The sequence below is a fragment of the Arthrobacter jiangjiafuii genome (assembly GCF_018622995.1).
Taxonomy (GTDB): domain Bacteria; phylum Actinomycetota; class Actinomycetes; order Actinomycetales; family Micrococcaceae; genus Arthrobacter_B; species Arthrobacter_B jiangjiafuii.
The window spans coordinates 1,302,647-1,417,989 of sequence record NZ_CP076022.1 but is presented as its reverse complement, the minus strand read 5'-3'; the positions used below and the strand labels follow the sequence as shown (position 1 = coordinate 1,417,989).

Annotated in this window: 96 protein-coding genes, 1 tRNA gene and 3 rRNA genes (2 of these 100 running past the window's edge); 29 read left to right on the top strand and 71 right to left on the bottom strand. The window is 65.8% G+C overall.

The window, feature by feature from the left end:
- A protein-coding gene (gene ppgK / locus KKR91_RS06640; RefSeq protein WP_210230912.1) for a polyphosphate--glucose phosphotransferase crosses the window boundary here: on the top strand, positions 1-631 show its 3' portion. 176 nt of this gene lie to the left of the window's left edge; only the last 631 of its 807 coding nucleotides appear in the window; its start codon lies beyond the left edge, outside the window; the stop codon is at positions 629-631.
- A 153-nt stretch (positions 632-784) separates the two neighbouring features.
- Here ppgK and nrdR read toward each other — a convergent pair whose 3' ends face one another.
- From nrdR to KKR91_RS06625, 3 genes are all read right to left on the bottom strand, one after another.
- Positions 785-1,282 (bottom strand): transcriptional regulator NrdR, encoded by a 498-nt coding sequence (gene nrdR / locus KKR91_RS06635; protein WP_210230911.1) that lies wholly within the window; start codon positions 1,280-1,282, stop codon positions 785-787.
- Between the two features lie 216 nt (positions 1,283-1,498).
- Positions 1,499-2,851: a histidinol dehydrogenase gene (hisD, locus tag KKR91_RS06630; protein WP_237687522.1), complete on the bottom strand. Its 1,353-nt coding sequence runs from the start codon at positions 2,849-2,851 to the stop codon at positions 1,499-1,501.
- A 50-nt stretch (positions 2,852-2,901) separates the two neighbouring features.
- Positions 2,902-3,540 (bottom strand): TetR/AcrR family transcriptional regulator, encoded by a 639-nt coding sequence (locus KKR91_RS06625; protein WP_237687521.1) that lies wholly within the window; start codon positions 3,538-3,540, stop codon positions 2,902-2,904.
- A gap of 108 nt (positions 3,541-3,648) precedes the next feature.
- Between KKR91_RS06625 and KKR91_RS06620 the strand changes: the two genes are divergently transcribed.
- On the top strand, positions 3,649-5,154 hold the full coding sequence (locus KKR91_RS06620) for a YhgE/Pip domain-containing protein (protein WP_210230909.1): 1,506 nt from the start codon (positions 3,649-3,651) through the stop codon (positions 5,152-5,154).
- A gap of 48 nt (positions 5,155-5,202) precedes the next feature.
- Here KKR91_RS06620 and dnaE read toward each other — a convergent pair whose 3' ends face one another.
- The 23 genes from dnaE to dinB all read right to left on the bottom strand — a co-directional run bounded on the left by dnaE (position 5,203) and on the right by dinB (position 32,946).
- Positions 5,203-8,742, bottom strand: a complete 3,540-nt coding sequence (gene dnaE, locus KKR91_RS06615; protein WP_210230908.1) for a DNA polymerase III subunit alpha — start codon at positions 8,740-8,742, stop codon at positions 5,203-5,205.
- Between the two features lie 107 nt (positions 8,743-8,849).
- Complete coding sequence (locus KKR91_RS06610; RefSeq protein ID WP_237688461.1) at positions 8,850-9,785, bottom strand: RluA family pseudouridine synthase; 936 nt, start codon at positions 9,783-9,785, stop codon at positions 8,850-8,852.
- On the bottom strand, positions 9,782-10,396 hold the full coding sequence (lspA, locus tag KKR91_RS06605) for a signal peptidase II (protein WP_210230907.1): 615 nt from the start codon (positions 10,394-10,396) through the stop codon (positions 9,782-9,784). The genes KKR91_RS06610 and lspA overlap by 4 nt, the downstream gene beginning before the upstream one ends.
- 145 nt (positions 10,397-10,541) lie before the next feature.
- The gene (locus tag KKR91_RS06600; protein ID WP_210230906.1) at positions 10,542-11,225 is read right to left on the bottom strand and encodes a DivIVA domain-containing protein; all 684 of its coding nucleotides are present in this window, start codon (positions 11,223-11,225) and stop codon (positions 10,542-10,544) included.
- A 156-nt stretch (positions 11,226-11,381) separates the two neighbouring features.
- On the bottom strand, positions 11,382-11,669 hold the full coding sequence (locus tag KKR91_RS06595) for a YggT family protein (protein WP_210230905.1): 288 nt from the start codon (positions 11,667-11,669) through the stop codon (positions 11,382-11,384).
- Between the two features lie 66 nt (positions 11,670-11,735).
- A complete protein-coding gene (locus KKR91_RS06590; protein ID WP_210230904.1) occupies positions 11,736-12,275 on the bottom strand; it encodes a cell division protein SepF in 540 nt (179 codons plus the stop codon).
- Between the two features lie 74 nt (positions 12,276-12,349).
- Entirely contained in the window at positions 12,350-13,135 is a 786-nt protein-coding gene (locus KKR91_RS06585) for a YggS family pyridoxal phosphate enzyme (RefSeq protein ID WP_210230903.1), read from the bottom strand.
- Between the two features lie 68 nt (positions 13,136-13,203).
- Entirely contained in the window at positions 13,204-13,920 is a 717-nt protein-coding gene (locus tag KKR91_RS06580) for a purine nucleoside phosphorylase YfiH/LACC1 family protein (RefSeq protein ID WP_210230902.1), read from the bottom strand.
- 52 nt (positions 13,921-13,972) lie between these two features.
- Complete coding sequence (gene ftsZ / locus KKR91_RS06575) at positions 13,973-15,169, bottom strand: cell division protein FtsZ (protein WP_210230901.1); 1,197 nt, start codon at positions 15,167-15,169, stop codon at positions 13,973-13,975.
- Positions 15,170-15,395: 226 nt separating this feature from the next.
- A complete protein-coding gene (locus KKR91_RS06570; RefSeq protein ID WP_210230900.1) occupies positions 15,396-16,178 on the bottom strand; it encodes a cell division protein FtsQ/DivIB in 783 nt (260 codons plus the stop codon).
- A gap of 145 nt (positions 16,179-16,323) precedes the next feature.
- The gene (murC, locus tag KKR91_RS06565) at positions 16,324-17,817 is read right to left on the bottom strand and encodes a UDP-N-acetylmuramate--L-alanine ligase (RefSeq protein ID WP_210230899.1); all 1,494 of its coding nucleotides are present in this window, start codon (positions 17,815-17,817) and stop codon (positions 16,324-16,326) included.
- Positions 17,814-18,923, bottom strand: coding sequence for an undecaprenyldiphospho-muramoylpentapeptide beta-N-acetylglucosaminyltransferase (gene murG / locus KKR91_RS06560; protein WP_210230898.1), 1,110 nt, complete (start codon positions 18,921-18,923; stop codon positions 17,814-17,816). Before murG ends, murC begins: the two co-directional genes overlap by 4 nt.
- On the bottom strand, positions 18,920-20,353 hold the full coding sequence (gene ftsW / locus KKR91_RS06555) for a putative lipid II flippase FtsW (protein WP_210230897.1): 1,434 nt from the start codon (positions 20,351-20,353) through the stop codon (positions 18,920-18,922). Before ftsW ends, murG begins: the two co-directional genes overlap by 4 nt.
- On the bottom strand, positions 20,353-21,906 hold the full coding sequence (gene murD / locus KKR91_RS06550) for a UDP-N-acetylmuramoyl-L-alanine--D-glutamate ligase (protein ID WP_210230896.1): 1,554 nt from the start codon (positions 21,904-21,906) through the stop codon (positions 20,353-20,355). Before murD ends, ftsW begins: the two co-directional genes overlap by 1 nt.
- The gene (gene mraY, locus KKR91_RS06545; protein ID WP_210230895.1) at positions 21,888-22,991 is read right to left on the bottom strand and encodes a phospho-N-acetylmuramoyl-pentapeptide-transferase; all 1,104 of its coding nucleotides are present in this window, start codon (positions 22,989-22,991) and stop codon (positions 21,888-21,890) included. Before mraY ends, murD begins: the two co-directional genes overlap by 19 nt.
- Positions 22,992-24,509 carry a UDP-N-acetylmuramoyl-tripeptide--D-alanyl-D-alanine ligase gene (locus KKR91_RS06540; RefSeq protein ID WP_210230894.1) on the bottom strand — a complete coding sequence of 506 codons (1,518 nt, stop codon included), beginning with the start codon at positions 24,507-24,509 and terminating at the stop codon, positions 22,992-22,994.
- 6 nt (positions 24,510-24,515) lie between these two features.
- Entirely contained in the window at positions 24,516-26,156 is a 1,641-nt protein-coding gene (locus tag KKR91_RS06535; RefSeq protein WP_210230893.1) for a UDP-N-acetylmuramoyl-L-alanyl-D-glutamate--2,6-diaminopimelate ligase, read from the bottom strand.
- Between the two features lie 142 nt (positions 26,157-26,298).
- Positions 26,299-28,092 (bottom strand): peptidoglycan D,D-transpeptidase FtsI family protein, encoded by a 1,794-nt coding sequence (locus KKR91_RS06530; RefSeq protein ID WP_237687520.1) that lies wholly within the window; start codon positions 28,090-28,092, stop codon positions 26,299-26,301.
- 29 nt (positions 28,093-28,121) lie between these two features.
- Positions 28,122-28,853 carry a cell division protein FtsL gene (gene ftsL / locus KKR91_RS06525; protein ID WP_237687519.1) on the bottom strand — a complete coding sequence of 244 codons (732 nt, stop codon included), beginning with the start codon at positions 28,851-28,853 and terminating at the stop codon, positions 28,122-28,124.
- Positions 28,850-29,848 carry a 16S rRNA (cytosine(1402)-N(4))-methyltransferase RsmH gene (rsmH, locus tag KKR91_RS06520; protein ID WP_210230892.1) on the bottom strand — a complete coding sequence of 333 codons (999 nt, stop codon included), beginning with the start codon at positions 29,846-29,848 and terminating at the stop codon, positions 28,850-28,852. The genes ftsL and rsmH overlap by 4 nt, the downstream gene beginning before the upstream one ends.
- A gap of 196 nt (positions 29,849-30,044) precedes the next feature.
- Positions 30,045-30,476, bottom strand: a complete 432-nt coding sequence (mraZ, locus tag KKR91_RS06515; RefSeq protein ID WP_210230891.1) for a division/cell wall cluster transcriptional repressor MraZ — start codon at positions 30,474-30,476, stop codon at positions 30,045-30,047.
- A 607-nt stretch (positions 30,477-31,083) separates the two neighbouring features.
- Entirely contained in the window at positions 31,084-31,467 is a 384-nt protein-coding gene (locus KKR91_RS06510) for a DUF3040 domain-containing protein (protein ID WP_210230890.1), read from the bottom strand.
- 231 nt (positions 31,468-31,698) lie between these two features.
- Positions 31,699-32,946: a DNA polymerase IV gene (dinB, locus tag KKR91_RS06505; RefSeq protein WP_273544944.1), complete on the bottom strand. Its 1,248-nt coding sequence runs from the start codon at positions 32,944-32,946 to the stop codon at positions 31,699-31,701.
- 86 nt (positions 32,947-33,032) lie between these two features.
- Here dinB and KKR91_RS06500 point away from each other — a divergent pair, with 86 nt between their 5' ends.
- Both KKR91_RS06500 and KKR91_RS06495 read left to right on the top strand, forming a co-directional pair.
- On the top strand, positions 33,033-33,566 hold the full coding sequence (locus tag KKR91_RS06500) for a hypothetical protein (protein ID WP_210230889.1): 534 nt from the start codon (positions 33,033-33,035) through the stop codon (positions 33,564-33,566).
- Positions 33,567-33,575: 9 nt separating this feature from the next.
- Positions 33,576-34,682 carry a polyprenyl synthetase family protein gene (locus KKR91_RS06495; RefSeq protein WP_210231099.1) on the top strand — a complete coding sequence of 369 codons (1,107 nt, stop codon included), beginning with the start codon at positions 33,576-33,578 and terminating at the stop codon, positions 34,680-34,682.
- A 97-nt stretch (positions 34,683-34,779) separates the two neighbouring features.
- Here KKR91_RS06495 and KKR91_RS06490 read toward each other — a convergent pair whose 3' ends face one another.
- A complete protein-coding gene (locus tag KKR91_RS06490; protein WP_210230888.1) occupies positions 34,780-35,133 on the bottom strand; it encodes an Rv2175c family DNA-binding protein in 354 nt (117 codons plus the stop codon).
- A gap of 245 nt (positions 35,134-35,378) precedes the next feature.
- On the opposite strand from KKR91_RS06490, the gene KKR91_RS06485 reads away from it, so the two are divergent.
- Together KKR91_RS06485 and KKR91_RS06480 are read left to right on the top strand one after the other, a co-directional pair.
- On the top strand, positions 35,379-36,755 hold the full coding sequence (locus KKR91_RS06485) for a LysM peptidoglycan-binding domain-containing protein (RefSeq protein WP_210230887.1): 1,377 nt from the start codon (positions 35,379-35,381) through the stop codon (positions 36,753-36,755).
- A gap of 92 nt (positions 36,756-36,847) precedes the next feature.
- Positions 36,848-39,013 (top strand): Stk1 family PASTA domain-containing Ser/Thr kinase, encoded by a 2,166-nt coding sequence (locus tag KKR91_RS06480; RefSeq protein ID WP_210230886.1) that lies wholly within the window; start codon positions 36,848-36,850, stop codon positions 39,011-39,013.
- A gap of 93 nt (positions 39,014-39,106) precedes the next feature.
- Here KKR91_RS06480 and KKR91_RS06475 read toward each other — a convergent pair whose 3' ends face one another.
- A complete protein-coding gene (locus KKR91_RS06475) occupies positions 39,107-40,504 on the bottom strand; it encodes a class II 3-deoxy-7-phosphoheptulonate synthase (protein WP_210230885.1) in 1,398 nt (465 codons plus the stop codon).
- A 91-nt stretch (positions 40,505-40,595) separates the two neighbouring features.
- Positions 40,596-41,516, bottom strand: a complete 921-nt coding sequence (locus KKR91_RS06470) for a lysophospholipid acyltransferase family protein (protein ID WP_210230884.1) — start codon at positions 41,514-41,516, stop codon at positions 40,596-40,598.
- A gap of 168 nt (positions 41,517-41,684) precedes the next feature.
- On the opposite strand from KKR91_RS06470, the gene KKR91_RS06465 reads away from it, so the two are divergent.
- Both KKR91_RS06465 and KKR91_RS06460 read left to right on the top strand, forming a co-directional pair.
- Positions 41,685-42,446, top strand: a complete 762-nt coding sequence (locus tag KKR91_RS06465) for an alpha/beta hydrolase (RefSeq protein ID WP_210230883.1) — start codon at positions 41,685-41,687, stop codon at positions 42,444-42,446.
- The gene (locus tag KKR91_RS06460) at positions 42,443-43,003 is read left to right on the top strand and encodes a hypothetical protein (protein WP_210230882.1); all 561 of its coding nucleotides are present in this window, start codon (positions 42,443-42,445) and stop codon (positions 43,001-43,003) included. Before KKR91_RS06465 ends, KKR91_RS06460 begins: the two co-directional genes overlap by 4 nt.
- Here KKR91_RS06460 and KKR91_RS06455 read toward each other — a convergent pair.
- Complete coding sequence (locus KKR91_RS06455; protein ID WP_210230881.1) at positions 43,000-43,980, bottom strand: ROK family glucokinase; 981 nt, start codon at positions 43,978-43,980, stop codon at positions 43,000-43,002. The two genes, KKR91_RS06460 and KKR91_RS06455, sit on opposite strands and share 4 nt — an antisense overlap.
- A 242-nt stretch (positions 43,981-44,222) precedes the next feature.
- On the opposite strand from KKR91_RS06455, the gene KKR91_RS06450 reads away from it, so the two are divergent.
- The gene (locus tag KKR91_RS06450) at positions 44,223-46,028 is read left to right on the top strand and encodes an AMP-dependent synthetase/ligase (RefSeq protein WP_210230880.1); all 1,806 of its coding nucleotides are present in this window, start codon (positions 44,223-44,225) and stop codon (positions 46,026-46,028) included.
- Between the two features lie 85 nt (positions 46,029-46,113).
- Here KKR91_RS06450 and KKR91_RS06445 read toward each other — a convergent pair whose 3' ends face one another.
- Positions 46,114-47,523: a mycothione reductase gene (locus KKR91_RS06445; RefSeq protein WP_210230879.1), complete on the bottom strand. Its 1,410-nt coding sequence runs from the start codon at positions 47,521-47,523 to the stop codon at positions 46,114-46,116.
- An 80-nt stretch (positions 47,524-47,603) separates the two neighbouring features.
- Positions 47,604-51,008, bottom strand: coding sequence for a pyruvate carboxylase (locus tag KKR91_RS06440; RefSeq protein WP_210230878.1), 3,405 nt, complete (start codon positions 51,006-51,008; stop codon positions 47,604-47,606).
- A 244-nt stretch (positions 51,009-51,252) separates the two neighbouring features.
- Here KKR91_RS06440 and KKR91_RS06435 point away from each other — a divergent pair, with 244 nt between their 5' ends.
- Positions 51,253-52,092, top strand: a complete 840-nt coding sequence (locus tag KKR91_RS06435) for a ParA family protein (RefSeq protein ID WP_210230877.1) — start codon at positions 51,253-51,255, stop codon at positions 52,090-52,092.
- 124 nt (positions 52,093-52,216) lie between these two features.
- Here the strand turns inward: KKR91_RS06435 and KKR91_RS06430 are convergent, their stop codons facing one another.
- The 13 genes from KKR91_RS06430 to KKR91_RS06370 form a co-directional block, all read right to left on the bottom strand.
- Positions 52,217-52,804: a MerR family transcriptional regulator gene (locus tag KKR91_RS06430; RefSeq protein ID WP_210230876.1), complete on the bottom strand. Its 588-nt coding sequence runs from the start codon at positions 52,802-52,804 to the stop codon at positions 52,217-52,219.
- A 215-nt stretch (positions 52,805-53,019) separates the two neighbouring features.
- The gene (locus KKR91_RS06425) at positions 53,020-53,520 is read right to left on the bottom strand and encodes a bifunctional nuclease family protein (protein ID WP_210230875.1); all 501 of its coding nucleotides are present in this window, start codon (positions 53,518-53,520) and stop codon (positions 53,020-53,022) included.
- Positions 53,521-53,525: 5 nt separating this feature from the next.
- Entirely contained in the window at positions 53,526-54,296 is a 771-nt protein-coding gene (gene ftsR / locus KKR91_RS06420; RefSeq protein ID WP_210230874.1) for a transcriptional regulator FtsR, read from the bottom strand.
- A 63-nt stretch (positions 54,297-54,359) separates the two neighbouring features.
- A complete protein-coding gene (locus tag KKR91_RS06415) occupies positions 54,360-54,830 on the bottom strand; it encodes an FHA domain-containing protein (RefSeq protein ID WP_210230873.1) in 471 nt (156 codons plus the stop codon).
- Between the two features lie 293 nt (positions 54,831-55,123).
- On the bottom strand, positions 55,124-55,897 hold the full coding sequence (locus tag KKR91_RS06410) for a CPBP family intramembrane glutamic endopeptidase (RefSeq protein ID WP_210230872.1): 774 nt from the start codon (positions 55,895-55,897) through the stop codon (positions 55,124-55,126).
- 1 nt (position 55,898) lies between these two features.
- The gene (locus KKR91_RS06405) at positions 55,899-56,279 is read right to left on the bottom strand and encodes a VOC family protein (RefSeq protein ID WP_210230871.1); all 381 of its coding nucleotides are present in this window, start codon (positions 56,277-56,279) and stop codon (positions 55,899-55,901) included.
- A gap of 48 nt (positions 56,280-56,327) precedes the next feature.
- Complete coding sequence (locus tag KKR91_RS06400) at positions 56,328-56,729, bottom strand: RidA family protein (protein WP_210230870.1); 402 nt, start codon at positions 56,727-56,729, stop codon at positions 56,328-56,330.
- A 49-nt stretch (positions 56,730-56,778) separates the two neighbouring features.
- On the bottom strand, positions 56,779-58,359 hold the full coding sequence (locus tag KKR91_RS06395) for an FAD-dependent monooxygenase (protein ID WP_210230869.1): 1,581 nt from the start codon (positions 58,357-58,359) through the stop codon (positions 56,779-56,781).
- Positions 58,356-59,039: a dihydrofolate reductase family protein gene (locus tag KKR91_RS06390; protein ID WP_237687518.1), complete on the bottom strand. Its 684-nt coding sequence runs from the start codon at positions 59,037-59,039 to the stop codon at positions 58,356-58,358. Before KKR91_RS06390 ends, KKR91_RS06395 begins: the two co-directional genes overlap by 4 nt.
- Positions 59,040-59,070: 31 nt before the next feature.
- On the bottom strand, positions 59,071-59,808 hold the full coding sequence (locus KKR91_RS06385; protein WP_210230868.1) for a hypothetical protein: 738 nt from the start codon (positions 59,806-59,808) through the stop codon (positions 59,071-59,073).
- A 205-nt stretch (positions 59,809-60,013) separates the two neighbouring features.
- Positions 60,014-61,183: a PQQ-dependent sugar dehydrogenase gene (locus tag KKR91_RS06380; protein WP_237687517.1), complete on the bottom strand. Its 1,170-nt coding sequence runs from the start codon at positions 61,181-61,183 to the stop codon at positions 60,014-60,016.
- Positions 61,184-61,242: 59 nt separating this feature from the next.
- Positions 61,243-62,877, bottom strand: coding sequence for an FAD-binding protein (locus tag KKR91_RS06375; RefSeq protein WP_210230867.1), 1,635 nt, complete (start codon positions 62,875-62,877; stop codon positions 61,243-61,245).
- Positions 62,878-62,951: 74 nt separating this feature from the next.
- Complete coding sequence (locus tag KKR91_RS06370) at positions 62,952-63,779, bottom strand: SDR family NAD(P)-dependent oxidoreductase (protein ID WP_210230866.1); 828 nt, start codon at positions 63,777-63,779, stop codon at positions 62,952-62,954.
- Positions 63,780-63,859: 80 nt separating this feature from the next.
- Here KKR91_RS06370 and KKR91_RS06365 point away from each other — a divergent pair, with 80 nt between their 5' ends.
- The 4 genes from KKR91_RS06365 (at position 63,860) to KKR91_RS06350 (ending at position 66,671) form a co-directional block, all read left to right on the top strand.
- Positions 63,860-64,489, top strand: coding sequence for an acyl-CoA-like ligand-binding transcription factor (locus tag KKR91_RS06365; RefSeq protein ID WP_273544734.1), 630 nt, complete (start codon positions 63,860-63,862; stop codon positions 64,487-64,489).
- The gene (locus tag KKR91_RS06360) at positions 64,486-65,106 is read left to right on the top strand and encodes an HAD family hydrolase (RefSeq protein WP_210230864.1); all 621 of its coding nucleotides are present in this window, start codon (positions 64,486-64,488) and stop codon (positions 65,104-65,106) included. The genes KKR91_RS06365 and KKR91_RS06360 overlap by 4 nt, the downstream gene beginning before the upstream one ends.
- 65 nt (positions 65,107-65,171) lie before the next feature.
- A complete protein-coding gene (locus tag KKR91_RS06355; protein ID WP_210230863.1) occupies positions 65,172-65,384 on the top strand; it encodes a hypothetical protein in 213 nt (70 codons plus the stop codon).
- Between the two features lie 24 nt (positions 65,385-65,408).
- Entirely contained in the window at positions 65,409-66,671 is a 1,263-nt protein-coding gene (locus tag KKR91_RS06350; protein ID WP_210230862.1) for a cation:proton antiporter, read from the top strand.
- Positions 66,672-66,728: 57 nt separating this feature from the next.
- On the opposite strand, the gene KKR91_RS06345 is transcribed toward KKR91_RS06350, so the two are convergent.
- Positions 66,729-69,470, bottom strand: coding sequence for an AAA family ATPase (locus KKR91_RS06345; protein ID WP_210230861.1), 2,742 nt, complete (start codon positions 69,468-69,470; stop codon positions 66,729-66,731).
- A gap of 183 nt (positions 69,471-69,653) precedes the next feature.
- Between KKR91_RS06345 and KKR91_RS06340 the strand changes: the two genes are divergently transcribed.
- On the top strand, positions 69,654-70,253 hold the full coding sequence (locus tag KKR91_RS06340; RefSeq protein WP_237687515.1) for a small multidrug efflux protein: 600 nt from the start codon (positions 69,654-69,656) through the stop codon (positions 70,251-70,253).
- A 57-nt stretch (positions 70,254-70,310) separates the two neighbouring features.
- Positions 70,311-70,952, top strand: a complete 642-nt coding sequence (locus KKR91_RS06335) for a hypothetical protein (RefSeq protein WP_237687514.1) — start codon at positions 70,311-70,313, stop codon at positions 70,950-70,952.
- Positions 70,953-71,015: 63 nt separating this feature from the next.
- Here the strand turns inward: KKR91_RS06335 and KKR91_RS06330 are convergent.
- From KKR91_RS06330 to KKR91_RS06290, 9 genes are all read right to left on the bottom strand, one after another.
- Positions 71,016-71,089: transfer RNA gene (locus tag KKR91_RS06330), tRNA-Pro, on the bottom strand.
- 114 nt (positions 71,090-71,203) lie between these two features.
- The gene (der, locus tag KKR91_RS06325; protein WP_210230859.1) at positions 71,204-72,757 is read right to left on the bottom strand and encodes a ribosome biogenesis GTPase Der; all 1,554 of its coding nucleotides are present in this window, start codon (positions 72,755-72,757) and stop codon (positions 71,204-71,206) included.
- Positions 72,758-72,950: 193 nt separating this feature from the next.
- Positions 72,951-73,652, bottom strand: a complete 702-nt coding sequence (gene cmk, locus KKR91_RS06320; RefSeq protein ID WP_210230858.1) for a (d)CMP kinase — start codon at positions 73,650-73,652, stop codon at positions 72,951-72,953.
- Positions 73,649-74,758 (bottom strand): prephenate dehydrogenase, encoded by a 1,110-nt coding sequence (locus tag KKR91_RS06315; protein ID WP_210230857.1) that lies wholly within the window; start codon positions 74,756-74,758, stop codon positions 73,649-73,651. Before KKR91_RS06315 ends, cmk begins: the two co-directional genes overlap by 4 nt.
- A gap of 3 nt (positions 74,759-74,761) precedes the next feature.
- Positions 74,762-76,021, bottom strand: coding sequence for a pseudouridine synthase (locus tag KKR91_RS06310; RefSeq protein WP_210230856.1), 1,260 nt, complete (start codon positions 76,019-76,021; stop codon positions 74,762-74,764).
- Between the two features lie 23 nt (positions 76,022-76,044).
- On the bottom strand, positions 76,045-76,668 hold the full coding sequence (gene scpB / locus KKR91_RS06305; RefSeq protein WP_210230855.1) for an SMC-Scp complex subunit ScpB: 624 nt from the start codon (positions 76,666-76,668) through the stop codon (positions 76,045-76,047).
- A complete protein-coding gene (locus KKR91_RS06300) occupies positions 76,646-77,617 on the bottom strand; it encodes a segregation and condensation protein A (protein WP_210230854.1) in 972 nt (323 codons plus the stop codon). Before KKR91_RS06300 ends, scpB begins: the two co-directional genes overlap by 23 nt.
- Before the next feature lie 6 nt (positions 77,618-77,623).
- Complete coding sequence (locus KKR91_RS06295) at positions 77,624-78,523, bottom strand: ParA family protein (protein WP_210230853.1); 900 nt, start codon at positions 78,521-78,523, stop codon at positions 77,624-77,626.
- Between the two features lie 329 nt (positions 78,524-78,852).
- Positions 78,853-80,232: a cation:dicarboxylate symporter family transporter gene (locus KKR91_RS06290; protein ID WP_210230852.1), complete on the bottom strand. Its 1,380-nt coding sequence runs from the start codon at positions 80,230-80,232 to the stop codon at positions 78,853-78,855.
- A 194-nt stretch (positions 80,233-80,426) separates the two neighbouring features.
- Between KKR91_RS06290 and KKR91_RS06285 the strand changes: the two genes are divergently transcribed.
- From KKR91_RS06285 to KKR91_RS06250, 8 genes are all read left to right on the top strand, one after another.
- Complete coding sequence (locus tag KKR91_RS06285; protein WP_210230851.1) at positions 80,427-82,175, top strand: sensor histidine kinase; 1,749 nt, start codon at positions 80,427-80,429, stop codon at positions 82,173-82,175.
- Positions 82,172-82,861 (top strand): response regulator, encoded by a 690-nt coding sequence (locus KKR91_RS06280; RefSeq protein ID WP_210230850.1) that lies wholly within the window; start codon positions 82,172-82,174, stop codon positions 82,859-82,861. The genes KKR91_RS06285 and KKR91_RS06280 overlap by 4 nt, the downstream gene beginning before the upstream one ends.
- A gap of 86 nt (positions 82,862-82,947) precedes the next feature.
- Positions 82,948-84,366 (top strand): DUF2079 domain-containing protein, encoded by a 1,419-nt coding sequence (locus tag KKR91_RS06275; protein ID WP_237687595.1) that lies wholly within the window; start codon positions 82,948-82,950, stop codon positions 84,364-84,366.
- 191 nt (positions 84,367-84,557) lie between these two features.
- Positions 84,558-85,910, top strand: coding sequence for a sensor histidine kinase (locus KKR91_RS06270; RefSeq protein ID WP_237687513.1), 1,353 nt, complete (start codon positions 84,558-84,560; stop codon positions 85,908-85,910).
- Positions 85,897-86,586 carry a response regulator gene (locus KKR91_RS06265; protein WP_210230847.1) on the top strand — a complete coding sequence of 230 codons (690 nt, stop codon included), beginning with the start codon at positions 85,897-85,899 and terminating at the stop codon, positions 86,584-86,586. Before KKR91_RS06270 ends, KKR91_RS06265 begins: the two co-directional genes overlap by 14 nt.
- A gap of 152 nt (positions 86,587-86,738) precedes the next feature.
- Positions 86,739-88,118, top strand: a complete 1,380-nt coding sequence (locus KKR91_RS06260) for an FAD-binding oxidoreductase (RefSeq protein WP_210230846.1) — start codon at positions 86,739-86,741, stop codon at positions 88,116-88,118.
- A gap of 68 nt (positions 88,119-88,186) precedes the next feature.
- The gene (locus KKR91_RS06255; protein ID WP_210230845.1) at positions 88,187-88,705 is read left to right on the top strand and encodes a GNAT family N-acetyltransferase; all 519 of its coding nucleotides are present in this window, start codon (positions 88,187-88,189) and stop codon (positions 88,703-88,705) included.
- A gap of 133 nt (positions 88,706-88,838) precedes the next feature.
- A complete protein-coding gene (locus KKR91_RS06250; RefSeq protein ID WP_210230844.1) occupies positions 88,839-89,504 on the top strand; it encodes an MBL fold metallo-hydrolase in 666 nt (221 codons plus the stop codon).
- A gap of 4 nt (positions 89,505-89,508) precedes the next feature.
- Here the strand turns inward: KKR91_RS06250 and KKR91_RS06245 are convergent, their stop codons facing one another.
- Positions 89,509-91,419 (bottom strand): AMP-binding protein, encoded by a 1,911-nt coding sequence (locus KKR91_RS06245; RefSeq protein WP_210231095.1) that lies wholly within the window; start codon positions 91,417-91,419, stop codon positions 89,509-89,511.
- Positions 91,420-91,710: 291 nt separating this feature from the next.
- Here KKR91_RS06245 and KKR91_RS06240 point away from each other — a divergent pair, with 291 nt between their 5' ends.
- The 4 genes from KKR91_RS06240 (at position 91,711) to KKR91_RS06225 (ending at position 96,048) form a co-directional block, all read left to right on the top strand.
- The gene (locus KKR91_RS06240) at positions 91,711-92,361 is read left to right on the top strand and encodes a GntR family transcriptional regulator (protein ID WP_210230843.1); all 651 of its coding nucleotides are present in this window, start codon (positions 91,711-91,713) and stop codon (positions 92,359-92,361) included.
- Positions 92,362-92,437: 76 nt separating this feature from the next.
- Entirely contained in the window at positions 92,438-93,955 is a 1,518-nt protein-coding gene (locus tag KKR91_RS06235) for an MmgE/PrpD family protein (protein ID WP_210230842.1), read from the top strand.
- Between the two features lies 1 nt (position 93,956).
- Positions 93,957-94,862, top strand: coding sequence for a methylisocitrate lyase (gene prpB, locus KKR91_RS06230; RefSeq protein WP_210230841.1), 906 nt, complete (start codon positions 93,957-93,959; stop codon positions 94,860-94,862).
- Positions 94,863-94,914: 52 nt separating this feature from the next.
- A complete protein-coding gene (locus KKR91_RS06225; RefSeq protein WP_210230840.1) occupies positions 94,915-96,048 on the top strand; it encodes a bifunctional 2-methylcitrate synthase/citrate synthase in 1,134 nt (377 codons plus the stop codon).
- Positions 96,049-96,202: 154 nt separating this feature from the next.
- Here KKR91_RS06225 and KKR91_RS06220 read toward each other — a convergent pair whose 3' ends face one another.
- From KKR91_RS06220 to KKR91_RS06175, 10 genes are all read right to left on the bottom strand, one after another.
- On the bottom strand, positions 96,203-96,724 hold the full coding sequence (locus KKR91_RS06220) for an 8-oxo-dGTP diphosphatase (RefSeq protein WP_337925353.1): 522 nt from the start codon (positions 96,722-96,724) through the stop codon (positions 96,203-96,205).
- Positions 96,721-97,692, bottom strand: a complete 972-nt coding sequence (xerD, locus tag KKR91_RS06215) for a site-specific tyrosine recombinase XerD (protein ID WP_210231093.1) — start codon at positions 97,690-97,692, stop codon at positions 96,721-96,723. Before xerD ends, KKR91_RS06220 begins: the two co-directional genes overlap by 4 nt.
- A 319-nt stretch (positions 97,693-98,011) precedes the next feature.
- Positions 98,012-98,680, bottom strand: a complete 669-nt coding sequence (locus KKR91_RS06210) for an NUDIX domain-containing protein (protein WP_210230839.1) — start codon at positions 98,678-98,680, stop codon at positions 98,012-98,014.
- 7 nt (positions 98,681-98,687) lie between these two features.
- Positions 98,688-100,382, bottom strand: coding sequence for a CTP synthase (locus KKR91_RS06205; RefSeq protein WP_237687593.1), 1,695 nt, complete (start codon positions 100,380-100,382; stop codon positions 98,688-98,690).
- A 31-nt stretch (positions 100,383-100,413) separates the two neighbouring features.
- A complete protein-coding gene (gene recN / locus KKR91_RS06200) occupies positions 100,414-102,141 on the bottom strand; it encodes a DNA repair protein RecN (protein ID WP_210230837.1) in 1,728 nt (575 codons plus the stop codon).
- Complete coding sequence (locus tag KKR91_RS06195; protein ID WP_210230836.1) at positions 102,138-103,112, bottom strand: NAD kinase; 975 nt, start codon at positions 103,110-103,112, stop codon at positions 102,138-102,140. Before KKR91_RS06195 ends, recN begins: the two co-directional genes overlap by 4 nt.
- 66 nt (positions 103,113-103,178) lie before the next feature.
- Positions 103,179-104,060 (bottom strand): TlyA family RNA methyltransferase, encoded by an 882-nt coding sequence (locus KKR91_RS06190; protein WP_210230835.1) that lies wholly within the window; start codon positions 104,058-104,060, stop codon positions 103,179-103,181.
- 3 nt (positions 104,061-104,063) lie between these two features.
- Positions 104,064-104,294 (bottom strand): hypothetical protein, encoded by a 231-nt coding sequence (locus tag KKR91_RS06185; protein ID WP_210230833.1) that lies wholly within the window; start codon positions 104,292-104,294, stop codon positions 104,064-104,066.
- A 63-nt stretch (positions 104,295-104,357) separates the two neighbouring features.
- On the bottom strand, positions 104,358-105,356 hold the full coding sequence (locus KKR91_RS06180) for an HAD-IIA family hydrolase (protein ID WP_210231092.1): 999 nt from the start codon (positions 105,354-105,356) through the stop codon (positions 104,358-104,360).
- A gap of 4 nt (positions 105,357-105,360) precedes the next feature.
- Positions 105,361-106,269 carry a tetratricopeptide repeat protein gene (locus KKR91_RS06175; RefSeq protein WP_237686388.1) on the bottom strand — a complete coding sequence of 303 codons (909 nt, stop codon included), beginning with the start codon at positions 106,267-106,269 and terminating at the stop codon, positions 105,361-105,363.
- Between KKR91_RS06175 and KKR91_RS16985 the strand changes: the two genes are divergently transcribed.
- Positions 106,225-107,565, top strand: a complete 1,341-nt coding sequence (locus KKR91_RS16985) for a hypothetical protein (protein WP_237687512.1) — start codon at positions 106,225-106,227, stop codon at positions 107,563-107,565. The genes KKR91_RS06175 and KKR91_RS16985 overlap by 45 nt on opposite strands.
- A gap of 272 nt (positions 107,566-107,837) precedes the next feature.
- Here KKR91_RS16985 and KKR91_RS06170 read toward each other — a convergent pair whose 3' ends face one another.
- The 5 genes from KKR91_RS06170 to tyrS all read right to left on the bottom strand — a co-directional run.
- Positions 107,838-108,155, bottom strand: coding sequence for a hypothetical protein (locus KKR91_RS06170; RefSeq protein ID WP_210230832.1), 318 nt, complete (start codon positions 108,153-108,155; stop codon positions 107,838-107,840).
- A gap of 184 nt (positions 108,156-108,339) precedes the next feature.
- Positions 108,340-108,456, bottom strand: a 5S ribosomal RNA gene (gene rrf, locus KKR91_RS06165).
- A gap of 271 nt (positions 108,457-108,727) precedes the next feature.
- A 23S ribosomal RNA gene (locus KKR91_RS06160) occupies positions 108,728-111,894 on the bottom strand.
- A 495-nt stretch (positions 111,895-112,389) separates the two neighbouring features.
- A 16S ribosomal RNA gene (locus KKR91_RS06155) occupies positions 112,390-113,917 on the bottom strand.
- Together the 16S, 23S and 5S rRNA genes form the textbook arrangement of a ribosomal RNA operon.
- 654 nt (positions 113,918-114,571) lie before the next feature.
- On the bottom strand, positions 114,572-115,343 hold the 3' portion of the coding sequence (gene tyrS / locus KKR91_RS06150) for a tyrosine--tRNA ligase (RefSeq protein WP_237687511.1). 548 nt of this gene lie beyond the right edge of the window; only the last 772 of its 1,320 coding nucleotides appear in the window; its start codon lies off the right edge, out of view; the stop codon is at positions 114,572-114,574.

Here is a 115,343-nt window from a genome sequence, read left to right as displayed (position 1 = left end):
AGGACAGATCGTCGCCGAGCTCTCGGCCCGCCCTGAGGGCCCGGGAACCGACGTGCCGGTCGGAGTCACGTTCCCGGCGATCATCCAGCACGGCATCGCCCGGTCCGCGGCCAACGTGGACAAGAGCTGGGTGGACACCGACGTCGACGCCCTCCTCACTAAGGCCCTGAACCGCGAAGTGCAGGTCATGAACGACGCCGACGCCGCCGGGCTGGCCGAGGCGCGCTACGGCGCCGGACGCGGGGTGGACGGCACGGTGCTGGTCATCACCCTTGGCACCGGCATCGGTTCGGCCCTCATCCACCAGGGCGTCCTGGTTCCCAATGCCGAACTGGGCCACCTGGAAATTGACGGACACGACGCCGAATCGCGGGCATCCGCCTCCGCCCGTGAACGCGATGACATCAGCTGGGAAGAATACGCGCAGCGGCTGCAGCGCTACTTCTCCCATGTGGAGTTCCTGTTTTCGCCGGACCTGTTTGTCGTCGGCGGCGGCATCTCCAAGCGCAGCGAGGATTTCCTGCCGCTGCTGGACCTGCGCACCCCGCTGGTCACGGCCAACCTGAAGAACAACGCAGGCATTGTGGGTGCCGCCCTGCAGGCAGCCATGCACTTCAACTACATCAAGTAAGTCCGGTTCCGGGCAAACATCCGCAAAAACAGCAGCGGCGGCAGATATTCCTGCCGCCGCTGCGCTGTGCCCGGATTGTCTGCTTAGCCCGGATTGTCCGCTTGCCCGGATTGCCTGCTTGCCCGGACGTCGCCTTGCCCGCTTACCTGGGCCCTAGCGGGCAGAGAGCGGCCGCTGGGTGTCCGCCGGAAGGGCGGCTGCCTGCAGCGAGTCCTGTCGGAGCAGGGCGATGGCGGCCTCGAAGTCCTCGAGGGATTCGAACGCCTGGTAAACGCTGGCGAACCGAAGGTAGGCCACCTGGTCCAGCTTCTGCAGCGGCTTCAGGATGGCCAGGCCTACCTCGTGTGCATCGATCTCCGCGACTCCGGACGCCCGGATGGTTTCCTCCACTTCCTGGGCCAGCAGGGCCAGGTCATCCTCGCTGACGGGCCGTCCCTGGCAGGCCTTGCGCACGCCGTTGATGACCTTGCCCCGGCTGAACGGCTCGGCCACTCCGGAGCGCTTGATCACACTCAGGCTTGTGGTCTCCACGGTGCTGAACCTGCGCCCGCATTCGGGGCACTGGCGGCGGCGGCGGATCGCGGAACCGTCGTCGGCCAATCGGCTGTCGACGACGCGGGAATCAGCGTTGCGGCAGAACGGACAGTACATCCGGTGTCCTTTCGCTGGAGTTCAGGGCCGGGAACGGCCCGGCGGCAGAGCTGCACTGCCGGAATTTCCGGTGGCGCGGCCCGGACATAAGCCGGGCTGGGCCTAATTCTAGGGCCGCACCCTGCACATCACCAAGTGCCTGTCACCACATGTAGTAGGTAGTGCCACTACATGTGGTGGTTGATGCCGTTTTACCAGCGTCGATGAGGGCGTTGCTCAGTCGGCGAACCGGATGGACACCGCGTCCCCGTGCGCGGGCAGATCCTCGGCCCGGGACAGGGCCACCACATGGGTGCTCACTTCCTGCAGCGCCGCACGGTCATAGTTGATGACCTGGATGGCGTGCATGAAGGTGGTGACGTTCAACCCCGAAGAAAAGGCCGAGGTTCCGGCCGTGGGCAGCACATGGTTGGACCCTGAGCAGTAGTCGCCCAGGCTGACCGGGCTGTAGTTGCCGACAAAGATGGCCCCGGCACTGGTGATGGACGAGGCGACGTTGGCGGCGTCGGCGGTCTGGATCTCCAGGTGTTCGGCGCCGTAGGCGTTGCAGACGGCTATGCCCTGCTCCAGTCCGTCCACCAGGATGGTTCCGGACTGGGGGCCGGAGAGTGCGGTTTCCACGCGTTCGCTGTGCCGGGTGGCCGGGACCTGGCGGCCCAATTCCTCCCGGACCCGCTCTGCCAGTTCCGGGGAATCGGTGACCAGCACGGAGGCGGCGTTGGGATCATGCTCGGCCTGGCTGATCAGGTCGGCGGCAACAAGCCGGGCATCTGCACCGGCGTCCGCGAGGATCGCGATTTCCGTGGGGCCGGCCTCCGCATCGATTCCCACCACGCCCTTGACCAGGCGTTTGGCGGTGGCCACATAGACATTGCCGGGCCCGGTCACCACATCCACCGGCTCCAGTTCGGGATTCTCTCCGGCGGCGGGGATGCCGTAGGCGAAGGCGGCAATGGCCTGGGCTCCGCCCATGGCGTAGACCTCTTCGATCCCCAGCAGTTCGGCTGCGGCGAGGATGGTCGGGTGCGGCAGTCCGCCGAATTCCTTCTGCGGCGGCGAGGCAAGAGCCAGCGAGGCGACGCCGGCAGCCTGGGCCGGCACCACGTTCATGACCACGGAGGACGGATAGACGGCCAGCCCGCCCGGCACGTACAGGCCCACGCGGTTCACCGGCAGCCATTTCTGGCTCACGCCCGCGCCCGGTCCGATCTCCAGGTCGGTGTCCAGCGGGCGCTGCGCCTCGGCGAACAGCCGTGCGCGCCGGATGGACTCCTCCAGGGCGGCCCGGACCTGGGGGTCGAGCTGGTCCAGAGCCTCGCGCAGGGCCTCCCGGGGCACCAGCAGATGATCCTGTCGGACGCCGTCGAACCGCAGAGCCAACTCATTGAGCGCGTCGAAACCGCGGCTACGGACATCGGCGATGATGGCGGCCACGGCGTCCGAAGCCACATCGGTGGTGGTCTCGGCCCGCGGCATGGCACGTTTCAGTGCGGCCGGAGAAAGATGCTGGCCGCGCAGGTCGATGGTGGCGAAGGAATCGAAGGCAGGACCGGAGGTTGATGAGTTCACCCCTCCAGTCTACGCAAGCGCCCTTGGAGCGCAGGTAGAAGGCAGCTGCGTTACGGCCGGGGACCGGATTTGGGACGCGTGAGGTTCTGCCAGGTGAACGCGACAAGGTTCAGCTGTGCCGGGCGGCTGCCGCTTCCGGCAATCTGCTCGTTCAGCCGCCCGTCGTAGACCGCCAGCAACAGCCGCGCCAGCTCGGCGGGATCGACGGTAAACTCAGCGTCCTGCGCGTCGGCCACCCGGATCAGGGCAGCGGTCACAGCCTCGGACAGAACGGCCCGCTGCTCGGCGACAACCGTACGTACACGCTCGGACCTCCGGGCCGCCAGCAGCAGCTCCAGCCGCACGGCATGCCACACCGTATCGGACGTGAAATCCGCCATGCCTTCGAGGACGCGTTCGACGACGAGAGTGGGTTCCAGCCCGCCGGGCTGAAGCCATTGGTCCAGCTGCCCGTTGAGCCGTTTAGCCAATTGCCGCGCGTGCTCTTCATACATGGCCAGCGCCAGATCCGTTTTCGAGGCGAAATTGCTGTAGAACGCACCGCGGGTGAAGCCCGCCGCGGCGCACAGCTCCTCAACGCTGGCACCTTCAAGGCCCCGCTCCGCAAAGACCGCGGCCGATGTGGCCAGCAGCCGGCTTCTCGTGGCCGACCGCGACCTCTTGGCCGGTTCGGCTTCAGCGGGCTCCATAACGTGTTCCTCTCTCCTGCGGGGCATCTTCACACGATACAGGGGTGTATCGTCGAATGAAGTCAATACACTCGTGTATCCAAGTCGTTCGAATAAGGAACTGCCCGCATGTCCACGTCCACCCCGACACGTTCCCGCCACGCTGCCCGCCCGGCGGGCCGGCCGCCGGCCTCCCCCTACCGGTCGCCCATGTTCTGGCTGCTGCCCATGCTGGTGGTTGTCCTCCTGGCGGCCATCGGCACGGGACTCTACATGGGCGGGCTCGCCAATCCGACCGGGCATTTGAAGGACTTCCCGATTGCGGTGGTGAACGAGGACGCCGGCACGGGCGCTGCCGCCGACGGCACAGGTGGGCAGAATCTGGGCCAGGAAATTCTGAACGGCTTTGCTGACCGGGCTGCGGAAGGAGAGGAACTGGACCTGCGGGTCCTCTCCTGGGCCGATGCACAGGAGCAGCTCGGGAACGGGGAGGTCTACGCTGCCGTGGTTATCCCCGCCACCTTCTCCTCAGACGCCGCAGGACTGGTCAGCGGAGCCTTGACCGAGGAGCCTGCTGCCCGTCCAGCCGTCACCGTCTACACCGACCCCAAGGCCGGCGCCCTGGCGGCCCGGCTGGCGACGGGCATCATCGAACCGGGGCTGAAAGAGGCCAGCACCTCGATGGGGGAACAGCTCAGCAGCGCCGCGAAGGATGCGCAGGCCCAGGCCCGTGCCGCCGTGGAACAGCAGCTGAGACTTTCCCAGGATGACCAGGCCCGCCGGACGCTGGAGGCAGCGGCCCAGGCAGGACCGACAACGGAAGCCTTTGCGCGGCAGCTGATCCAGCAGCAGGCAGGAACCCCCGCGCTGCTGGCTCAAACGCTGGCACCCGTGGTCAGTGCTTCCTCCACCCTGCTGCTGCAGGAGCCCATCCAGATCAGCTCCGTCACCTACCACCCGGTGGAGGAAGGCACGGCCCTGGGCATGGGCTCCTTCTACTACGCCATCCTGCTCCTGGTCCTGGGGCTGACCGGTTCCATTGGCGTGAATGTCCTGGTCGACGGGAAGCTGGGAATCATGCCCCTGGAACTGGGGCCGCAGTTCCTCCAGGCCCGGCGCACCACACCCTCCCGCTGGATGACCATGCTGGTCAAGTGGGGAATCTTCGTCGCTGCCGCCGCGCCGGCAGCCAGCATGGTGATGTGGGTGGCCTCCGCGGCGGATGTTCCGCTGCCCAGCGGAGGAACACTGTTCCTGGTCAGTTGGCTGGCAATGTCCGCTGTGTCAGCGGCGGTTTTCGCCCTGTTGACCATCTTCGGCAACGCCGGCCTGCTGGTCGCGATGGTCTATCTGGTCCTGATGGGCCTGCCCTCATCCGGCGCTGTGGTGCCGGTGGAGGCACTGCCCGGTTTCTTCCGGGCCATCGCCCCCTGGGAGCCCCTGCACCACATCGCCACGGCAGTCCGGGGCATCCTGTACTTCGGAGCGGGAACGGACACCGGGCTGGGCGCCGATGTGCTCGCCCTGACCATCATCCTGGCGGTCTCGCTGCTTGTCGGCATCCTGGCGGGAATCGCCTATGACCGGTTCTTTGGCCGGCGCGGGGTCAAGCCAACCGACACGGCAGCGGCCTGACCGCCGCCGGCCGACGCATCTGACCGGCCTGACCTGACCGGCCACGTCCTATACGTCCAGGCAGGCCGGTCCCAGCAGCACCTTGAGGTCACCGAACAGCGACGGCGTTGGATTGACCCGCATGTCCACGCCCAGTTTCATGACTTCGACCGTCCGGGAGCCGTTCAGCCGGATCTGCACCTCCGAGGTTCCGGGGTGGGTCCGGAGCACGTCGCCGAGCTGGGTCACCACGGTTTCGGTGGCCTTGTAGGTGGCCATGGAAATCACCACCGGACCGGAATGGCCCTCGCTGAGGTCCGGAACGGTCAGTTCCTGGGCGTTCAGGGTCACGGCGCCGTCGTCGCGGCGCTGCAGCCTGCCGCGGACCACCACGATCAGGTCCTCGGCCAGCACCGCGGCAATCGGCCCGTAGACCTGACCGAAGAACATGACCTCCATGGAGCCGGCCAGGTCCTCGATTTCGCAGCGGGCGTAGGCGTTGCCGCTGTTCTTGGCAATCCGGCGCTGGAGCGAGGTGATCATCCCCGCAATGGTGACAATGGCGCCGTCGGCCGGGCCTTCCTCACCCACAATGTTGGTGATGGAGGAATCGGCGTGCTGGCTGAGGATGCCCTCGAGCCCCTGCAGCGGATGGTCCGAGACGTACAGTCCGAGCATGTCGCGCTCGAAGGAGAGCTTGTCCTTCTTCTCCCATTCGGGCAGGTCGGGGATCTCGATGCTGATCGAGTCCTCCGGCTCCTGGTCGGCTATCGCAGCGAAGAGGTCGAACTGGCCCACCGCCTCGTTGCGCTTGAGCACGACGACGGAGTCAATCGCCTCTTCGTGGATCATGGCCAGCGGCCGCCGGGCGTGGCCCATGGAGTCGAACGCGCCGGCCTTGATCAGCGATTCGATGGTGCGCTTGTTGCACACCACCGCCGGGACCTTCATCAGGAAGTCCTTGAAGTTGGTGAACGCACCCTTTTCCTCGCGGGCGGCCACCATGGACTGCACCACGTTGGCGCCGACGTTGCGGATGGCGCCCATGCCGAAGCGGATGTCGGTGCCTACCGGGGTGAAGTTCACGCTGGACTCGTTCACATCCGGCGGCAGCACCGTGATGCCCATCTTGCGGCACTCGTTCAGGTACATGGCCAGCTTGTCCTTGTCATCACCCACCGAGGTGAGCAGGGCCGCCATGTATTCGGCCGGATACTGGGCCTTCAGGTAGGCGGTCCAGTAGGAAACCACGCCGTACGCTGCCGAGTGGGCCTTGTTGAAGGCGTAGTCGGAGAAGGGCAGCAGGATGTCCCAGAGGGCCTTGATGGCGGCCTCGGAATAGCCGCGGTCCACCATGCCCTGGTGGAAGCCGGCGTACTGCTTGTCCAGCTCCGACTTCTTCTTCTTACCCATGGCGCGGCGCAGGATGTCGGCCTGGCCGAGGGTGAAGCCGGCGACCTTCTGCGCGATGGCCATAACCTGCTCCTGATACACGATCAGGCCGTAGGTGGTGCCCAGGATTTCCGCCAGCGGCTCCTCGAGCTCCGGGTGGATCGGCGTGATTTCCTGCTGCCCGGTTTTACGCAGGGCGTAGTTGGTATGCGAGTTCGCACCCATGGGGCCCGGCCGGTACAGGGCGATGACGGCGGAAATGTCTTCAAAGTTGTCCGGGCGCATGCTCTTGAGCAGCGACCGCATGGGGCCGCCGTCGAGCTGGAACACGCCCAGGGTGTCGCCGCTGGCCAGCAGTTCGTAGGCGGGTTTCAGGTCCAGCGGCAGGTCTTCCAGGACGAGGTCCTCGCCGCGGTTGTTCTTGATGTTCTCCACCGCGTCCGAGACGATGGTCAGGTTTCGCAGGCCGAGGAAGTCCATCTTGATCAGCCCCAGGCCTTCGCAGGTGGGGTAGTCGAACTGCGTGATGACCTGCCCGTCCTGGTCGCGGCGCATGATCGGGATGATGTTGATCAACGGGTCCGAGGACATGATCACGCCTGCGGCGTGCACACCCCACTGCCGCTTCAGGCCCTCCAGGCCCAGGGCGGTATCGAAGACGCGCTGCGAATCGGGGTCGGTGCGCAGCAGTTCGCGCAGTTCCTCCGCCTCGCCGTAACGCTTGGCTTCCTTGTTGTGGACATCGGCCAGGGACAGGCCCTTGCCCATCACGTCCGGCGGCATGGCCTTGGTCAGCCGCTCCCCCACCGAGAAGGGGTAGCCCATGACGCGTGAGGAGTCCTTCAGCGCCTGCTTGGCCTTGATGGTGCCGTAGGTGACGATCATGGCCACACGCTCGTCGCCGTACTTCTCGGTGACGTAGTGGATCACCTCGGAACGGCGCCGATCATCGAAGTCGACGTCGAAGTCAGGCATGGACACACGGTCCGGGTTCAGGAACCGCTCAAAGATCAGGCCGTGCTGCAGCGGATCCAGATCGGTGATGCCCATGGCGTAGGCCGCCATGGAGCCTGCGCCGGAGCCGCGGCCGGGACCGACGCGGATCCCGTTTGCCTTGGCCCAGTTGATGAAGTCGGCCACCACGAGGAAGTACCCCGGGAAACCCATCTGGGCAATGATGCCCACTTCGTAGTCGGCACGCTTGCGGACGGCGTCGGTAATGCCGTTCGGGTAGCGGCGGTGCAGGCCGGCCTCCACTTCCTTGACGAACCAGGACTCCTCGTTCTCCCCCTCCGGAGTGGGGAAGCGCGGCATGTAGTTGGCGTTGGTATTGAATTCGACGTCGCAGCGCTCGGCGATGAGCAGCGTGTTGTCGCAGGCCTCGGGGTAGTCGCGGAAGATCGCCCGCATCTCGGCCGGGGATTTCAGGTAGAACTCGTCGGCGTCGAACTTGAAGCGTTTCGGGTCCGCCAGCGAGGAGCCGGACTGCACGCACAGCAGCGCGGCATGCGCGGAGGCGTCTTCGGCGTGGGTGTAGTGCAGGTCGTTGGTGGCGACCAGCGGCAGCTTCAGCTCCTTGGCGAGCTTGAACAGGTCCGCCTGGACGTTGCGCTCAATGTCCAGGCCGTGGTCCATGATTTCGCAGAAGAAGTTGTCCGCACCGAAGATGTCGCGGAAGTCGGAGGCGGCCTGGACGGCCTCACGGTACTGGCCCAGGCGCAGTTTCGTCTGTACCTCGCCGGACGGGCAGCCGGTGGTGGCGATGAGGCCCTTGCCGTAGGTCTGGAGCAGGTCACGGTCCATGCGTGGCTTGTAAAGGAAGCCCTCCAGGGAAGCCAGGGAGGACATCCGGAACAGGTTGTGCATGCCCTCGGTGGTCTCCGACCACATGGTCATATGCGTGTAGGCACCGGCGCCGGAGACGTCGTTGCGGCCGCCGTCGCCCCACTTCACACGGGTCTTGTCCGCGCGGGCGGTGCCGGGGGTCAGATACGCCTCCACACCGATGATCGGCTTGATGCCGGCGTTGCGGGCCTTGTTCCAGAAGTCGAAGGCACCGAACACGAACCCGTGGTCCGTTGTGGCCACCGCGTTCATTCCCAGCTCTTCGGCATGGCTGAAGAGGTCCGTCAGACGGGCCGCCCCGTCCAGCATCGAATACTCGGTGTGGTTGTGAAGATGGACAAACGATTTCGAAGAACTAGTTGCTGAAGCCACCGAACCATTCTAGGCCCGGTCCGCGCAGGCTCCGGACGGCACGCCGCCCCGGAGCCTGCATGTCTGTCACGCCCTGTGGGGCACGACGCAGTCCTGCTGCGGGCGGCTCAGACGTCGCCGCGCTGCAGGGCGTCCAGCGCATACTGCAGGTCCTGCGGGTACTCGCTGAAAACCTCGACCCTTTCCCCGGTGCCGGGGTGGGCGAAGGCCAGCTGCCGGGCGTGCAGCCACTGGCGGGTCAGGCCCAGTTCGGCGGCCAGCTTGGCCTCGGCGCCGTACGTGAGATCTCCGGCACAGGGGTGCTTGAGGGCGGAGAAATGCACGCGGATCTGGTGCGTGCGGCCGGTTTCCAGGTGCACCTCCACCAGGGAGGCCTTGCCGAAGGCTTCCAGGACCTCGTAGTGGGTGACCGACGGGCGGCCGCCCTCGAGGACGGCGAAACGCCAGTCATAGGAGGGGTGCCGTCCGATCGGCGCGTCAATGGTGCCGCGCAGCGGATCCGGCAGGCCCTGGACCACGGCGTGGTACATCTTGTCCACGGTGCGGTCCTTGAAGGCCTGCTTGAGCTGCGTGTAGGCGTGCTCGGTCTTGGCCACGACCATGGCCCCGGAGGTGCCCACGTCCAGGCGGTGGACAATACCCTGCCGCTCGGGGGCGCCTGAGGTGGAGATGCGGTAACCGGCTGCGGCCAGCCCGCCGACCACCGTGGGGCCAACCCATCCGGGCGAGGGGTGCGCGGCGACGCCTACGGGCTTGTCGATGACCACGAAGTGCTCGTCATCGAGCAGGATTTTCAGTCCCTCCACCGGTTCGACGACGACGGCGAGGGGGTCGCGCAGTTCCGGGATGTCCACGGTGACCTTGTCACCGGCGGACAGCCGGTCGGATTTGCCCAGCGGCCGTCCGGCCATGCTGAAGTACCCGTCGGCGAACCAAGGGGTGACCGTGGAGCGGGAAACCTCCAGGAGCTTAGCCAGGACCGCATCGGCGCGGCCGCCGTCGGCTTCGTCCGGGATCTGCAGGACGGTGTGAATCTCATTCATCGGTTGCCTTCGTCATTCTTGGTATCTTCTGTGCCGGTTGCCGGCGTATCTTCCGGGGACTCGCTTGCGGTCAGTTGGCCGTCCATCCCGATTCCGCGCAGGGTCAGCAGGCAGATCAGCACCACGCCGCAGACCACGCAGGAGTCGGCAATGTTGAAAATCGCGAAGTTCGGCAGTGCGATGAAGTCCACAACGTGCCCCTGCCCGAAGGACGGGGCCCGGAAGAGCCGGTCAGTGAGGTTGCCCAGTGCGCCGCCCAGGACCAGGCCCAGGGCAATGGCCCAGGTCAGGGAGCGGACCTTGAGCATGAGGTAGAGCAGGAACCCGCTCACCGCCACCATGATCAGGGTGAACACCCAGGTGTAGTCGGTGCCGATCGAGAACGCCGCGCCGGGGTTGAGGATGTAATGCCAGCGCAGCACCGGCGGCAGCACGTCGGTGACCTGGCCAAGCACCATGGTGCTTTCCACCCACCATTTGGTGAGCTGGTCAAGGCCAAGGCCGACGACGGCGCACGCGGCCATGATCAGGGCGTAGCCGGACCAGCCGGGCCGCACGTTGGCGCCACGGCCCGCAGCCTTGGCCGCAGGTTCCTCAGAAGATTTTGTCATGGTGCTTTCGTTCGTTGGGGCGCATCGCGGGACGGCCCGACCGGGAAACGCGACAGGCCGGCTGGCCGGGGCGTCCCGGCCAGCCGGCCCGTGCTTTATCTCAGTTTAGTGCACCCGCGGATTGCTGCGGGTTCCGTTCGGTGACTTACGCGTCAGCGGTCTCCGAGGCAACGGAGCCGCGGGAGTCCAGGTCACGCAGCTGGCCTTCGATGTAGGCCTTCAGGCGTGCACGGTAGTCGCGCTCGAAGCCGCGCAGCTGCTCGACCTTGCGCTCCAGGACAGACTTCTGCTGTTCCAGGTTGCTGAGGATCTTGCGGCTCTTGTCCTGGGCTTCACTGACGAGGCCGCTGGCTTCGATCTGGGCTTCGGCAATGATCTTGTCGCGCTGCTCGACACCGGCACCGACGTAGTCGTCGTGCATCTTCTGGGCCATGGCCAGGATGCCTGCGGCGGTCTCGGTGCTGTTGGCTGCGGGCGCTGCAGCCGGAGCCGCGGCCACCGGTGCTTCGACCTTCGGCTCTTCGACCTTGGCAACGGGAGCCTTGGGCTCCTCAACCTTGACGGGCTCGGGCTTCTCTTCCTTCACCGGCTGCGTGACCTGTTCGGTCTTTGCTGCAGCGGAGACGGGGGCCGGGATGGAGCCCTCAGCTGCGTTGCCTGCTACGCATTCAGCCAGCTGGCGGCGCAGGTCTTCATTTTCTGCGCCCAGGCGGCGAAGCTCCACGACGATCTCGTCGAGGAAGTCATCTACCTCGTCCTGGTCGTAGCCTTCACGGAACTTAGTAGGCTGGAACCGCTTGTTTACAACATCTTCTGGCGTCAGAGCCATCTGGTCACCTCACACTGGTTATAAGATTCGCCTGCGAGTCAAGCAGACGGTTCTACGTACAGAATTACGGACATACAAAATCTAAGGGGTCTTATTCTTTTTCACAGTATATCTATCGGTGTCGGAAAACTAACCGGCCCCCGCGCACCGCAGTGCCTAGATGAAGCTGCGAACGATCGTTTTGGCGATCGCCACCACAATGAACAGCACCACGAAGGCCAGGTCCAGGGAGATGCCGCCAAGCCTCAGCGGGGGTATAAACCGCCGCAAAAGCCGGATGGGCGGATCGCTTGCACTGTAAATAACCGTTGCCAGTACCAGCGCCGGCCCCTTAGGGCGCCACTGACGGGCAAAGATCTGGACTGCGTCATAAACAATCCGCAGCAGCAGCGCAAACTGAAAGAGGACCAGCAGTAGGTACAGCAGGGAGAAAATAATACTCACGCGTGTGGTTTCGTTTCCGGGGAAGCCTCAGCAGCCCGCATCAGGTCCGCCGTGGCGGAGACGCGGTCAGCTCTGGTTGAAGAATGCCGACTGGGACTCGCTGACCTTTTTGTCATCCCCCAGCACCTCCACGTAGGACGGTGAGAGAAGGAAAACCTTGTTGGTCACGCGTTCAATGCTACCGCGCAGTGCAAACACCAGACCAGCGGAGAAATCCACCAGGCGCTTGGCGTCTGCTTCGCCCATGTCCGTGACGTTCATGATCACGGGAATGCCGTCGCGGAAGCTCTCGCCGATGATCTTTGCATCGTTGTAGGAGCGGGGGTGGACGGTGGTGATCTGGCGCAAGCCAGCCACTTCCTCTCGGGATGAAGGGGCGCGCTTGATGGGTGTCACGGGCGCCCGGTACTCTTCGACGGCCGTGCGGACCACGGGAGCCGCAGCCGGCTCAATTTCGCGCTCGGGGCGCTGCGGGCGCTCGTACTCGGGTGCGTATTCTTCGCTGCGGGCGGGGGTTTCCCGCTGGCTTTTCTGCTCAGACTCGTAGTGCTCATCACCATCGGCGAGCCCAAGGTAAATCATTGTCCTGCGCATTGCGCCAGCCATGGTTGCTCCTTCTAGTCCTTCAGCGCCGTAGCACCCGTCCCTCGCCAGATGAGAGACATTTCCTGTATTAGACGCTACCGCACGGCGGGCCGCGGCCCGAGAATATCCGAGCCGATGCGCAGGTGTGTCGCTCCGTGCGCCAGGGCGGCTTCCAGGTCCCGGCTCATGCCTGCAGAAATCCCCGACGCTTCGGGATACTCAGCGCGCAGCCGGTCGGACAGGGCCTGCAACCGGGCAAAAGCCGCACCGGGGTCCTCCTGCAGCGGGGCAACGGCCATCACGCCGGCCAGCCGGAGACCGGGCCGGGCAGCCACCGCGTCAGCGAGGGCAGGCAGATCGGCCGGCATGGCTCCCCCGCGGCCCGGCCCTCCCCCTGGTTCCCCGGCTGCCGGGACGGCGCCGGGTCCGCTTGGGTTCGGGTTCCGCAGGTCCACCTGCAGGAAGCAGTCCAGCACGGCACGGGGCGGCAGATCCGCGTCGGCACGGCGCTGCTGCTCGACCGTCATTGCCTTGTCCAGGGCGCTCACAAGGGAAAGCCGGTCCACGGAGTGGACGGCGGCGGCGTACCGCACGACCGACTTGGCCTTATTGCTCTGGAGCTGGCCGATGAAGTGCCAGGAGAGCCCCAGCTGTGCGGTTTCCGCGGACTTGGCCGATGCTTCCTGGTCCTTGTTCTCACCGACGTCCTGCACGCCCAGCCCGGCCAGCAGTTCAACGTCAGCGGCCGGGAAGTACTTCGTGACCACGATGAGTGTGGGGTCGGTCCCGGCGGGCGCGGCGACGCTGATGCGGCGGCGTACCGTTTCGAGCCGGGCGGCAAGTTCGTCGCGGCGGGCGGCCGGGGAGGTGCTGGAAGTCATAGCGGGATTCCTAGGATCGTGCAGCTTTTGGTTCGTGCGGTGCGTGCAGTGTGGAAGAGGGGCGCGGGTCAGCGGCGCCAGATCACCCCGGCGAAGCGGCCGGCGGCGCTGCTGCGCCGATGGGAGTAAAGATCATCCGATTCCAGTGTGCATCCGGGAAGGCGGATCACCTGGACATCCAGGGCTGTGAGCTCGGCTTCGGCGCCGGCGGGCAGGTCAAGTGCGGGCGTATCCCAGCGGGTACGGGAGGCCAGTACGGGCAGCCGGGCCTTGGCGTCGGCCAGCATGGCCTCGGGGACTTCGTAGCAGGCGCCGCAGACGGCGGGGCCGATCCAGGCCCGCAGCCCGGTGGCTCCGGCGCTGCGCATGGTGGCCACAGTGTTGGCCAGGACGCCGTCGAGCAGACCGCGGCGCCCCGCGTGTGCGGCTGCGGTCACGACCCCGCCGGGCCCGCGGCCGGCCAGGAGGACCGGCACGCAGTCGGCGACCATGACGGCCAGCGGACTGCTGCCATCGGCGCTGACCAGGGCATCAGCCGTCGGCACGGCGGACGGGGACCCTGGCCCCAAGCCATCCGCGGTATCCACGGTGGCCACATCGGCGGAATGGACCTGGTTCATGAACCGGAGCGATCCGGCGGGCACCTGCATCCGCTTTTCCAGCGCGGCCCGCCGCAACAGCACCTGCCCGGGATGGTCTCCGACATGCAAAGCGAGGTTGCCCGCCGTTGTGTTGGTGAATGCAACCATCAGGCCGTCACCGGCCTGTGTCTGCCACCAAAACATCGTCGAACAACCTCGCTGCCGGGCTGCTCCGGGTTGACCCCGGAACGCGGTATTACTTCAGGAAATCAGGAACGTCCAGGTCGTCGTTCCGTCCGGTGGACAGGTCCGATTCCACAACGGCCGGCAGGTCGACGTCGAACCCGGCGTCAGCCGGAACGTCGCTGTGCTGTGCTGAGCGCTGCGACCAGGCCGAGAGGCCGGCGGAAGCGGGAGCCGCTCCGGCGTAGCCAACAGCTGCCGGAGCACTGACGGGCGGTGCTGCAGGCTCGGCAGGCTTGTGCGAGACCGGCTGCGAGGTGACGTCCACCTGATCGAAGCCGGCGGCGATGACCGTGACCCGTGCTTCGTCACCCAGGGCGTCGTCAATAACGGCACCGAAGATGATGTTGGCTTCGGGGTGGGCCACTTCCTGGACCAGGCGGGCTGCTTCGTTGATTTCGAAGAGGCCCAGGTCGGAGCCGCCCTGAATGGAAAGCAGGACGCCGTGGGCGCCGTCGATGGAGGCTTCGAGCAGAGGAGAAGCTATTGCCAGCTCGGCAGCCTTTACGGCACGATCCTCCCCTCGGGCGGAGCCGATGCCCATGAGGGCCGAACCGGCACCCTGCATGACCGACTTGACGTCCGCGAAGTCGAGGTTGATCAGGCCCGGGGTGGTGATCAGGTCGGTGATGCCCTGGACGCCGGAGAGCAGCACCTGGTCGGCGGAGCGGAAGGCGTCCAGCATGGACACGTTCCGGTCGCTGATGGAGAGAAGGCGGTCGTTCGGGATCACGATGAGCGTGTCGACTTCGTCGCGCAGCGTGTCGATACCGGACTCTGCCTGGTTAGAGCGGCGGCGGCCTTCGAAGGTGAAGGGGCGCGTCACCACACCGATGGTCAGTGCACCCAGGGAGCGGGCGATGCGGGCCACGACGGGCGCGCCGCCGGTACCGGTGCCGCCACCCTCGCCTGCCGTCACGAAGACCATGTCGGCCCCGCGGAGGACTTCCTCAATCTCCTCGGCGTGGTCCTCGGCAGCCTTGCGGCCCACCTCGGGATCCGCGCCGGCGCCCAGGCCGCGGGTCAGCTCACGTCCGACGTCCAGCTTGACGTCGGCGTCGCTCATCAGCAGTGCCTGCGCATCGGTGTTGATGGCGATGAACTCCACGCCTCGGAGTCCAACGTCGATCATCCGGTTTACGGCGTTCACGCCACCGCCGCCGATGCCGACGACCTTGATGACGGCCAAGTAATTCTGCGGTGCTGCCACGTCCTGTGTCCCTTGTTCGAATCTGTGCAACTGATCATTGGTCGGCCGGGTCTCCCGGCCAAAGCCTTGAACCTGAACTGGAACCTTCAAGCGAGAACATTAAGCCTCTACTTGAGGGTTATAGTTATGTCAAGTAATCCTCTACCTGTGACGCTATGGGGCGACAAGGGGTTCTGCAATTACCTCTGCCGCGTGTCGGCATTTTCTTTCCCCGAGGAGGGAAAGATCACCGTGTCACCGGAGCATTGGGAGTGCTGACGTCAAATACCTTGACCGCCGGCTCCTTGGCCGGCATGCCCAGCATCGCCTCCAGGACACGGGCCTTGGCAACGTTCGATTCGGCACTGCCCCAGAAGACGCTCTGGCCGTTCACGAGCTTCAGTTCCACGGAATCCACCGATCCCGCCGAGGCATGGTCCAGCTGTTCCAGGACCTTGGGCGGAAGGACCGACAGAACCGAGGTAACGGTACTGAACACCCGGCTGTTCACTGCCTCGGTCCCACCGTCGATGAGCGGCAGCCGCGCCTGTGCGCGGTTCACGGCCGTGCCGATGGTCCGGCCCTCCGCGTCAATGAGCAGGAAGCTCTCACCGCTTTGCAGCACGGCTACCGGCACCCGTTCGGTAATGCTGACCACGATTTCCGAGGGCGGCTGGGCAATGACCTCGACGCCGGCCACTTCGGGCCTGTCTGCCAGCAGGGCAGCCACGTCGGCATCGGAAATGGTGGTCAGCGGCTCCCCCATCAGGGGCTGCAGTGCCCGCTGGGCCTCTTCGGTGGGCAGCAGGGAGTTGCCCTGCACCGTCACCGTTTTCAACGCCAGCGCCGGTGAGAAGAACAGCAGGGCGAAAAAGGCGCCCAGCACGACGACGGCGGTCAGCCCCCAGCCAATCAGCCGGCGTTTCCGGCGCCGGGCGGGCGGCTCGGGAAACGCCAGCACCGTGGCGCTGACGACGTCGCCGCCGGACTGCGTGTCGACGGCGGCATCGGCGTTGGCGCCGGTTTTCACGCCGGTCCTGGTGCCGGTTTTGGTGCTGGCACTGCCGTGAACGGTTGACCCGGACGGTGTGGAGTGCGTGGACGGCGCGGACGGCGTGCGCCGCCACGTGCCGGACCCGGGCACGGCATCCACGGGTGGCCGGCGCGGTTTCCGGCTACCCACGGTGCCCGTCCCGCGGAGCCGGCCGGCCGGCGTCGTGGGCATGAGCGCGAACGCCGGCGTCAGCGGAATCCGCGCCGGGAACACCGGGTGCGGCAGCGTCGTCGCGGGAGAGTTCATTGATGAAGTCAGCACCGTACTGCGTGACGTCGCCGGCACCCACGGTAAGGATGATGTCCCCCGGTTCCACCCGCCGGCAGATGTCCTTGACCGCCTGGGCTGCATCGGGGGCATAGCCTCCGGGACGGTTGACGCGGGAGCTGATCAGCTCGCTGGTGACGCCGTCCACCGGGTCTTCCCGCGCTGCGTAAATGTCCAGCACCGTGGCGGTGTCCGCCAGTTCCAGGGCGGAAGCGAATTCTCCGGCGAACGCCAGCGTGCGGCTGAACAGATGGGGCTGGAACAGGACATGCACGCGGTGCTCCCCCGCGACGGTCCGCGCGGCCTGCAGGGCGGCTACCACCTCGGTGGGATGGTGGGCATAGTCGTCAAAGACCCGGACCCCGCGCACGGCGCCCTTTGATTCGAACCGCCGGGCGGCACCGGAAAACACCGAGAGTCCCTCCGCAGCCAGCGCCGGATCCACGCCGAGCCCCAGGCCGACGGCGAAGGCCGCCGCCGCATTGCGGATGTTGTGCGCTCCGGGCACGAGCAGCCGCAGCTCCTGTTCGCAGTCCAGCCCGTCGAGGCTGAAGCGGAGCACCGAAACGGAACCGCTGCCCACCGCACGGGTGTCGGTGATCCGGATGTCGGCACTCTCGCCGTAGCCGTAGGTGCAGACCCGGGCGGCTCCGGAGCGTCCGGCCACGGCCACGGCGCCGGGATCGTCGGCGCAGGCAACGAGCAGGCCGTCGGCGGGCAGCAGCCGGACAAACCGGTCAAAGGAGGCGAAGACCGCTTCCTCGGTGCCGTAATGGTCCAGGTGGTCTGCCTCGACATTGGTGATGACGGTGATCCGGGGCGAGTAGTTCAGGAAGGACCCGTCCGATTCGTCGGCCTCGGCCACAAACACGCTGCCGGTGCCCAGGGCAGCGTTGACGCCCAGGGCCGCCACGTCGCCGCCGATGGCGAAGGACGGATCGCGCCCGGCTTCGCGCAGCAGCACGGTCACCATGGCCGTGGTGGTGGTCTTGCCGTGCGTTCCGGCCACCGCCACCACGTCCTGGCCGTCCATGGCCGCAGCCAGTGCTTCGGAGCGGTGGATGACCCGCAGACCCAGGGCGCGGGCGCGGGCCAGTTCGGGGTTGTCGGGCCGGATAGCGGTGGACACCACCACGGTGTCCGCGTCCGTGACGTTTTCGGGCTGCTGGCCCACAAAGACATCGGCACCCAGGAGCTCCAGGGCGCGGAGTCCGGGCGAATCCCGGGAGTCGGAGCCTGAGACACTCACGCCCTGGCCCAGCATGACCCGGGCCACTGCCGACATGCCTGCCCCGCCGAGGCCGATGAAGTGCACCCGTCCGAGGTCCGAAAGCTTTAGCGTGCTCATGCCTGTGACCTTACGTTTGCATCGAAAATGAACTCCGCCATGCGCCGGTCGGCGTCGCGGATCCCCTGCGCGGCAGAGGCGGCCGCCATCTTTTCCAGCGCGGGAGCGTCCGCCAGCAAAGGTATCAGCCGGTTCAGGATCCACTCAGCGGTGAAGAGCGAGTCAGCTACCACGAGCGCTCCCCCGCCGGCCACGAGCCCGGCCGCGTTCAGTGCCTGCTCGCCGTTGCCGTGCGGCAGCGGCACCAGCACGGCGGGCAGGCCCACGGCGCTGATTTCGCATACGGTTCCGGCTCCGGACCGGGCCAGCAGCAGGTCGGCGGCGGCGTACGCCTGTTCCATGCCGTCCACGTACTCGACCTGCCGGTACAGCGGCGCCGCCAGCTTGGCGCCGTCGGCGGTTTTCAGCTCTTTGCCCCGGCCGGTGATGTGCAGCGTCTGGATGCCTGCCGCCGCCAGGGCGGGCAGGGACTCCTGGACGGCCCGGTTGATGCTCGCAGCGCCGGAGGATCCGCCGGTGACCACCAGGGTGGGCAGATCCGGTCGCAGGCCGAGGGCCGCGCGCGCGGCCGGCTGCGCGGCCCTCCGGTCCAGGCCGGAGATTTCCCTGCGCATGGGCATGCCCACCAGGCGGGCGCCCGGCAGTTTGGTTTCGGCAAATGCCGTGCCGACGACGGCGGCGAACCGGGCGCCCACGCGGTTGGCCAGGCCCGGACGGGCGTTGGCTTCATGGACGATGACCGGCAGCTTCCGGCGGCGTGCAGCCAGGTACACCGGCGTGCAGACGTAGCCGCCCACGCCCACAACGACGTCGGCCCCTGCCTCGTCGAGGATATCCCCTGCCTGCCGGACGGCAGCCAGCAGCCGGCCGGGCAGCCGGAGGAGGTCGCCGCTGGGCCTGCGCGGCATGGGAACCCGGTCGATGACGGCCAGCTCAAACCCGGCGGCGGGCACCAGCCGGGTTTCCATCCCGGCTGCAGTGCCCACGACCTTGATGCTGGTCCCGGGCGCGGACTCCCGGACGGCGTTGGCTACGGCAAGGAGCGGGCTGATATGCCCGGCAGTGCCGCCTCCGGCCAGGACAAGGGAAAGGGGACGTTGCGTCATGGAGCTGATGGTTCACTTTCGGGACGTTGGTGTTCGGGGACTTTGCGGGCAAAGGAGAGCAGGACCCCGATGGCCATCAGGGTGATGGTCAGGGAGGAGCCGCCATAGGAGATGAACGGCAGCGGAACGCCGATCACCGGCAGCAGGCCGGTCACCATGGCAATGTTCACGAAGGCCTGGCCGATGATCCAGACCAGGATCGATCCGCAGACGATCCGGATGAACGGGTCGGTGTGGCGCATGGTCATGCGGATGGTGGCCACGGCCAGGACGCCGAAGAGCAGCACGATCAGGAGGGTCCCGAGCAGCCCGAATTCCTCACCGATGATGGCGAAGATGAAGTCATTGTGCGCTTCGGGGATCCAGCTCCATTTCTGCCTGCTCTGGCCGATGCCCACGCCGAACCAGCCGCCGGAGGCCAGGGCGTACATGCCGGCGTTGGCCTGGTCACAGAGGCCTCCGCCGCAGTCCAGTTTCAGCCAGGCGCTGATCCGGCTGCTGCGGTTGCTGCTGACCATCGACATCAGGACCGCTGCCCCGGCTCCGGAGGCCACCAGGGCGGCCAGGAACCGCAGCGGCGCCCCGGCGAAGAACAGCGAGGCAATCATGATCATGCCCATGATGATGACCGTGCCCAGGTCCTTGCCGGCCATGACCAGACCGATCAGGACCGCGCCGCCGGGAAGGACCACCGGAATCAGGGCATGCTTCCACTGGGTGAGCAGCTTTTGCTTCTGGGAGAGGACCGAGGCGAACCAGACGGCCATGGCCAGCTTGGCGGCCTCGGAGGGCTGGCCGCCGACGCCGCCGATCTCGATCCAGTTCCGGTTGCCGTTGACCTCCTTGCCGACGCCGGGCACAAGGACCGCCACGAGCAGGACGATCGCCAGGATCATCAGGAACCAGGCCAGTTTTTTGTACCCGTTGGGGCCCAGCCGTGACAGGCCGAACATAGCGGCGATGCCGAAGCCGGCAAACATGGCCTGCTTGACGAAGAAGTTGAAGGTGTTTCCCGCGGATTCCCCGGCGGAGGCGGCAATGGACTCCACCGAGGACGCCGAGAGCACCATCATCAGGCCGATAGCGGTCAGCGCCAGGGCGGCACCGAGGATGGTGTAGTACGCCGAGCCGGTGGCGCTGCGCCGGCTGCCTTCCAGCAGGACGATGCCACGCTCGAAGAGCGACGGCTTTTTACCCGGCTCCGCTGACGCGCCGGCACCGCGCCGGGAACCGGCCGGGGTGCCGGACGCAGGTTTACGCGTGCCGGAAGTGCGCGTGCCGGACGTTCCGGTGGCTGAGGTGCCACCGGCCGACGTCCCGGATGCCGGCGCCCTGGATGGACCGGTTGTCCCGGGTGTCCCGCCGGAAGCTGCCGGACGGTTGGTCCGAAGCACCGGTTTGCGGGGTTTCCCCGGGGACGTGGTGGCCATTACGGCTCCTTAGGAGTGGGCGCCTGTCCTTCCACGTACCCGCGGACGGCTTCGATGAAAGCCCCGCCGCGGTGTGCGTAGGAGGCAAACTGGTCCATGGACGCCGCGGCAGGGGCCATGAGGACGGTGTCCCCCGGCTGTGCCTGGGCTGCGGCTGCCGCGACGGCCAAAGCCATCACTTCATCACCGCTGACCGTGGGCACTGATGCATGTTTCCCACCAGTGTGGGGCGGAACGGCGTCGATCACCCGGACCTCGGGCGCGTGTCGCGCCAATGCGCTGCGCAGGTCGGCTGAATCGGCACCAATCAGGATGACTGAGCGCAGCCGCGACGCGTGGCTGCGGATCAGGTCGTCGTAGCTCACGCCCTTGGACAGTCCGCCGGCGATCCAGACGACGGATCCGAAGGAAGCCAGTGACGCGGCTGCAGCGTGTGGGTTGGTGGCCTTGGAGTCGTTGACCCACAGGACGTCGTTCAGGCGGGCAACCGGCTGGATCCGGTGGTCTCCGGGTTCATAGTTCCGCAGCCCGTCGCGGACGGCGATGGGCTCCACGCCGTACGCCCTGACGAGGGCGGCCGCGGCAAGGGCGTTGGCGACGGTGTGCCGCGGCGCGTGCTCGCCCAGGTCAGCCAGGGACGCCAGTTCCGCGGCGGAATCCTTCCGTTGTTCAATGAACGCGCGGTCCACGAGCAGGTTTTCGACCATGCCCACCATGGACACTGCCGGCATGCCGGTGGTGAAGCCCACGGCGCGGCAGCCTTCAACGACGTCGGCGTCCTCGACCATGCGCTCGGTCTCGGACTGGTCGGCGTTATAGATGCACGCCACCTTGGTGTTGGCGTAGATCTTCGCCTTGTCCGCGAGGTAGCCCTCATAGGAGCCGTGCCAGTCCACATGGTCTTCGGCCACGTTCAGGCACACGCTCGCCAGCGGCGAGAGCGAGGAGGACCAGTGCAGCTGGAAGCTGGAGAGTTCAACGGCAATGACGTCGTAGCCCTGCGGATCGCGGATTGCGTCCAGGATCGGGGTTCCCACGTTTCCGGCGGCAATGGCCCGCAGGCCGGCGGCCCGCAGCATGCTTTCGGTCATGGTGACGGTAGTGGTCTTGCCGTTGGTTCCCGTGATGGTGAGCCATTCCGCGGTCTTGCGGCCTTCGCGGACCCGGACCCGCCAGGCCAGTTCCACATCGCCCCACACCGGGATTCCGGCGTCGGCGGCGGCGGCCATGAGCGGGTGGGTCGGGCTGAAACCGGGCGAGGTGACCACCAGTTCGGCAGGTTCGCCGTCGACCAGGGGCAGCGCCCCGGCGTGGGCTTGCCCCAGCAGGACGTCGGCGGCACCAACGATCCGCAGCGTGTCCGCCTTGGCACGGTTCTCTTCGGTGTCCTTGGCGTCCACCACAACGACGCGGGCACCGAGCTCGATCAGGGTGTCGGCCGCCGAGAAACCGGACAGGCCGATGCCGGTGACCACTACGCGCAGGCCGTTCCAGGCGGCGTCCCAGGTGGTCAGCTCATCCAGGCGTGAGGTGCTCAATTGCCCACCACCCATTCTCCGTAGAAGAGTCCCAGGGCCACGGCGACGCAGAGCCCGGCCACAATCCAGAACCGGACCACCACCGTCACTTCGGCCCAGCCCTTGAGTTCGAAGTGGTGCTGCAGCGGGGCCATCTTGAACACGCGCTTGCCGCCGCTGAGTTTGAAGTAGCCGACCTGGATGATGACCGAGAGCGTGATGATCACGAAGAGGCCGGCCAGGATCACCAGCAGCAGTTCGGTGCGGGAGAGGATGGCGAAGGCTGCGATGGCGCCGCCGATGGCCAGCGATCCGGTGTCGCCCATAAAGATCTTGGCCGGTGAGGTGTTCCACCAGAGGAAGCCCACCAGCGCGCCGGCGAGGGCACCTGCAAGCAGCGCCAGATCCATCGGGTCGCGGACCTCATAGCAGACGGCTCCGGAGCGGGGCGCGCCACAGCTCTGGTTGGACTGCCAGATGCCCATCAGGAAGTAGGCGCCGAACACGAGGATGGACGCGCCGGCTGCCAGGCCGTCGAGCCCGTCGGCCAGGTTCACGCCGTTGGTGGTGCCGGTGATGATCAGGTTCGCCCACAGGATGAAGAGGATGGCTCCGATCAGGGTGCCGGCGAAGGCCAGGTCGATGCCGGTGTCCCGGATGAAGGAAATCTCCGTGGAGGCCGGGGTCCGGCCCTGGCTGTTGGGGAAGTTCAGGGCCAGGATGGCGAACGTGACCCCCACCAGGGTCTGCAGGATGATCTTGGCCTTGGCGTTCAGCCCGAGGCTGCGCTGGCGGGAGATCTTGGTGTAGTCGTCGATAAAGCCCACCAGTCCCATCCCGACCATCAGGAACAGGACCAGGAGACCGGACACCGAGGGCCCGAAGGTCCCCGGGTTGATGATGGGGCTGATCAGGTGGGTAATGAAGTAGGACGCCACCACGGAGGCCACGATGACGGCGCCGCCCATAGTCGGCGTGCCGCGCTTGGTGTGGTGCGAGGTGGGGCCGTCGTCCCGGACGAACTGTCCGTAGCTTTTGCGGACGAGGAACCGGATGAACAGCGGGGTGCCGATGAAGGCGAAGACCAGGGCCAGTGATGACCCGATGAGCAGGGATACCACTTACTGGACGCCTCCGGCTTCCCCGGCGAGGTCCGGGCTGGTCTGCTGCGGCGCGGAGGCCGGCAGGGAGGTTGAAGATGGGGCGTTCAAAGCTATCCGATCACCGAGGTGGCGCAGGGCTGCGCCGTTGGAGGATTTGAAAAGGACCAGGTCACCGGGTTCCAGGGCGGATTCCAGGAGGCGTTCGGCGTCTTCGGCGGTCTCGACGAAAACGGATTCGTCCCCCCAGGAGCCTTCCATCACGGCACCGGTATGCATGGCGCGCGCGCCGGTACCCACAACGATCAGGTGGGAGATATTCAGGCGGACCACATAGCGGCCCACGGCGTCGTGCTCGGTGACTGATGAGTCGCCCAGCTCGAGCATCTCCCCCAGCACCGCCCAGGTGCGCCGGCCCCGGCCCAGTTCGGCCAGGGTGCGCAGGGCGGCCCGCATGGATTCGGGGTTGGCGTTGTAGGCGTCGTTGATGACGGTGACGCCGTCCTCGCGGTCGGTGCGTTCCATCCGCCAGCGGCTGGCGGCCTTCTGCCCGGACAGGCCGGCGGCGATCCGGTCACCGGGAACACCGGCGGCGTGTGCCGCTGCTGCGGCGGCCAGGAGGTTTGCGGTGTGGTGCGCGCCGATCAGGCCCGATTCCACCGGGGCTTCGCTTCCGTCAGGGAAGCGGAGGGTGAACACCGGGTGTCCGAGCGCATCGGTACGGGCGTCAACGGCCCGCAGCGCTGCCTTGGCTCCGTGCGCCTGCTCGGGTGAGGAGGTGAAGTAGAGGATCTCCACGCCGGCAGCGACCCTCTTGGCCATGGCTGCCACGCGGATGTCGTCGGCGTTCAGGACAGCGGTGCCGCCCGCAGCCAGCGCCTCGACCAGTTCGCCCTTGGCCTTGGCGATGTTTTCCACGCCGCCGAATTCACCGGCGTGGGCGGAACCCACGCAGAGGACGACGCCGATGTCGGGTTTGACCATCGAGGCCAGGTATTCGATGTGGCCGATGCCGGTGGCACCCATTTCCACGATCAGGTAGCGGGTGCCGTATCCGGCGCCGAAGATGGTCAGCGGAACCCCCACCTCGCCGTTATAGGAGCCGGTGGGAGCCACGGTTTCGCCTTCGGCACGCAGGATCCCGGCCAGCAGGTCCTTGGTGGTGGTCTTGCCTGCCGAGCCGGTGATGCCGATGACGGTCAGCGGAGCGTTGGCCCGCAGCCGCCTCACGATCTCGCCGGCAAGGGCGCCCATGGCCAGGACGGCGTCGGGGACCAGCACCGCCGGGTAGGGGGCGCCGGACGGGTCCTGGACCACGCGCTCTACCAGGGCCAGCACCGCGCCGCGGGCGAAGGCTGCCTCCACGAAGAGGTGTCCGTCGGAGTGTTCTCCGGGTTTGGCGATGAAGAGGGACCCCGGGGATGCTTCCCTGGAATCGGTGATGGCCGAGTCAACGATCGTCCCGGGTGCCTCTGCGGCCCCGCCGATCAGTTGGCCGCCAGTGATAGCCGCTATGTCTGCTGCACTAAGTTCAATCATGACGATTTAGGACTCTACCCCGTCGCCGGACAGCACAGGGAATCCGTACCTTGTCAAAGCCTGCCTCAGTTCAACGCGGTCGTCGAGGACCAAATTCACTCCTTTTACTTCTTGGAAGACTTCATGTCCACGCCCTGCCACGAGCACCGTATCCTGCGGGCGGGCCAGTGCCACGGCGCGGTCGATCGCGGCGGCACGGGGTGCCACCTCAATGATCTCGCAGGCCAGGGCTTCGTTTTGCCGGGCTTCACGGGCCCCTGCGGAAACGTCCGCACGGATGGCGGCTTCGTCTTCGTCGTGGGGGTCGTCGTCGGTGATGATCACCACGTCCGCCAGGCGGGCGGCAATGGCACCCATCAGCGGCCGCTTGGTCTGGTCACGCTGGCCGGTGGCCCCGAAAACGATGATGACGCGCGGTGCCTCATCCCCGGTTCCGGGCGCGGAGGTATCGGACGCCGGGGCCTCCCGGCGCACGGAGGCCAGGGTGCGGGCCAGTGCATCGGGATTGTGTGCAAAGTCCACGATCGCCGCCGGAGCCGTGCCGACCATCTGCATACGCCCGGGCACCTCCACGGTGAAGGGGTCGCTGTCCAGGGCCTGCTGGAGTTCCGCTGCCGGAACGCCCGAGGCCAGCACCATGAGGGCGGCCAGCGCGGCGTTGGAGACGTTGAAGGTGCCCGGGAGTCCGGTTCCGGTGCGCAGCACGGCGCCGCCCGGCCCGCGCAGCACAAAGCGGTGACCCAGGCCGGCGCGCTCGACGTCGGTGACGCGCCAGTCGGGCTGCGGCCCGGTGTCGTCCGCCGCCGGGCCGGTCGCCAGGGTCCAGACCGGCACCGGAGCAGCGGCGGCCAGTTTGGCGCCCCACTCGTCATCGACGCAGATGACCGCGTGCCGGGCCCGCTCCGGAGTGAACAGGGCAGCCTTGGCCGCGAAGTACTCTTCCATCGACCCGTGCAGGTCCAGATGGTCCTGCGTGAGGTTCGTAAAGCCGGCAACGTCGAAGACCACGCCGTCCACCCGGCGGTAGGAGATGGCGTGCGAGGAGACCTCCATGGCCGCCGCGTCCAGCCCCTTCTGGCGCATCAGGGCCAGCAGTCCGTGCACCTGGGGAGACTCGGGGGTGGTGAGCGTGCTCGCGATGGGCTCTCCGCCGGCGAGGATTTCAATGGTGCCGATGAGGCCTGTGCTCTTGCCGAGGGCACCGAGCAGGGAGTTGATGAAGTAGGTGGTTGTCGTCTTGCCGTTGGTGCCGGTGACGCCGAACAGGGTTGGCGCGCTGCCGTCCTGCGGCCTGGACCCGAACACGGCAGCAGCCAGCGGCCCCACCAGGCGGCGGGGATCGGCCGTCACGAAGACCGGGACGGACAACGACCCAAGCCGTTCCGCGCCGTCGGAATCCGTCAGCACCGCAGCGGCACCTGCAGCCGCCGCTGCCTCGGCAAACTGCGCTCCGTGGTGCCGGGCGCCGGGCAGCGCCACGTAAAGGTCCCCGGGCTCCACCTCGAGGGAACTGATCGTGAGGCCGGTCAGCAGGACGTCGCGTGCCGGGCCGGACGCGGCGGCGGGACTGATCACCGGCAGGCCGGCGGCTGCGAGGGCCGCGGCGGTCTCCTGCAGGGAAACCGGGACAACCGCTGACGGACGCATTCCGGATCCCGGCTGCGGCGTTTCACGCTGGTCACTTATAGGCACTGCATAACTCCAGAAAATTGACGTGGTACCCGGAAGGTAAGGACCCGGTACTTTCGGTGGTGGACGACGGCGGTGGCCGGTTCCCGCGCGGCGGAAGTCAGTACTCCACGGGGTACAGCTCCGGTTCCGTGGTTGACGGCGCCACGTTTCGGCTGGTCAGAACCTGTTCCATGACTTTCTGGAAGGTCTTTCCGGGCTCAATCAGTTCCAAGGGGCCCTGCGGCCGCTGGAGCGTCACCACGGCCACGTACTGCGGATCCTCCATGGGTGCAATACCAGCATAGGAGACTGTGTAGCCGTCATAGCCGCCATTGGCCCCGGGGGCTTCGGCGGTGCCGGTCTTGGACCCCACCCGGTACTGCTCCAGCTTGCCGCTGGACCCGGATCCTTCGGCTGTGACGGTTTCGAGCATGTGTTGGACTTCACGGGCTGTTTCCTCCGAAACCACCCGTTTGCCTTCAGCCCGCTCCGTCTTCGTGGTGGTGCCGTCCGCGGCAACGTAACCGTCGATCAGGCTCGGGGCCAGCCGGACGCCGTCGTTCGCGATGGTCTGGTAGACCATCGCCGTATGCAGCGCGGTCTGGGCCAGGCCCTGCCCGAAGAGCACGGTGTACTGCTGGCGCGTGTCCCAGTCCTCCGGCTTGGCCAGGATGCCCTTGGTCTCACCGTTCAGGCCAACATCCAGCTGCTGGCCGATACCGAACTTCCGCATCCAGTCATACCGCTCCTGCGGCGTGAGCTTCTGCCCGATCATCACGGTTCCGGTGTTCATGGACTTGGTGAGGATTCCCGCAGCCGTCATCTGCAGGGTGCCGTGGTCGAAGGCGTCCTTGAAGGTCTGGCCGTCAACGGTGTAGGTATTGGCAATTTCGAACTGCGACTCCGGAGTGATCAGGTCCTCCTCCAGGGCGGCAGCCATGGTGATGACCTTCGTGGTGGAGCCGGGCTCAAACGGAACAGTCACCGACAGCGGCTGCCGGGATTCGGCCGGAGTCAGGCCCGGGTTGTTGGGGTCAACGGTGGTGGATTCGGCCATGGCGATCACCCGTCCGGTCTTGGCCTCGACCACCACCACATTGCCCCACTGCGCCCTGTACTGCGCAACCTGGCTGGCGATGGTCTGCTGGGCGAACCACTGCAGGTCCTGGTCGATGCTCAGCTGGATCGAATCGCCGTCCACCACGGGGGTGTCCTCGTTGGTGGCATACGGGATACGGATGCCGTCGCCGCCGATCTCATAGGTCTTGCTGCCGGCTTTTCCCGCCAGGACATCGTCCTGTGTCAGCTCCAGCCCTTCCTGCGGGCCGTCGGTACCGAGGAAGCCCACGATGGAACCGGCTACCGAGCCGGAGGGATAGGTGCGCAACGTGGTCCGGTCCGCGTAGATCCCGGGGAACTTGACGGCGAGGACTTTCTCCTTGATTTCAGGAGTGACGGTCTTGGCCACGAATTTGAAGGTCGCGTCACCCAGGACGGAGCTGCGCAGGGTCTGGACGTCTTGGCCAAGGATCGCCGAGAGCTCTTTGAACGCCTGGTCGAAGCTGATGTCTTCCAGCTTTCCCTCGGCGTTCCGCCGGGGGTAGGACTGCTCTTCGGCGTAATCATGGGACAGGGTTTGGTTCACGACGACGTCGAAGCGCTCCACGCTGCGCGCGAGGTAGTTTCCATCGGCGTCGAGGATGCTGCCGCGCAGTGGCGGGATGGTCTGTTCGACCAGGCGCTTTTCAACGGCCGCTTCGGCCATGCCCGCCGGATCCACCGCCTGCACCTGGAACAGGCGCACGCCCAGCACGGTGAGCAGCACCAGTGCCAGGATCAGGCCGGTGCGGAGCCTGCCGGTAACGACGGCTACCCTGTGGTTGTCCCTTGTGGGGCCCTGCGCTTTTGCCACAACGTATCCTCGTCACTGCTTGGGTGTTTCTAGTTTCCGCTTCTCTGAACGGGAGCCGGGATGGACCCGCCGTTCAAGTCTGCTTCCTGGTTGGCTGGAGCCGGTTCCACCGGTTCCGTACTACCTGTATCGCCGGCAGCGGCGGCCGCCGCTGCTGCCGCGGCAGCCGCCGCTTCAGTGGCCTCTGCCGCCCGCACTGATTCGGCGGCTGCCGGCGCGGGTTCTGGTTCAGCGGGGGCTACTGCCGGTGCAACCGGCTGGGTCAGCACGTTGGGCGCTGCAATCAGGACCGGTGGAGGTGTTCCCTCCTCGGCGGGGACGGGCGCTCCGGTGACTGCCAGCGTCCGCAGGTCGATGCTTCCGAAGGTCGGGGAGGTGACCATGCCCAGTTCAGCTGCCGTTGCAGCCAGGATCTGGGGCGCCTCGTGGTTTTCCAGTTGCTGGGTCAGGGCTTCATTGCGCTGCGCCAGTTCGGTGCGTTCATTTTGCAGCTGGACCAGCTGGTACTGGCCGCTGGAGACGGAAATATTGAGCAGGAGCACGGCGCCCAGGCCCAGGATCAGGGCGAAGAAGCAGAAAACCACCAGCGGCGCACGCCGGCGGCGTGCCGAAACGGGCACTACTGACAGCGCGGTGCGGCGGCGTGGCTCCGCCGGCGCCGGTGCGGGCGTCCAGTCCAGGGCCCGTGCGGTGTTGCCGTGGGTGGCACGGCGGGCGGCGCTGGCCGCCTCGCGGTGCGGGCGGGTCTGTACCTGCGTCATGAACCTGCCCCGTCGATTGGCATGCGGACCCGTTCCACTGCCCGCAGCTTGGCGGAGGCGGCACGGGGGTTTTCGGCAATCTCTTCATCTGTGGGAACCTCGGTTCCCTTGGTCAGGCGCACCAGCTGGGCCTTGTGCTGCTCCAGTTCCACTGGAAAACCCTTGGGGGCGGAGGACCGTGATCCGGCCGCAAAGATTCCCTTGACGATCTTGTCCTCCAGCGAGTGGTAGGACATGACCACTACTCTGCCGCCGAGGTTCAGGACCGATAGGGAGGCCGGAATGGCGCGTTCGAGGACGTCCAGTTCCTCGTTCACTTCAATCCGGAGAGCTTGGAAGGTCCGCTTGGCGGGGTGTCCCCCGGTGCGTGCGGCACCGGCGGGCACCACGGTGCGGATAGCGTCCACCAGCTCGCCGGTGGTGGTGAAGGGCTTGGTGGCGCGGGTGGAGACTATCGCCGACGCGATCCGGCCGGCGAACTTTTCCTCGCCCCATTTACGGATGATGGCCACCAGCTGTGCCTCGGTGTACGTATTAACGATGTCAGCCGCGGTGCGCCCGCGGCTGACATCCATCCGCATATCCAGCGGTGCATCGTAGGAGTAGGCGAAGCCCCGCTCCCGCTCGTCGAGCTGCAGGGAGGAAACGCCCAGGTCGAAGAGGGCTCCGTCGATGCCGTCAAAACCCAGATCGGTGACGACGTCGGCAATTTCGTCGTAGACGGCGTGCACCAGGTCGGTCCGGTCCTCGAAGGGGGCCAGCCGTTCTCCGGCCAGGGCCAGGGCCTGACGGTCACGGTCAATACCGATGACGTGCAGCTGGGGGAACCGGGTCAGCATGGCTTCGGTGTGGCCACCCATGCCGAGCGTGGCATCCACCACCACTGCCCGGCCGTTCTCCGCCACGGCCCTCTCGATGGACGGCGCCAGGAGGTTGATGCAGCGGTCGCGCAGCACCGGAACGTGCCGGTCCTCGGTGGGCCGTTCTTCGCTCATCTGCTGTCCTTCCGTGGACCGCCGCGTGGTTCTTGAATCAGACCCCCATCCGCGCCTCGCACTGCCTGCGCCTGGCTCCGGGGAAGTGAGCCAGGTGCCGGCCCGTGCGGGGCGGCTGGAGATCTCATGCAAGAAACCGCAGCTGTCCGGTTTCCTATAGGTGGTTGGTGCTGCCGGTAATGCTGGTACTGCTGGCCTAGAAGATGCCGGGTATGGTGTCTTCGTCGGTTTCCGAGAAAGCCGTTTCCTGCGCTTCAAGGTAGGTCTGCCATGCGCCCGCATCCCAGATCTCCGCCCGGGTTCCTGCACCGATCACGGCCAGTTCACGGCCAAGACCGGCGTAGGAACGCAGTGCCGGCGGAATGGTGATCCGGCCCTGCTTGTCCGGGACTTCATCTGAAGCTCCCGACAGAAAAACCCGAATGTAATCACGTGCCTGCCGCGAGGAAAGCGGTGCTTCCCGCATCTGCTCGTGAACCCGTTCGAATTCCTTCTGGCTGAAAACGTAGATGCAGCGTTCCTGGCCCCTGGTCAGGACCAGGCCGTCAGCCAATTCCTCGCGGAACTTGGCCGGCAAAATGAGCCGCCCCTTCTCGTCCAGACGCGGCGAATGAGTTCCGAGGAACATCAGCCACCGCCTGCCCGATTGGAAGTAGTCCATGCCGCATCGCGCTGCTGCATCGCCCTACACTCTTATAGCCTCCACTTTACTCCACTTCACTCCACAGTCAACGATTCAGCGCCCCGGTTTCCGGCGCGCCGCCCCTTTTCTTCCGCGGAACGGCGCGGAACAGTGGCGGTGGAGGCCGGTGGACGCCGGTGGAGGGTGCGGCGGGCCCCCGCACGGACAAGTTTGGACGTCTCGCGGCGGACCTCCGCTGGTGACGGTCAGGACGCGGTTCGGGTGATGGTCCGGGATTCTGGTCCCGGGGCAGTCCCGCCGGTTGCTCCTCTGGCTACAGGGCTCCGGGCAGCCCGCCAGGACGAAACCCGCCGCCGGTTCCTTCACGGAGCAGTATCCGGCACAGCAGTTTGACCTCCCTCAACCACGCCCTTAAATACAAGAGGTACAGAAGCAGGAAAACCAACGCCGCGTTAACGCAAAAAAGACCCGCCACGGCGGGTCTTTTAGGACTGCGGAACTATCGGTTGCGGATATTTACGGTTGTGGACTTTGGGACTGCTGATTCGACTGCTGGAATGACCGGGGAGGAAAATGGAGGCATCCCCGCCGCTTACTGATCGCGCTTGCGCTCATCCCATTTGTTTTCCAAGTTGCTCATGAAGTTCTTGGACGTGCTTGCTTCGCGCTCTTTCCGGCCGGCCGGCGAGTTAGCCGGGACGCCCTTCTTGCCGCGCGTCGTTGCGTAGTAGACACCCGCTCCCATCACCAGGAAGCCCAGAATCCCCAGAATCAGGCTGAACGGAGTGTCCGAAGCGACGCCCCCAAGGAGCAGTCCGATGCCGGCGACTGCCACCAGGGCTCCCAACACTATCCGCCGGGTCGACATCCCGGAGCCTGCCGGGGTGGCCATCGAGTTCGCAAATTTTGGGTCCTCGGCGTGTAATTGCTGCTCCAGCTGGTCCAGCAAGCGCTGCTCGTGTTCCGAGAGTGCCATTACTGCCTCCTTGCGGTCCGAAAATTCCCATGTAACCCAACCAACGTTCCCGGTACCGGGGCGGTTCCCGCCGTCAGAATCCCGATGACTGCGGCGGAGCCCCAAAGCCCTGAGGAACGCCTGGACCGAGGACCCGGACAGAAACGCTGTTGTGCTTACGTCTTAGGATAGGTGCCATCGGGGTCAGGGGAAAGCAGACGGCGATAGTGGGGTAGCCATTCCGCCTAGGGCTTAGCCGCGCTGCACGCCAGGGCCGGGTTCCGGACCCGCAGTCCCACCGGCCCTGCCCCGGCGTGCGGGACCAAGGAGGCGTGCCGGCATGACGCCAAGCTCGCCAAAGCGGGCATTGATCTTGTCCAATGCATCCTCGGCCTGCCGCCAATTGTCGTCGCGGCCATCCAGCGTCAGCTGCACGGCTGCCCCTTCCGCCGCTTCCAGCCGCTCGGCCCGCAGCCCGATCAGGCGCACGCTCATCCGGCGCGGACCCAGCACTGTCAGCAGCGCGCGCGTCTCCTCATAAATCAGCTGGGCGCTGTCCACCGGTTCGCGCAGGGTCCTGGTCCGGGTGAGGGTGGTGAAGTCCGCGTAGCGCAGCTTCAGCGAGACCGCCCGGGTCTGCAATCCCGCAGCACGCAGCCGGGCTGCGGTTTTATGCGCGAGCCGAAGGAGTTCGGTATGCAGGGTGTCGTCGTCGTCCACGTCCCGGGCGAACGTTTCTTCGGCACCGATGCTCTTCTCCCGGCGCACGGGAGTCACTGCCCGCGGATCCCTTCCCCAGGCCAGCTCATAGACGTGCTCACCAGTGGCCCCGAGCAGGCGCTTGAGGACACTCACCGGGGTGCGGGCAACATCTTCAACGGTTGAGATCCCCACCCGGGCCAGGGTTTCGCGGGTTTTGGCCCCTACTCCCCACAGGGCCGAAACGTCCAGGGTGTGCAGATAGGCAACAGTTTCGCTGCGCGGGATCAGCAGCAGCCCGTCCGGCTTGGACCGGGTTGAGGCGATTTTGGCTACGAATTTTGTGGCGGCGATCCCCACGCTGGCGGTGATACCCAGCTCGGCAGCGACGCGCCGGCGGATCAGTTCCCCGATCTCCCGCGGCGGTCCGAGCAGCCGCATCGCTCCGGCAATATCAAGGAACGCCTCATCAACGCTCAGGGGCTCCACCAAGGGAGTAATGGACTCGAAGATGCCCATCAGCCGTCCGGACACCTCGCGGTAATCCTCCTGGTGCGGCTCCAGGACAATGGCCTGCGGACACTGCCGGTACGCCACGGACATGGGCATGGCTGAATGCACGCCATAACGGCGCGCCTCATATGAGGCGGACAGGACAACCGACCGGCCGCCGAGCCCGCCCACGATGATGGGACGGCCTGCCAGCTCGGGGCGTTTAAGCAGCTCAACCGATACATAGAAGGCGTCCATATCCACGTGCATGATGGTGCAGTCGCGGTTTTCTCTGGGGCCGGTGCTCACCCCTACATGGTAGACAACCGGTCCCACGTTAGGGCTTCGCCTAGACTGGGAACCAGATTCTGATCCCCCACCAGATGCGGATACCCATGAAGAAGCCCTTGATCGCACTGACCGCCGCAGCCCTGCTGCTTGCCGCCGCAGGCTGTGCAGCGGACAACGAAGCCGGAGATTCCGGCTCAACCGGGTCCACCTCGGCGGCAGCCTCACCCTCTGCGTCCGCTACGGCCACGCCGTCGGCCTCCGGCACCCCGAGCGGATCACCCTCGCCGTCTGCCACCGCCAGCGCACCGCCCATTGCGCCGGGTTTCCCCACCGATGTGCTGCCGATCATGCCGGATTCAACCCCGCTCGCCACCAGCTTCGAAACGGATGACAAGCTTTTCACCGCCTCCCTGACCGCAACGACCAGCGCCAGCACGGATGCCGTGCTGGCGTACTACGCCGCCGAGTTCACCGCCCAGGGCTTTACGCCCACCGAGGCGGAGAACCAGGGAAGCGCCACGCTGCGGCAGTTCGTCCGCTCCGGCGGCGAAGAAATCGCCAACGTGACAGTGGTTCCCCGGGAGGGCACGGCCACCTACACGGTCAGCGTGAACACCCTCGCCGAGCCGGCCAAGTAGGGCCGCGTGATGGTGCACCCCGGGTCGCCCGAGGCGGAAGCCGCCCGGGAGCAGGCCGAATACCGAAAAGTCCTGGGCGCTGAGCTGGATGGCTTCCTGGCGGAGCAGCAGCTGGTGCTTCAGGACGTCTCGATGGAATCACTGCCTCTCCTGGACGCCGTTTCGTCCCTGGCCCAGGGCGGCAAGCGGCTGCGGGCGCTGCTGAACTACTGGGGCTGGCGCGGAGCCGGCGGAGCGGAGCTGGGCGCCCCGGCGGTCCGCTCGGGTGTGGCCCTTGAACTGTTCCAAAGTGCCGCGCTGATCCACGACGACATCATCGACCGCTCCGACACCCGGCGTGGAGGTCCCAGCGTCCACCGGCGGTTCAGCGCCACCCACAGCCAGGCAGCGTGGCACCTGGACGGGACCCATTTCGGTTCCTCCGCGGCCATCCTGGCCGGCGACCTGTGCCTGTCCCTGAGCGAGGAAATGTTCTCCGCCGTGGGCGCCCAGGCAGCCCACGGCACCGGCGCCCGGCGCATTTTCAACCGGATGCGCACCGAGGTGATGGCCGGACAGTACCTGGACATCCTTGAAGAGGTGGTGGGCCCCACCCACGAACCGGAGCGCGCCGTCGTGCGGGCCCGCAACATCCTCCGCTACAAATCGGCGAAATACACCACGGAGCACCCGCTGACCCTCGGCGGAGCGCTTGCAGGCGCGTCGGCAGAACTGCTGGATTGGTACTCGCGGTTTGCGCTGCCCCTCGGCGAGGCCTTCCAGCTGCGCGACGACGTCCTGGGCGTCTTCGGCGATCCGGAGCAGACCGGAAAGCCTGCGGGCGACGACCTGCGGGAAGGCAAACGCACCGTCCTGGTGGCCTATGCCCTGACGTTCGGCGGCCCCTCCGCCCGCGACGCGATGGCCGAGGGCCTGGGCCGGGCCGATCTGGACGACGACGGAGTAGCCGCCCTGCGCGGACTGATCCAGGAGTCGGGTGCGCTGGCGGCCACGGAGACCCTCATCGAGGGCCACACCCAGGCCGCGTTCGATGCCCTGGAACAACTTCCGGTGGACGACGTAACCCGCGCAGCGCTGAGCGCACTGGCCCACGCCGCGGTCAACCGCTCGGCCTGAGGACCAGAGTGCAGCAGCGGCCCCCGTCGGACGGGGGCCGCTGCTGTTTTTGTTCAGGTGCTGTTTTGTTCAGGTGCTGCTGTTTAGTTCAGGTCGGCTACCAGCCCAGCGCCTGGGCGCGGCGGCGGATTTCCGTCTTCCGTCCTTCGCGGAGGGCATCCACCGGGCGGCCCGGAAGGGAGTCATCCGCGGTGAACAGCCAGCGGACCATTTCCACGTCGCTGTAGCCTGCGTCATTAAGCACCGAGATGGTGCCCTTCAGACTGTCCAGGACAGCGCCGTCAACAACAAAGGCAGCGGGGATGCTGCGGATCTTGCGCTCCCCCAGCCGCACGGCCACAAGCGCACGCTCTTCGAGCATGCTGTGCACCTTGGTAATCGACACATTCAGTTTTTCAGCCACATCGGGCAAGGTCAGCCAGTCGGAAACAAGTTCCTCAAGTTCAGTCACTCCCCTAGGTTCCCACGAGAACGCCGTCCGGAGCCAGTTTCGACTCGCTGCCGGCCGGCAGTTACCTCGCCGTGACTACTTAGGTACCGAGCTGTAACTACTTAGTTATTGTCCAAACCAGTCAGTGGTGTAAATTCGCTTAGGTCACAGAAACCACTTCTGTCACACTCGCACCACTACTTGGTAATGGTTTATACGAGTTGCGGTAAAGGCCGCGCCGTCTACAGATGAGGAAACACCCCTTTATGACTGCTCAGTCGATTCAGGGAAGCAATTCCCCGCGTTCCACCTCAAAGGGAATGCCCCGCAAGCTCAGTGTTGCCGTGACCACGGCCGCCATTCCGGCCGTCATGATGTCCGGCCTCGCGCTTGCCGAACCGGCCCAGGCAGCTCCCGTCAGCCCGGATGCCACTCTCTTCCCGCAGCTTCCGCTCCAGGCCATCAAGAACCTGACTGCCGGAACCACCAACGTTATGGCGCCCTCTGCCCTGGCCTCGCAGATTCCCTTCACCATTGCCACGGAATCCAGCGTTCCTGCCACGCACCAGATCAAGGCCGGCGACACCGTCACCTCGATTGCCGCCCAGTACGGCCTCTCCGTGGCGGATGTGCTGCGCCACAACAACCTGCAGCCCACCGCCCTGATTTTCGCGGGCGAGGAACTGCGCCTGCCCACCGGCGGCAGCTCCGCTCCCGCCGCCGAGGCTCCTGCTGCGCCCGCCTCTGCAGGCACCTACACCGTTGAAGCCGGCGACACCCTCAGTGCCATCGCTGCCGCCCACGGCGTCAGCCTCGAGTCCGTCCTGGCCGGAAACGGATTGACGATGACGTCGATCATCCGCCCCGGCCAGCAGATCAGCGTCTCCGGCGGATCAGCCGCTCCGGCCGCGCCGTCGGCCGCTGCTCCGGCGGCTCCGGCGGCCGCCGCAGGCCACACCGTCGTCGCCGGCGACACCCTCACCGGTATTGCCGCCCGCCACGGAGTCAGCGTCAGCGAGCTCATGGCCGCCAACTCGCTGAACGGTTCCTCGATCCTGCACCCGGGCGACGTCGTCGCCCTGCCGGGCGCCTCGGGCGTCACGACGCTGGCCTCCGCGCCGGTCCAGGCCGCACCGGCCGAGGGTGCTCCGGCCGACCTGGTCTCCAACACCTTCCTGCACTACACCTACCCCGACCAGGTCGTGGCCGATGCCAACGTCAACAAGCACGCGCTGAATGCGGCAGCAGTGCCCAGCCGGGCCGAGATGCAGCAGATCGTCGCGCAGACCGCAGTCGAAATGGGCGTGGATCCGGCCCTGGCCATGGCCTTCTCCTTCCAGGAGTCCAGCTTCGACCACCGTTCGGTCTCCCCCGCCAACGCCATCGGCGCCATGCAGGTGATCCCGAGCTCGGGCGAATGGGCCTCGGACCTCGTCGGGCGCCAGCTGAACCTGCTGGATCCGTACGACAACGCCACCGCCGGCGTCGCGATCATCCGTTCACTGATCCGCACCAGCGACAGCCTGGAAAACGCCATCGGCTCCTATTACCAGGGGCAGTATTCGGTCACCACGCAGGGCATGTACGACGACACCCGCGGCTACGTCGCGTCGGTGCTGGCCCACCGGCAGTCGTTCCTGTAGCCGGCACGCAGAACAGCTGGCAGCTGCGAGGGCAGGGGGGCGGATCGGGTGTCGATCCGGCCCCTGCCCTCCGGCGCAAGTAGGATCAAAGAGTGCATGAACCCGTGAATGACCCCTTTGTCGGCTCCGTAGTGGATGAGCGCTACCTGGTGCTCTCCCGTATTGCCCGCGGCGGGATGTCCACGGTCTACCTGGCCACTGACCAGCGGCTGGACCGGAACGTCGCCCTTAAGGTCCTGGACCCGCACCTTGCCGCCGACCGCGGTTTCCTCGGCCGCTTCGAGCGGGAGGCCAAGTCCGCGGCCCGCCTGTCCCACCCGCATGTCGTTGGCGTGCTGGACCAGGGATTCTCGGACAACCTGGCCTATCTGGTGATGGAATACGTTCCGGGCAAAACCCTGCGCGAACTCCTCGAAACCCGGACACGGCTGACGCCGCGGCTGGCCCTGGCCCTCCTTGATGCCGTGGTGGACGGATTGGCTGCAGCGCACGACGCCGGCCTGATCCACCGTGACGTGAAGCCCGAAAACGTGCTGCTCGCGGACAACGGCAGCATTAAGATCGCCGACTTCGGCCTGGCCCGCGCCGTATCCACCAGCACCAACACGGGCACCCTCGTGGGCACCGTGGCCTATCTCGCTCCGGAACTGGTCACCGGCACCGGAGCCGACGAGCGCAGCGACGTCTATTCCGTCGGCATCATGCTGTACGAGATGCTGACGGGCCGGCAGCCCTTTACCGGTACCGCGCCCATCCAGGTCGCTTTCCAGCATGTCCATTCCACCGTTCCGGCCCCCTCCGTTGCCTGCCCGGGGCTCGCCGAAGACCTGGATGAACTGGTCCAGTGGTGCACTGCTCCGGAGCCGGACAACCGCCCGGTGAATGGCAGGGCCCTCCTGGGCGAACTCCGCCACATCCGCACCTCCCTGAGCGATGAGCAACTGGACTTCCACTGCCCCGAGCCTGCCGGCGGCGCGGCCGGAACCGGGTCCAACGCCACCGAGGCCATGGACTCCGCAGCCACCACCGCGCTGCCGCGCCCACCCTCGGGTGCCACCGAGGTTCTCAGCGCAGCCGGCGCCACCGAACGCGTTCAGGACCAGGGCGCGGGGAGCTACCCCACAGAAGTGATCCGCCGCACCGATAACGCGACGTCGGTGTTCCCCGGGTACGCCGGAGGTGCCGCAGGCACTGAGTACGACGACGGCGCAGCCGGCTACGATGACGGCGACCACCAGCCTTCCGGCGACGCCGTCGCTCCCGCCTCCCGCGCCGAACGACGACAGGCCCGCCGGGACCTCAAGGCCGAACAGCGCCGGGACACACGGGACGCGCACCGCCCCGAGGTATCCCTGCGCGGCGGACGGCCCCGCCGGCGCGGTGCCCTGCTCGTGGTGCTGGCCGTGCTCCTGGTTGCCGCCGCCCTGTTTACCGGCTGGTTCTTCGGACGCGGCCCCGGAGCGGTGGTGGCCATCCCCGACGTCGCCAATGTGTCAGAGGAAGCAGCGCAGGCACTGCTCAGCGGGGAAGGCCTGCGCTATTCCACCAACGAGATCCATGACGAGGTTGTTGCCGCCGGGCTGGCCGTGGGGACGGATCCCGACGCCCCCGGGGAGATCCGGCGCTACCAGCCGCTGACCCTGCTGATCAGCAAGGGCCCGGAGCTCTTCGATGTTCCCAACGTGGTGCAGCGGACCGTGGAAGCGGGTTCGGAGAACATCACCGACGCCGGCCTCACCGTCGGGGCGGTTACCGAGGAGCACAGCGAAACGGTGGAGACGGGCAAAATCATCAGCCAGTTTCCTGCCCCCGATACACAGCTGCGCCGCGATACAGCGGTGAACCTGGTGGTGTCCCTGGGACCGGCTCCCGTCCAAGTCCCGTCCGTGGTCGGTAAGACCCAGGACGAAGCGGTCCAGCTCCTGGAGAACGCCGGCCTCACCGCCGACGTCCTTCCGGCGCAGGTGAACAGCCGGGAGATTCCCGCTGGATCGGTCGCTGTCCAGGCGCCGGCGTCGGGCCTGGTCGAACGCGGCTCCGCGGTTGCCCTGACCATCTCCAAGGGCCCGGTCATGGTGTCAGTCCCCAACGTCGTCCGGCAGTCCCCCGATGAGGCGCGGGCACAGCTGGAAGGCCTGGGCTTCCAGGTCCAGATCAGTGAACTGCTCGGCGGGTTGCTGGGCATCATCCAGTCCCAGGATCCCAGCGGCGGCTCCACGGCCCCGGAGGGTTCAGTCATCAACCTGCGGGTTGTCTAGCTGTACTGAGAGGTTAGGTACAGGAACCCAAAAGAGGGACGGCCGGAGCTTTCCGGCCGTCCCTCTTTCTTCTGGGGTTACTTTTCTTCTGGGTTACTGCCCCTTGCGGGAAAGCGCGCCAGCCACGAGGAACGCCATTTCGAGCGACTGCATGTGGTTCAGCCGCGGGTCGCACACTGACTCATAGCCCTCAACGAAGGCTTCCTGGTCAACCGGGTCGGCTCCGCCCAGGCACTCCGCGACGTCGTCGCCCGTCATTTCCACGTGCAGCCCGCCCGGGAAGGTACCCAGCGCGTTGTGCACCTCGAAGAAGCCGCGGACTTCGTCCATGACGTCATCGAAGTTGCGGGTCTTGTAGCCGTTCGGGGACGTCACAGTGTTGCCGTGCATGGGATCCGTGACCCACAGCACCTTGGCACCGGATGCGGTGACCCGTTCCACCAGCGGCGGGAGCTTTTCCCGGATGTTCTGTGCGCCCATGCGCGTGATGAAGGTCAGGCGGCCGGGCTCCCGCTCGGGGTCGAGCTTGTCGATCAGCGCCAGTGCATCCTCGGGCTTGGTGTTCGGGCCCAGCTTGACCCCGATCGGGTTGCGGACCTTGGAGAGGAAGTCCACGTGGGCGGAGTCCAGGTCCCGGGTGCGTTCGCCGATCCAGAGGAAGTGCGCGGATGTGTCGTAGGGGAATCCGGTGCGGGAGTCGATGCGGGTAAGGGCGCGCTCGTAGTCCAGCAGCAGCGCTTCGTGGCTGGCGAAGAACTCCACGCGTTTGAGTGCCTCGAAGTCGGTTCCACAGGCATCCATGAAGCGCACGGCACGGTCGATCTCCCGGGCCAGGGATTCGTAGCGCGAATGGGCCGGGTTAGCGGTGAAGCCCTTGTTCCAATGGTGGACCAGCCGCAGATCGGCAAAGCCGCCCTGCGTGAAGGCACGGATGAGGTTCAGGGTGGACGCCGACGTATGGTAGGCGCGCACCATCCGGGCCGGATCGTGTTCCCGGGACTCGGGCGTGAAGTCGTAGCCGTTGACCATGTCCCCGCGGTAAGCCGGCAGCGTCACCCCGGACCGGGTTTCGTCGTTGGAGGAACGCGGCTTGGCGAACTGGCCGGCCATGCGGCCCATCTTGATCACCGGAAGCGACGCGCCGTAGGTAAGGACAACGGCCATCTGCAGGATGGTCTTCACCCGGGCGCTGATCTTGTCCGCTGTGGCGTCGTCAAAGGTCTCGGCGCAGTCCCCGCCCTGCAACAGAAAGGCTTCCCCCTGCGCGGCTGCGGCCAGGCGGCTCCTCAGGATGTCCACCTCGCCGGCAAACACCAGCGGCGGCACCTTGGACAGCTCGGCGATGGCGGCGGAATAGCCGCGGTGCTCCTGCCACGTCGGCTGCTGCTTGACAGGCAGGGTCCGCCAGTCATCCAGGCCGGGATAATCCGCAGCACCCGGACGGGCGGTGATGGATGAATCAAAGGCGTCGTCAACAGGAGTGTAAGTCACGCCTTTAAGCGTACTTGCATAAGGGTGTCGGGGCAGAAGACCGGCGTGGCCGGACGTAACGTGGCCTCTCCGGGGCGCAACATGCGCCGGGCTAGGCGCTGTGGGGCTCCGTGTCTTCGGGCTCGATGCCCTCCGCCTTCGGCTTCGGATTCCGGCGCCCGATAGACGTGACGGTTCCGGGCTTCCGGACCGACTTGCGCGTGCGCGCCCCGCCGGGCCCGCCGGCAGTCTCCTGCGTGGACGCCGCCTCAGCGGATCCGGCCGACCCGGCTTCGGATTCCGGCAGGCGTACCGCCGCGCTGCGTGCTTCGGCCCCCTTGGAAACCTTTCGCGCTGCAGCCTGCTTTTCCTTCATGGTGCTGGCGTAAACGTCGACATATTCCTGGCCGGACAGACGCATCAGTTCGTACATGATCTCGTCGGTGACGGAGCGCTGGATGAACCGGTCGTTCTCCATCCCGGCATACCGGGAGAAGTCCAGCGGCTCACCGACGATGATGCCGATGCGGCGGATATTGGGGATCTTGCGGCCGATCGGCTGGACCTTGTCCGTACCGATCATGGCCACCGGGATGACCGGAACCCCGGTTTGGAGCACCAGCTTCGCCACACCGGTCTTGCCGCGGTAGAGCCTGCCGTCCGGGCTGCGTGTGCCCTCGGGGTAAATGCCCAGGAGCCCGCCGTTTTCCAGGACGTCAACGCCGGCATTCAGGGAACTGGCGGATGCTGCCCCACCGGAGCGGTCCATCGGAAGCTGGTTGGCGAGCCGGAAGAAGGCAGCGGTGAGTTTACCCTTGAGGCCCTTGCCGGTGAAGTATTCCGACTTCGCCAGGAAGCTCACCGGGCGCGGCACCGCCAACGGCAGGAAGATCGAATCCGAGAAGGACAAATGGTTGCTCACCAGCACGGCCGGCCCGGTTTCAGGCACGTTATCCATGCCTTTGACCCAAGGCCTGAAGAGCAGATTGACCACCGGCCCGATGAAAATGGTCTTCATCACCCAATAGAACACGTAAGCCAGCTCTCCTGTCCGGACACAACAAATCAGGGGGACCTTTAGTGGTTTCCCACCTCCTACTCTATGCGCCTACCCGCCGAGGCTGTATTTCGACCTTCCAGAGGGGGCAACTTTGGGCGTCGCAGGGGTGGAAAACCGGCGGCCTAATGCAACCATAGAGATATGACTTCCCTACCGGGCGCGGGCGCCTTTTCCTCTGCGGGGCATGGCGGCAACGCCTCCACCGGCGTGCTCCTGAGCCATGGGTTCACCGGGTCTCCGGTCAGCCTTGCCGCCTGGGCGCGGCACCTCTCCGATCAGGGCTACGCGGTTAGCCTGCCGCTGCTGCCGGGCCACGGCACTACCTGGCAGGAGCTCGCCCGAACATCCTGGGAGCGATGGTATGGAGCGTACGACGCCGCCTATGAACAGTTGCAGGGGCGAACGGACCGGGTGGTTGTGGCCGGCCTCTCGATGGGCGGAACGCTGGCCCTGCGTTTGGCCGCCCACCGGCCGGTGGCGGGGGTGGCAGTGGTGAATCCCGGGCTGACAATCGATGATCCGCGCGCCCGTCACGCGGGCTGGTTGAAATACATCATGCGGTCGGTGCCGGCCATCGCCAACTCCATCAAGCTGGAAGGCCAGGATGAGGGAGCTTACGCCCGGACGCCGGTGGGCGGAGTGCACCAGCTTCTGCGGCTCTTCCGGGACACGACGACGACGCTGCCCCTGATTACCGCCCCGGTCCTGGTGTTTCGCTCCACCGTGGATCCGGTGGTGCCCGAATCCAGTATGGAGGTGCTGCGCCGGCGGCTCGGGAACCGTCTCGAGGTGGTGGCCCTGGAAAACAGCTATCACGTGGCCACCATGGACCACGACGCTCCCCTGGTTTTCGACCGTACCCACCAGTTCATCCAACGGATCAGCGCAGGTGCCGCAGCATGAAAGACCGCGAACCCGAACACAATGAATCCACCGACGAAGCGGCCTGGCTGGATCTGGTCGCCAGGCTCCAGGACATGCCCGCGGATGAAACGCACGGCGGCCGCACCAACCCCGACGGCAGCCGCGCCACCGCCCCCGGCTCCGGGACCGGAACCGGAACCGATCCGCATGAACCGGCAAACCCCGGGGCTGCGCCTGATTCCATACCGGACTCCCCCCGTTCCGCCGCGGAGCGCACACGGGCCATCTTCGAGAACCAGCCCCTGAGGCCGCTGTCACCGCGCGGGCCGCGCGATTATGACGAGCCCGGGGAGCTTGAGTCGGAGGGAGAGTTTGTTCCTCCCGAGCCACCCCCGTTCAGCACCGGCGAGCCGCTGGTGGTCCTGGCCTGGATGGGCGCCTTGGGCGGACCGGTCCTGTTGCTGCTGTTCGCCATGTTCTGGCGGGATGCCCCACTGCCTGTCATCCTGGGCATCATCGCCCTGTTCGTCGCCTCGGCTGGTTACCTGCTCTTCCGGTTGCCGCAGCACCGAGAGGACGACGGCGCGGCAGTCTAGCGCCGGGCTGCTATGCGGGAGAGGTCAGCGGCACCGATCATTCCCGCAGCCGGGCCCAAGGCCGCGAGCTCAAGCTGCGCCGCCGGACGGAAGCCCCTGCCGGTCAGGTTCCGGGCGAAGGAGCGCCGGGCCGGCTCCAGCAGCAGGTCCCCGGCGGCGCTGAGTCCGCCGCCAATGACAAACATGCCCGGATCAAGTGCCGCAGCCAGATTCGCCAGTCCCAGGCCCAGCCACTGCCCCACTTCCTCCAGCAGCTCAATGCAGGCCTGGTCGCCGTCGAGCGCCATCTTGGTGACCACCGCGCCGGTGATGGCGCCGATGTCGCCGTCCACGGCGCGGATCAGCTCCTGGGCCACGGGCGAGTTTGCGGCGGCCAGTTCCCGGGCCTCACGGCCAAGGGCGTTTCCGGAGGCATACTGCTCCCAGCAGCCCCGGTTGCCACACTCGCACCGCTGGCCCGAGGGCATGATGATCTGGTGGCCGAATTCCCCGGCCACACCGAACCTGCCGCGCTCCAGCCGGCCGTCCATGACCATCGCTCCGCCGATGCCGGTGCCCAGCGTGACGCAGACCATCCGGCTTTGGCCAATTCCGGCGCCAAAGCGCCACTCTGCCCAGGCCGCGCCGTCGGCGTCGTTCACGAGGTGCACGCGCCGGCGCAGCAGGCGTTCAAGGTTCTCGCGCAGCGGTTCGTTCCGCCATGCCAGGTGCGGACTGAAAAGCACCGTGCTGCCGGCCAGGTCCATCCAGCCCGCCGCGCCGATCCCGACGGACCACACGTGGTGCTTGGCGGAAAGCTCGCGGACCAGGTCGACAATGACCGCCTCCACCTTGCGCGGGTCCTGCCCCGGGGTTGACCGCCGTGCCTCGGCGATGACCCGGCCGTCGCCGTCGACCAGTCCAGCGGCCACCTTGGTGCCGCCGATGTCGATTCCGATGGCCAAGCCCCTGCGCCGCATCGGGCTTGGAAGCCTCATCGGGCGGCGGGCCGGAAACGACTCAGGGGTTCGGCGCTGCCAAAGCAGGGAGGAAGAACGGGGAACGGGCGCTGGGGTAACGGGACGCATCAGTCACCCATTGTATGTAGAGGTCAACCCCAAGAGCGAAAGCGTTATCGCTTCGAAAGTTACCGACCGGTATTTAATGTGATCTACGTTATAGGCTGTCGAATAATGTCTGCGTTACGTCTGCGGGTCTGTCGGATATCAAAGGAGCTATCGTGCGTGAATACAGTGTCCCCCCTCTAGTGGAATCTCCACTGAAAACCAATACCACCGACCTGTTGCTTGAGCAGGCGGCCAAGCCATCCAATCCCGCCCTGTTCTCGGTCCGATCAGGCGATACGTGGACTCCGATCACCGCCACGGAATTCCTCAAGGACGTCCAGGCGCTGGCCAAGGGGTTCGCCGCGTCGGGGATCAAGGTCGGCGACCGGGTGGGCATCATGGCCCGCACCCGGTACGAATGGACCCTGGTCGACTTCGCCCTCTGGTACACCGGCGCTGTTTCGGTGCCGATCTACGAGACCTCTTCGCCGGCCCAGGTCGCCTGGATCCTGAGTGACTCGGGTGCGGTAGGCGTCGTCGTGGAGGCCGCCCGCCACGAAAACATCGTCCGGCAGGCAGCCAACGAAGAAGACCTCGACGCCGTCCGCGATGTCTGGCAGATTGACGGCCCCGGGCTGGACGATCTGCGCGCCGCCGGAGCCACCGTGTCCGACGAGGAGCTGGAGGTGCGCCGTTCCACCGCTACGTTGGAGGACACCGCCACGATCATCTACACCTCAGGGACAACGGGCCGGCCCAAGGGATGCGAACTGACGCACGGGAACTTCGTGAATCTCTCGCGGAACGCTGCAGCAGCCCAGCCGGAGGTAGCGAGGGAGGGTGCGCAGACCATCATGTTCCTGCCGCTCGCCCACGTTTTCGCCCGCTTCATTTCCGTCCTCTGCGTTGCCGCCGGCTCTACGGTGGCCCACACGCCCGACGTCAAGGGACTGCTGCCGGACCTGCAGAGCTTCCGACCGGACTTCATCCTGGTGGTCCCCCGGGTCTTCGAAAAGGTCTACAACAGCTCCATGCTCAAGGCCGAAGACGGCGGCAAGGGCAAGATCTTCCACGCCGGCGCGGCTACGGCCATCGCCTGGTCCAAGGCGCAGGAAACCGGCAAGGTTCCGCTGAGCCTGAAGATCAAGCACGCGGTCTTCGACAAGCTGCTCTACGGCAAGATCCGCGACGCCATGGGCGGCCGGGTCAAGTTCGCCATCTCCGGCGGTGCACCCCTGGGTGAACGCCTGGGCCACTTCTTCCACGGCATCGGCGTGGTGGTCCTGGAAGGCTACGGCCTGACCGAGACCACTGCCCCCATCAGTGTCAACACTCCGCAGCTAATCAAGATCGGCACGGTTGGCGCACCACTGCCCGGCAATGCGGTCAAGATTGCCGACGACGGCGAGATCCTGACCAAGGGTGTCAGCGTCATGAAGGGCTACTACAACCGGCCGGACCTCACCGAGGCGAACTTCGAGGACGGCTGGTTCCGCACCGGAGACATCGGCCAGCTTGATTCCGACGGCTTCCTGAAGATCACCGGCCGCAAGAAGGAAATCATCGTCACGGCCAGCGGCAAGAACGTCATTCCGGCCGTCATGGAAGACAGCATCCGTGCCGACGCGATCGTCTCGCAGTGCGTAGTGGTCGGCGACCAGAAGCCCTTCATCTCGGCCCTAATCACCATCGACGAGGAAGCCCTGCCCGGCTGGCTGGAGCGCCACAAGCTCCCGGCCACCACGACGGTGGCCGAGGCAGCCCAGACCGAGCAGCTGCAGAGCGAAATCCAGGCCCTGGTGGACCGCGCCAACAAGACGGTGTCCCAGGCCGAAGCCATCAAGGTCTTCCGCGTGGTCCCCAGCGACTTCACCGAGGCCAGCGGCCACCTGACCCCGTCCCTGAAGATCAAGCGCGCCCAGGTCCTCAAGGACTTCTCCGCCGTGGTGGACGACATTTACAGCGGCCAGAAGGTCTAGCGGCTACTCCCGGCAGGAATCCCTGCAGCAACAAGGCCGGCCCGGATATTTCCGGGCCGGCCTTGCTTGTGTGTTCCTGCGGCCCTCAGGCCTTGCCGGTCTTCAGGGAAAGCAGTGCGTTCTCCACCACCTCGGTCAGTGCGGGATGGATCCAGTACTGTCCGGAGGCCATCGTGTGTGCGTCCAGGCCGAAGGACATGGCCTGGATCAGCGGCTGGATCAGCATCGAGGCCTCGTGGCCCATGATGTGCGCCCCGAGCAGCCTGCCGCTTTCCTTCTCGGCGAGCAGCTTCACGAACCCGGTGGTGTCTTCCATCGCCCAGCCGTAGGCGGTGGACCCGTACTCCTGCACGGCCAGGGCCAGCTCGACGCCCCGGGCCTCGGTATCGGCGCAGGCTTCCTCCTCGGTCATGCCGACGGAGGCGATCTGCGGGCTGCTGAACACGGCGGAGGGCACAAACCGGTGGTCGCTGGCGCGGAGCGCGCCGGGATGCAGCAGGTTATGCGCAACCGTCCGCGCTTCATGGTTGGCCACGTGCTTGAGCTGGAAGTCGCTGCTGACATCCCCCAGACCCCAGACCCCCGCCACCGGCGCCCCGTTCTTGAGGACACGCTGGAACTCGTCCACGGCGAGGCGTCCGTCAGGCCACTGGTCAAAGCCCGCGGCGGCGACATCCAGGCGGTCGGTGTTGGGCACCCGCCCGGTGGCGACCAGCACCAGGTCGACGTCGAGCGTGGCTTTTCCCTGCGGTCCGGCGAGATCGGCACGGACGGAGCCGTCTGGGTTTTCGGTCAGGGCGGTGACCTGGGTATCCAGCCGGACGTCCCACTCCTTCGACGCAGCCTCCGTGAAGCGTTCAGCAACGGTGGCATCCAGGGCACGCAGCAGGGGGCCGGAGCGGGCGGCCATGGTCACCTGCGCGCCGAAAGCGGAAAACACGAACCCGAACTCTGCGGCAATGTAGCCGCCGCCGATGATCAGGATCCGGTCGGGCAGGTCGGGGATCCGCATGACGGTGTCCGAAGTGTGCACCTGCGGCAGGTTGATGCCCGGAATATCCGGAAGCACCGGACGGGAGCCGGCCGCAACCACGATCTGGTCTGCCGTGATGCGCTGCCCGTCGTCGGTTTCCAGGGCGTGCTCGCTGATGAAGCGGACGTGGCGGTCATACAGGGTGACGTTGTCCAGCTCCTCGGCCCGGTAGCGGCGCCCGCCGGCGGAGATGGCATCGATGCGGGTGAAAATCCGGTCACGGATCCCCTGCCAGTGCACCTTGTCCAGGGTCTGGTCCACACCCAGCCGGGCGGCTTCGCCCGGAACCGCCGCCAGCTGTGCCGGATAGACGAACATCTTCGTGGGGATGCAGCCTACGTTCAGGCAGGTCCCGCCGAAGGTTCCGCCGTCGATCACGGCAACCTTCTTACTGTCCCACTCCGGAGTGATCAGGGAGTTTCCGGAGCCCGAGCCAATAATGGCCAAATCAAAGTGAGTCACGACTCCAGTCTAGGTCCGCACCAAATCGCCCCCGGAATCCGCCACGGATTCCGGGGGCGCTTTAGTGCGGCGGTGTGGGCTTAGCTTTCGGACGGTTCGATAACCACCAGCAGGTCCCCGCCCTGCACCTGTTCGACGGCGGAGATCGCCAGCCGGGACACGGTCCCGGCAACGGGAGCCGTGATGGAGGCCTCCATCTTCATGGCTTCGATCGTGGCGACGGTTTCGCCGGCGGCCACCTCCTCGCCCGCCTTCACCGTTACGGTTACGGCACCGGCGAAGGGCGCCGCCACGTGGCCGGGATTGGCGGGGTCGGCCTGCTCGGCCACCTTGACCTCGGACTGCACGCTGCGGTCACGGACCAGGACCGGCCGCATCTGGCCGTTCAGCGTGGTCATTACCGAGCGCATGCCTCTTTCGTCCGGCTCCCCCACGGCTTCAAGGGTGGCGATCAGGCGCACGCCCTTTTCCAGTTCCACGACATGTTCAACCCCGCGCTGGAGCCCGTAGAGGTAGTCGCGGGTATCCAGCACTGACACGTCGCCGTAGGTCTCCCGGACGGTGGCGAATTCCTTGGCCGGGCCGGGGAACAGCAGCCGGTTCAGTGTCTCCCGGCGCATGGCTGAGTCCCCTGCCAGCCCGGCGCGGTCCACCTCGGTGAGCTCGGCGTCACGCACCTTGATGGTGCGGCCCTGCAAGGCCTTGGTCCGGAAGGGTTCGGGCCAGCCGCCGGGCGGGTTTCCGAGTTCACCGCTGAGGAAGCCGATGACCGAGTCGGGGATGTCGTAGTTCTGCGGGTTTTCCTCAAAGTCCCCGGGTGAGACGTTGGTGCCCACCAGCGCCAGGGCAAGGTCGCCGACGACCTTGGAGGACGGCGTGACCTTCACCAGCCGGCCCAGGATCCGGTCCGCTGCCGTGTACATGTCCTCGATTGCTTCGAACCGCTCCCCCAGGCCCAGCGCGATGGCCTGCTGGCGGAGGTTGGAGAGCTGGCCGCCGGGGATTTCGTGCTGGTAGACCCGGCCGGTGGGTCCGGCGAGGCCGGACTCGAACGGAGCATAGACCCGCCGCACGGCCTCCCAGTACGGTTCCAGGGCGCTGACGCCAGCCAGGTCCAGGCCGGTGTCCCGCTCGGTGTGGGCCAGCGAGGCCACCAGCGACGACGCCGAGGGCTGGCTGGTGGTGCCCGCCATCGAGGCACTGGCCACGTCGACGGCGTCGACCCCGGCCTCGGCGGCGGCCAGCAGGGTGGCCAGCTGGCCGCCTGCGGTGTCGTGGGTGTGCAGGTGCACGGGCAGGTCGAAGCGCTCCCGCAGCGCTGCCACCAGTTTCGCGGCGGCAGCGGGGCGCAGCAGCCCGGCCATGTCCTTGATGGCCAGGATGTGCGCGCCGGCGTCGACCATCTTTTGGGCCAGGTCCAGGTAGTAGTCCAGCGTGTAGAGCGTCTCGTTCGGGTTCAGCATGTCCCCCGTATAGCACAGGGCCACCTCGGCGACCGCTGTGCCGGTGGCCCGCACCGCGCGGATGGCGGGTTCCATTTGTGCCACGTCGTTCAGCGCGTCGAAGATCCGGAAGATGTCGACGCCGGTGTCGGCTGCCTCCTGCACAAAGGCTTCGGCCACCTCTGTGGGGTAGGGCGTGTAGCCCACGGTGTTGCGGCCACGCAGGAGCATCTGGATGCAGATGTTCGGCAGCGCCTTCCGCAGCGACGCCAGCCGCTCCCAGGGGTCCTCGCCCAGGAAGCGCAGCGCCACGTCGTAGGTTGCCCCGCCCCAGGCCTCGACCGAGAGCAGCTGCGGGGTCAGCGCAGCCACCGCAGGGGCTGCCACGAGCAGGTCGCGGGTGCGGACCCGGGTCGCCAGCAGCGACTGGTGCGCGTCCCGGAAGGTGGTGTCGGTGACGGCCAGTGCCTGCTGCGCCCGCAGCTCGGCGGCGAACCGTTCCGGCCCCAGTTCCTGCAGCCGCTGGCGCGAGCCGGGCCGGACCTCGGGCAGCTCGGCGGGCAGCTTGTCGGCGGGATTGATGTGGACCGGCAGCTCCCCGTTCGGCTTGTTAACAGTGGTGTCCGCAAGCCAGTTCAGCAGGCGGGAACCGCGGTCCGCCGAGCCGCGGGCGCTGAGCAGTTCGGGGCGCTCCTCGATGAAGGAGGTGGCTACATCGCCGGCAATGAAATCCGGGTCATCCAGCACGGCCTGCAGGAAGGAAATATTGGAGGAAACCCCGCGGATGCGGAATTCAGCCAGCGCGCGCCGGGCGCGGTTCACCGCCGCCGGATAGGTCCGGCCGCGGCAGGTCAGCTTCACGAGCATGGAATCGAAATGCGGGCTGATTTCGGCTCCGGCGTAGACCGTTCCGCCGTCGAGCCGGACCCCGGCACCTCCGGCGGAGCGGTAGCCGCTGATCTTGCCGACGTCGGGCCGGAACCCGTTGGCCGGATCCTCGGTGGTGATCCGGCACTGCAGGGCCGCACCGCGCACTTGCAGTTCGTCCTGGCGCAGCCCCAGATCCTCCAGGGTTTCACCGGCTGCGATCCGCAGCTGCGACTGCACGAGGTCGACGTCGGTGATTTCCTCGGTGACGGTGTGCTCCACCTGGATGCGCGGATTCATTTCGATGAACACGTGCTGGCCGGCGCGTTCACCGACGGTGTCCACGAGGAACTCCACCGTGCCGGCGTTCTCGTATTTCAACGCCTTGGCGAACTTGACCGCATCGCGGTAGAGGGCCTGGCGGATGCCTTCGTCCAGGTTTGGTGCCGGTGCGATTTCGATGACCTTCTGGTGCCGGCGCTGCAGCGAGCAGTCACGCTCGAACAGGTGGATGATGTTGCCCTCGCCGTCGGCCAGGATCTGCACCTCGATATGCCGCGGCCGCAGGACCGCCTGTTCCAGGAACACGGTGGAGTCGCCGAACGCGGTGTCGGCCTCACGCATGGCGGCGTTGAGTGATTCCGGCAGGTCCTTGGCGGTGTCGACCCGCCGCATGCCGCGGCCTCCGCCGCCTGCCACCGCCTTAACAAAGATGGGGAAGCCGATGTCTTCTGCCTCGGCCAGGAGCTTCTCGGGATCCGAGCTGGGCTGGGTGGAGCGCAGGACCGGAATTCCGGCCTCGCGTGCCGCGTTCAGGGCGTGGACCTTGTGCCCGGCGAGCTCCAGGATGTCGGCTGCAGGGCCCACGAAGGTGATGCCGGCTTCCTTGGCCGCCCTGGCCAGCTGCGGGTTCTCGGACAGGAAACCGTATCCGGGATAAATCGCGTCACAGCCGGACTCCTTTGCCACGCGGATAATTTCCTCCACGTCCAGGTATGCGCGGACGGGGTGGCCTTCGTCTCCGATTAGATAGGCTTCATCGGCCTTCTGCCGGTGAATGGAGTTCCGGTCCTCATAGGGAAATACGGCCACGGTCTTGGCGCCGAGCTCGTACGCTGCCCGGAAGGCGCGGATAGCGATTTCACCGCGGTTGGCTACCAATATCTTCGAGAACATTGCTCTCCTGCATCGTTGCGGCCGGGCAACCGGATACTGCTGCCCGGAACGGATTCCCTCCCACCCTATTTCACTCTCGGGCTTTGCGGGTGCAGTGCGTCACACTGCTTATGTTCGCCTTTCTGCGCCACCCCTGTAAAACAGGTGCTGCAGGGGTTACCGCCGGGTGTCACATAGAATGAACATGCAGCCTCACAAGGGCCCCGCTCGTGATCCCTAGACACGTTAGGTTTTGGTTCAACAAGTGCAAGTAGTGAGCATCAGCAGTCTGAAGGGCGGCGTGGGCAAAACTTCCGTGACGCTTGGACTGGCGTCGGCTGCACTGGCAGCTGGAATTCCCACCCTCGTCGTGGACCTTGACCCGCATGCGGACGCCACCACCGGCCTGGGGGTTACCTCAGCGGACAAAGCCGGCATCGGCGAGATGCTCAAGAATTCCCGTCGCGCCCAGCTTGCGGACAATGTTGTCCCCAGCGGCTGGGTGGCCAACGAGCGCCGCACCCGGACCATCAACGCCAAGCGCCCGCCGGTGCTGGACGTCGCCATGGGGTCTGCATTCTCCGGCATCTATGACCGGCCGGACCTGGGCAAGCGGGACCTGAAGCGGCTTTCCACCCTGCTATCCCGCGTCAGCGGCTACGGCCTGGTCCTGATCGACTGCCCGCCGTCCCTGAACGGCCTCACCCGCATCGCCTGGACCGCATCCAACCGTGTCCTGCTCGTGGCCGAGCCGGGGCTGTTCTCCGTGGCAGGCACCGAACGGACCATGCGTGCCCTGGAACTGTTCCGCAAGGAGTTCGCCCCGAACCTGGCACCTGCGGGCATCATTGCCAACCGGGTCCGGTCCGGCTCCAACGAGCACACCTTCCGCCTCGCGGAAATGAAGCAGATGTTCGGGGACCTCCTGCTGAGCCCCACCATTGCCGAGCAGGCAAACTGGCAGCAGATCCAGGGTGCAGCCCACTCCGTGCATCACTGGCCCGGCGAATCCGCCAAGCAGGCCGCCTCTACGTTTGATGCACTGCTGAAGAATCTCGTGGAAACCGGCAACGTCCGCAACAGGGTTATCCGCCGCGCGGGATAGCCCTCCTGCCGTCCGCTGCTTCCGCAGCCGGGCGGCGGCTCAGAAACAAAAACTGCAGGCCTCCGGTTTCCTGGCGCCTGCAGTTTTTTGTTTGGTTTTGTGTTGCCCTTCGGTCTTGGGCAGGCTAGCTGATCTTGCGGGCGATCCGCCGCTGGCTTAGTTCATCGCCGGGGAAGGAATGCTCATCCACATGCTCGCTCGGCAGCTGGGCAAGGCTGCCTTCGACTTCCCGCCAGACACGGCCGACGGCGATGCCGAAGACTCCCTGTCCGCCCTGGACCAGGTCAATGACCTCGTCTGCAGAGGTGCATTCGTAGACACTCGCGCCATCGCTCATCAGGGTGATCTGGGCCAGGTCTTCGACGCCGCGCTCCCGCAGGTGCTCGACGGCGGTGCGGATCTGCTGCAGCGAGACGCCGGTGTCCAGGAGCCGTTTGACGACCTTCAGCACCAGGATGTCGCGGAAACCGTACAGCCGCTGCGTGCCCGACCCTGACGCGGAGCGCACTGCGGGTTCAACCAGGCCGGTCCGGGCCCAGTAGTCGAGCTGCCGGTAGGTGATTCCGGCTGCCTTGCAGGCTGTGGGTCCACGGTAGCCTGCATCCTCGTCGAGAACGGGCAGATCCTCCGTAAACAGCAAGCCCTGGGCTCCGGGAACTTTACCCGGCGCAGCGGCGTGTGTACGTTCGCCGGCATCGCCTTTCGGACTCACTTGTGCCTCCTAGTAGCGGTTCCCAGAGGGGGGTTGGCACGGGACCAAGGCGTCGGGGACGACTGCCTTTAGTGTGCCCTGCAAATTCTCTGAGGGGAAGAACCCGGGTAGAGGAATAGCGAAGGCCCGTGCCACGGGAACTCTATAGCTTCGACGTTAGATCCGACCCGGTCCAAGGTCAAAGATGCCAGCCCTTTTTCTGCAGGCGTGTCGAATCAGCGCTCGAAGTCCTCTGGCTCAACATCGGCCAGGAACTCCCGGAACTGCCGGAGTTCGTTCTCGGCGTTTTCCGAATCTTCCTCGTCTTCTTCGTCCTCATCGGCCTCGGCGATCCGCACGCCGGCTTCGTCCAGCACCGCATCGGCGCACAAGATGGGACAGGGGGCCCTCAGGGCTACCGCTATCGCGTCCGAGGCCCGGGAGCTGACGGTGACGCCGTTATCAAAAACGAGCTCGGCATAGAAGACGGTGTCCTCTACTGAGACCAGCCGCACTTCACTGACAGTTCGCCCCAAGGCTGCCACCACGGATGCCAGCAGATCATGGGTCATGGGCCGGGGCGGAACGATCCCCTGCTGGACAAAGGCAATGGCGCTGGCTTCCGGGGCACCGATCCAGATAGGCAGGTGGCGTTCGCCGTTGATTTCCTTGAGCAGGACCAGCGGCTGGTTGGACGGCAGCTCGATCCGCACACCGACCACTTCGACTTCGCGCATGCTCCTCAGCCTTCCATTCGTGCGATGTGCCCGTTGACCAGGGCACTGTGCAGGTTCAGGCAGAGATCACTGATCTCCCGCGCGGTTTCTGCCGCACGTGCCTTCGAGGCGACGTCGCGCCGCGAGGCCAGTGGGGCCACTACGCTTTCCACCAGCCCCAATTCACGGTCGGCAGCCGCGCGGAAGGGACGCAGGTGCCGCGGCTCGATGCCGTGGGCCTGGAGCTGTGCGCAGGCCTTGGCCACCTTCAGCGCATGCTGGTCGTAAGCGCCGTATTCGGCACCGTTTTCGGCGGCCGCTATCAGCCCGTACCCGGCCAGGTTGCGGACCAGGTCCGCTGAGGCACCGGATTCCCGGACGAGTTCATTGAAGGTGAGGGGCCGGGCGAGGGTCCTGGCGGACAGCTCCCCCGCCAGCTGTTCAGAGACCGCTCGCGGGGAGAGGGACATGCCGCCGGGAAGGGATTCGGGACGCTCGCCGCGGTCGATGGCGTCCAGGTAATCCTTGATGATTTTCAGCGGCAGGTACTGGTCCCGCTGCAGTGCCAGCACAAACCGCAGCCGCTCGACGTCGGCAGTGGTGTATTTGCGGTAGCCGGCGGCCGTCCGCTGGGGAGTGACGAGGCCCTTCTCCTCCAGGAAGCGGATCTTGGACGCGCTGATGCCGGGGAAATCGGCGTTCAGTTCACCGAGGACCTCCCCGATGTTGAGCACACGGCCACGCAGACGCTCATGCCCCGTGCCCAGGGTGCGCCTGACTGGCTGCGATGCTGACATACCTGCTACCTATTCCTTCAGTCTTACCGTGGTTCTCCGGGCGGAACTTCCGACCGGCTGTCCCTACGCCCGGTGGGCTGCCGGCCGCGCAGCGTAAAAGGTCAGCCGGAACTTGCCAATCTGGACCTCGCTGCCGGTGCGCAGGAGCAGGGTGTCCACGCGGTCGTTATTGACGTAGGTGCCGTTCAGGCTCATGGAGTCCACCACACGGAAGCCCTCTGCCGTCCGCCGGAACTCAACATGCTTGCGCGAGACGGTGACATCGTCAAGGAAAACATCCGCATTCGGGTGGCGTCCGGCCGTAGTCACGTCCTGGTCCAAAAGGAACCGGGCGCCGGTGTTCGGGCCGGTGTGGGCAATCAGCAGTGCAGAGCCGGCAGGAAGTGCCGCGACGGCGGCGCGCTCATCCGCGCTCAGCTTCGGCTCCACCGAGGTGGCATCGCCCTGAGGCGGAAGGCTGATCGATGTGGTGTCCTGCGTGGCCGGCTCGTGCCGGTTGCCGGCCTGTCCGACGCTGTTGTGCTCGCCCGCCATGTTGTTTCTTCCTCCCCAAAAGATGCGGCCAACCAATCATTGCTGGCTGGCCGCACAGTTACTGCTGACAAATCTTGCCGTACCGGCTGTCCTAGCCTACCTGCTGGATGGCCTCCACCGCACTGAGGACTTCAGGGGTAATCCGCGGAGCTGGCCGAACCGTTTGCGCTCACGCCGCGGGCCGTCTTCAAGCACGTCAGTGTGCTGGAATCCGCCGGCCTCGTGACACGGGGGCGGGAGGCGCAGCGGCACCCACGACGTCTCGTTTCCCGTCGATGCCCAGGGCCGCGCCGTCACGCTCCGCTGAGGCAGCCCATCCGCCGCATGAGCCCGTAGAGCGCGACGGCGGCAGCTGCCGTGAGCAGCGCCGTCGTCCACGGGTTGTAGTGGGCTCCTGCCCCGGGGGAAAGCGACCACGCGAAGTTGTAGGAGGCGTTGGTCAGGGCCGCGAGCCACATCGATCCGCCCGAGCCCACAGCGATCAGGACCATCAGGACCCGCAGCATGACCGTGAAGCAGACCTGCCCGGCGATCCAGGAGGGGGTGTGCCCGGCCTGGATATTGGACGCCACGTGCCAGAGGGCCCAGATCACCCCGATCAGGAGGGCCCCCGGAATCACCGCGCTGACCTGGAGGACCCGTGGCAGGAGGAAAGCTGTCCAACCGACCTCCTCGGTGGCGGCACTGACGAGGTACACGGCGGCCAGGACCGCCGTGCCCCGGCCGGGAGCTTCAAAGCCCTTCCCGTTGGTCGTCAGGACAGCGGAGACCGCCACCACGGCCGGCATCACGGCGAGCGCCGCCGCCGCCGGCAGGATTCCCCGCGGACGCAGTGCGAGGCGCCCGATCAACGCCCCGCCCGCCCCGGTCCGTGCGGCGATAACCGCGGCAGCCACGGCCGGGCACACGAAGGCCAGGGCTGCCCCGGGCAGATTCCCCCGTGTCACAGCGGAGAGGGAACCGATCAGCGGACCGATCACGTAGAAGGGAACGGTCACGGCCGCCAGGACAACAGTGAAGCCCCCGATGTCCCGCAGGCAGCACTCCCGTGGCGAACGCACTGCCATCTCAGACCCACTGCACGAGCTGCACGATCAGCCCGTTCGGATCCCGGTACTGGGCAAACCGCTCGCCCCAGGGTTCGGTTTCCGGGCTCGTAACCACAGCAATGTCCTGTGCCACCAGCTGCTCGTGGTACTCATCGATGGCGTCCACCACGAGTACCAGCAGCAGCCCTTCCCGGGCACGGCCGGCAATCTCCGCCGGTTTGAAGGTCGGCAGGCCGGCACGGAGGAAGATGATGTTCGATCCCCCGTTCGGATGCCTGAGGGAAACAAAGCCGTCGTTCTGCATCTCGGCTATGTAGCCGAAATGCCCGGAGAGGAAGGCGGCAGAGGCCTCCGGCTCCGGGACGTTGAGGGAGACGGCAAACGAGCTGATCTTTGGCATGATGCGCCTTTCACCTGCAGGGCAGTTCGGGGCCGAGCCCGGTCACACTCATGGCAGAACGGCTGCTACGGCGCTGATTTCCACCAGCGCACCCGGCACGCCCAGCCCGGCGACCTGCGCCGCCGTCACCAGCGGCGGCTCATCGGACGCAAGCTGCCCGGCGATAGCCCCGTATGCCGCCCTGAGGTCGGCTCCTGCGACAATGAGCACTGTCCACTGCACGACGTCGCCAAGGCCGGCCCCGGCAGCGGCGAGCGCCGTTTTCGCGTTTTCCATGGCCCACATCGACTGCGCGGCCACATCGTCTCCGCCCACGAGCGAGCCGTCGGCAGCGACGGCGTTCTGCCCGCCCACGTAGATCGTGGCAGCCCCCGCCGGCACGATGGCCACATGACTGAAGGCAGGACTGGAGATGAGTCCCTCCGGACTCAGGCGCTGGATGGATTCCATGCCCCTTACGATCACACCCGCCGCTGCCCGTGAACAGGCTGGAAGCGGTTCATCCGGGCTGGTAAGCCGATTCCAGCGCCCCGGCCCCGGGAACAGCGGCCCCGAACCACCTCGAGAGCCGGGCATCCAGTTCGCGCTGCCCTCCACCGATCGGGTCGTCAATGTCGCCCAGGGCTGGTTCGGCCACCCACACGACGTGTCCGTCCGGACGCAGCAGCACCGCAGGGACGTCCAATTCGGGACTTTTCGCCTCAATCCTGTCCACGCGGTCCGTCCATCCTCCCAGCGAGAACCGGCCGGTCTGGTCAACCAGGATGCCCCGGCCGCTGTGCATCAACTCATAAAGCCGCCCCCGGGACAACTGCACGTTCCGCAGCCGGCGGCCCAGCAGGCCCTCGCCCGCGCCATGTCCGCCGTCGCCCGCGTTGTTGGCGCCGCCGTCGCCGTCTCCCCCGTTGTTGTCTCCCCCGTTGTCGCGGCCCCCGCAGAAGTCATAGCGGATGCCCGTGGCGGTGATCTTCTCGATGAGGAAGCGGTTCACTTCCTCGAAGTCCATCAGCTCCGCCAGCAGCCGGCGCACAGCCTGCGGACCCGGTTCCGGGGAAATCAGTTCCGACTGGGCACGGGTGTTGTCCAATACAGCGGCAGCCACCGGATGCCGCTCGGCCTGGTAGCTGTCCAACAGCCCCTCCGGCGCCCACCCGTCAACCTCTGCCGCCAGTTTCCAGCCGAGGTTGAAGGCGTCCTGCAGTCCGAGGTTCAGCCCCTGGCCGCCAAGCGGCGGATGGATGTGCGCGGCATCCCCGGCCAGCAGCACCCGTCCGGACCGGTAGCGCTCCGCCAGCCGGGTCGCATCGCCGAAGCGGGAGAGCCAGCGCGGCGAGTGGGCGCCGAAGTCGGTGCCGGCGAACTGCTGCAGCTGCTGCTTCAGCTCGTCCAAGGTCGTCGGAGACGCCCGGTCTTCGGAGACGCCGTCGGCGGGTACGACAATGCGGTACAGCCCCTCCCCCAGCGGCACCACCCCGAAGTCCTTGTGCGTTTCGCGGACTTCGGCGACCCTGGCCATCAGTGTCTCTTCGGGCGCCGTCAGTTCCACCTCACTCAGCAGCCGGTCCCGCCGGCTGGGTTCGCCCGGAAACCCGATCCCCAGGAGCTTGCGTACCGTGCTCCGGCCGCCGTCGCACCCGACGAGGTAGCGCGAGCGCAGCTGCGTGCCGTCCGCCAGCACCACGGTCACCGAGTCCTCGTCTTGGCGCAGCTCCGTCAGCTCCGTGCTGCGCCTGAGGTGAACGCCCAGTTCGGTGGCGTGTTCGGTCAGCAGCCGCTCGACCACTGGCTGCGCAATCGCGAGGACATAGGGGTGTGTGGTGTCCAGCGAAACCGGCGCGGCCTTGGTGATACCGGCAAAGAAGCCTCCAAGCGGATACTGCTGTCCGAGCTGCAGAAACCGGCCTGCCAAGCCGCGCTGCTCGAGGATCTCCACACTGCGGGCGTGCAGTCCGCCGGACCGGACCACCTTCGTGGGCTCCGCGTCCCTTTCCAGCACCAGCACATCGACGCCGTGCAGGCGCAATTCGCTGGCGAGCATGATGCCTGTCGGTCCCCCGCCGGCAATGATGACGTCGGTCATGGAAGCTTCCCGGCCTCCCCCTCTGCCTTGGCCAGCTGGATATGCGCGACATTGTTGCCGGTGCTCACGTCGATCGGTTCGAAACCCGGCAGCCGGCCGTTCGGGCCGGTGATGTTATCCAGCAGGCGTTCTCCGCTGCCGAGCAGGATCGGAACCACCACGAGGTGGATGCGGTCGATGAGCCCGGCCCGCAGGTACTGGCGGACAGTGTTGACCCCGCCGCCGATCCAGACGTCCCCGCCGTCTGCTGCGTCCAGTGCCCGTTGCCTGGCTTCGTGGATCCCGCCGGTCACAAAGTGGAACGTTGTTCCCCCCTCCATCTCCACTGGGTCCCGGGGATAATTCGTGAGGACAAACACCGGGTGGTGATAGGGCGGATCCTCGCCCCACCACCCGTTCCAGGTCTCGTCGGCGGCCCAGGGGCCGCGGACGGGTCCGAACATGTTCCGTCCCATGATGCTGGCACCGATGCCGTCGAACTGGGTACGGACGAACAGATCGTCGATCCCTTCGCCGCGGCCATCCATTCCGGTGCGCCCGGCGAACGTTCGGGTGTTGACGATCCAATCGTGGAGGCGTTCCGCTCCGTTGCCGAGGGGATCGTCCATGCTCTGGTCCGGCCCGGCGCCATAGCCATCCAGCGATACCGTGAAGCCGTCGATCCTCAGTAACTGGTCCACGGGAAGCGTCCTTTCGGTTGGTTCGGGCGGCCTAGGAATGCACTCGGTACAGAATCGGATGCGGCACTACTCCGGCCTCGCTGAAGGCCGCCAGCACGAAGCTTCGAAAAGACCGTTTGAACAGGAGCGAGGGCAGCACCTGGCGCAGGCTGTTCCAGCGGCAGTGGTTGATGATGGGGAACGGCGAATGGCTCTGCGCGTCGGGAAGGATCACCGTTGAGTTATCCAGCCGGGTCTCCTGCTCAAACCAGCCCGCGGTGTACTGCCAGGCGTCCAGGGTGGCCTGCATGGTGGGGCCGGTGAAGAAGTTGAAGAGGAACACTCCTCCGGGACGCGGGCTAACCGGCCCCATGCTGCGGACATTGGAACCGGCGAGGATCAGCCGCTCAGTGGCCGCGGTCGGCGGCGCCTCGGCGGCAATTGCGTCGGCAACGTCCCGGGCAACGGCGGGTGAATCGGTAACCACCAGGAGAACGACGTCGTAGGCTGCGGCCGGTCCCTCCCCCTCCTTGGGCTGGCCGGGCGGACGCAGGACCGCCGCGAACACCGTTGCCTGGCGGACACCGGGGGTGCCGCGCAGGGCGGCCGCCCGGCCCGACAGCCCCGCCAGGGCCTGCCTGCGTTCGGCTCTTCGAGGTGGAAAGGGCGTCTTCCAGGCTCCGGTCGAAATGCCAAGGACCACGAACCCCGCAGCGGTGGGCTCGACGAGCGACACCCTGCGTGCGCCTTCCGTCACCGGCTTTCCGGATGCTCCGGACTCATTCTTCATGCTGTCCTCCAACCGCAGCCTGCGGCGAAACCAGGTTCCGCTGCATGGAAGGGCACGCTACGGTACCTCCGCCCCGGCAGTGAAGCGTAAGGTTCCGGATCAGATCGAAGGAGCGCCCGATGATCACCGTCCATCCGGCAACCGCCGACCGCTTCGAGGATCTCGCCGCGATCCGTGCGCCGGCTGATGAGACTGCCGCTGGCGGCTAGCCGATCCTAAGGGCCAGCACGCGGTCATCGTCGGGCCCGGGCGTGCCGCGGCCGTCGGTGTTGCTTGTGAGCACCCAGAGCGTGCCGTCGGGGGCAGTGACGACGTCGCGCAGCCTGCCGTACTCCGCGGCCAGGTGTTCGGTCGAGCTGTCGAGCCCGTCCAGCGGCACCTCCCGGAGCCGCTCCCCGCGGAGGTTGGCGATGAAGATCGACCCGCCCGCGACGGCGATCCCGCTCGGACTGGCGTCACCCGGGTCCCATTGCTGGACCGGATCAATAAATCCCTCTTCTCCGGCGATCCCTTCGACGTCCGGCCAGCCGTAGTTCCCTCCGGGGGTGATCACGTTCAGTTCATCCCAGGTGTTCTGCCCGAATTCGCTGGCGTACATAGTGCCGCTGCTGTCCCAGGCGATACCTTGCGGGTTCCGGTGCCCGTAGCTGTACACCAGGGATCCGGGGAACGGGTTGTCCTCCGGTGCCTCACCGTCGGTGCCCATACGCAGGATCTTGCCGGAGAGCGCGTCACGGTCCTGGGCGCGGCCCCGGTCACCGGCATCCCCGGTCGTGGCGTACAGCAGCCCATCGGGGCCGAACGCTATCCGGCCGCCGTTGTGGATCGGTCCGGCCGGGATGCCGTCCAGGACGGTTGTAGCCGGACCCAGGGCAAGGGAGCCGGGGCCGCCGCTGATTTCCCGGCGTTCGATGCGGTTCTCTGCGCCCGCAGTGAAGTAGGTGTAGAGCGATCCGTCCTGCACGGCGATGCCCAGGAGGCCCCCTTCCCCACGCCCTGCAGCATCCTGGATGACGCCGGCTTCGCGGGTGTTTCCGGCGTCGTCGAGCTCCAGGATCCGGCCTGAATCCCGTTCACTGATGAGCGGAACCCCATCGTGGAAGGCGATCGCCCACGGCGCGTCGAGGCCGGTGCTGATGACGTCGGGGTCTCCGGGTACGACGGCGCCGGACAGGCCAGGTGATGCCCTGGAGGTTTCCTGCGGCACCGGTTCGCCCGGTGCGGATGGCGCCGCGGTGCAGGCCGGCACCGCGGCAACGGCAAAGACCACGGCGGCCCAGGCGGCCATCCGTCGTCGTTTCCTGCCGGCTCCGGATGTGATGTCGGGGCCGGACCTGATATCGGAACAGGGCTTCATGGTTGGACCGGGCGTCATGCGGCACACTCCCTAGGCACGCGTGCGGGTTGCCGTACCTAGGGTAGCGCCGGCGGAGGCTATGGGGCGGATATCCCCTGCCGGGCCGCCTGTGCAGCAGCGTGGGCACCGGCCCGCCGCCCGCTGAAGAAGCAGTCGGCAAGGGAGAGGCCGCTGATGTAGCTGTTCGAGCACACGCCAACGGCATTGCGGCCCGCGGCGTACAGCCCGAAGATCTGTGTCCCGTCCTCCCTTTTGACCAGACCTGACTCCCCGTCGACGATGAGTCCGCCCAGGGTCAGCCCCGGGATGGGGAAGAACGGCGAGGCGTCGTCCGAAATGTTGAAGGCGCGGAACGGCGGTTTCAGGATCGGCTGGCACAGATCGGGGGCTTTGTGCGCGGGATCGCCCTGGCCGGAGGCTATCCCCATGTTGTACTCCTCCACACTCTTGTGGAGTCCGTCCGGGTCCACGCCGATCTTCGCAGCGAGGGCACTGACGCTTTTCGCGCTCGTGTGGCCGATGGTGAACAGGAAAACCGCCTGCAGCTTCTGGAAAATCTGGGTCTGCGACCAGAACTGGCGGCGTGACTTCCCCCAGCTCACGGCGTCGTAAACGGCCCAGCCTTTGCCGCCGAACCCGCGCATCAGCACATCGCCGTGCGTCGCGCCGTACAGATCCTCGTTTGTGATCCGCCTTCCGTCGAGGCCTACTGTAATGCCCTCCACAAAGGAACTGGGCGGGGTGAGGAACCGCCAGGCCGTGACCTTATCCATCCGGCCCACGTCTGCTCCCGCGTCCAGGCCCAGCTGGATGCCGCCGCCGTCGTCGGCTGGTGTCCCCAAGGGAGAGATGCCGGTGAACTGCGGGGCGTACTTGGCCACCCACTCCTTGTTGTAGATGAAACCGCCGGCGGCCAGGATGACCGCGGCGGCACGGACTTCCCGCTCCACTGCCCCGGCGTTCCAGAGCTGCTCAATTTTGTCTGTGGACTTCTTCACCAGCCCCGGCGCCCAGTTGCCGATTTTCTGCGTGCGGCTGGTCAGCCGCCGATGCTCGGCAGCGTTTGGGTGTGACTGCTCCAGGACCCGGTACTTCACGCCGACGACGGCGCCATCCTGAACAATCAGGTCAGTGACCCGGGCCAGCGGGGCGAAGGTGACGCCCTTGCGCGCCGCGGACTCGGCCAGCCGGGTCCACAGAACCTTCCCGGAGGACAGCCCCTTCGCGACGGTTCGATGGCCGCGCGGTGCCGGCTGCGCCGCGTCCCGGTACGGGTAGGCCTTCTCGTTTCCGGAGAAGTACAGATAATGCTTGTCGGTTGGATAGGAGGTCTTGTACGGGGCCAGACTCCCCGCGAAGGTCGCCCCCTGCTCCTCCAGCCACGGAATCATCCCCGGGCTCTGGTCGCAGAACCGGCGCAGGGTCGCCTCGTCCACTGCGTCACCTGCCTCCATGCGGAGATAGGCATAGAGGTTCTCCGCAGTGTCCCCGTATCCGGCCTCGCGCTGCTGGCGGGTCCCGCCACCGGCGTAAACCACCCCGCCGGACAGGGCGCTGGCGCCACCGCCGTACGCCCTGTCCAGGACCAGGACACGCGCACCGTTGTCGGCGGCCTCTATCGCCGCTGCCGCACCGGCCCCGCCGAAGCCGACGATGACGACGTCGAACCGGTCATTGTTGGTGCCTGATTCGTTCTTGCCTGCTGCGTTCACTGCGTCTCCTCGTTGAGCCATTGGTGATGTGGTTGGTTGTGCCGGGTTCCGCTGCTTCGGCGGGAATGCGTCCGCTAAATGGTTTCGCCGGCGTCGGCGAGCAGAACGCTGCCGGTCATGATGGTTGAGAGGTCGCTTGCTGCGAACAGGACGACACGCGCAATGTCATCTGCCGTTCCCAGCCTTCCGATCAGGCTGTGCTGCATGACATCCATAGTGGGAAGCTCCATTCCCGCGGCGGCCGCCTGCTCGGCCATCGCTGCAGCCATCGCGAGATTGCCTTCAGTCGGGACGAACGAAGGTGCCACCCCGAGGACACGTATCCCCTTCGGGGCAAACTCGAGGGCCATGGCCTTCGTCATGCCGCGCACGGCGTGTTTTGAGCTGACGTACGCTGCCAGTCCAGGGGCAGGAGCCGTGAAGCCTGCAGTGGAGACGATATTGATAATGACGCCGCCGGCGCCGGTCATGCGCTTGGCCGCCACGCGCGATCCCAGGAAGACGCCCCGGGTGTTCACGGCGAACACCCGGTCCCAGTCATCCACAGGCATTTCCTCGGCGGCGACGCTGGGAAACAGGCCTGCGTTGTTCACCCAGATATCCAGGCCGCCGAACTCCGCCACGGCACGCTCAGCCCCGGCGGCAACGGAATCCTCCTCGGACACATCGATACCGCTGCCTATGGCCTTGACCGGAAAGCGTGAACTTATGTCGTTGGCCGCCGAAGCCGCGAGGTCAGCGTTGATGTCAGCGATCAGGATGTTCGCGCCGGCTTCTGCCAGGCGCAGCGCGATCGCTTTGCCCAGTCCCTGGGCCCCGCCGGTAATGACGGCATTCCGTCCGGTCAGGGACAACAGTTCGCTGATCGGGCGGGAAGAGACATCGGGGAACGGAAACGGCACAGCGACCTCCAGGCGGCGGGAAACGATTATGACAGAGTATGTCTTAAATAACCTCCGGAGGGAACAGCTAGCGTGAGGGTATGACAGAAAGCCGACCGCGCCGGGGGCGCCCCCCGCTGGCCCAAATAACCGACCTGCGAGCCCGGGCACTCGGTATCATCCTGCGCGTGGGATACCAACAAGCTTCCATGAGCCAGATAGCCTCCGAATTAGGTCTGAGCGTCCGGACCCTGCACCGCTATTTCCCGGCGAAAGCGGACATCGTCTGGGGCGGGATCGAAAGCTCCCTGGACGCGCTCAGCGAAGGGTTGCGTCATGCAAACGCAGAGCTGCCCGTGATCGAGGCAATCACCGCAGGCGTGGTGGCTGTTTTTGACCAGAACGCCGACGACAACGCCATCGACCGGGCACGGCTGAGGCTGATCGCCACGACCCCGGAGCTGCGCGCCGCACGGCCGGAGACCTTCGAACTGTGGAGAGCGCAGCTCATCGGTTTCATCGGCGACAGGCTCGGGGAACCTGCCGGCAGCCTCGTCCCGTGGGTGATGGGTGCTGCCGTGCAGACCACCATCACCGAGGCCCTGGCATGGTGGGCGCTGCATGAGCAGACCCGGGGGCCGGGCGAGGTGGTCGGGCAGGCCCTCGCCAGCTTCAATTCCGTCGCAGCGGGCCTGTCTCCACCCGTCCCGTCGCGCAGGGGGCAAGAATGAGCCGCCTGTCCCGCCCAGGGCTTTGGTACCTCTTTGACTACGGCATGGTGATCTCCACGGCCCCGGAGCCCCGGGATTGGCTGGCGTTGCAGCGGGCCACCGGGTTGGACCTGGATCTGGAGGCCGCTTCAAGCCCCTATTGGACCCACCGCGAAGGCTTTGACGCCGGAACGCTGACGCCTGCACAGTACTGGAGTGCCGTACTGGGCAGGACTGCCGGCGCGGATGAGGTCCGAACGCTGGAAGCCCTCGACGCCGCACAATGGGCGCACCTCAATCCGAAAACCCTGTCCGTGCTGGAGACGCTCACAAAGGAAGGCGCGCAGCTGGCCCTGCTCTCAAACATGCCCGCGGCCATGTCGCGGAACTACACGGCCACGGCGCAATGGCCCGGACTCTTCTCCAGGCTGTACTTCAGCGGGCAGCTGCGCATGCTCAAACCCGACCCCCGGATCTTCGAATACGTGGCAGGTGATCTGGGCGTGCCGCCCCGGGACATCGTTTTCATCGACGACAATGCGGCGAATATTTCCGCGGCCCAGGCCTTGGGCCTGCAGACCGTTCACCACACCGGTGACACCGATCTGCGGGCCGAGCTGGCCGAAGTCCCTCGATAGCCGTGCCCCTGTGGGCTAGCCTCGAACCGTGGTCTTCCAACAGCACCCGGATCAACGGAGACAGCATGGGAATCCTCTTTGTGCACGGTGCCGGCGGGTGGGCGGAGGACCAGCCGATGGCCGATCAACTGCGAACCCTGTCGGGACAGGCAGTCACGATGTCTCGGTTCCCCGACGAGGACATGTCAGCTGCAGCCTGGCGGCACGAGAGGGGCGGCCACCAGTTTCAGGGGCGGATGGCTGCGGTGGCCGAGGATCTGGCGTCGCTCGTGCAGTAGTGGAGCTTCGGAGAGGACCATCTGATGACACCGGCAGCGTTCGCCGCACTCATGCTCGTGGTCTTTGCCTGGGCCGTGTTCTCGGACCGCCTCGCGCGGTGGAACATCACCGGCCCGATCGTCCTCACAATCGCCGGGTTCCTCCTGTCCAACCAGGACTGGGGAGCGCTCCCGATCAACGTTGAAACGCCGTCGGTCCACCTTCTCGCCGAGGTGACGCTGGCCCTGCTCCTGTTCTCGGACGCAGCGCGGGTGGACGTCACCGCACTTCGCCGGGACATCCGTGTACCCGCGCGCCTGCTGCTGATCGGCCTTCCCCTCACCCTGATCCTCGGTGCCCTCGCGGCGGCGCTGCTGTTCGGCGACTTCACCTGGGCACTGGCCGGATTCGTCGGTGCCGCTCTGGCCCCCACCGACGCAGCCCTGAGCATCCAGGTCATCAACGATAAGCGGATTCCAATGCGTATCCGCAGGACCCTCAACGTGGAAAGCGGACTCAACGACGGCATAGTGACCCCCGCCGTCGTCTTCGCGCTCTCGCTCACGGCGGCTGAGCTCGGCGTCGGCAGCGGCCATGACTCGGTCGTTAGGCCGCTGCTCGAAGTGGCCGTCGCGATCCTTGTCGGCCTCGTAGCGGGATTCGGTGGTGCGAAGGCCATCGCGTTCGGGGCGCGGCGCCGGTGGATCCTTCCCGGCGGCCGGCGCCTGGCCACGCTGGCTGTGGCCCTCGCCAGCTTCTCGCTGGCCTTGGCCCTCAGCGGCAACGGCTTCATCGCGGCGTTCGTTGCGGGGATCGCGTTCGGTGCAGGTCTGCCCCGTGACGTTGCCAGCGTGGACGAGGTGGGCGAGCTTCCGGAGCTGTTGGGCGAGGTGCTCTCACTCGGAGTGTGGTTTATCTTCGGCGCCGCCCTCGTGCCGGTCGCGTTGGACCATCTCTCTGTGTCGACTCTCGTGTACGCGGTCCTGAGCCTGACGGTGATCCGGATGCTGCCGGTTGCCCTTTCGCTGCCGAAGACCGGATTGGATACCTCGACGGTATTGTTCGTGGGCTGGTTCGGGCCCCGCGGCCTCGCCTCCGTCGTCTTCGTGCTCCTGGCTATTGAGGAACTCGGCGAGTCGGGGCCCGTCGGTACCGCGGTCGCTGCCGTCACCATGACTGTGTTGCTCAGCGTGGTTGCGCACGGCATCTCGGCGGGACCTCTCGGCGGGCGTTACGCTGCCGGCCACGGGGACAGCACCCCCGGCGGGGAGGAAACCCGCCTCCGCTCGCGGCGCCGGATCCACTAAGCGGCAGCCCGCGGGTCCCCTTGGGCTCCAACGGGCTGTGTTGCAACGAGCCAAGGTTCATCGGGGAAGGGGCAGCTCCCGGAGTTGCCGCCGGGAGGTGATGCCGACCTTGCGAAAGATGCTGCGCAAATGGGCGTCTATGGTGCGCGGGCTGAGAAAGAGTTCCGTAGCGACTTCGCGGGAGGTTGCGCCGGTGGCCACCAGCCGGGCGATGTGCAGCTCGTGGGCGGTGAGGGAGTCGGTTGGCTGGGCGCTTCGCTTGCGGGGGTGCTCGCCGGTGGCGCGCAGCTCGCGGCCGGCACGCAGTGCGAACGCGTCCGCGCCCATATCCAACAGCATCCCGTGTGCGGTGCGGAGCTGTTCCCGGGCGTCCTGGCGACGGCCCTCGCGGCGAAGCCACTCACCATAGACGAGGTGGGTGCGGGCGAGGTGGGCGGCCATCCGGCAGCGTCCGAGCTGCTCTATGGCTTCACGGTAGCTTTCCTCTGCCTTCGACCCGGCGCTGGTCAGGGCACGTGCACGTGCCGCCAGGCCGAGCCCCCAGGGGGTGCCGCTGGCGAGGGCCCGTGTGCTGAGCTGCTCCAGCGCTTCGGCCGCGCTATCCTGCCGGCCGGAACGGCAGGCCGCTTCGATGAATTCGGAGTGGGCCATGTTGTTGAACCGCCACGCTTCGGAGTCGTAGGCCCGTTTCCCAGCGGCATAAGCCGCAGGGTAATCACCGAGACCGTTGTGCAGCACGGACATGGCGTACTGCGTCAAGGATTCTTCGGTGCCGTGCGCTGGTCCGGCGGCCTTCCGGACAATGGCCGCGTGGGCCTCGGCGGTCTCGGTTGGATGGCCGCGCCAAGCGGAGAGGACGAGCTGGGCGTGGAGCAAAGGCACAGCCCCGGTCGCCGCCGCGGATGCATTCTGCTCGGCAGCCCGGGCGATCTCACCGGAGAGGACCAGCATGATGGACTGGCCAAGAAGCGCGGCAGGGAGCGTGGCCAGAGCGCCGGCCTCCCTCGTCACTCGGACATTGCGGATGGCCAACGAGCGAAGTGACTCGTCGTCGAACACTGACATCGCAGTTCGGATGGCGAGCCACCCCCAGCGGCAGCCGTTGGCGCCGTCCACCGTGTCAGCGTCCGGCTCATGAACGAAGGCCTCCAACGCCCTCCGCCGCCCGGGCAGGCCGGCCGCGTACCCCTGCGTGAACGTCTCAACCAACCCATCGAGCAACAGATCCACCGGCCTCTGCGGCCATGTAGGAGTGGGCGCCGCCCGGGCAGCCTCGGCAACTTCCGGTATGCTGCGGCCCCGGACGAAGTTGCCGGTGACAATCGCCGCTTCGAGCGCATGAAGATAGGTCTCGCGGGACAGCGCCGCATCCCGCGGGGCGAGGCTCCTGGCTGCGTGCAGCAGCATTCCCCCGCCGATACTGTCCCGGACGAGATGAAACGCGATCCGGGCACGCAGCAGTTCGAGGCGCGCCTGCTGCAAGGGATCGAGCGGACCGGCCGCAGCGATCTTCAGCAACTCCAAGGCGTCCTCGGACGCACCAGCCTCCTGCTTGGCGTGCGCGGCCTCCAGCGCCCGGCCCGCACGGGCGGCAGGGTCAGGGGTCAGCCTGGCCGCATGCTCCATGAACGCCGCCGCGGCGGCCAGCCCGCCGCGGGCACGCGCCCGGTCTGCTGACCGCACCAGCCCAGCGGCGGCGTCCTCGTCGGTGCCCAGCACGGCCTGAGCCCGGTGCCAGGCGCGGCGGTCGGGGTCGACGTCCGGATCGGTGGCGGCGGCCAGCGCGTCATGCGCACGGCGACGCTCCAGAGGGGAGGCGGCCCGCAGCACAGCCGAACGCACCAGCGGATGACGAAACCGCACCCGGGTATCGATCTCCAGAAGTCCGGCGGCTTCCGCGGGCGCCGCGGACTCGTAGGCGATCCCCAGATGCGCGGCCGCACGCCACAGCAGGTCCACCTCGCCGGTCGAATCGAGCGCAGCAACCAGCAGCAACGTTTGGGTTGGCACCGGCAGGCTGCCTGAGCGGCGCCGAAAGGTGTCCTCGATCCGGTGCGTGGTGCCCGGCAGCTCGGGCAGCTCGAACCCGCCGGCCTGCCATGCCGCCGGCGCGCTTCGGGCCAGCTCCAGGAGTGCGAGGGGGTTCCCACACGCCTCGGCGATGACCCGGTCCCGCATCCCGTTGTCCAGGGGTGTGTGCGCGGCCGCTGCCAGCAACGCCCGCGCGTCGTTCTCATCGAGGCCGCCCAGGCATACGACAGGTATACCTTCGAACATGCCCATGTCGCGGTCGGTGGGGTCCCGCAGCGCGAACACCAGCGCCATCCGTTCGGCCGCTACCCGTCGCGCCACGAACGTGAGGACCTGTGCGGATGCCTCGTCCAGCCACTGTGCATCGTCGACGAGGCACAGCAGGGGCCCTTCCTCGGCGACCTCGGCCAACAGATTGAGGGTGGCCAGCCCTATCAGGAACCGGTCCGGAACCGTACCGCTTTGCTGCCCGAACGCCACGCCCAGAGCGGTCCGCTGCGGCTCGGGCAGGGCACCAACGTGGTCCAGGAGAGGTGCACACAACTGATGCAGGCCAGCAAAAGCGAACTGCGTCTCAGACTCCACCCCGACCGAGGACACCACCCGGAACCCCGAGGATTCCGCCGCGCCTCGGGCGTGCTCGAGCAGCACCGTCTTGCCGATACCCGCTTCCCCGCGCACCACGATTGCCCCACTTAGCCCGGCTCGTGCCCGGGAGAGGAGGTTATCGACTGTTGCGCGCTCGGCGCGCCGACCCAGGAAATCCACCAGTGCCCCTCCCTTCAGAGCATGCCGGCACCCTATTAGGCAATTGTCACCGACGCAAACGAAGTCGGCCAACCCGTACCGGTAGGCATGAAGCGGCAGCAATTCAGGGACCCCTACCGACGCGAAGGCACCGCCGCCGGGGCGATTCTTGTAGCCAAGAAGGCCCAAATCCACACACCACCCATGAAAGAGGTCCCTCCCATGAATCCCATCCAGGAAATGGTCGTCAACTTCCAGGAGCTGGCGGCCCAAGTGCCCGAAATCCTCCGGCCCTTTATCGTCATGCTCGCCGGGGCAGTTCCGTTCATCGAGGGCGAAGGAGCCTCCGTGATCGGCCTCGTCGGCGGCCTGAACCCCATCGTTGCCGGCATCGCTGCCGCCGCCGGTAATTTCCTGAGCGTGCTCCTCGTGGTGCTCTTCGCCTCCCGGACCCGCACCGCCGTCGTAAAGCACAACCGGGGACGGGCAGCGGCCCGGAACGCCGCTCTGGTCCCGGGGCCTGCCGGTTATGGCGGGAGTCCCATGTTGGAAGAGACTCCACCGGCCCGGCGCGAGAGCAAGGGCCAGCAGCGCTTCAAGAAGTGGCTCGTGCGCTTTGGTGTCCCCGGCGCGAGCATCCTCGGCCCACTCGCGATCCCGACCCAATTCACTTCCGCGATCCTCATCGCCAGCGGAACATCCCGAGGCTGGGTGCTGCTCTGGCAGGCAGTAGCGATCATACTCTGGACTACTGTTATCACCGTGTCGGTCTGGGCCGCCCTCACTTACGTCGTCGGGGTCTGATCCACAGCGGCCGCCCGGACCGCAGAGGTCCGGGCGGTGAACTCCGAGAGGAACAAAATGGCACACAACAAGACGGTGAAGCCCGGCGACGGCCATTCGCTGCCGGGCTTTCGCTGGTGGCAGCTGTTCACGCGTTCACTCTTCCATCTGCGCCTCACCGGCGAGGACGGCGTACCGGAGACCTGGTCCGTCGACGTCAGGCACGGAGGCGATGAGGATGGCGAGGTGTACGCGCAGCTTTACCGCGACGGCGTCAACCGGGCCCGATCCTCGCTCCCGGCAGCGTTTCCGGTGCCCGGTGGCATCATCGAGGTCGAGGTCAGCGGTTACGGACTCAAACGCTGCCACTATGTGGGCTATGACGGGACGGAGCGGCAGCTGGTACCCGATCCCGCCTCGGCTGAGGGCCGGCGCGCCCGCCTGGACCGGAGCAACCCCGCGCTGAGCCGGGCCGTGGGCCTCGCTTCGGCGGTTGTCCTCGTGGCCGCCCTCTTGATGGGCGTGCCGCAGATCATCGAGCAGGTCACGCAGTTCCCGCCCCTGGCGGAGAGGATCGGCGCGTTCACCAGCCCCATCCACCTCTCGGCCGGGGCGAATATCTGGCTTCTGCTGGCAACACTCGCAGCGAGCACTGAACGCGCGCTGCGGCTGCGCTACAACCGGATCCTCGACGGCGGCTTCTTCGGCGGCGAGGACTAGGTTGCTTTACGGCACTTTAAACGACAAAAGCCCGACAGAACTTTCGTTCCGCCGGGCTATTTGTCGGGTTGACAGGATTTGAACCTGCGACCCCCTGACCCCCAGTCAGGTGCGCTACCAAGCTGCGCCACAACCCGCTGTTTGGCCGGTTTGAATCCGGCCGAAGCAACTCGAATACTCTACCTCATGATTGGCGGATTTCCCGAATCGGGAAAGCCCCGGACGCCGCAGGGGCGTCCGGGGCACCAATACTAGCGGTTCTTGCCGCGCTTTTCGCGGACGCGCATGTTGACCTCGATGGGCGTGCCCTCGAAGCCGAACGTTTCGCGCAGCCGGCGGGTGATGAAGCGGCGGTAGCCCGGATCCAGGAAGCCGGTGGTGAAGAGCACGAACTTCGGCGGGCGGGAGGAAGCCTGCGTGCCGAAGAGGATGCGGGGCTGCTTGCCGCCGCGGACCGGGTGCGGGTGCGCTGCCACGAGCTCGCCCAGGAAGGCGTTGAGCTTGCCGGTGGGGATGCGCTTGTCCCAGCTCTCCAGAGCGGTGTCCAGGGCGGGAACAAGCTTGTCCTTGTGCCAGCCGGTCATGGCGGAGATGTTCACGTGCGGGGCCCACTCAACGTGGGCCAGGTCGCGCTCAATCTCGATCTGCAGGTAGCGGCGGCGTTCGTCGTCGAGCAGGTCCCACTTGTTGAAGGCCAGCACCAGGGCGCGGCCGGACTCGATGGCAAGCTGCAGGATGCGGACATCCTGTTCGGACAGGACTTCATCCACTGCCAGGAGCACAACAGCAACCTCGGCCTTTTCCAGGGCGGACTGGGTACGCAGCGAGGCGTAGAAGTCGGCACCCTGGGCCATGTGCTGGCGGCGGCGGATACCGGCGGTATCCACGAAGCGCCAGGTGCGGCCGCCGAGCTCAATGAGCTCATCAACCGGGTCGCGGGTGGTGCCGGCGGTGTCGTCAACGACAACGCGCTCGGTTCCGGCCAGCTTGTTCAGGAGCGAGGACTTACCCACGTTCGGGCGTCCGATCAGCGCGATGCGGCGCGGGCCGCCGGACTTGTCCAGTCCGCCGTAGGCCGAGTACTCGGGCAGCACGTCCATCATGGCATCGAGCATGTCGCCGGTACCGCGGCCGTGCAGGGCCGAGACCGGGTACGGCTCGCCGAAGCCGAGGCCCCAGAGCTGCGAGGCATCGGCTTCGTTCTGGATGTCATCAACCTTGTTGGCGACGACGATGACGGGCTTGCCCTTGCCGCGGAGCATGCGGACCACGGCTTCGTCGGTGGCGGTGATGCCTACCGTGGCGTCCACCACGAGCAGAACGGCGTCGGCGACGTCGACGGCAACCTCGGCCTGGCCGGCAACGCGGGCATGGATGCCGCGGGCGTCGTGCTCCCAGCCACCGGTGTCCACGAGCGTGAAGTTCACGCCGTTCCAGGTGGCCGGGTAGGAAACGCGGTCACGGGTGACGCCGGGGGTGTCCTCGACGACGGCTTCGCGGCGGCCGAGGATACGGTTGACCAGCGTCGACTTGCCGACGTTCGGCCGTCCCACGATGGCAACTACCGGGTCCTGGCGGAGCGGGGCGTCGTCGTCGTACTCGTCGAAGCCGCCGGCCAGCAGGGCTGCGTCTTCTTCGTCGAGTTCGTAGTCGTCCAGGCCGGAGCGCAGCGTTGAGGCGCGCAGCTCGGCTTCGGCGTCGTCCATGTTGGCCAGGCGTTCGTTAACCTGGTCCTCTCCGGCCGGGATGTATTCTTCGTGGCCCGTCTCGTCGCCGGCGGTGCCGGAATATGAGGAGTTCGTCATTTTTGCTTTCTTTCCGTTGAGGTCTGCAGCACTGCAAGCAGGCCGTCGCCGGACAGTTCAGCCCGGTAAGTGTGTGTAAGGGGGTTCCGCGGGCGATGACACCGCAGTTTCCACCTGTCCATTGAAACACGTGCGGCACCGCCGGGACATTTGGCCCGTCGGTGCACGTTGGCGTGCTGATGCTGTTGGTGTCCTAGTGCGTGGTGGCGTAAACCACTTTCAATACCGCCTGGACGGTCTCTTCGAAGTCCAGGTCGGAGGAATCGATGGTGACCACGCCGTCGGCCGCCTGCTGGAAATTCACCACGGTGGAATCCTTGGCGTCGCGGGTGATGACCTGTTCCTTGAGCTGCGCGGCGCTTTGCGTGCCGCCGAGCTGGACGCCGCGGCGGCGCAGCCGTGCCTCCTCGGAGGCGGTCAGCAGGATCCGCACCTCGGCATGGGGCGCGACGACGGTGGTGATGTCCCGGCCCTCGGCCACGATGCGCAGCCCGGAGTCGGCGATCATCTGCTGCTGGCGGCGGACCAGCTCGGCGCGGGCGCCCAGCGTGGTGGCTACGGCACTGACCGATGAGGACACGGACGGTTCACGGATGGCGTCGGTGACGTCGCGGCCGCTGACCCGGACCCACTCGGCATCCGGAGAGGTGCTGAGTTCAATGTCGGCGTTGCGGGTGGCGGCTTCCACTGCCACGGAGTCCTCGAGGTCAATCCCGGCCTCCATGCAGTACAGCGTCACGGCGCGGTACATGGCGCCGGTGTCTAGGTACGCCGCGTGGAGGCGGCGGGCGGCTTCCCGGCTGATGCTGGACTTGCCCGAACCGGAGGGGCCGTCGATGGCCACCACCAGGGGCTTGCCCAGCCGGAACAGGGCCGGATTGCGTTCTTCGCTCACTGCACTACCTTCCACCCGCGGGTGCTCAATTCGTGTACCAAATTCTGCAGGCGGCTGGGCAGCACGGAGATCTCCGCGCGTCCCACCTGCTGGCCGGAGGAGTGCTCCAGTCGGAGATCTTCCAGGTTCACGCCGATCTCACCGATGTCGGTGAGCAGGCGCGCAATCTGTCCCGGGGTGTCATCCACCAGGACGGTGAAGCTGGCGAAGGACTGCGGCGGCGCGCCGTGCTTGCCCGGGATGCGGGCCTGCCCGGTGTTGCCTTCGGAGATCAGCTGCGCCATGTCCAGCCGGGCGCCGTCGGCCAGCGGGTCCTCCAGCGTATGGATGAGCCGGTTCAGGTCCTCGCGTACCCCGTAGAGGATTTCCACCAGGCGGGGGGCATTGCCGGAGAGGATCTGCACCCAGAGCCGGGGATCGCTGGCGGCGATCCGGGTCACGTCGCGCAGCCCGTTGCCGGCCAGCGCCATGGCCTGCCCCGGGGTGTCCTGCAGGCGGCTGGCCACCAGCGAGGACATGATCTGCGGCAGGTGCGAAACCAGCGCCACGGACTGGTCATGCTCCTCGGCGCTCATGCGTGAAACCACGGCGCCCAGGTCGATGGCCAGGGACTCCGCGCATTTGACCGCGTGCGGAGAACTTTCCGCTGCCGCGCAAATCACCCACGGCATGGAGGTGAACAGCTCGCCCAGTGCGGCGACCGGCCCGGATTTCTCCCGGCCGGCCATCGGATGGGTGCCCACGTAGCGGCTCAGGTCAGCGCCGGTGGAGCGCAGGTCCTCGAGGACCGCGCCCTTGACGCTGGCAATGTCGACGACGACGGCGTCGGGCCAGTCCTTCAGCGCCTGCGCGGTGAGCGCGGCGGTGACGTCCGGAGGCGCGGCAACGACAACGAGTTCCGGGGCGAACCCCTCCTCGACGCTCTCGAGCAGCCGGCCGGCACCGATGTCCCGGGCCACTGCCGCCGTCGAGGGCGAGATGTCGGACAACACCACATCCACTCCGTGCCGGCGCAGCCCCAGACCGATGCTGGTGCCGAGCAGGCCGGTGCCGATCACGAGGACCGGACCGGAAAGATGCGTGGCGGAACCCTGTGCCGCGCCCACGCCTTAGAGGCCTACGGAGGCCAGCAGGTGGCCCACTTCCGTGCGGCCGAGCACACGGATGCTGCCCTGGCGCTGGTCGTTCACGCGGATCGGCCCCACCTGGGTGCGGACCAGGCGCTCGACCGGGTGGCCGACGGCGTCGAACAGGCGGCGCACGATGCGGTTACGCCCGGAGTGCAGGACAACCTCGACGAGCAGGTGGCCCGGGGTGGAGTCGACCAGCTTGAAGGAGTCAACGCTGGCGAAGCCGTCCTCAAGCTCCATGCCTTCGCGCATCTGCGCGCCGACACCGTGGGCCATGGGTCCGCGGACCTGGACCAGGTACGTCTTGGGCACCTCGTAGGACGGGTGCGTGAGGCGGTTGGCCAGCTCGCCGTCGTTCGTCAGGAGCAGCAGGCCCTCGGTGTTGGTGTCGAGGCGGCCCACATGGAAGAGGCGCTCGTGCTTGTTGGTGCTCTTCAGGTAGTCACTGATGCACGGACGGCCCTCGGGGTCATCCATGGTGCAGACCACGCCGTTGGGCTTGTTGAAGACGTAGTACTTCAGGTTCTCGTCCAACTGCAGGCGCATGCCGTCCACGTGGACGGTGACGTTCTGCGGGTCGACGCGGACGCCGACCTCGGTGACGACCTCGCCGTCGACCTCAACGCGGCCTTCGCGGATCATGTCTTCGCAGACGCGGCGAGATGCGACGCCGGCCTGGGCCATGACCTTCTGCAGGCGGATGCCCTCGGGGTCGTGGTGCTCGGAGACGGCGGGCTTGGCCGGACGGCGCGTGTTGGTGTGCTTGACGGCGCCCAGGTTCTGGCCGAAGCGCTCGTTGCGGAACGCACGGTCGCCGCTCTTGCGCTGGCCTGCCTGGGGTCCGCCGGTGCGGGAGGATCCGCCGCCCTTGGTGCCGTACTGCTTGGGCGCGCCGGCCTTGTACCCTTCGGGCTTGAACTGGCCGGCTCCCGGCTTGGAATCCGAGGAGCCCTTGGACGCGCCAGAGCCCTTGCCGTCAAAAGCGCGCGATGCCGCGGAGCGGAACTTCGCGGGACGGTTTTCGGCGGATTCGTCGCGGGCCTTGTAGCCGTTGGCGCGGAATTCACCGGCAGTCATTTCGGAATCGCGGGGTCCGCCGGAGCGGCCGCCGGCGCGCGGGGCGCCGGTACGGTTACCGGCGGGCTTGGAGCCCTTGCCGAAGGACCTGCCGCCGGCTGCTCCCCCGCTGCGCGGGTTGTTGCGGCCTGATCCGGATCCGGAGCGGGGTGCCTGTGTCATGAAAAATCCTTCGGGTGTAGCGGTTAGTAAGTAGTGTCTTCAAATTCAGCCAGGTTTTCCAGCCCGGGCAGGTGCGGTGCGAGCCGCGGAAGTTCGTCGAGGTTGCCCAGTCCGAGCCGCTCCAGGAAGTACGGTGTGGTCCGGTACATCATTGAGCCGCTCTCGGCTTCCACCCCGGCTTCGCCGATGAGTCCGCGCTGGACCAGGGTCCGTACGACGGAGTCAACATTGACGCCCCGGATAGCAGATACCCGCGCCCTGGATACAGGCTGCCGGTAGGCAATCACTGCCAGGGTTTCCAGTGCGGCCTGAGTCAAACGTGCACTCTGGCCGCCCAGGACAAACTTCGAGACCACGGGTGCAAACTCGGCGCGGGAGTAGATCCGCCAGCCGCCGGCCACATCCCGTAGTTCAAAACCTCGCATTGAAGTAAAACCACGTACTGTGCCACCGGGTCCTCCCCCAGTATAACCGTCATACTCCCGCTGCAGTTCCGACAGGATGTCAAGGACCTCCTCCGCCGGAACTTCCAGGACGCCCGCCAGCTCGGCTGCGGTGACCGGTTCGTCGATGACCATCAGGACCGCTTCGACGGCGGCCCGGACATCCACATCCACGGCGGGTTCATCGGACGGGTTCTGCTGCATGGCTCTCCAGTGGGTCAGTGCTCTCGGCTGGTTCGTACTCTCGGTCGGTTCCGTCGCCGTGTCCTCGCCCAGCCCCGCTCTCAGTCCCGCGCTCAGTCCCGGCGGTGCGGAGCGGCCAGGCTCCCGGGGCCGCCGTCCAGCTGATCAGCAGCTGCCCCAGCGGGTCGGGCTGGTCGAAGGACACGGCGCCGTCACGGAACAGTTCCAGCAGCGCCAGGAACCGGGCCACCGCAACCGGGGCGCCGGCGTCGTCGACCAGGGCGGTAAAGGTGAGCTTTCCGGCGGCCATGAGCCGGTGGGCAATGATGCCGGCCTGCTCACGGACGCTGACCGCGGGTGCATGCAGATGGGTCAGGCCCACCGTGGTGGGCGCAGGCTCCCGGGGCGTCAGGGCCTTCGCGGCCAGGGCGGCGAAGTCTGCGGGGCCGGTGCGCCAGATCAGATCCGGCAGCATGGCTGCCAGGTGTGGTTCCAGGGTGACCTGCCGTGGAAACCGTTCCGCTTCGGCGTGCAGCCGGTCATCCAGGATGACAGCGATTTCCTTGAACGCCCGGTACTGCAGCAGCCGGGCGAACAGCAGGTCGCGGGCTTCCAGGAGGGCAACATCCTCGGCGTCCTCCACGTCTCCGGCGGGCAGCAGCCGGGCTGCCTTCAGGTCCAGCAGAGTGGCGGCAATCACCAGGAATTCGCTGGCCTCGTCGAGGGCCCAGTCCTGGCTTTCCTCGCCCAGGGCGCGGATGTGCGCGATGAAGTCGTCGGTGACGGCGGCCAGGGCTATCTCGGTGATGTCCAGTTCGTGCTTGGAAATCAGGCCCAGCAGGACATCGAACGGTCCGGTGAATTTCTCCAGCCGGACCCGGAAGCTGCCGCGGACGGACGGAGCGGGTCCGGGGCCGGTCTCCTGCGGGCCGGTCTCCTGTGGGCCTCTGTCTTGTGGGCCGGGATGCACGGGTGCTTAGGGGGCGCCGCCGCGGGCGATCAGTTCCTTGGCGAGACGGCGGTAGGAGTCGGCGCCGGGGTGGTTGCCCGCATAGGTGGTGATCGGCTCAGCGGCCACGGTGGCATCGGCGAACTTGATGGTCCGCTTGATGACGGTTTCGAAGACCTTGTCTCCGAAGGCCTCGACCAACCGGGAGATGACCTCCCGGCTGTGGAGGGTCCGCGCGTCGTACATGGTGGCCAGGACGCCGTCGATCTGCAGTCCGGGATTCAGTCGGTCCTGGACCTTCTCGATGGTCTCCACCAGAAGCGCTACGGCGCGCAGGGCAAAGAACTCGCAGATCAGCGGGATGATCACGCCGTGCGCTGCGGTAAGGGCGTTCACCGTCAGCAGCCCCAGGGACGGCTGGCAGTCGATGAGGATGACGTCGTACTCATCGGAGACCTTGCGCAATGCGCGTTCCAGGACCTGTTCGCGGGCGACCTCGTTGACCAGCTGCACTTCGGCGGCGGAGAGGTCGATGTTGGCCGGCAGCAGGTCGATGTTCTCGATGCCCGTCTGGTGGATGGCCTCGCGGATGTCCACCTTGCGGTCCATCAGCACGTTGTAGACCGTGAGGTCCAGCTCGTGCGGGTTGGTGCCCAGACCTGCGGAGAGCGCGCCCTGCGGGTCGAAGTCCACAAGGAGGACCTTGCGGCCCGCTTCAGCCAGTGCGGCGCCGAGGTTGATGGTGGACGTGGTTTTACCCACGCCGCCCTTCTGGTTCACCATGGCGATGATCCGGGCGGGGCCGTGGGAGCTGAGCACCGGAGGTTCGGGGAATTCCGTCAGCGGGCGCCCGGTCGGCCCCATGACGGAGTCGGCTGCGTCCTGTGTTGCGTCCTGCAGAGTTGTTGAACCCTGTTCGCTGCTCACGTATTAATCCACGCTTCCGTTTCTAGCTGTCCTGCGGGCTGTCCTTGTCAAGATTACAGCCGTGCAACACCCATACAACGAATCGGCGTCGCTGAACGGCCGCGAGCCTTGACTCTCAACTAGAGGTAGAAGCTTCGTTTGGAGGAAGCATCCGGCGCTGCTGCACCGCGCCCTTTTAATCGCCCCGACGCTAAACACCATTGATGTAAAGACGTTTTGCGCCGCGGATATTAAACGCCCCAGGGCGCCGGCGCATTATCTGCACCGGCGCCCTGGGGGCGAACGGTCCTGAGCAACTGCTCCGGAGCCGGTCTTACTGCACTGAAGCCTTAGCGGGTTGCCGTGGTTTCCAGTTCGGGCTCGGCGGCGGGAGCTGCGGGCTCCGCATGGCCGTCGTCCATGGTGGATTCGTCGAACGGGCGTTCGCGATTCAGGACCGCATTGACCTGCTCCTTGTCGATTTCCTTGGTCCAGGTACCGATCAGGACGGTGGCGACGGCGTTTCCGGTGAAGTTGGTCAGCGCACGTGCTTCGGACATGAAGCGGTCGATGCCGACGATCAGGCCAACACCCTCGACCAGGTCCGGGCGGTGGGACTGCAGGCCGCCGGCCAGAGTGGCCAGGCCGGCGCCGGTGACACCGGCAGCGCCCTTGGAAGCGATGATCATGAAGACCAGGAGTGAGATCTGCTCACCCAGTTCCAGCGGCATGTTCATGGCCGAGGCCACGAACAGGGAGGCCATCGTGAGGTAGATGGCGGTGCCGTCCAGGTTGAACGAGTACCCGGTGGGTACGGTCACGCCGACCACCGGCTTGGAAATACCCAGGTGCTCCATCTTGGCGATCAGGCGCGGCAGGGCCACCTCGGAGGAGGAGGTGGAGAAGATGAGCAGGTATTCACGGCCCAGGTAGCGCATGAGCTTGAAGATGTTCACGCCGGTGCACAGCTTCAGCACGCCGCCGAGGATGATGGCGATGAACAGTGCACAGGTGACGTAGAAGGCGATCATCAGTACTGCCATGCTCTTGATGGCTTCGACGCCGGTTTCACCGACGACGGCGGCAATCGCGCCGAAGGCGCCAATGGGGGCCAGCCACATGACCATGCCCAGGATGCGGAAGACCAGCTTTTGGAGCTGGCCGATCAGGGTCAGGATCGGGGCCCCGGTGGAGCCCATCTTCTGCAGTGCGAAACCGACCAGCAGTGCCACGAAGAGGGTCTGCAGGATGCTCTCGCCGGTCAGCGAGGCCAGCAGGGTCGTGGGGATGATGCTCAGGAGGAACCCGGCCATGCCTTCGGCGTCTTCGGCAACCGTCGGAGCCTTGTCGGCGCTGCCCGCGATGTTCAGGCCCTCACCCGGATCGATGAGGTTGCCGACAACCAGGCCGATGGCCAGGGCGAAGGTGGACATGAGGATGAAGTAGCCCAGGGCCAGTCCGCCGACCTTGCCCACGGTTGCTGCTTTGGCGATCGAGCCGATGCCGAGGACAATTGTGCAGAAGATGACCGGCGCGATCATCATTTTGATCAGGCCGATGAATGCGGTGCCGACAGGCTTCAGCTCTTTGGCGAATTCAGGCTGGACCAGGCCCAGGGTGGCGCCGAGCACCACGGCAAGAATTACTGCAATGTACAAAAAGTGGGTTCTGTCCTTCTTGCGCGGGCTCTTCGGTGAGCCGGCGCCTTTGGGAATAGTGGCAGATGCCATGTGTGTGCTGCTCCTAGGCTTGGTTGCTGATCTGTCCCTTGGCGGCACCGAGACTGCGGTTCTCCGCCATGCGCGGAGCCGTACGGGAATCGCCGGAAACTGAAGTCATTCGTATTCATCGTCAGCCCCTCCTGTGACGGCTGTCACGATTGTGGTCATACTGTTCTCAATTGCATTGAGCAAAAGGAAATTAAGTGCGGAAATGGAGCTTGGCAAGCCGGCTGCTCATCGGGCAGCTGGCTTTTCTCGTGTGCCTGTCCCTCGGGCTTTCGCTGGCGCTCTACCACCAGGCCGAGCAGGACAGCTACGAGGAAACCGCCGAGAGGATGCTTGCCGTGGCCGGAACCGTTGCCGCGGATCCCTTTGTGCTCCAGGCAGCAACTGCCCCGGACCCGAGCAGCACCCTGCAGCCCTTCGCGCGGGCCGTCATGGACGCCGCCCACATCGACTTCCTGACCATCATGGCGCCGGACCGCACCCGGTTTACCCACCGCAGCGATGACCAGATCGGCAAGGCCTATATCGGCTCCGTGGACCAGGCACTGGACGGACACTCCTTTTCTGAAACCTATGCCGGCACCCTGGGGCCCTCGGTGCGGGCCATCGTCCCGGTGCTGGATCCGGACGGAGAAGTTGTTGCCCTGGTGGCGGCGGGCATCACCGTGGACCGCGTCGCCGTAGCCCGCAACGCACAGCTGCCGGCGGTCTTCCTCATCTCGCTGGGCGCACTGGCCTGCGGCGCCCTCGCCTCCTATCTGCTCAGCCGCTATCTGCGGCGCACCACCCATGACCGCCGTCCCGACGAACTGCAGAGCATGTTCACGTTTTACGACTCCGCCCTGCATTCCTTGCGCGAAGGCCTGCTGCTGCTGAACAACGACGGCGAACTTGTCCTGTACAACGACCAGGCCGCAGCACTTCTGGGCCTGCCTCCCGGCGGGGGCGGCCGGCCCCGGGATCCCCGGACGCTGGGACTGCCGGGGCCCCTGGCTGACCTGTTGCACGAAGGGCGGAGCGCGGAGGACGAGTTCCACTTCGCTCACGACCGCATCCTGGTGGTGAACCAGTCCCCCGCTCTGGCTCCACCGGAGCCAGGCGCGGGCGTCCGGCGTCGTCCGCTGGCCCGCACCGTAAGGCGGACCATGCCGCCGGCCAAGCGCCTGGGCACCGTGACCACCCTGCGCGACCACACTGATATTGAAGCCCTGACCGGAGAACTGCAGTCCATGCGCACCCTGACCGATGCCCTCCAGGCGCAGGCCCACGAACACGCCAACCGGCTGCACACCGTCGTATCGCTGATCGAGCTGAACCGGCACAGCGACGCCCTGGAGTTCGCCACCCGCGACCTGGAGCAGTCACAGCAGCTGGCGGACGACGTCGTATCCGCCATCGGTGAGCCCGCCCTGGCCGCGCTGCTGGCCGGCAAATCGGCGCAGGCCCGCGAGCGCGGCATCGCCCTGGCCATGGACCTGGCGCAGGCGGGTTCGACCGTCCCGCTGGAGCTGAATCCGGGCGAGCTGGTCACGATTGTCGGGAACCTGGTCGATAACGCCTTCGACGCCGTGCAAGGCCTTCCGGATGCCGCGGTGAAAACGCGGTTCGCTCTGGTCGACAGCAGCGGCCGGGACTGTTTCGAGATCACTGTGCAGGACAACGGGCCAGGTATAACGGAGCTGGACGCCAGCCAGGTCTTTGACCAGGGCTTCAGCACCAAGGATCCCAAGGTGCTTTTGCCCTCAGGGACCGGTGCCACGGGCCGGGGCATCGGGTTGCCGCTGGTACGCCAGGCGGTCTTGCGCCTGGGCGGAACCCTGCAGCTTGATCCGGGCGGTTCACCTGGCTGCGGGGCGCGCTTTACGGTGCTGCTCCCGCTTCCCGCGGCTGACAATTTGTCTGCTTCCGGCAGCCCTGCTTCCGGCAGCCGCGGGGTCTCGCCGTGAACGCCGAGCGGAACATCACTGTCCTGGTGGTCGAGGACGACGCCATTGTGGCGGAGGCGCACGCCGAGTACGTGCGCCGCAGCCCCGGGTTTGCCCTCGGCGGCGTCGTGCATTCCGGCACCGACGCGATCACATCCCTGAGCGCCTCCCCCACCGACCTGGTCCTCCTGGACATGAACCTCCCTGACCTGCACGGGCTCGACGTGCTGCGCCGGATCCGCGGTGCCGGGGTTCCGGCGGATGTCATCGCCATTACCGCCGTGCGGGACCTCGCCGTCGTGCGCAGTGCCATGTCCGCCGGTATCGCGCAGTATCTGATCAAGCCCTTCACCTATTCGGCATTCAGCGCCAAGCTCGCCTCCTACCGGGAATACCACCTGAACCTGGCCGGACAGGGCGTCTCCGCCACCCAATCCGAAGTGGACCGTGCCCTCGCCGCACTGCGGCCCAACGTCCCTGCCGTGCTCCCCAAGGGTCTTTCCCCGGACACCCTGAAGGCCGTCTCGGAATTGTTGAAGGCTGCTGACGCGCCGCTGTCCGCCAGCGAAGTCTCAGCGGCGCTGACGATGTCCCGGATCACCGTCCGCCGGTACCTGGAGCATCTGGGTGCCCAGCGTGCAGTGCTGCGTACTCCGCGCTACGGCACCCGCGGCCGGCCGGAACTGGAGTACAGCTGGCGGCGGTAATGTCCTCGCTTTGACAATCTGTTTCGGATTATCCAGAAGGCAATTATCCGACAAAGCGGAAATTGGGCGTTAGTCTCATTTCCGTGATGAACACGCCAACCGGGACGGCGCCGGCTATTCAGGGTTCCCGCCGCCGGGGCGCTGTCCGCCACGGCTATTCCCGCTGGGCGCCGGTGGCAGTGGCAATAGCCGTCGGCACGGCATATATCGCATTCGCGGCCTGGCAATGGTCGCAGTTTGCCGTGAAGTCGTGGGACCTGAGCATTTTCGCCCAGCTCCTGGACCGGTATTCGCAGCTACAGGCGCCGATTGTGACGGTGAAGGGTGAGGGCTACAACCTCCTTGGTGACCATTTCCACCCGCTGCTCGCACTCCTGGCTCCGGTCTACGCCGCCTTTCCCCATGCCTTCACCCTCCTCGTCGTCCAGGCTCTGTGCTTCGCTGCCGCCGCAGGCATGTTCACCCGGGCAGCGCAACGGCAGCTCGGCGCGGCAGCCGGCGTCGTTCTGGGTCTCGCGTTCGGACTGAGCTGGGGATTGCAGCACGCCGCGGAGGCCCAGTTCCACGAGATTGCCTTGGCCGTTCCCCTCCTTACCGGCAGCCTCATCGCTGTTCTTGAGGGCCGTTGGAAGGCGGCAGCCATCTGGGCGGCACCGCTGGTGTTCGTGAAGGAGGACCTCGGGCTGACTGTGGCAGCGGTTGGCATCCTCATCGTCTGGCGGGCGCGCACCCCGGCCGGACTGTGGCTGGCAATGTGGGGTTTCGGCTGGTTTCTTGTTGCGACCCTGGTCGTCCTGCCCATGCTCAACCCGGCCGGAGCCTGGGCCTACGCCGACAAGGCAAACCCGCTTGCGGTCCTCACCGACCCCGCCTCGCTCTTCAACCGGTCAAAGGGCGAGACGCTGCTGCTGCTCCTCGTTCTCACCGGCGGGCTGATCCTGCGCTCCCCCGTTGCCCTGGTAATGGTTCCCACGCTGGCATGGCGGTTCCTGTCCACCAACGATGGTTATTGGGGGCCCACTTGGCACTACAGTGCCATCCTCATGCCGATCGCATTCGTCGCTCTCCTCGACGCCGTGAGGCAGGGGAATCCCAGCCGCTGGTCATGGGTTAATTCCTATGCCTCCCATGGCGCCGCCATCGCCGGTACCGCCGCCTTGCTGCTCCAACCCGGCCTGCCGCTGCCGGGCGTCATTGACCCGAAGGCCGGGGAGTGGGAGCCCCGGGCCGATGCAGCAGCGGCGGCGCTTGCCTCTGTACCTGCTGGAGCCAGCGTTGTATCGGACATCGGGCTGATGAGCTATCTCGTCGACAGCCACCAGGTGTACTGGATCGGCAACACGAACCCCGACCCCGACTGTGTTCTCATCGATCGTATTGCCGGGGGCACTCCCGCTGAATGGGGAAATGTCATCGATATTGCCCTGAAGACGCACCCGCTGACGGAATACGCCATGACTTTCGAGGCCGGCGGATATGAACTTGCCTGCCGTCCGGATGCTTAATGGTCGAAGTTAAATACGCCGTCCTTTTGATGCATCGGGTCCCGGTCCCGGCCCGAATACTGGCTCACAGAATGAAAGATCTGGCTTTGAGGTTGAGATTTCAGGCGGTTGGGGCAAATGGAGTCTCGGCCGTGGATATGGTGACAGGCATGGAACAAATTCTGAAATATGCACGGCTTTGGGGTGCCCCTGTGGCAGCCGTTGTTTTCTTCTCACTCTGGTGTGTTGGCGAGGCCGGCAGGATGGGCGGGTCGCTGCTGATGTGGGAAGGGTTCTGGCCGCTGGTCCTGATGACCCTGGCTATTGCCACTGCCACCTGGAAACCCCTGGTATCCCTGGGGTTCACTGCCTCCCTCCTTGCCGGGCAGCTTTTTGCGCTCATTCCGCCGATGGCTCCGAATCATTGGGCCATCTATGTCGGCTCGTTCATCGCCCTGGGCTTCATTCTCTGGACCGCCCCGCGCCGGATCCGGTTCATCGCGGCGGGAACCAATACGGCCGCCGCGGCCGTCATGGCATTCCTCATGCTCTCGTGGCGCTACGGCGACGGCGTCGGCTGGTTTATGCCGGCAACGGCGGGTGACCGCTGGATGCTGCAGAACAACGGGTGGCAGCTCTTTGCGCTGCTCCTGCTGATCGCCGCAGCCTGTTCCGCCGTCGGGCTCCTCCTTGCCCTGTACCAGGAGCGGGGCAGTCTGTTCCGGGCCCGCGAGCAGGCCCAGAACAGTTTGAAGGAAACCGAGATCGACCTGGTCGTGGAGCAGGAACGCATCCGGATTGCCCGCGACCTGCACGACGTCCTCGCCCATTCCTTGGCTGTCATTGCCGCCCAGGCCGACGGCACCCGCTACCTGAGCAAGGATCAGCCCAAGGCCATCCTGAACGCACTGGATACCATCGCACGGTCCGCCCGCAGCGCCCTGGTGGATGCCCAGCGGGTCATCGAAGGCGTCCGGGACGACGGCATGGTGGCACCCCAGCCACGGCTGAGCGACATTCCCGCACTGATTGACGGCATGCAGCGCGGCAGCCTGAAAATTGCGTCCAGTGAGTCCGGCACGCCGGTGGAGCTCTCCGGCGGACAGGAAATGGCGGTCTTCCGGATTGTTCAGGAATGCCTGACAAACGCGCTCAAGCACGGCGGACGCGGCACTGACGTGCGGCTCCACTTCGACTGGAGCGGGCCCGGCCTGACCCTGCATGTGGCGTCGACAACCGCCCCTGCCGCACCTGCCGGACAGGCGGATCCTGCTGACAGGTCCACACCCCGGGTAGGGCGCGGGCTGGCCGGAATGCGTGAACGCGCCCATCTGGCCGGCGGCTGGCTAACCGCCGGGCCGGACGGTGAGCACTTCCGGGTCACCGCGTTTATTCCCTTTGGTTCGCGGGATGCCACTGAGGAACCCGCAGGCTCTGCTGCCGGCGGAACCGTCGATGAGGCTGCGGCTCCCGCCGCCCGGCCGGCCCTGGCAACAGCAGGGGTTTCGCTGCCGGCCGCGCCAGCATCGGAAGCCTCCGGGCAGGAAGCAGATGACCGTGGCTGAGGCCGGGACCCGCATTACCGTGGCCCTGGTGGACGACCAGCCGCTGTTCCGGGCCGGCATCCGCATGCTCATCGAGAGCCAGGCCGACCTGGAGCTGGTCGGAGAGGCCGCTGACGGGGAGAAGGCCGTACTGCTGGCGGCGCAACGGCGTCCGGACGTCATGCTGATGGATCTGCGGATGCCGGTCCTGGACGGAGTCGGGGCAACGCGGCGGATCGTGCAGCAGGCAACTGCCGAAGGAACGGACAAGCCCAGGATCATCGCCCTGACCACGTTCAACCGGGATCAGGCAGTGGTCCAGGCCGTGCAGGCCGGAGCGAGTGGATACCTGCTCAAGAGTGCGGAACCGGAATTCCTCCTGGCTGCCATCCGCACCGTGCACTCCGGCTACTCGGTGATTGCCCCGGGATCCATCCACTCTCTCTTCGAACATGCCGCGCGCAGCAACCCTGCGCCCGGTCCCGACCTGGCCGTCCTCGACGTCTTGTCGGTCAGGGAACGGGATGTCTTTCTCCTGGCGGCGAAGGGGCTCAGCAACGGCGACATGGCGCAGGCCCTGTTCGTTTCCGAGGCCACCATCAAAACCCACCTGCGCAGTGTGTTGGACAAGCTGGAACTGGGCACCCGGCTTCAACTGGTGGCATTCGCCCACGAACGCCGCCTGCTGGGCACCTGACGCGCACGGAATTTCGGGACAGGCTACCGAAAGCGGCTGTCGATGCCTACCGTTTTGGTGTTGCGTTAACAGGTTTTGCCTTGCATTAACATCAGCCAGCCGCAGGCTGTGGTGCTTCCCCTCCGGCCTGCCCGCCTACCGGAGTGTGTCCCATGATTCAGGATTCAGACCTTGAAGCCCTCCGCAGTGTTGTTCGCGGCACGTTGAGCAGCCCGGGAGACCCCGAATACGCCGCCGCCACGGCAGGATTCAACCCCGCACTGACCCAGCGCCCCGACGCCGCCCTCGGAGCGGTAAACGCCGAAGACGTCGAGCACGCGGTCCAGTGGGCAGCACAGCACGGCGTCCCCGTGGGGATCCAGGCCACCGGACACGGCGCTGCGACCGAGATGGACGAGGGGCTGATGATCAACACGTCCCGCTTGCAGGACCTGACCGTTGACCCCGACGCCCAAAGCGTCACCGTCGGTGCCGGGGTTCGTTGGGGCCAGGTGCTGGACCAGGCGGTACCTCACGGACTGACTGCCCCACACGGCTCCTCCGGCCGGGTGGGCACGGTGGGCTATGCCACCGGTGGAGGCTTGCCGCTGATGGGACGTGCGCTGGGCTTTGCCACCGACCATGTGCGCTCCATCGATGTTGTTACTCCCGACGGCAGGCTGCGCCATGTGGAAGCCGACGGCGAGGACTCGGCGCTCTTCACGGCATTGCGCGGCGGCAAGGGCAATTTCGGGGTCATTACGTCAATGACGCTGGATCTAACCCCCTATCAGGAGTTTTACGGCGGCGCGATCATGTATCCGGAGGCCGCCGGACCGGAGGTGCTGGAGGCCTTCCGCGACTGGACGGCACAGTTGCCATCGGATGCCTCGGCCTCCCTGGCCTTCCTGCACTTTCCGGATGTGCCCTTCCTGCCCGAGGACCGGCGCGGCACCTCACCTGTGCATCTGCGGTTTGCGCTCTTCGGCAGCCAGGAACAGGGAGACACGCTGATCGAGCCCATGCGCCGCGCGGCACAACCCATCATGGATACCGTCGGGCCGATGAACTACCTGGACGTGGGCAGCATCCATATGGATCCGGATGAGCCGGTTCCCAGCATGGAGCGCGCTACCCTGCTGACGTCGCTGCCGGAGGAACTGGCAGATGAACTCTTGAACCAGATTGGTCCGGGCTCGAAAACACCGTTGGCACTGACGGAAATACGGCTCATGGGCGGGGCACTGGCCACCGACCCGCCGGTAGAGGATTCGATTTCCGGACGCGGCGCGGCGTTCCACATCTGGTCTGCCGGCCTGAATGTTCCCCCGGTCGCCGATGCAACGGCAGCAGCCCTGGAACGGTTCGGTACCGCCGTCGAACCTTATGTGGCCGGATCTTTAGTGAATTTCCGGGGTCCTGCCCGCGACGGCGGGGAGGCGTTCCCCGCCTGGGAGCCGGAGGTGTACGGGCGGCTTCAGACCGCCAAGGCCACCTACGATCCGCAGAACCTCTTCCGCTTCAGCCATCCGGTTCCGCTGCCGCAGGCCTGACAGACTGCCTGGGGTTGTGGTGACAGGTGGGTCCCGGGATTTGCTGCTGCCACGGTTAGGCTCTCGGAATGAGAACTCTTGTGCTGCCGGACGCGATCCACCACTCGTCCTGGCTGGAATGCGCCGCTGAATTCGACGGCGCCCACCGTGATGGTGCGGGCGGCGAGGACTGGTCCCTGGCGGACCTCAAGGATCCCGCCGCCTTCCGGGCATTTGTCGCCGAGCTCCTCGCCGCTGCCCTTCCCGAAACCGTACAGAAGCCCGGCTACGTTCCCTGCACCTATCTCTGGATTACCGATGGGCAGGCCGTTGTCGGGTCACTCGCCATCCGGCACGAACTGAACGACTTCCTCTTCAACGAGGGAGGCCATATCGGCTACAGCGTTCGCCCCTCGGCCCGCCGCCGCGGGCACGCCGCCCGGGCGTTGAAGGAGGCGGTGCCCATCGCCCGGGCGCTGAAAATATCCCCGCTCCTGCTCACCTGCGATGAAGACAACCCCGGCTCCCGGGCAACCATCGAAAAGAACGGCGGCGTCCTCGAGGACGTCCGGAACGGCAAGCGCCGCTACTGGATTCCCACCGAATAGCTGCGGGAGGGCCCCGCCAAGGATCAGTCAAGCATCAGCTCTTCCGAAATGCCGGCGTTGCCTTCACAGTTGGGCAGACAGTAGTTGGGCAGGTAGTGCGGCGCCCATCTCTCGGCAGCGGCGGGAGGAAAAAGTGACCTCCAGTGAAGGCTCTTCCCTGGTCTCACCGATGGACGGACTCCTCACCACCCCGGCATCCCGGCTCCCCTACCAGCAGAACGTGCTGCTGCGCTCTTACGTTCTCGAGCGCCCGCAGGGCAACGTGATCGTGTACAACTCCCCCGGCGTGAGCGAGTCCGCCGCGTCGATCCTCGCCCTCGGCAAACCCATCCGCCTTCTGGTTAATCACTTCCACGAAGCGATGTACGGCCAGCCGGGACTGGACGTGCCCGTCTGGATTCACCGAGAGGACCAATCCGAGGTCTCGGCGTCACTGGACGTTGCGGGCGTTTTCACCAACCGGCAGATGATCGACGACGACCTCGAAGTCATCCCCACCCCCGGGCATACGGCCGGAACGACTTCCTACCTCTGGGATAACGGCACACACCGCTATCTCTTCACCGGGGATTTCATCTGGATCGAAGACGGCCAGTGGAAGGCGGTTGTCCTGGACCCGGGGCTGCGCAGCGACTACCTCGACAGCCTCGCGCTCGTCTGCAGTCTCGATTTCGATGTCCTGGTGCCCTGGGGGGCCACCGAAGGAGGCCCCACCTGCGCCCAAGTCGCCGGGCCTGCGGAGAAGCACGCCCGCATCGGCGCGATCATCGACCGGGTGAGGGCCGGCGGGACCCGCTAGCCCGCTATCCGCCCGGCCGCAGCAGCGGCGCCAGGGCCTCGATGACCGCGGGATCCTCAATGGTCGAGGGCACGGTGTAGGCATCGCCGTCGGCGATCTGGCGCATCGTCTTGCGCAGGATCTTGCCGGAGCGGGTCTTGGGCAGCGCCTGAACCACCTGCACGTCCTTGAAGTCCGCCACCGGCCCGATGGCCTCGCGCACCAGCTTCACCAGATCCGCGCGGAGCTCCTCCACACCCAGGAACGACCCGCTCTTCAGCACCACGTAGCCGCACGGCCGCTGGCCCTTGAGCGAATCAGCCACGCCGATCACGGCGCACTCCGCCACCGCCGGATGGGCGGCCACGACCTGTTCCATGGCGCCGGTGGAGAGCCGGTGGCCTGACACATTGATGACGTCATCGGTGCGGCCCATGATGAACACGTAGCCGTCCCGGTCCACATAGCCCGAGTCGCCGGTGGTGTAGCAGCCCTCGAAGATCTCCAGGTAGGAGGACCGGAACCGGTCGTCACTGCCCCACAGCGTGGCCAGCGTGCCCGGCGGCAGCGGCAGCCTCAGCACAATGTTCCCCTCCTCGCCGGCGGGAACCTCCACACCCTCGCCGTCCACGACCGCCAGGGAGAAGCCCGGCACCGGCACGGTGGCGGATCCGGCCTTGATCGGCAGCGGTTGAAGGCCCTGCGGGTTGGCACAGATCGCCCAGCCGGTTTCGGTCTGCCACCAGTGATCCACCACCGGCACACCCAGTGCCTTGCCGGCCCAGGCGAAGGTTTCCGGGTCCAGCCGCTCCCCGGCAACAAAGAGGGTGCGCAGCTTGGACAGGTCCGAACCCGCCATCAGGGCGGCCTCCGGATCGGCCTTGCGGATCGCCCGCAGTGCCGTGGGCGCTGTAAACAGAGCATCGACCCCGTGCTGCCCGGCCACGCGCCAGAACGCCCCGGCGTCGGGCGTGCCCACCGGCTTGCCCTCGTACAGCACGGTCGTGGCACCGGCTATCAGCGGCGCATACACAATGTAGGAGTGCCCCACCACCCAGCCCACGTCGGAGGCGGTCCACATCACCTGGCCCGGGCCGACGTCGTAAATGTTGCGCATCGACCATGCCAGTGCCACGGCGTGGCCGCCGTTGTCCCGCACCACTCCTTTGGGCGCGCCGGTGGTGCCGGAGGTGTAGAGGATGTACAGCGGATCGGTTGCTGCCACCGACACCGGGCCGGCCGGTGCCGCGACGGCGGCGAGCGCATCCCAGTCATGCCACGCGGTGCCGTCCGCGCCGTCGTAATCCTCGAACGTGTGCGCAAACCCATCCCGGGCGGCGACCACCACGTGGTTCACCCGGTGGGTGGCGGCGGCGAGCGCATCGGCCACGTGCGGCAGGTACTCGACAGCGCGCCGCGGCTCCAGTCCGCCGCTGGCCGTCACGACGACGGCGGGCCGGGCGTCGTCGATCCGGGCCGCCAGCTCCTTCGGGGCGAAGCCGCCGAACACCACTGAGTGCACGGCACCGAGCCGGGCGGCGGCGAGCATCGCGATCACGGCCTGCGGGATCATCGGCAGGTAGATGATGACCCGGTCTCCGCGCTCCACCCCCAGCCCGCGGAGCACGCCGGCAAAGGTCTCCACCTCGGCGAGCAGCTCTGCGTAGGAATAGGTCCGGGCGAAACCGAGCATCGCGGAATCGTAGATCAGGGCGTCTGCCTCTCCCCTGCCTGCGGCCACGTGCCGGTCCAGGGCGTTATAGGAGGTGTTCATCCGGCCGTCCGGGAACCAGCGGTACAGCGGTGCGGCGGAATCATCCAGGGCCTGCAGCGGTGCGCTGTCCCAGTCCACCAGCGAGGCGGCTTCCAGCCAGAACCCTTCGGGATCGTCCAGGCTGCGGGCATAGGCCTGCGCGTAATCCCCGCCGGCAGCCATTGCCGCGCCTGCCGCAGCGCTTTCGGGGCGGGGGCCGGAGGTATCCGGTGCTTCGTTTGCTGCATCCAGGCCAGAGCTCATGAATCCTCCTCGATCCGATGTGATACCCGTCACCCTAGGCCAGTTGATCAACACTCCACAAGCCCAGTATGTATACAAGACGAAACTTTCCTTCAGGAATCTTCTGGGATTTGACATTCAGAATGTGCTCCTGTGTATACACTGGTGGAACACATCACATCTATGGACCAATGCCCCCGCAGCAGCAGTCCGCCAGTGGAAGGAGCGTCCATGAGGGCCAGCGACCGCGCCTACCGGGCGCTCCGCGAAGACATTGTCACCGGACAGCTCCCGCCGGGAACCGTGCTGGGCGAGGTGGAACAGTCCCAGCGGCTGGGCATCTCCCGGACTCCGCTGCGCGAGGCCCTGAGCCGGCTCACCGCGGACGGGCTCACTGCACCGCACAGTGGACGCGGCGTCGTCGTCACGCAAATCTCCCCGGATACTGTGGCCGAGCTGTTCGAACTCCGCCAGGCCCTGGAATGCAAGGCTGCTTCCCTCGCCGCCAGCCGCGGCGAACCGGGCGTTTTCCAGGAGCTGCGGCGGGAATTCGAAAACGCAGCCGAGCTGATCGTGCAGGACGGAAGCGATCCCTCTCGCTCGGGCTACTACGCGCTGGTGGCCCGCCTGGACGAGGCGATCGACACCGCTGCGGCCAACGCCTACCTCGCCCAGGCCCTGGCCAACGTCCGGCTGCATCTGGCCCGCGTCCGCCGGCTGGCCAAGGACAACCCCGAGCGGCTGCTCGCCACCGCCGGAGAACACGCCACGATTGCCGCGGCCATTGCCGCCCGTGATCCCGCACTGGCCGCCGCAGCCACCTCGGTCCATCTGCACAAGAGCCTGGAGCACTTCCTCGCCGCCACTTCTCCGCCGGGCTGACGCCCTTCCCGGAACACCTAGCTTCCCAACGACACCCTTCCCCGATATCCGGAACAGTCCCCCGAAAGGACACAACATGAATCTCCACAAGGTGCGGGTCCACCGCAGCGACGAGAACCTGGCCCGCGAAGACCAGCTGGCCTACAAGATTGCCGAGGTCGCCGCCGATCCCGTTGCCGTGACCGACGAGGTCACCGACATGGTCATCAACCGCATCATCGACAACGCCTCGGTCGCCATTGCCTCCCTGAACCGCGCGCCCATCGTTGCCGCGCGCACCCAGGCCTTGTCCTTCTCCCCCTCCGCCAACGGCAACGGCTCGGCCGTCTTCGGCGTGGGGCAGAAGACCTCCCCGGAGTGGGCCGCCTGGGCCAACGGCGTGGCCGTGCGGGAACTGGACTACCACGACACCTTCCTGGCTGCGGAGTACTCCCACCCCGGCGACAACATCCCGCCGCTGCTCGCCGTCGCGCAGCACACCGGTGCCTCCGGCGCCGACCTGATCCGCGGCATCGCCACCGGCTACGAGATCCAGGTGGACCTGGTCAAGGCCATCTGCCTGCACAAGCACAAGATCGACCATGTGGCACACCTCGGCCCGTCCGCCGCAGCCGGCATCGGCACCCTGCTGGGCCTCGACGTCGACACCATCTTCCAGGCCGTCGGCCAGGCCCTGCACACCACCACCGCCACCCGGCAGTCCCGGAAGGGTGAAATCTCCACCTGGAAGGCACACGCTCCGGCCTTCGCCGGCAAGATGGCCGTCGAAGCCGTGGACCGTGCGATGCGCGGGCAGACCTCCCCCACCCCGATCTATGAGGGTGAAGACGGCGTTATCGCCTGGATGCTGGACGGCCCCGACGCCGCCTACGAAGTGCCGCTGCCCGAGGCCGGCGAAGCCAAGCGCGCCATCCTGGACACCTACACCAAGGAACACTCCGCCGAGTACCAGGCCCAGGCCTGGATCGACCTGGCCCGGAAGATCCACCGCGAACACCCCGAGGCCGCCGACACCGCCAACGTGGCTTCCGTGCTGATCGCCACCTCGCACCACACCCACTATGTGATCGGCTCCGGCGCCAACGATCCGCAGAAGTACGATCCCACGGCCTCGCGCGAAACCCTGGACCACTCCATTCCGTACATCTTCACCGTCGCCCTGCAGGACGGCGCCTGGCACCACGTGGACTCCTACGCCCCCGAGCGCGCCGGCCGCCCCGACACAGTTGAACTGTGGCACAAGGTCACCACCGTGGAGGATCCGGAATGGACCCGCCGTTACCACTCGCTGGACATCAGCGAAAAGGCCTTCGGCGGCAAGGTGACGATCGTGCTGACCGACGGCACCGTCATCACCGACGAAATCGCCGTTGCCGACGCGCATCCCCTCGGCGCCAAGCCGTTTGCCCGCGCCGAATACATCAACAAGTTCCGCACCCTGGCCGCCGGCCTGGTCTCCGAGGAAGAGATCGAGCGCTTCCTCAGCACCGTCCAGCGCCTGCCCGAACTGGCCGCCGGTGAGCTGGATGCCCTGAACATCACCGCGGCCGACGGCGTCATCGACCCGGCCAACGCCCCGAAGGGACTCTTCTAACATGCTGTATTCCTCCGTATCCCCCGAAGCCAAGCGGATCGCCTTCCGTGAAGGCCTGGCCTCCGGCACCCTGCAGCAGTTCCCGGGCGCCTTCAACCCGCTCTCGGCCCGCCTGATCGAGGAAAAGGGGTTCGACGGCGTTTACATCTCCGGCGCTGTCCTGGCCAACGACCTGGGCCTGCCCGACATCGGCCTGACCACGCTGACCGAGGTGGCCACCCGGGCCGGGCAGATCGCCCGGATGACGGACCTGCCCGCGATCGTGGATGCCGACACCGGCTTCGGCGAGCCGATGAACGTGGCCCGCTCCATCCAGGAACTGGAAAACGCCGGCCTGGCCGGCTGCCACATTGAGGACCAGTTCAACCCCAAGCGCTGCGGCCATCTGGACGGCAAGAACGTCGTCGACCTGGACACCGCCACCAAGCGGATCCGCGCCGCTGCCGACGCCCGCCGTGACCCGAACTTCCTCATCATGGCCCGCACCGACATCCGCGCCGTGGACGGACTCGAAGCCGCCCAGGACCGTGCCCGGGCACTGGTCGACGCCGGAGCCGACGCCATCTTCCCCGAGGCGATGAAGTCGCTGGAGGAATTCGCCGCGATGCGCGCCGCCGTCGACGTCCCGATCCTGGCCAACATGACCGAGTTCGGCAAGAGCGACCTGTTCACGTACGAGGAACTGGCTTCGGTCGGCGTGAACATGGTGATCTACCCCGTCACCCTGCTGCGCAGTGCCATGGGCGCCGCGGAGCGCACCCTGGACACCATCAAGGCCAAGGGCACCCAGCAGGAAGATGTGCCGAACATGCTGACGCGTGCACGTTTGTACGATCTGGTGGATTATGAAGCCTATAACCGCTTCGATACCTCCGTGTTCAACTTCCAGGTCCCGGGCCAGCACTAAAACCCTGAGCCGGAACCAACTGAAAACCACCGTGACAAAGGAGTCTTCCGTTATGACCGATGAGCAGATCCACAAGGGACTGGCCGGTGTCCTCGTCGACACCACCAAGATCTCCAAGGTCAACCCTGAGACCAACTCGCTGCTGTACCGCGGCTACCCCGTCCAGGAACTGGCAGCTCACTGCAGTTTCGAAGAGGTCGCGTACCTGCTGTGGAACGGCGAACTGCCCACCACGGATGAGCTGGCCGAATTCACCGACGGCGAGCGGTCCCAGCGCGCGCTCTCCCCTGAGCTGAAGGCCGTCATCGACGCCCTTCCGCTGACCTGCCATCCGATGGATGTCTGCCGCACCGCGGCGTCTGTCCTTGGCGCCCAGCACGAACAGGCCGATGATTCCTCGCTGCAGGCCAACATGGAAAAGTCGGTCAGCCTGTTCGCCGCCATGCCCGCCGTCGTCGCCTACGACCAGCGCCGCCGGCGCGGCGAGGACGTCGTGGAGCCCCGGGATGACCTGGACTACTCGGCGAACTTCCTCTGGATGACATTCGGTGAGGAAGCCGCCCCCGAGGTGGTGGAGGCGTTCAACGTGTCGATGATCCTGTATGCGGAGCACTCGTTCAACGCTTCCACGTTCACCGGCCGGGTCATCACGTCCACCCTGTCGGACCTGCATTCGGCCGTGACCGGTGCCATCGGCGCGCTGAAGGGACCGCTGCACGGCGGTGCCAACGAGGCAGTGATGCACACGTTCGAGGAGATCATCTCCAGTGCCGGCGAGGGCGACGTCGCCGAACATGCCGCGGGCTGGCTGGATGCCGCGCTGGCGGACAAGAAGAAGATCATGGGCTTCGGCCACCGCGTGTACAAGAACGGCGACTCGCGGGTGCCCACCATGAAGGCCTCGATGGACAAGATGGTCAAGCACTATGACCGTGCCGACCTGGGCGAGCTGTACACGGCACTGGAATCGGCCATGGGTGAGCGCAAGAACATCCTGCCGAACCTGGACTACCCGGCCGGACCGGTCTACCACCTGATGGGCTTTGACACCCCCACGTTCACTCCCCTGTTCGTGGCAGCCCGGATCACCGGCTGGACCGCGCACATCATGGAGCAGCTGGAGGCCAACTCCCTGATCCGTCCCCTCAGCGCCTACGACGGCACGGAGGAACGGCACCTGGGCTAAGCACCAGCCGTTGGGCCCGCGGGCCTGTTGGGCCCCGGAACGGCGGCAACGAAATTTCCGTGCTCGCAGAGCTCGCAGGAAATATTAAAGCCGCCTTACTCCGGGGCCCTTTCGGTTGCCCGTTACCTTTTCTGCGGCTGCGGCAGCCGGCAGCCTAGGAAAAGACGACGCTGGCAACACTTTCGTTGTCAGCGGCCAGGGTGACGACGGCGGAGAAGGTCCGTCCGGCGAGCACCTCGGGCATCCAGTGCGCGGAGTCGGGCCACATCCGGGCGTACGGCACCTTATCCACCGGGTACCAGGCTGGAATGATCTCGGCCGACGGCGCAGGCTCCCCGTCCCAGCTCCATGCCCGGTAAACCACGGTGGACATGTCCCATTCCGGGCGGGCCGGGAAGATGAATTCAATGGTGCCGGCCTGCTCAAGGGCTGCTTCGGCCACGGTGACGCCGGATTCCTCGAAGACTTCCCGCACGGCTGCCTGGGCCGGGGTCTCCCCCGGTTCCACATGCCCGCCGAGGGTGACGATCCGGCCGATTCCGAAGCCGGTCTGCTTCAGCCCCATCAGGACCTCGGCGCCGCGCTCCGGGATCCCGCGCATCAGAAAGCAGAGCACCACGGGTACGGCCCGCGTGGGCGGGGCCGGGATACCGGTGGCTGCCTCGTCCGAGGTCACAGCGCCCGCGGGTGCGCGGCGGCGTAGACCTCGCGCAGCGTTTCGGCGGTCACCAGCGTGTAGACCTGGGTGGTGGTCACGGAGGCGTGCCCCAGCAGTTCCTGCACCACACGGACATCGGCGCCGCCTTCGAGCAGGTGCGTGGCAAAGGAGTGGCGCAGCGTATGCGGGGACACGTCGCGGCCAATCTGGGCCTTCTCTGCCGCATTCTTCAGGATGGTCCAGGCGCTCTGCCGGCTGAGGCGTCCGCCGCGCGCATTCAGGAACAGTGCCGGGGTGCCCTTGCCCTTCACGGAGGCTGCAGGCCGGCCGCGGACCAGGTACTCGTCCAGTGCGCGGGCAGCGTAGGAGCCCAGCGGCACCAGGCGCTCCTTGGAGCCCTTACCGAACAGCCGCACCACATCGGGGCCATTGGCGGGAATCCGTTCCAGGGACAGGTCGTCGATGTCCAGGCCCACGGCCTCGCTGATGCGTGCCCCGGTGGAGTAGAGGAACTCCAGCAGCGCCTTATCCCGCAGACCGGTGGGCGTCTCGGTGGAAATCGCATCCAGGATCCGGGTGACCTCGTTGACGCTGATGGCCTTGGGCAACCGCTTGCCGGGCAGCGGCGGATGGACGTCGGCGGCAGGGTCGGCTGTGGTCAGGCCCTCCAGTGCCCAGAACTTGTGCAGGCCCCGGACGGCGACGACGGTGCGGGCGGCGGAGCGCACGCTCAGGGCGGAGGCGCCGTCGGAACCCTCGACTATCGACTGGGCGAAGGCGGTGACGTCGTGCCGGGTGATGCGCGCGACGTCGTCCGCGCCGCGGGAGGCCAGGAACCGGGCGTAGCGCAGCAGGTCGCGGCGGTAGGCGTCCAAGGTGTTCACGGCCAGGCCGCGTTCCACGGCCATGTGCTGGAGGTAGCCGCCAATGGCGCGGCCAACGGCGGTGGAGCGCAGTTCATCCGCTGCGGACGGCCCCTTGGCCACGGGCGGTTTGGGTTCCTTAGGCTGCTTGGGTTCCTTTGGCTGCGGGGGCTGCTTGGGTCCCTTGGGCGCTTTCGGTGCGGTCGCTTCAGGGCTGCCTTCGGGGCCAGTCTCCGAGCCGTCTGCCAGGTCTGCCGCCGCTTCTCCCCTGCCTTTATCTTCGGCCAGCGCAGCGCGCAGCAGTTCGGCAGGTGAATCCAGCCGCAGGGTGGCGTTGGGACGGTAATCGAAGCGGATGGTGTCGTTCAGTGACGACGGGGTTCCGGGCGCAGGAACAGGTCCGCCAGCAGGGAGATTCGAGGCGGCCATAGCGGGTCAAGTCCTAAAGAACGGGGCCCTGCGGCCAGGTCGGGTGCTGGGAGTGGTGTTCGGGCCAGGGAGCATCTGCCGGGCGCAGGTTCGCGAAGCCCGAGGGACGGGCTGCCGCTGCGGCCAGGATTCCGGCGACGGCGGACGGACTGTGCAGCCGGCCCTGGAGCGCCGCTTCCACGGCGTCGTCGAGGTCCACCCACATGGTGGAGATTTCAGCTTCCTCGTGGGTGCGCTCATGGCGGTCCGCTTCGGGGACCTCGGTGATGCCGCGCGCCAGATAGATGCGCAGGGCCTCCCGCGAGGAACCCGGCGAGAGGAACAAATCGGTCAGGACGTTCCACTCGGTTGCCTGGATGTCGGCTTCTTCGGCCAACTCGCGGGCGGCACCCACCTGGAAGTCTTCGCCGTCGATGTCCAGCAGTCCGGCGGGGATTTCCCACAGGGTCATCCGCACCGGATGCCGGTACTGGTTGATCAGCAGCACCTGGCCGTCGTCGTTCAGTGCCAGGATGGCTACCGCACCGGGGTGACGGATGTAGTCGCGGACCAGGGGTTCGCCGTCGTCGGTCAGTTGGAACTTCTCACTGACCACGTCCCAGACGCGCCCGGTGTATTCCACGGAGGAACTCAACAGGCGGCGGGGACTCTGGGCGTCGGCGAACCCTCTGGTCTCGCTCATGGTGTTGCTAGCCCTTGCCGTTCTGGCGGGCCAGGGCGGCCTTCACCAGTCCGGCGAAGAGCGGGTGCGGGCGCGTCGGGCGGGAGCTGAGCTCCGGGTGCGCCTGCGTTGAGACGTAGTACGGGTGCACGTCGGCCGGAAGTTCTACGAACTCCACCAGTCCGCCGTCAACCGTGGTGCCGGAGAAGGACAGGCCTGCCTCGGCAATCTGGTCGCGGTACTGGTTGTTGACCTCGTAGCGGTGACGGTGGCGTTCGGCCACAGCCGTCTTCCCGTACGTCTTGGCCACAACGGAGCCTTCTTCGAGCTTCGCGTCCCAGAGGCCCAGGCGCATGGTGCCGCCCATGTCGCCTTCACCGGAGACAATCTGCTTCTGCTCCGCCATGGTGGCGATGACCGGGTACTTGGTGTCCGGCTCGAACTCCGAGGAGGACGCGCCTTCCAGGCCAACTACGTTCCGGGCGTACTCGATGACCATGCACTGCAGGCCCAGGCACAGGCCCAGGGTCGGCACCAGGTTTTCGCGGGCATAGGTCAGGGCGCCGAGCTTGCCTTCCAAGCCACGGATGCCGAAGCCGCCGGGGACACAGATGGCATCTGCACCGTCGAGCGCCTTGGCGGCACCTTCGGGAGTAGCGCACTCGTCAGAGGGCACCCAGCGGATGTTGACCTTGGTCTTGTTGGCGAAACCGCCGGCGCGCAGGGCTTCCGTGACCGAAAGGTAGGCGTCGGGCAGGTCCACGTACTTGCCGACGAGGGCAATATCGACGTGGTGCTTGGGGTTGTGCACGGACTCGAGGAGCTTGTCCCACTTGGTCCAGTTGACGTCCTTGAACTTCAGGTCCAGGTGCTGCACGATGTACGCGTCCAGGCCCTGGGAGTGAAGCGTCTTGGGGATGTCGTAGATGCTCGGGGCGTCCGGGCAGCCGACGACGGCGTCCACATCGACGTCGCACATGCGGCCGATCTTGGCGCGCATGGCATCCGGCACCGGGCGGTCCGAGCGGATGACGATGGCGTCGGGCTGGATACCGATGGAGCGCAGGGCAGCCACGGAGTGCTGCGTCGGCTTGGTCTTCAGTTCCTGGGACGGGCCGATGTACGGAACCAGCGAAACGTGCAGGAAGAAGACGTTGTTGCGGCCGATGTCCTGGCGCACCTGGCGTGCGGCTTCCAGGAAGGGCTGGGACTCGATGTCGCCAACCGTGCCGCCGATCTCGGTGATGATGACATCGGGGGTTTTCTTCGCCTCGGAGGGCAGGCGCATCCGGCGCTTGATCTCGTCGGTGATGTGCGGAATGACCTGGACGGTGTCTCCGAGGTATTCGCCGCGGCGTTCCTTGGCGATAACCGTGGAGTAGACCTGGCCGGTGGTTACGTTGGCGGAGCCGTCGAGGCTCTCGTCAAGGAACCGCTCGTAATGGCCGATGTCGAGGTCAGTCTCGGCGCCGTCGTCGGTAACGAAGACTTCACCGTGCTGGAAGGGGTTCATTGTGCCCGGATCCACATTGAGATAGGGATCGAGCTTCTGCATGGTCACCGCTATGCCGCGCGACCTCAACAGATGGCCGAGACTTGACGCTGTCAGTCCCTTACCGAGTGAGGACGCCACGCCACCGGTGACGAAGATGTGTTTTGTCGTAGAAGACGACTTGGGAAACCTGGAATTTGATCGCTGCACCACGGAGTTCGAGCCTATCACCTTTTGTAGTTCGGATTTGTCTGTACTGGGTTTATTCATGCGGAGGGTGTCCTGCCGCGGCCAGGAGTTCGACGGCGTGCGCCCGGGCGGACTCGGAGTCCTCCTGGCCGGCAAGCATCCTGGCAAGTTCCTTGATCCGCTCTGCATCGTCCAGGACGGTCACGTCGCTGGCGGTGACGCCGCTTCCATCTTCCCCCGTTTCGGACATCTTGATGACACGGATGTGATGGTCGGCAAACGCGGCCACCTGCGGAAGGTGGGTGACCACTATCACCTGGACATGCTTGGCCAGCATGGCCAGGCGGCGGCCGATTTCGACGGCGGCCTTGCCGCCCACGCCGGAGTCGACTTCGTCGAAGATGAAGGTCGGCACCGGGTCCACCGCAGCCAGGACCACCTCGATGGCCAGCATCACACGTGAGAGTTCGCCGCCGGAGGCGCCCTTGCCCAGGGGACGGGCCGGTGCGCCGGGGTGCGGCTGCAGGAGGAACGAGATGGTGTCCGCTCCGTGCAGGCCCAGCTCTTCGACGGGGGTGACTTCGATGAGCAGGTTTGCGTTGGCCATGGCCAGGGCGGAGAGCTCGTCGCTGACCCGCTGCGCCAGTTCGGCAGCGGCCTCGGTGCGCAATTTGGTCAGGCCGGCTGCTTCAACACCCAGCTTGGAGCGCAGGTCGGTGATTTCCGCCTCGAGCGCCTCGATCCGGGTGCTGTCGTCCCCCAGTTCCGCCAGCCTGATGCGGCTGGTGTCGGCCCATTCCAGGACTTCGTCTACGGAAGGGGCGAACTTGCGGGTGAGCGCCGAGATTTCGGCGCGCCGGGACTCAACCTCGGCGAGCCGTTCCGGGCCCTCGCCGTCCAGCGAAGCGCTGTAGCTGGCCAGCTCGGTGGCGATGTCGGACAGGATGTATCCCACCTCGGCCAGCCGCTTGGCGGAATCCGCCAGCGCCGGATCATGCTCTCCGGCAAGTTCCAGCTGCCGCTTGGCGCCGTCCACCAGGGACGTCGCATCGGAGCCGTCAGAGAAATCGCCGGCAATCAGGGCCTGGTGCGCACCCTCTGCTGCTGTGCGCAGTTCCTCGAAGTTGTTCAGCCGGGTGGCTTCGGTCTTGAGTGCCTCGTCCTCCCCCGGCAGCAGCTCCAGGGCGTCGATTTCCTCCAGTGACGCAGAGAGGTATTCGGCTTCCCGGACCCGTTCGCGGGCCTGCTCGCGCAGCGTAGCCAGCTCGGTGACAGCTGCCCGCCAGCGGGCATAGTCCGTCTGGTAGGAGGTGAGCGCGGAGGCCAGGGCCGGTCCGGCGTACTTGTCCAGCGCCTCGCGCTGGGCTGCGGTGCTTTTGAGCCGAAGCTGGTCGGACTGGCCGTGCACGGCGACCAGATGCTGGCCCACCTCGGCCAATACCCCTACCGGTGCCGAACGGCCGCCCACGTGGGCCCGGCTGCGTCCTGCGGCGTTAACGGTGCGGGCGAGCAGCAGCTCGGTCACGCCGTCGTACGTTTCCAGTTCCGCGCCGGCGTCTTCGGCGCGGGCGACTGCCGCGTTGTCCGGCGGCAGCCGCACCACGGCTTCGGCCAGTGCGGCCTTGGCTCCGGTGCGGACGGCACCGGCGTCGGTCCGGGCGCCCAGCAGCATGCCCAGCGCGGTGATGACCATGGTTTTACCGGCGCCGGTTTCACCGGTGACCACGGTAAAACCGGGCCCCAGGTCCAGGGTGGCGTCGGTGATGACACCGAGGTCGCGGATGCGGATTTCCTCGATCATGGGGCCACTCCTCCACTTTCAACGGTGCGGGGTGTGAGCTCCACGCTTTCCGAGTGCTCGCCGGGCGCACCGGCCGGACCGCGCCAGCCCTGGGTGGGGAGCTGGAACTTGCGGACCAGGCGTTCGGAGAAGGGGGTGGCGTGCGTGCGGGCCAGCCGGACCGGGACGTCGGAGCGTGTCACTTCCACGCGGGCTCCCGGCGGCAGCTCGACGCTGCGCCGGCCGTCGCACCAGAGTACGCCGGCGGCGTCCGTCCGGGTCAGGATTTCCACGGCCAGGAGCGAGGTGGGCGCGACGACGAGCGGCCGGGCGAAAAGCGCGTGGGCGCTGATGGGCGTGATCAGCAGCGCCTCCACCTCGGGCCAGACCACCGGGCCGCCTGCCGAGAAGGAATACGCGGTGGAGCCGGTGGGTGTGGCCAGGACAATGCCGTCGCAGCCGAAGGAGCTGATGGGCCGGGCGTCTACTTCCACCACCACTTCGAGCATGCGCTGGCGGTCGGATTTTTCGATGGCTGCTTCATTGAGCGCCCAGGTGTGGGCGATCATCCGGTCCTCGAACCAGACCTTGACGTCGATGGTCATGCGTTCTTCCACCGAGTAGGCCCGTTCGACCACCCAGTGCACTGTCTGTGCCAGGTCGGCGCGTTCGCTTTCGGCCAGGAATCCCACATGCCCCAGGTTGACGCCAAGCAGCGGCACGTCGGTGCCGCGGACCAGCTCCGCCGCCCGGAGGATCGTGCCGTCGCCGCCGAGCACCATGCCCAGGTCAACGCCGTCCAGCATGACGTCTTCGTCGAGGATCTCGGTGGGGGCGGTCAGGACGCCGTACACGGCCTGGATGTCTTCAAGGTCCCTCCGGCGCATGACCGGAATCAGTCCGGAGGCATGCAGCTGGGTGCAGGCTTCCTGCGCGGCAGTCATGGCAGCCTGCCGGCCCGTATGGGCCAGCACGAGTATCCGTCTGCTCATGTCTGTAACATCCTGTTCCGCTCCCGGGTGGGAACTGGTTGGAACTCCGCCGTCAGTGTTCTGCCGTCAGTCTCCTGTGGAGCGTGCCGCCTGCGCAAACCGATCCGTTACCGGCTCAGGTCCGGGTCCATCAAACCCGTCAAAGGCCGCATCCACCAAACTGCGTGCGGCACTCTGTGGATCTTCGAAGCGTTCTTCCGCCGGATCCTGCGCCTGCGGTACCTGCAGCCAGAGGAAGAACTCCACGTTGCCGTTCTGTCCCGGCAGCGGGCTGCGGGCCAGCCCTGCGACCCGGAGGTTTTCGGACATCGCCGCGGCAACCACGCGTGCCACCGCCATCCGGTGCTTTAGCGGATCAAGGACGACGCCGGCCTTCTCCAGCTTCTCACGGCCGACTTCAAACTGCGGCTTGACCATAAGCAGCAGGCTGCCGCCCGGGCGGGTGGCTGCTGCCAGCGGGCCGATGACCAGGGTCAGGGAAATAAAGGAGAGGTCGGCAACGGTCAGGTCTGCCGGGCCGCCGATGGCCTCGGGTTCCAGATACCGGACGTTCATCCCCTCGTGGACGTCGACGCGTGGGTCCTGGCGCAGCACGTCCACCAACTGGTCGTGTCCGACGTCGACGGCCACCACGCGGTCGGCGCCCCGGCGCAGCAGGACGTCGGTAAAGCCTCCGGTGGAGGCTCCGGCGTCGAGGCAGCGCAGCCCCTCAGGCTTCACCTGTGGGAAGGCGTCGAGGGCTCCGGCCAGCTTATGGCCGGCCCGGCTCACGTAGTCGGGGACGCCGTCGTCGAGCACCGTCAGCGGATCATCCGCGGCGACGGCCGCCGAAGCCTTGCCCAGAACCGTGCCCGCACGGGAAATACGGCCGGCGCTGATGAGCTTGGCCGCATGCGTCCGGGAGCGGGCCAGTCCCCTGGCCACCAGTTCCTGGTCCAGTCTTGCCACGTCCTAGTGCTCCTCTGACGGTTCGGCGTTCAATTCAGCCAGCAGGCTGTCGTGGAGTGCGCTGTACACGGCGTGATGTTCGCGAACAGGCGTCTCGGCGAGGGTGCCCAGGGCCTCCAGAATCGCCTCAACTGCCGGGTCCGCAGACTGCGGCTCCGGCAAGCCCTCCGCAGGCGTGGGATACGCCGGGACGGCAGGCTGTGCGGCGTTGATTTCCATCTGGCGGCTGCCCATTTCTTTCGTGGCGTCACAGGCATTCCTGCAACGACGTGTCTTCCTCTGTGCTCTGAACCCAGCTTATCCGCCGGCGGTGACAGTCCAGCTGAGCACCGGCGCGGTGGCGCTGTCCTCCTGCGGACGGGCCTCCCACCAGGCCGCACACGCGGCCCGCCAGCTGTTGAGATCGGCACTGTCTCCGGAGATCTCCACCGTGTCACCAAGCACCCGCGCCGTAGCACTGCCGCAGCGGTACATGCCGTCCTCGAAGACGGTTTCCGGATACGGGTGATACAGGGAGTCGAGGTCCTTCAGCAGGAAGGCAGGCCGCTCCTGCGTGCGCGCGGCCAATGCGGTCTGCGGGGTATCGACACCGGTGAGCACCATCGCAGTGGCGTATCCGGCGTTGTTGCCGCCGAGGATGTCGGTATCCAGGCGGTCGCCCACCACCAGGGGTGCCTGCGCACCCAAGTGGCGTGCTGCCGTCAGGAAAAGCGGGGCCTCTGGCTTGCCGGCCACCAGCGGAGTCCTGCCGGTGGCTGCCGCAACGGCGGCCACCAGCGTTCCGTTTCCGGGAGCAATCCCCCGTGCCTGGGGGATGGACATATCGGTATTGGTGGCGACCCACACTGCACCGCGGCCGACGGCGAACGCCGCCTCGGCGAGGTCCTTCCAGCCGAGTCCGGGGTCAAAACCCTGGATGACGGCGTCGGGCGCCTCATCAGCCGACGCAACAGGAACCAGGCCCTGTTCACGGACCTGCTCCAGGAGCCAGGCACTTCCCGTGACGAGGACAGTGGCACCGGCCGGCACCTGTCCGGCCAGCAGTTCGGCGCCGGCCTGCGCCGAGCCGAACACGGTTTCCGCCGTAGCCGGCGCCCCCAACTCGCGCAGGTGCGCCGCCACCGCTTCCGAGGAACGCGAGGCGTTGTTGGTGACGTAGGCCAGCTGCACACCGGCGCCGTCGAGGCGCTGCAACGCCTCGACGGCTCCGGGTATGGCATGCGGACCCGCATAGACGACGCCGTCCAAATCGGACAGGACGGCATCGTATCCGGCTATCAGCGGGGTGCCCGGCATGGGGTTACGCGCGGTCCTGGTCGGCGTCACCAACGGGTGCGTCAGCGGAGAACTCGTCGTTGTCGTTGCCGTCGTCGTGGATCTCAACGGTGTTGTCGTCGTCCTCTTCCTCTGCTTCGAGGACGCCGATCACGCCTTCTTCCTCGTCCGAGGGCAGCGACTCGATGTCGTCGGACAGTTCCAGCTCGTCATCGGCAACTGCGGTCTCGACCGGAGCAGCGAACGGCGTGTCGGAGCGTTCGGCGACCGGGCGGTCGTCGCGGTCTTCACGTCCGCGGCGCGGACGCTCCGGCTTCTCGTTCTCGTCGTCTTCGCCCAGGTCGAAGATGTCCGGCTCAGCGAATTCTCCGACGCCCAGGGCCTTTTCGGCCAGCAGCGCGCGGTCGTTCCACTGTGCGGATTCTTCCATGCGGCCGGCAGCTTCGAGGGCATCGGCGTACGCGCGGAAGAGCCGCGGGCTGAAGGAGAACGCACGGTTCTTATCCAGCTGCGGGATTTCCAATGCGGTCACTGCGGCGTCGAACTGCTCCATGTCCATGCGGGCACCGGAGGTCACGATCGCCATGTCCACCTGGCCTGCGGTATCCAGTGACTTGGCTTCGTCCGAACGGGAGATGTCCAGGGCGCGGTCCGGGCGACCCAGGCCGCGTTCGCAGTCGGCCATCATGGCCAGGTAGTCGTTGGAGCCGCTGATCCGGCGGTAGGTGCGGAATTCACGCAGGGCCTCGGCGAAGTTCTCTGAGGCGTAGGCGGTGAGGGCAACTGCTTCACGCACTGCTGCCATACGTCCGCCGCGGCGGCTTGCTGCCAGGGCGTGCTGGAAAGCCAGCTCGGGATCGATGTCGATCAGGCGGCCTGCCATGACCAGGTGCTTGGAGACCCACTCACCGCTGACTTCCTCCAGGATGCGCAACTGGGCACGGGTAACCTTGTCCAGCTCCTGGCCTGTGACGTCGTCGTCGATTTCCGGCGAACGCTCGCGGTCGGGGCGGTTGGCGCTGCGCAGGTCGCGGGCGTTGTGCTTGCGCTCGACGACGGGTGCATCCTCGCCGCGGGCCGGACGGTCGTTGGAGAAGGAACGGGGTGCGGAGTCGCGTGCCGGACGACGGTCATCGCCACCGCGGGCAGGCCGGTCACCGAAGGACGGCTTACGATCGCCACGATCACCGAAGGACTTACGCTCACCATCACGGGGAGGACGACGATCGTCCCCACCGAACGAAGGCTTACGATCGCCGAACGACGGCTTACGATCCCCACGATCACCGAACGACTTACGCTCACCATCACGGGGAGGACGACGATCGTCCCCACCGAACGAAGGCTTACGATCCCCGAACGACGGCTTACGATCCCCACGATCACCGAACGACTTACGCTCACCATCACGGGGAGGACGACGATCGTCCCCACCGAACGAAGGCTTACGATCCCCGAAGGACGGCTTACGATCCCCACGGTCGCCGAACGACTTACGCTCACCATCACGGGGAGGACGACGATCATCGCCACCGCGGGCAGGCCGGTCACCGAAGGACGGCTTACGATCGCCACGATCACCGAAGGACTTACGCTCACCATCACGGGGAGGACGACGATCATCGCCACCGAACGAAGGCTTACGATCCCCAAAGGACGGCTTACGATCCCCACGGTCGCCGAACGACTTACGCTCACCATCACGGGGAGGACGACGATCATCACTGCCACGGCTGGCGCGGTCATTGCGCTCGGAGCGGTCGCCAAAGGACGGCTTACGATCGTTGTCTCGTGCCGGCCGGCGGTCATCCCCGCCGCCGAACGAAGGCTTACGATCTCCGCGGTCACCGAAAGGCTTGCGCTCACCATCACGGGGAGGACGATCTCCGAAGGAGGGCTTACGGTCACCATCACGTGCCGGACGATCTCCGAAGGAGGGCTTACGGTCACCATCACGCGGGGGACGACGGTCATCGCCACCGAAAGACGGCTTACGGTCCTTGGAATACGGCTTGCGCTCCGACGAAGCGCCTCGCTCACCGAAAGACTTACGCTCGCCGTCGCGTGCCGGCCGGCCTCCAAAGGAGGGCTTACGGTCTTCGAAGCGCTTGGGTGCGTTGCGGTCGTTCGTGGCCGGGCGGCCCCGGTCGTCGCGTCGGTCGGACGAGCTGCTGCTGCGGGCGGCGCTGTTTCCTTCGCTGCCGCGCTGATCCCTGTTATTTTGCTCTGACATGCTGGTGAGTTCCTCTCGTCGTGAGCCGACCAACGGAATTTACTGCAGTCGCTCGTCACTATGGATATATAAAGTTCTAAAGTCGTGGGGCCCAAAACGGGCACAAGGCAATTCTAGTCCAGCCTGGTCCGGGTAGCGTCGCCACGTGCCGAAGGGACTGTCCGGATTAGGTGAGACTCCCCACCTATCGGATTACCGCTCAGACGAAGCAGGCAGAGTGGGTGCCGGCATCGTTTCCAGCACCGGAGCCGGAACAAGGTGGCGCGTAGTCACTCTTTGAGAGATATCTCTCCGGAGATACCAGTATTTGGGTTGCTTCCCAGCAGGCGAACCAGTCCGCTGGTCCGAGGGGTTCCGAGCGGCAGGACCGGCTCCTCATCGGTTTCAGCGAAGACTTCGAAACGCCGTCCGTCCGCGTGCTCCTCCACCCACCGCAGTACCTCGGTAATATCCCCGGATTCAGTGAGCACGTAGGCATCCAGGTTCCATCCATATCCGGGACGTGGTTTAACCCAGAAATTAACCCGGTAGTTGGGCGAATCCATCGACTCCCGGGGCTCAGCATGATCGGTCTCGTATGCACGCATGCAGACGAGACTATCGAACAGTGGCCACAACTCGGTGGTTAAACATGTGGGGCCCCGCACGAATGCGGGGCCCCACGCCTCTGAACAACCAGTGTATTACCACCGGTTAAACAGCTGAGGTCCGTACCATCACTGGTACGGACCTCAGCCTCTGAACAACCGGTGTATTTCAACCGTAAAGATTGTCCGGCGGTGACCTACTCTCCCACATCCTCCCGGATGCAGTACCATCGGCGCTGTGGGTCTTAGCTTCCGGGTTCGGAATGGGACCGGGCGTTTCCCCCACGCTATGACCGCCGTAACCCTTCCACCCACACCACCCATAACAAACCTGGGTGAGGGGAAATCAATGGTCACAACAAAAACACGCGTAGTGTTTCGATGCAATATATAACTGTAATTATACGGCACGCACGTCCCGGTTAAGAGACGGTTGATACCGGTTCCACGGGTGACAAACCACACGGGTTTGTTATCCGGGAACCACATAGTGGACGCAAGCAGCACATGATCTAACAACACCCTTTATACTTTGACGGACCGTTTGAAGTCGTGTCCGTCCAGGTGAGGTTGTGGTGTAAGTTATCGGCCTATTAGTACCGGTCAGCTTCACGGGTCTTTAGTCCCCGCTTCCACATCCGGCCTATCAACCCAGTGGTCTGGCTGGGGGCCTCTCACACACAAGGTGTATGGAAATCTCATCTCGAAGCGGGCTTCCCGCTTAGATGCTTTCAGCGGTTATCCCATCCGAACGTAGCTAATCAGCGGTGCACTTGGCAGTACAACTGACACACCAGAGGTTCGTCCGTCCCGGTCCTCTCGTACTAAGGACAGCCCTTCTCAAATTTCCTGCGCGCGCAGCGGATAGGGACCGAACTGTCTCACGACGTTCTAAACCCAGCTCGCGTACCGCTTTAATGGGCGAACAGCCCAACCCTTGGGACCTACTCCAGCCCCAGGATGCGACGAGCCGACATCGAGGTGCCAAACCATGCCGTCGATATGGACTCTTGGGCAAGATCAGCCTGTTATCCCCGAGGTACCTTTTATCCGTTGAGCGACGGCCATTCCACAATGTACCGCCGGATCACTAGTCCCGACTTTCGTCCCTGCTTGAGATGTCTCTCTCACAGTCAAGCTCCCTTGTGCACTTACACTCGCCACCTGATTGCCAACCAGGCTGAGGGAACCTTTGGGCGCCTCCGTTACTCTTTAGGAGGCAACCGCCCCAGTTAAACTACCCATCAGGCACTGTCCCTGACCCGGATTACGGGCCGAAGTTAGATATCCAGTATGACCAGAGTGGTATTTCAACGATGACTCCACCCGAACTGGCGTCCGGGTCTCACAGTCTCCCACCTATCCTACACAAGCCACACCGAATATCAATACCAAACTATAGTAAAGGTCTCGGGGTCTTTCCGTCCTGCTGCGCGTAACGAGCATCTTTACTCGTACTGCAATTTCGCCGAGTTTATGGTTGAGACAGCGGGGAAGTCGTTACTCCATTCGTGCAGGTCGGAACTTACCCGACAAGGAATTTCGCTACCTTAGGATGGTTATAGTTACCACCGCCGTTTACTGGGGCTTAAATTCCCAGCTTCGCCCGTAAGGGCTAACCGGTCCTCTTAACCTTCCAGCACCGGGCAGGAGTCAGTCCGTATACATCGTCTTGCGACTTCGCACGGACCTGTGTTTTTAGTAAACAGTCGCTTCCCCCTGGTCTCTGCGGCCCTGATCCCCTCCGGACAGCTTGTGTCCTTCAAGGTTGGGGCCCCCCTTCTCCCGAAGTTACGGGGGCATTTTGCCGAGTTCCTTAACCATAATTCTCTCGATCGCCTTAGTATTCTCTACCTGATCACCTGTGTCGGTTTGGGGTACGGGCGGCTAAAACCTCGCGCCGATGCTTTTCTAGGCAGCATAGGATCACCGGATTCCCACCAAAGTGGGTCCCATCAGATCTCAGGTATCGTCATCAAAGACACAGCAACGGATTTACCTATCGCTGACCCTACATCCTTAGACCAGGACAACCATCGCCCGGCCCGGCTACCTTCCTGCGTCACACCTGTTAATACGCTTACCTCCCAGGATCAGGTCCCGCGCTCCACCAAAAACCGGGTCGCCACAAGGGCGGCCGGTCAGGTATTGGGCGGTTAGTATCCCCCGCTTGGTATTGGCGGTTTTTCGCCGGTACGGGAATATCAACCCGTTGTCCATCGACTACGCCTGTCGGCCTCGCCTTAGGTCCCGACTTACCCAGGGCAGATTAGCTTGACCCTGGAACCCTTGATCATTCGGCGGACGGGTTTCTCACCCGTCTTTCGCTACTCATGCCTGCATTCTCACTCGTGTAGGCTCCACCGCTGGTTTACACCGCGACTTCACTGCCCACACGACGCTCCCCTACCCATCCAAACGCTTGAACGAAAATGGATAAACCATCCGCTTGGCTAATATTTGAATGCCACAACTTCGGCGGTGTACTTGAGCCCCGCTACATTGTCGGCGCGGAATCACTTGACCAGTGAGCTATTACGCACTCTTTCAAGGATGGCTGCTTCTAAGCCAACCTCCTGGTTGTCTTCGCAACTCCACATCCTTTCCCACTTAGCACACGCTTAGGGGCCTTAGTTGGTGGTCTGGGCTGTTTCCCTCTCGACTATGAAGCTTATCCCCCACAGTCTCACTGCTGCGCTCTGACTTACCGGCATTCGGAGTTTGGCTGACGTCAGTAACCTTGTAGGGCCCATTAGCCATCCAGTAGCTCTACCTCCGGTAAGAAACACGCAACGCTGCACCTAAATGCATTTCGGGGAGAACCAGCTATCACGGAGTTTGATTGGCCTTTCACCCCTACCCACAGCTCATCCCCTCCATTTTCAACTGAAGTGGGTTCGGTCCTCCACGCGCTCTTACACGCGCTTCAACCTGGCCATGGGTAGATCACTCCGCTTCGGGTCTAGATCACGCCACTGCATCGCCCTATTCAGACTCGCTTTCGCTACGGCTTCCCCTCACGGGTTAACCTCGCGACGTAACACTAACTCGCAGGCTCATTCTTCAAAAGGCACGCTGTCACAAGCACAGCACCACAAGTGGCACTGCCCTGCTCCAACGGATTGTAGGCACACGGTTTCAGGTACTGTTTCACTCCCCTCCCGGGGTACTTTTCACCTTTCCCTCACGGTACTTGTCCGCTATCGGTCATCAGGGAGTATTTAGGCTTACCAGGTGGTCCTGGCAGATTCGCACGGGATTTCTCGGGCCCCGTGCTACTTGGGATCCTCTCCAAGCGGCAGCATACATTCCGGTTACGGGGCTAACACCCTCTACGGCCTGGCTTTCAAACCAGTTCACCTATGCATCTGCACTCACTTCACCAATCCGGCAGAATCGGTACGGAAAGTCCCGCAACCCCAGTGATGCAACGCCCGCCGGCTATCACACACCACTGGTTTAGCCTCTTCCGCGTTCGCTCGCCACTACTAACGGAATCACTGTTGTTTTTCTCTTCCTGTGGGTACTGAGATGTTTCACTTCCCCACGTTCCCTCCACGCACCCTATGTGTTCAGATGCGGGTCACCCGGTCACTCGCGCGCCGGGCGGGGTTTCCCCATTCGGACATCCTGGGATCAACGCTCGGTTATCAACTCCCCCAGGCTTATCGCAGATTCCTACGTCCTTCTTCGGCTCCTGATGCCAAGGCATCCACCGTGTGCCCTTAAAAACTTGACCACAAAGATCAATATATTATCGCTATCGAGAAAACCATGGAAACCGGTAAAACCGGTCACCAGGTTTATCTGAAATTGCACTTAATAATTTAAGATGCTCGCGTCCACTATGTAGTTCTCAAACAACAACCCCGTCACACCCCGCCACCACCACGTATTCACCGTGGAAGTCTTGGACCTGCGCAGGAACAATCAGAAACAACACGAAACCGTGTCCCTCCAGACCTGTAAAGGTTTGAATTCTTCGGTCCTGTTGTCTCAGGACCCAACAGTGTGCCAAACGGAAAAACCCGGTACTCGAGACACCGGCAGCGTTTTCCAGTCCCACCCCGAAGGATGAAACGTACTGATGCTGCCAGGCTCAACGCCGGGCACCTGCTTATTGATATTCCACCCTTGAGCACCCACCGGAGAACATATGTCTCCGATATGGGCATCTCCTGCAAGAACCACATCCAACACTGTGGAAGGACGCAGACCTTGAGGTGCTCCTTAGAAAGGAGGTGATCCAGCCGCACCTTCCGGTACGGCTACCTTGTTACGACTTAGTCCCAATCGCCGGTCCCACCTTCGACGGCTCCCTCCCACAAGGGGTTAGGCCACCGGCTTCGGGTGTTACCAACTTTCGTGACTTGACGGGCGGTGTGTACAAGGCCCGGGAACGTATTCACCGCAGCGTTGCTGATCTGCGATTACTAGCGACTCCAACTTCATGAGGTCGAGTTGCAGACCTCAATCCGAACTGAGACCGGCTTTTTGGGATTAGCTCCACCTCACAGTATCGCAACCCTTTGTACCGGCCATTGTAGCATGCGTGAAGCCCAAGACATAAGGGGCATGATGATTTGACGTCGTCCCCACCTTCCTCCGAGTTGACCCCGGCAGTCTCCTATGAGTCCCCGCCATAACGCGCTGGCAACATAGAACGAGGGTTGCGCTCGTTGCGGGACTTAACCCAACATCTCACGACACGAGCTGACGACAACCATGCACCACCTGTAAACCGGCCACAAGTGGGGGACCTGTTTCCAGGCCTTTCCGGTTCATGTCAAGTCTTGGTAAGGTTCTTCGCGTTGCATCGAATTAATCCGCATGCTCCGCCGCTTGTGCGGGCCCCCGTCAATTCCTTTGAGTTTTAGCCTTGCGGCCGTACTCCCCAGGCGGGGCACTTAATGCGTTAGCTACGGCGCGGAAAACGTGGAATGTCCCCCACACCTAGTGCCCAACGTTTACGGCATGGACTACCAGGGTATCTAATCCTGTTCGCTCCCCATGCTTTCGCTCCTCAGCGTCAGTTAATGCCCAGAGACCTGCCTTCGCCATCGGTGTTCCTCCTGATATCTGCGCATTTCACCGCTACACCAGGAATTCCAGTCTCCCCTACATCACTCTAGTCTGCCCGTACCCACTGCAGACCCGGGGTTGAGCCCCGGGCTTTCACAGCAGACGCGACAAACCGCCTACGAGCTCTTTACGCCCAATAATTCCGGATAACGCTTGCGCCCTACGTATTACCGCGGCTGCTGGCACGTAGTTAGCCGGCGCTTCTTCTGCAGGTACCGTCACTTTCGCTTCTTCCCTACTGAAAGAGGTTTACAACCCGAAGGCCTTCGTCCCTCACGCGGCGTCGCTGCATCAGGCTTTCGCCCATTGTGCAATATTCCCCACTGCTGCCTCCCGTAGGAGTCTGGGCCGTGTCTCAGTCCCAGTGTGGCCGGTCACCCTCTCAGGCCGGCTACCCGTCGTCGCCTTGGTGGGCCATTACCCCAACCAACTAGCTGATAGGCCGCGAGTCCATCCAAAACCGCATAAAGCTTTCCACGGACCGCCATGCGGTGGTCCGTTGTATCCGGTATTAGACCCGGTTTCCCAGGCTTATCCCGAAGTTAAGGGCAGGTTACTCACGTGTTACTCACCCGTTCGCCACTAATCATTTTGTGCAAGCACAAAAGTCATCGTTCGACTTGCATGTGTTAAGCACGCCGCCAGCGTTCATCCTGAGCCAGGATCAAACTCTCCGTAAATGTGTTACAGACACAGCACCGGAGCCAAGGAAAATTGGCTGCACGGTCCTGCACTAAATTCGAAACCAGCTAAAAAAGTCCTTCCCACCCACGGGGTGGGCGGAAGAACCAGTTCAACCAATTAAAATAAATTGGTATCAATAAACTTGGCACACTATTGAGTTCTCAAACAACAGATGCATACGAAATACTCGGAGAAAACAATTACTTGTTTTTTCTTTTCTCTTCGCTGCAGTGTTTCTTTATTCTATTCCATCCGGACCGTATTTGGCAATTCGGGATATTCCCGAAGTCTGCTTCATTTTGTCCGGCTGAACCCGCCACAAAGCATCCGGATCTTGTCCGTTACCGTGTGTTGGGTTTTGCTGCTCGTTCCGGGAGTCTCACTTGCAGATCCACTTCGCAGTGTCTGTCTCGCGCTCACCGGAGCAACTCACATAACTTTACACAGCCCCTGCGGCCGGTGCAAACCCTCGGAGTGTGACCTCCTGCACTTTGCTCAAACTCACCGCCTGCAGTCCGTGCCGCCTGCCCCCGGACCTGCCGGGGAGGCCGCTGGTTGGAAACGAAGAAAGCCGGCTTCCGCTGCCCGGCGGCCCCGGAAAATCCGGGCCGACGAGAGCGCGAAGCCAGCCTTCAACAGGGCCGATAAAACTATACGGCTGCCACTTCCACCGTTGCAAGCGTCCGCTTTCCGCGGCGCAGCAGCAGGTATTTACCGTGCAGCAACTCGCTGCCGGCAACTACCGTATCGGCGTCCGTGACCTTGCGGTTGTTCACGTACGCGCCACCCTCGGCCACCGTCCGCCGGGCAGCCGAGTTGCTGGCGGAAAGTCCGGACGCCACGAGCAGGTCAATAATGCCCAAACCGTCAGCCTCGACAACCACGCGCGGAAGCTCGGCAGTGGCAGCGGTCAACGTCGCCTCATCCAGCTCGGAGATCTCGCCCTGGCCGAACAATGCTGCGGAAGCCGCAATCACCTTGTCCGTTGCTTCGGTTCCGTGGATCAGGGACGTGACGTCGTAGGCGAGCCGGCGCTGAGCGGCGCGCTTGTGCGGCTCTTCGGCCACGGCGTGTGCCAGCTCTTCGATTTCCGCCTTCGAAAGGAAGGTGAAGACCTTGAGCCGGTCCACGACGTCGGCATCGGGGGTGTTCAGCCAGAACTGGTACATCGCGTACGGGCTGGTCATGGTGCCGTCCAGCCAGATGGCATTGCCCTCGCTCTTGCCGAACTTGGTGCCGTCGGAGTTGGTGATCAACGGGGTGCCCAGGGCATGGACGCTCTTGCCCTCGACCTTGCGTACCAGTTCGGTGCCGGCCGTGAGGTTGCCCCACTGGTCCGAACCGCCGGTTTCCAGCACGCAGTTGTAGTCGCGGAAGAGCTGGAGGTAGTCCATTCCCTGCAGCACCTGGTAGCTGAACTCG

Bases quoted from the DNA above. Each gene is read 5' to 3' on its own strand.
- ftsR (WP_210230874.1), bottom strand. From the start codon at position 54,296: ATGTCAGCATCGCAGCCAGTCAGGCGCACCCTGGGCACGGGGCATGAG.
- ftsW (WP_210230897.1), bottom strand. From the start codon at position 20,353: ATGGCCACCACGTCCCCGGGGAAACCCCGCAAACCGGTGCTTCGGACC.
- KKR91_RS06585 (WP_210230903.1), bottom strand. From the start codon at position 13,135: ATGACTTCCAGCACCTCCCCGGCCGCCCGCCGCGACGAACTTGCCGCC.
- KKR91_RS06240 (WP_210230843.1), top strand. From the start codon at position 91,711: ATGAGGGCCAGCGACCGCGCCTACCGGGCGCTCCGCGAAGACATTGTC.
- scpB (WP_210230855.1), bottom strand. From the start codon at position 76,668: ATGCAGCAGAACCCGTCCGATGAACCCGCCGTGGATGTGGATGTCCGG.
- KKR91_RS06255 (WP_210230845.1), top strand. From the start codon at position 88,187: ATGAGAACTCTTGTGCTGCCGGACGCGATCCACCACTCGTCCTGGCTG.
- KKR91_RS06540 (WP_210230894.1), bottom strand. From the start codon at position 24,509: ATGATTGAACTTAGTGCAGCAGACATAGCGGCTATCACTGGCGGCCAA.
- KKR91_RS06225 (WP_210230840.1), top strand. From the start codon at position 94,915: ATGACCGATGAGCAGATCCACAAGGGACTGGCCGGTGTCCTCGTCGAC.
- KKR91_RS06210 (WP_210230839.1), bottom strand. From the start codon at position 98,680: ATGAGCGAGACCAGAGGGTTCGCCGACGCCCAGAGTCCCCGCCGCCTG.
- KKR91_RS06380 (WP_237687517.1), bottom strand. From the start codon at position 61,183: ATGACGCCCGGTCCAACCATGAAGCCCTGTTCCGATATCAGGTCCGGC.
- KKR91_RS06310 (WP_210230856.1), bottom strand. From the start codon at position 76,021: ATGACACAGGCACCCCGCTCCGGATCCGGATCAGGCCGCAACAACCCG.
- nrdR (WP_210230911.1), bottom strand. From the start codon at position 1,282: ATGTACTGTCCGTTCTGCCGCAACGCTGATTCCCGCGTCGTCGACAGC.
- KKR91_RS06590 (WP_210230904.1), bottom strand. From the start codon at position 12,275: ATGGCTGGCGCAATGCGCAGGACAATGATTTACCTTGGGCTCGCCGAT.
- murD (WP_210230896.1), bottom strand. From the start codon at position 21,906: ATGGGTGGTGGGCAATTGAGCACCTCACGCCTGGATGAGCTGACCACC.
- KKR91_RS06365 (WP_273544734.1), top strand. From the start codon at position 63,860: ATGACAGAAAGCCGACCGCGCCGGGGGCGCCCCCCGCTGGCCCAAATA.
- KKR91_RS06235 (WP_210230842.1), top strand. From the start codon at position 92,438: ATGAATCTCCACAAGGTGCGGGTCCACCGCAGCGACGAGAACCTGGCC.
- KKR91_RS06290 (WP_210230852.1), bottom strand. From the start codon at position 80,232: ATGGCATCTGCCACTATTCCCAAAGGCGCCGGCTCACCGAAGAGCCCG.
- KKR91_RS06355 (WP_210230863.1), top strand. From the start codon at position 65,172: ATGGGAATCCTCTTTGTGCACGGTGCCGGCGGGTGGGCGGAGGACCAG.
- der (WP_210230859.1), bottom strand. From the start codon at position 72,757: ATGACGAACTCCTCATATTCCGGCACCGCCGGCGACGAGACGGGCCAC.
- lspA (WP_210230907.1), bottom strand. From the start codon at position 10,396: ATGACAAAATCTTCTGAGGAACCTGCGGCCAAGGCTGCGGGCCGTGGC.
- KKR91_RS06340 (WP_237687515.1), top strand. From the start codon at position 69,654: ATGAAAGAGGTCCCTCCCATGAATCCCATCCAGGAAATGGTCGTCAAC.
- KKR91_RS06485 (WP_210230887.1), top strand. From the start codon at position 35,379: ATGACTGCTCAGTCGATTCAGGGAAGCAATTCCCCGCGTTCCACCTCA.
- KKR91_RS06510 (WP_210230890.1), bottom strand. From the start codon at position 31,467: ATGGCACTCTCGGAACACGAGCAGCGCTTGCTGGACCAGCTGGAGCAG.
- KKR91_RS06495 (WP_210231099.1), top strand. From the start codon at position 33,576: ATGGTGCACCCCGGGTCGCCCGAGGCGGAAGCCGCCCGGGAGCAGGCC.
- KKR91_RS06395 (WP_210230869.1), bottom strand. From the start codon at position 58,359: ATGACCGACGTCATCATTGCCGGCGGGGGACCGACAGGCATCATGCTC.
- prpB (WP_210230841.1), top strand. From the start codon at position 93,957: ATGCTGTATTCCTCCGTATCCCCCGAAGCCAAGCGGATCGCCTTCCGT.
- KKR91_RS06415 (WP_210230873.1), bottom strand. From the start codon at position 54,830: ATGGCGGGCGAGCACAACAGCGTCGGACAGGCCGGCAACCGGCACGAG.
- KKR91_RS06335 (WP_237687514.1), top strand. From the start codon at position 70,311: ATGGCACACAACAAGACGGTGAAGCCCGGCGACGGCCATTCGCTGCCG.
- KKR91_RS06465 (WP_210230883.1), top strand. From the start codon at position 41,685: ATGACTTCCCTACCGGGCGCGGGCGCCTTTTCCTCTGCGGGGCATGGC.
- mraZ (WP_210230891.1), bottom strand. From the start codon at position 30,476: ATGTTCCTCGGAACTCATTCGCCGCGTCTGGACGAGAAGGGGCGGCTC.
- KKR91_RS06385 (WP_210230868.1), bottom strand. From the start codon at position 59,808: ATGAAGAATGAGTCCGGAGCATCCGGAAAGCCGGTGACGGAAGGCGCA.
- rsmH (WP_210230892.1), bottom strand. From the start codon at position 29,848: ATGAGCGAAGAACGGCCCACCGAGGACCGGCACGTTCCGGTGCTGCGC.
- KKR91_RS06275 (WP_237687595.1), top strand. From the start codon at position 82,948: ATGAACACGCCAACCGGGACGGCGCCGGCTATTCAGGGTTCCCGCCGC.
- KKR91_RS06185 (WP_210230833.1), bottom strand. From the start codon at position 104,294: ATGGGCAGCCGCCAGATGGAAATCAACGCCGCACAGCCTGCCGTCCCG.
- KKR91_RS06195 (WP_210230836.1), bottom strand. From the start codon at position 103,112: ATGAGCAGACGGATACTCGTGCTGGCCCATACGGGCCGGCAGGCTGCC.
- KKR91_RS06600 (WP_210230906.1), bottom strand. From the start codon at position 11,225: ATGGCTCTGACGCCAGAAGATGTTGTAAACAAGCGGTTCCAGCCTACT.
- ftsL (WP_237687519.1), bottom strand. From the start codon at position 28,853: ATGACGCAGGTACAGACCCGCCCGCACCGCGAGGCGGCCAGCGCCGCC.
- murG (WP_210230898.1), bottom strand. From the start codon at position 18,923: ATGACGCAACGTCCCCTTTCCCTTGTCCTGGCCGGAGGCGGCACTGCC.
- KKR91_RS06440 (WP_210230878.1), bottom strand. From the start codon at position 51,008: ATGTTCTCGAAGATATTGGTAGCCAACCGCGGTGAAATCGCTATCCGC.
- KKR91_RS06620 (WP_210230909.1), top strand. From the start codon at position 3,649: ATGTCCACGTCCACCCCGACACGTTCCCGCCACGCTGCCCGCCCGGCG.
- KKR91_RS06500 (WP_210230889.1), top strand. From the start codon at position 33,033: ATGAAGAAGCCCTTGATCGCACTGACCGCCGCAGCCCTGCTGCTTGCC.
- KKR91_RS06260 (WP_210230846.1), top strand. From the start codon at position 86,739: ATGATTCAGGATTCAGACCTTGAAGCCCTCCGCAGTGTTGTTCGCGGC.
- KKR91_RS06180 (WP_210231092.1), bottom strand. From the start codon at position 105,356: ATGCCGGGCACCCCGCTGATAGCCGGATACGATGCCGTCCTGTCCGAT.
- KKR91_RS06400 (WP_210230870.1), bottom strand. From the start codon at position 56,729: ATGGAATCCATCCAGCGCCTGAGTCCGGAGGGACTCATCTCCAGTCCT.
- KKR91_RS06625 (WP_237687521.1), bottom strand. From the start codon at position 3,540: ATGGAGCCCGCTGAAGCCGAACCGGCCAAGAGGTCGCGGTCGGCCACG.
- KKR91_RS06405 (WP_210230871.1), bottom strand. From the start codon at position 56,279: ATGCCAAAGATCAGCTCGTTTGCCGTCTCCCTCAACGTCCCGGAGCCG.
- KKR91_RS06580 (WP_210230902.1), bottom strand. From the start codon at position 13,920: ATGTTTTGGTGGCAGACACAGGCCGGTGACGGCCTGATGGTTGCATTC.
- KKR91_RS06455 (WP_210230881.1), bottom strand. From the start codon at position 43,980: ATGAGGCTTCCAAGCCCGATGCGGCGCAGGGGCTTGGCCATCGGAATC.
- KKR91_RS06610 (WP_237688461.1), bottom strand. From the start codon at position 9,785: ATGAATGAGATTCACACCGTCCTGCAGATCCCGGACGAAGCCGACGGC.
- KKR91_RS06360 (WP_210230864.1), top strand. From the start codon at position 64,486: ATGAGCCGCCTGTCCCGCCCAGGGCTTTGGTACCTCTTTGACTACGGC.
- KKR91_RS06535 (WP_210230893.1), bottom strand. From the start codon at position 26,156: ATGCGTCCGTCAGCGGTTGTCCCGGTTTCCCTGCAGGAGACCGCCGCG.
- KKR91_RS06350 (WP_210230862.1), top strand. From the start codon at position 65,409: ATGACACCGGCAGCGTTCGCCGCACTCATGCTCGTGGTCTTTGCCTGG.
- murC (WP_210230899.1), bottom strand. From the start codon at position 17,817: ATGAGCACGCTAAAGCTTTCGGACCTCGGACGGGTGCACTTCATCGGC.
- KKR91_RS06410 (WP_210230872.1), bottom strand. From the start codon at position 55,897: ATGGCAGTGCGTTCGCCACGGGAGTGCTGCCTGCGGGACATCGGGGGC.
- KKR91_RS06245 (WP_210231095.1), bottom strand. From the start codon at position 91,419: ATGGCTGCCGGCGGGGATTACGCGCAGGCCTATGCCCGCAGCCTGGAC.
- KKR91_RS06265 (WP_210230847.1), top strand. From the start codon at position 85,897: ATGACCGTGGCTGAGGCCGGGACCCGCATTACCGTGGCCCTGGTGGAC.
- KKR91_RS06460 (WP_210230882.1), top strand. From the start codon at position 42,443: ATGAAAGACCGCGAACCCGAACACAATGAATCCACCGACGAAGCGGCC.
- recN (WP_210230837.1), bottom strand. From the start codon at position 102,141: ATGATCGAGGAAATCCGCATCCGCGACCTCGGTGTCATCACCGACGCC.
- KKR91_RS06170 (WP_210230832.1), bottom strand. From the start codon at position 108,155: ATGCGTGCATACGAGACCGATCATGCTGAGCCCCGGGAGTCGATGGAT.
- KKR91_RS06425 (WP_210230875.1), bottom strand. From the start codon at position 53,520: ATGCGCGAAGTCGAAGTGGTCGGTGTGCGGATCGAGCTGCCGTCCAAC.